The organism is Paraglaciecola sp., assembly GCF_039943935.1.
GTDB lineage: Bacteria > Pseudomonadota > Gammaproteobacteria > Enterobacterales > Alteromonadaceae > Paraglaciecola.
Genome location: NZ_JBDUZQ010000024.1, coordinates 1 through 115,343, shown reverse-complemented (window position 1 = coordinate 115,343; position 115,343 = coordinate 1). Strand labels below are relative to the sequence as shown.

The following is a 115,343-nucleotide window of genomic DNA, read 5'->3' as shown; positions in this document are numbered from 1 at the left end:
CATGGGATTGGGCGTTATTCGCTGGTGGCTTTGTTCCTGCTCTAATCTTTGGAGTTGCGTTTGGTAACTTGTTGTTGGGTGTACCGTTTGAATACGATAACGCTTTAATGTCTACCTATAAAGGCAGCTTTTTTGGTTTACTCACACCCTTCGCTATATTGAGCGGTTTAGTGTCGGTTGCCATGTTACTCAACCATGGTGCTAGCTGGTTGCAACTTAAAACCGATGGTCCTTTGCATAAGCGTACCCAAATTGTCTCTATATATTTGTCTATTGCTACCGCAGGTTTGTTTGCCCTTGCTGGTATTTATTTAGCAATAGGCGTCGACGGATATGTGATTACCTCTGCTGTTGATAGTTATGCAACCAGTAACCCTTTGAATAAAACCGTAGAAATCGTCAGCGGTGCTTGGCTTAACAATTACACCACCTACCCTTGGATGGTAATAGCGCCGGCATTAGGGATTGGTGCTGCACTTACTTGTGCATGGGCTTCGTATGTGGGTCGCAGTGGTTGGGCGTTTGTAGCCAGTGCATTGGCCATAACTGGCGTTATTTTAACAGCTGGTTTTTCAATGTTTCCGTTTTTAATGCCTAGCAGCATTATGCCCAGTGCAAGTTTAACAATATGGGACGCTACTTCATCTCAGCTTACCTTACAAACCATGTTTATTGTTGCCTGTATCTTTGTACCTATTGTATTGAGTTATACCGCTTATGGTTTTTGGGTCATGCGTGGCCGTATTAAACAAGCAGACTTAACCAAGTCTCACGTGCTTTATTGAGGAGTTACATTATGTGGTATTTCACTTGGATTTTAGGCGTTTTACTAGCGTGCTCGTTTGGCATTATTAACGCCTTGTGGTTAGAGGCTACAGAAGATATGGACCGTCTTGGCGATGTGGGCCCAAGGGACGAAGACAAATGACAGGCGCATCAATAACACCTGAGCAGCAAGCACAAACATGGCTGCGGAGTATTTCGAAAGAAATGCACTTGGGCCAAGCTCGCGTGTTATTGGTGCGCTTGCTTCAGCTGGTTGCGCAAATTTCTGTATTTTGGTTTTTTGCTAAAACTATTCATTGGGTGATAGTAGAGCAGCAGAATGTTCTCCCAGAGCAGCTTGTGCCTTTGGCATGTGCCGCATTGATTTGGATAAGTTTGATATGGCTTGCAGATAACTTGCAAAGCCATAGCAAATACAAAATTGAGACTGAATTAGAAAACCGGGTGCATAGGGTTTTCAAAAGCAAACATCTCGCGATCACCCGCCAACACTCAGCAACTTATTGGCAGCAACTGTTACTCAACAATATTTCCGATATTGGCAACTATTTAATTCAATATAGTGTGCAAAAGTGGCTTGCAGCTGCTACCCCTTTGGTGGCCTTGCTGGTTATTTTTCCGATTAACTATGTGGTCGCCATCATCTTGTGTGTGACTATGCCTTTGGTTCCTGTTTTTATGGTTTTAGTCGGTAAGGGCGCGGCAGCATTACACAGAAAGCATTTTATTACCCTAGAGCGCCTAGGTGACATGTTTTCTGACCGTCTAAAAGCACTGACATTAATCACCACTAGCGGGCAGCATCAAGCGCAACAAGCAAGACTTAATGACGCGAGTAATATTGTTAATCGTAAAACCATGAGTGTTGTGTCGATAGCTTTTTTATCTACCACTGTTTTAGATTTTTTTGCCACAATTTCCATGGCTTTAGTCGCAGTATTTATTGGTTTTTCTATGCTAGGTGAAATAAATATTGGGCCTGAGATCAGTTTACAACAAGGCCTATTTATGTTGTTGACTGCACCTTTGTTATTTTCAGAGTTACGGGCTTTAGGGCGCTTTTATCATCAAAAAGCAAAAGCCGAGGCCAGTGCAGAAAGGTTTGCTTTACTCTTTGATGATTACGAGTCCTCGAAAAACCAAGCTGCCTTTATTGGCTTAGCTTGGTTAAATTTTCACATTACTATGCCTAATTTACATGCAAACAAGCTGACGCTAGAGCCGGGTGATTGGGTTTCGTTACAAGGTGATTCTGGGTAAGGTAAAACAGTATTGCTTGAAGCCCTAATGGGGTTTAGAGCTTCATCACACCAGTTATCTGCTGATCTCGCTTTATTATCCCAGCAAACTGCGGTGTTAGATAAGTCTGTTGCCTTTAATTTACATTTAGGTGACTTGTCAGTTACCGAACATGACATGGTAAACGCATTGCAAGAAGTAGGGCTTATTGATTGGTTAAACAATTTACCTTGTGGCTTAGCAACTGAGTTGGGAGATTGCCCCGCTTTATCGGGTGGTGAAGCTCAACGTCTGGCGCTGGCGCGAGTATTACTAAAACCTAAAGATGTGGTTTTGTTAGATGAGCCCACCGCCCATTTGACTATCGAACAGCATCAAGACATTGCTGATCTTATTTATCAAAAGTTACAGTATAAAACAGTGATTTGGGCATCTCATAAAACACTTCCAGATACGTGGTTCAAGCGCACTTGGAAGGTTAGCCATGGTGAAATTAAGGAAATACCATGAGAGAAGCTTCATCTAGCAACACCATAAAAGCTGAGGTAAATGCAAAATCTCAGGGCTTAAAGCTAGTTGCTACCTTATTGTTGATGTTAACGCACTTTGCTGCGGGCCTTGCCATCTTGATTGTAGCGTCTTGGTTTATTGCCGCCTGCAGTATCGCAGGTATGGGGTTTAATTATATGTTACCGGCTGTTGTGATCCGAGGGTTGGCTATTTTACGTACAACTACGGGTTACTGCCAAATGTTGGTGGGACATAACCATCTATTAAACAAATTAGCGGCGTTGCGATTGAGTATTTTTGCAGCCTTAGAAAACAAAGTATCGATATCAAGAAAACAATCTTTAGATGCGCTACATCATCATAGTGAAGAGGTAGCGGGTATTTGGATAGCGTGGGTTGGACAAAATGTAGGAGTCCTTCTTTCTTTAGTTATGCTTAATCTTGTTTCAATATTTTTGCTGCCATCATTAACAACAACGGTAATCATCTTTACAGGGATATTTATGTTTATCTATTTAGGTTTATTGATCGCAATGCTCAAGGTGAGTACTCATATTGTAGCAGCCAAAAAACAAGCACAATTTGCTATTATACAGCATATCGAGTCCGCCCCTATTTGGCATTTGCTGCAGAGCTACAAGAAAAATTCTCCAAGTCTAAATGCACTCCGCAAGCTCGAAGCATCTCAACAAAGGCAAATTAGAAATGCATCATTATTGCTCTTGTTATCAGGAGTCGGTTTGCTTATTACTATATTGAGTCACTACTCAGGTCAGTATATCGGTCATGCAGAATTTATTGTGCTCCCAATATTGTTGCTGACTCTTAATGATTGGTTAACGCCCGCTTTAGCTAACCAAAAGCAGCTTGCAACTTATGTAGAATCTAAAAAAGAAATTAAAACTGTCTCTACAAATATCCACCAACTTTCGGTTATCTCAGAACACTTGGATGCAATTGATGTGGCTAAATTCAAACCCATAGACACCAATATGAGTGAGACTAATGCACACTTTAACAAAGGCGGGGTTAATGTATTAGTTGGCGGTTCTGGTGTCGGGAAAAGCCGTTTTTTACAGGCGTTGGCAGGATTGATTGCGCATCAAGGCTCACGTGAACTTGAATTTACGAATCACGTTCAATCTAATGAACATGGCTTATTGTGTGACGCCGTTTACCTAGAACAATTTCCGTATGTATTGTCCGATTCTGTAAGAGCAAACTTACAGGTAGCTAACCCAAATGCTTCAGACGTTAAAATGCGAGAAGTACTAAACGCGGTAGGTTTATATTCTCTTAATAATTTAGACCAATGGCTGGGAGAAAATGGCCGATTACTATCAGGTGGTGAGAAGAAACGTCTAGGTCTTGCCAGAGCTATGCTAAGCAAAGCTAATTTACTTTTATTAGATGAGCCCTTTGAATCCTTAGATATTGAAAATATCAAACGTATGCGGGAAATAATCAACAGACTGTCTATTAATAAAATAGTGATCGTTGCAACACATATCTTACCAAAGGGGCTTTTTATCCGTCAGTGTTGCCCACTCGAGCTGAATGCCAATGACGTTAAGCAAGGCATCATGCAGCAATCTAAGTCTAGTGCCTTAAGTTAGGCCGTTGTCTGCATATTTTGCATAACCAAACCAGCAGCTTTTACAATCATTTCTTGGTATTTAAAAGTGAACGACTTCTAGTGCATTTCTACGCTTTTTTAAAAACTAGGGTGTATTCTGAGAGGGCGCTCATTAGTTTGAGTTGGTATAAGTTGAAATACAGTTTGCCATTATAGGGCCTCCGTTATTTTTGTAATTTTATGTTTCTGGCGGGCAAATTGACTTGAATTGATAGCGAGAGTGTATTTACATAACTTGTTGAAAATAAGAAATAACTATCTTTCAAAAGATAGAACCAACTTCTTAGGGAACGTCATCATGTCAATTTCTAAATACCTTGTAGCTGGAGGCTTAGCCTTTGCTATTGGGGTGTCGCCAGCAGTAACACAGGCTAAAGAATCACCGAAAAGCCCAATCGCAGATATTCCACTACGTAACATTGGGCCTGCAATGATTTCAGGAAGAGTGTCAGACTTTGCTGTTAACCCTAATCGTCCAAATGAGTTTTTTGTTGCGACTGCATCAGGAAACTTATGGAAAACAACAAATAATATGACAACTTGGACTCCTCTTTTTGAGAAACAAGGCTCATATTCAATTGGTGTGATTGAAATGGCACCATCAGACGCTAAAGTTTTGTGGGTTGGGTCTGGTGAAAACAACTCTCAACGTTCTGTCGCGTATGGTGATGGGGTTTATAAATCTATTGATGGCGGTAAAAGCTGGACCAACATGGGTCTTAAAGATTCCGGTCATACCTCACAAATCTGGATTGACCCAAAGAATGTCGAGCATGTTTTAGTGGCATCACAGGGGCCATTGTGGAGCAATGGTGGTGACCGTGGGCTTTATAGAACTACTGACGGTGGAGAGTCTTGGACACAAATCTTAGAAATAAACCAATACACTGGCATTAACGAGTTTGTTGTTAACCCTGACAATCCAAATATTATTGTAGCGACGAGTTATCAGCGTCGTCGTCATGTGTGGACCTTAATAAACGGTGGTCCGGGTAGTGGTATTCATAAAACCTTAGATGGTGGTAAAACATGGTCGCGTATTAAGGCAGGTTTACCTTCTGAGCATATGGGTAGAATTGGTATTGCAATGGCACCATCAAAGCCGGATATTCTGTATACAATCGTTGAGTCTAACGATAAGGATAAAGGGGTGTATCGCTCAGTTGATTTTGGGCAGACCTGGAAAAAACGTTCTGGCCACATGACAAGCAGCCCTCAGTATTATAATGAGTTAGTGGTAGACCCGCTTAACCCAGATCGCCTGTATTCTCTTGATACGTTTTCTAAAGTATCAGAAGACGGAGGGAAAACATTTACTGCACTATCAAATCAGTTTCGACATGTTGATGACCACGCATTATGGATAGACCCAAATGACACAAACCACTTGTTAATGGGCGGTGACGGCGGTGTTTATGAGAGTTGGGACCGTGGCCAGAAGTGGCGTCATGCACAAAATTTACCTCTAGGGCAGTTTTATCGGGCTCAGCCAGATAACGCTGCGCCTTTTTACAATATATGTGGCGGAACCCAAGATAACAGTTCATTGTGCGCACCTTCACGCACTGATGTGATCCATGGTATTACCAATGCAGATTGGAACATAGTGATTGGTGGCGATGGTTATAAACCACAAATTGACCCAAATGATCCAAATATAGTGTACGCACAATATCAATATGGTGGTCTCGCTCGATACGACAAACGTACCCGTGAAAGAGTATCCATTACCCCGCACCCTAAGACTGGCGAAAACGCTTATAAATGGAATTGGAACTCTCCGTTATTGCTAAGCCCACATAGTCCTACGCGATTGTTTTATGCAGCTGAAAAGGTTTTTCAATCTGATGACCGCGGTGAAAATTGGCGTGTTATTAGCCCTGATTTAACCCGTAAAATTGACCGCAATAAGTTAAAGGTCATGGACCGTGTCTGGAGTGTAGATACTATTGCTAAAAATGCTTCAACCTCTATGTATGGCTCTATTATTGCGTTAAGTGAAAGCCCATTAAAAGAAGCCGTGATGTATGTTGGAACAGATGATGGGTTAATTAGTGTTACCGAAGATGGTGGTGAGAACTGGCGCACTGAAGATAGTTTTAAGGGCGTACCAGACATGTCTTTGGTTGAAGATATTATTGCCTCACTACATGATGAAAATGTTGCCTATGCGGTATTCGACAATCATAAGCGGGGAGACTATAAGCCCTATGTCTTAAAAACCACAAACAAAGGTAAATCATGGAAGCTAATTAGCAATGACTTGCCCATCAGAGGCTCAGTACACACAATTGCAGAAGATCATGTCGACCCTAATCTGTTATTTGTAGGGACTGAGTTTGGATTATTTGTTACTCAAAATGGTGGTAAAAATTGGTCTCCGATGAAAGGGAAGTTTCCGACCATAGCTGTACGAGATTTAGAAATCCAACGCCGTGAGAGTGACTTGATTGTGGGTACATTTGGTAGAGGAATCTATGTTTTAGATGATTATTCACCTCTGCGTACTTCAACCAATAGTTTAAGTGAAGAAGTGGCCACATTATTCCCTGTCAAAGATAGTTGGTTATATTTACAGGGTTATCAATATGGTGGGGAACGCAATGGCTCAAATGGTGATGCGTTTTATAGCGCTGACAACCCAGCCTATGGTGCGGTTTTCTCTTATTATTTAAGGGATGGCTACCAAACTATGCAAAAACAACGTCGTGAAAAAGAAAAAGCCATTGAGAAAAAAGGCAAAGACACACCGTACCCTAGCTGGGATACGTTACGCAAAGAAGATCAAGAAGAAGCACCTACTGTATTCTTAGAGGTGAAAGACTCAATAGGCAAGATAGTGCGTAAGGTTAGCGCTTCAACAAAGAAAGGGTTTCATCGTGTTGCTTGGGATATGCATTACCCCTCTTCTGCTCCGGTTAGTTTGAAAAAACCTGGAGGATATGTTCCTTCATGGGCTATTCCTCCTAACGGGCCAATTGCTTTACCAGGTGAATATACGGTGACGCTAAAGAAACGTCACTTTGGGAAGGTTACTGAGCTGTCAGAACCACAGGTATTTAATTTGAAATTATTGAATAACAGCCCTGAAATTACAGAAGACAGAGCAGGCCTATATACGGTTCAGAAACGTGCGGCTAATCTGTATCGTTCGGTGAGTGGTGCAGCAAAAGCCCAGTCTGAGTTACAGAATCGAATTAAGCATTTAACTGCAGCAATTGATTTAACACCTTCTGCAACAGAAGAGCAGGCAATTGCAGTACGTAACCTGCAAGCGAAATTAGTGCAATTAAGTGTGTTGTTATCAGGTGATGCCACCGTACGGGCACGTCAAGAACCTGTTCCTTGGTCTGTTAGAGGGCGTACATCAAGCATCTACTATGCGATAAGTGGTAGTCAAAATCGAGTGTCTGGTAATCACCTTGCATCACTCGATATTGCCGAAGCAGAATATACCCGTGTGGCAGACCAATTAAAAACATTAAAAGCTGACTTAACTGAGTTAGAAATGAAGTTAGAGGCAATAGGTGCGCCTTGGACTCCAGGTCGTATCCCAAGTATTGAGTAGTTAATTTTGTTGCCGCCTGTGATGGGCGGCGCTTAAATTTCTAATCGTATTTAATCAATAGAGTCAGAGGTTTCCCCACGAAACCCCTATAAAAACAATCAGATAATTAGAAAGCAAGTGAACATTCATAGTGTTTGGTGATCAACTCTATCGCCAAAAAAATTAATTAACCCGTCGTCACTTGCGCCTTTCTATTGCTGGTATATCAAAGTAATCATCTGGTGAGAGTGCTTTTAGTTTGGCATGGGCTTGTTTACGTTCAGTTCGCGCTGCTAGGGTTTCGCCAAAAACCTCTAAATGGGCTTTTTCCATTAACTCTGAACTCTCTAAACGGTCAATAACACCTAGCATTTCACCTGCTAATAATACCCCTTCGACTCGATGCTTTTGCTTACTGTCTGGCTTGCCCTGCTTTGTTAAATTAAACACTAGCTTTAATTGTGACTCGCAAAAAGCAACAAACTCTATTTTATCCATTGTGTTCACCTAATAATCCATCTAACTATTCACATCATCATCCTAAAGCATAAAGTTATGTCTGTGAAAAAGGGGTAAAGGGGTCATACTCCTTTAAATGATTCAATCTATAGGGTCAGAGACGTTGATTTAGTTAATGCCTTTAAAACCCTTAGATTTCCTATCACCACCTCTCGCTAGTGGCACGACTCTTCTACCTGTTTGCTGCTCAATTTGTTGTTTAAATCGATTTTCACCTAACACCCACGCATTATTTGTTGCGTCCCTTATTTCTTGCAATGTCAGTTCAGGTATATGGTGTTTAAACAGATATTTATAAGCTTGTTTACGCGCTTCTTCGGTTTTCCCAAGTGATTGATAACAGTGATGAGGCGACAGTATAGCAACATCTTTATTCAGTGCATTGCTGTGGTAACTTGACCAAGGGTATTCTGCTGGGTGCTCCACCATGTTAGCCCTAACCGGATTAAGCTCGATATAACGGCTCACTAACAAGAAATAGTTATCACTATCGACTAAGGTAGATTTATATCGTCCTTCCCATAAAGTCCCGGTACGTTGATAGGTTTTATTAATGTACATCACATAATACCGTCCCAGTGATTGCATAAGCTGACTGACACCTTTTTCCGTTTCGGGTGTCATCAGTAAATGTACATGGTTGGTCATCAATACGAATGCGTGAACATTCACTTGGTACTTTTTTGCGTAGTCTTTGAGTTTATCAAGATAAACCGCGTAATCTTGCTCAGTAAAAAAACTAACTTGGCGATTGTTACCACGCTGAACAACGTGCTGGGGTATACCCGGTAAATTTAATCGAGGTAATCTAGCCACGGTCACTCCATTCCCTAAAGTAAAGGTATAACTTAAGCGTAGATGGCTAAGTTATAAAATCAACGTCTCTGACCCCATTGATTAGATATGTATATTAAATAATATGTGTAACAATGTGGCACTCTAAATAATGCTAATGATTCGGTTCTGATTACCACACAGCTTGTTGTAATCAGAACCTCTATGCAACAACCTTTGAACTCAATTCTCTATTGTTAAGGAAAACTAATGGAACGTCTAACTGCTATATTTCTGATATCACTTCTAATATTTAGCTGCGGTTGTAGTTCAGAGTCTGCAATTCCTCCCACAATCTCAGAGCCAGAAACTGGAGATAATCCTGGTGGAACTGTTGGCAATCCATCATCAGTATCTTTTGACAAAAGAAATATTGTTAGTGGAGACTCTTTTTCTAACTATTTTTCATTGGTGCTGACCGAAGATACACGGATTCATATTTCGGTTCTTCTAGATAATGGTTTACAAACATTAGAAAAAACACGTTGTGCTAGCGATGCGGATGGAGGATTTATTCGGGTGAATGGCTCTGGGGCAGCATGCGACCATAGGCTCGTTATGAATTTTGAGGCCGGAGAACATGAAATTTATTTAAATTTTCCAAATCAAGGCAATGGTTACTTTACTATAGATAAAGTTAATTTAAACGACATAGAAATTTTGGATGCAGATGGAATGGGGGGAGTACCTAGTAAACCAAAGGAATTCTTAGTTGGTGGTGATAATCAAATCAACAAAGACCTTCTATTTAATTATTTTGCATATACAGGTGATGCAGGGGACAGACTAGTTATTAATACATATTTGGAAGAATCAATACCAACAATTATGTATACCCGTTGCAGCAGCACTAGTGGAGAGTTAGATAGACGTAAAAAAAGTGCTGTTGGGATAAGTATCAATTCCGATTCATACAACTGTGAAGACGAATTAGATTATATCCTACCTGATTCGGGTACGTATTATTTTCACTTTTTCTTTATGGCGCCGGAAGATATAGCATTCCCAGTATCAGGTTACTTTCGTGTTGACATTCAATAATCAATGGGGTCAGAGACATTGATTAGTTTAGGTGAAGCATAAATCAAATTAGTGCCATAGCCAATTAGGTAGCTTTACTTTTGGCCGCAGCCCGGTCACAGAATAAATTTAGTTAGTGGTCACTACAAGGGAAGTGCTTTTCTAGATGGCGCACCCGAGAGGATTGCTCAGCACATCCATGTGCTTCGTCGCTTCGCGACCAGCTAAAGATGTCCACCAAAATTTGTAGGAACAAATCAGAACCGCAAAGCGGGCTTGCGAAGCAAGTGAACTACATGGATGTAGTGAATAAAATTGTTCCAGACAATTTTGTCGAACCTAGCAGAGGTTCTCACCTATCGGGTGTACATTTGTGATCGCTGCTAATTTTGTAGTTAAGATTGAGAGTTGTTGACTACTTTAGGGGAGTAGATGGCGCACCCGAGAGGATTCGAACCTCTGACCTCTGCCTCCGGAGAGCACCCCGTCGAAAAGGGCTTAATCGGTCTACCCCGGCGAAAAGCGTCTACACCGCGTGTATAAAGGGATTGAGAGTTTCACGGTCACAAGCCGATTTACAACGATTAACACCTTTGGTCACAGTCACGTCACAAAAAGGGCAAAAAACATTGGTTAAAATTAACCAATATAGCCCCCTGCGAAAACAGATATTGTACTTCAATTTAAAATGGTCTGAACTCAAACTCACATTTTTTGTATACAGAGTTTAATTAAAACTCATGCTCACTTCCGACTATCGGCTAAGTGTCATTTAGCTGCCTGTCAGGTGTTGCATCGACCTCAAATTAAATATGCCAGTTCAGATGCCGGCGACTGCACTTTAGACCAATAAAACTAAAAATATTGATTACTTACAGAGAGATGTTTCTCATGCAGTGATGTCAGCAAGCATTAGCATACGGATATCCTCGGGTGCCTAATCAATTTTTTAAGCACGTATTCCCGTCTTTCACTCAATGGCTTCGACTTATCATCAGTCAAAGCTACCACCATTTCTAGTAAGTCTTTCCCACAGCATTCATTAATGTCTGATAGAGGCAGTCTGTATCCTCTATAGAATAGTGTAACCAGCCGCCAACCCTTTTTCTTCGCTTATTTGAAAAACATGCTCTAACACATATGAGCCTCTGGTTGGTCAATAGGTACTAGTCATCTTTTGATCATTTTTTCAGGATCAATCCAAACCTCTGAGCTTCTCCGTTTGGTTTTGTCACCTATCAGAGTAGCTGAAAGTCACGCTGATTGGGGAGGCTCAATGAGTATCAAGTCTATACTCCTGCCAAATGTTCAGAATAAGGGCGTCCATTTGCTTTATGAGTCTGACACACGTGCAATCAGCCTCAGTTGCAGCTGTCACATTGGTTAGTACATAGCGTTAATGTTTCCTATACTCGAAAAAAAAAGGAGATACATAATCATTCGCAAAATTTTTTACTTTTTATCGACTAGCCACGTAATCAGGTATCGAAGCCGGAGACGCTGTTTAGCAAACCAGAAAACAACAATATTGATGGTGTTAATGACTATCCTGACCATCGTCCCACGAAATTATCAGCTAAGAGGGCCGCCTTAAATTATCTGATTGCAGCAATGACCATGGCACTAAATTCATTCTATCGATCAGGGGCTAGCTATGCATTTTTATTAATGTATAGCTGAAGGTAGAGAGATATTTTTCACATTTTGTGAGAGAACTGACATATTTGAGTCACATAACAAGCACATACAACGGTAAAATGGAGTTTGTTATGCCCGCAGCATCTTCTTTGAGTGATTTGTTGAGGATCCGCTCTCACAATCGCGAATTAATTGATCGAGTAAACGGTAATTTAGGTAGTGCACTCGGTTTTAAATACTCAGATGGCGAATCCTCCGGGGTGCCCGCCATTCTGATTTTCGTTCCTAGAAAAATCAACAATGCCTGGCTAAGTGAGCAAGACAGAATTCCACCGACACTGAATGACGGAAACGGTATCGAATGTTCAACTGATGTAATCCAGAGTAGCTCATACGATGAAACCTATCTGAAAACTTACCAAAGCAATGGGGCACCGTACGCAGATGGGAACGACATTGTTTCCTGGAGTGAACTGGAGGGCGCTCCGCCGTTATCCCGCTCTAATGTTGAGTTGTTGCAGGTGCTACATGGCTCTGAGAGTTTTATGCCAGCCGGTGCTCGTCTTGCTGTCATCAACTCTGATGGCTCAGGGCATACTGGCACGTTGGGCTGCTTTGCCAGAAGCAAAACCGATGGTGCTTTAGGAATATTAACTAACCAGCATGTGGCCAGTGCTCTTGATAGCATGATCTGCTTTCCGTGGTTTAATAGCCCACAGATTGGCAGAGTTAAGGACTTATTGGAGTACGCAACCGATGAGCATCGCTTCCCGGGTGTCGTCGACGAACCTGAAACCTACTATCGAATTGATTGCGCTTTCATTCAGCTACTTCCACAAATTGCTCCTCATATCGATCCTGAATTGCCTGGCCTCGGCACTATTGGTGCGCCGCTGCAATTGGATCTCAATTCCATGGGGCCCGTGGGCAAACGGGTAGCTGGGGTGGGAGGCCGAAGAGGATTGCAAAAAGGAGAAATCAAAGCGTTCGCATATGAGTACAACGATGGGGCTAACAAGATATATACCGACTATCTCATCGTTGGTGATGAGCAAATAAATCAGGATGAAATAGAGTTGATCCCAACTGCATTTTCGAATCCCGGAGACAGCGGAAAACTGATTGTGACTGATGATGAAGAGCACAATGCTGTTGCGCTTTTATGGGGTGGTTGGGTGCAAAGGCTGCGTCCGGGGAAAATGCAGGAAGACTGGACCTACGCAATAGATATTAATTATGTACTGGAAAGAATGAACCTCGAGCTGGTGACCACCTCGCCGGGCATTCCACCTGTTCAGAACGAAAAGGAAACACACATGACGACTGTAACGATTGAACGCATTGATGAAGAAGATGAGCTGATGTTAACGATCAACTTTAATGGTGAAACGAGGAATATCGGTACTGGAGATTCAGAGGTATTTGAGAACGTGCCTACAGGGGATAACGATTTACATATAGTTGGCATTTTTGGCAGCGGCAGGGCTGTTTTTAAATTTGAGTTTATTAACGCAACTACACAATCTGACAACGACAATTTCACTGACTCAGCTATCGCTCCTGACTACGAAAACGCCATTACTTTGAAGGTGCCATCATGAGGACATTTAAAGCATGCATGCTGATTAAACTATTTTTCTTGTCTGTTTTGGTATGCACATATGTTGAAGCAGAAGACGTTAGTGATTTACCTGGTCTCAGTACCGGTAATCTCAGCTCAGGTGTCGACGCTATATTACTTAATGCAGGGACGGAAAAGAAAACTGCTTACTTAAAGCTGGCTATGCCGGGAAAGAGCCTCGATAGTGGCGAACTAAAATGGGATATTGCTATAGAAACTCCGTACGATGACTCTGGTGAGTCAGGAGCTTCTGCATTTGCGGATTTTGACGGAGTAGCCAACTCTACAAACCTTCAGTTAAATGTTTCGTATTGGAGCATTGACACAAGGCCGGCTTCCAGTGTTTCTACAATTAAAACCATGATGGAAAGGTTATGTAGAGAGTTCTTGAACGACGCTTCTCATATTGGAGGCTGTGGAACAGGACAAATAACTAAAGATGTATATTGTAAAGCCAAGAACATTGCCGACTGTGACAACGAATCTGATGATAATCACAAATTGTATGTAGAACAGTTTGAGTATCAGCGAGAAAAAAAACGGGATGAGCTTGTGCAGAGAGGGTTTTTAGAGCCAATAAGTGCAAATATATTCGGATTCAAAAGCAAAATTGGTCGTGAGAATTTTAAATTCAAAGATGCCACCACATTCGCTGATCAGGAACAAACAGAATCTCCTTGGTCTATAACAGCTTATTACTATCGAAAGTCTGGAAGAACAGTCTGGGGAGGTGGTCTTGAGTATCAGGAAAGTTACACAGGTAGCCGCGAGACACAGATTTGTTCACCTTTACTCGTGCCAGAGAACGCTACTTCTTGTAGCAACGTTGTTATCGGAGAACCTACACAGACTCGTCGTAAAATGGCTTACGTCGAACTCCGCTGGGCAAACTCAGAAATGAACTTTGCTATTGCTCCTAAAGTGACACGGGACTTTGAAAATGATGAAATGGGAATTTTACTGCCCTTATATCTGATGCGAGACGACAAAGATGCATTAACGGGCGGAATTTCAATTGGCTGGCAGTCAGAAACTGATAACGTGACCGCAAGTATTTTCGTCGGCACGGCCTTCGAGTTTTTCTAGCATGCAGGTATTGTGGAAACGTCAGAATTAACAAACCCTCTCTATGCACTGACTCTGATGTCAATGATTGGGTTTGCAATTAAGCAACTCATTGAGTTAATCGACCCCATCGTTACTCGCTAGATCACGGGTGGCATTGAGCCTATAACGGAACAGGAAACGTTTATGAAAAAGCGGGTGACGCAATGATTAAGCCTGTTACTGGCGTTTCTTGTTGTTAAGTGCAGGTACTGAAGGAAGTAACATTGCGGTAAAATACATCAATTACGTGTTTATCACTGCGTAAATATGTATATCAGGGTATTAGAATACTCATGAGCTAGCGCCTATTGCGCGGGCATCAAAATTCCAATGACTCTAAGCTAAACTTCTGAGTAACCGCTACCAAGAGGTCATGTTCACACGAGGAAGCTAAATATGAACTTCTGCTTATTGTCTGAAGCAGAACGTCACAGTCGAGCGAATCAACGGCCGCTAATCGCTCAAAGGGGACTAAACAACTTAACAGGTTGAACGGCAGCTATGAGCGAAAAGCGGACATTAAATCGAATTGAAATACCATACTTTTGATGGGATGGTGTATCGCGCTTCGGCATAATAATATTATTGTTAGAAATAGGATTTTGCATGAACTTAATTGAATTAAAAGAAACCTATTTAAATGAGGTAACGGACATACATGAACAGCACAAAAAGGCACTTAGCCTTGCTATTGATTGTTTAATTGACAACGAATATGAACGTCTGAATGTGCCGATCGTCATAGCTAATTATAATGATTTTGCCAAGAAAGAAATTTCAGACCTTTTAACGAAGTTTTGTGAGAAAATTTTTCCTAATTCTGGTATTTCTTTTAAGGCTGAGAGCCTCTTTATATTTGGTTCTGATGTTGAAAGTGCATGTGCATCACTGATAACACATATGCGTAGCTATGATCAAAGCTATATTTATTTAGCAGATAGCCCTGCTGGGTTTGAAAATATACCATCTGGCTTATTTCATATTGTAGACATCGAATACAATAAAGTTACGCGATATAAAAATACTAGAAAAGGAGATATTACAAAGGAAGTCTACATTGATGAATATGTCGTTGATGACTTCCTTTCAGGATTATTTGATCTGGTGACCTTTGGTAAAAAGGTTAATGTAATGGATACCACTGAAGCGTCAGTTTTATTATTAGAAGAATGTAATGCATGCATAATTCGTCCTATACCCGCACCCAAAGGAGCTGAGTATAGCGCGAAAATAACCATTTCATCGCCGGATTGGGAGAAGCTTGCATGCGTCGCGCTTAGAAGATATCAAAGTAGGGAATGCAGAGATGGAATGAGTTGGGATATTTCTGATGAAGGTTGGAAAAACGTTGAAGCTTATCCATTTGTAGAAAAGTTAGTGGTGCCAAACACAAACGAAGAGCGAGATTGCTTAATTGGTCTGGTAACAATGAATATAAATGAAGGATGCCGACCACTTTTATCAACGGTGTGGCTCCACCCCCTTTTTAGACGCAAAGGAAAGTTCAAACTTTTATGGTCAGAATTAAAATACAATTATGGCAACTTTGACGTGGAGCAACCTAACGCTAATATGGAAGCTTTTATGAAGGCTATGAGCGATCCCGAGTTGTAGTTTCATTATTCCTGTTAATGCTGGCTGTTGGCCTGCTCCGTGCCATTTGCAGTCGTTGAGCAGAAGTTCTATGACTGGCTCCTGTAGAGGCAGAAGCTGTCATTGAAAATAATGTCTAATACTCATTATCTATGTTAGCAAAATTGCGTTATGGCATCATACACGCTATCACGACTAGATGAAGAAAATCGTAATAGACACTAGCGTAGTAATAAGCGCATTGATTGGTGAGGAAGGCTTTCAAGAAAAGTACTGCGAAAATGCTTTGAACAAGAGTACTTACCATTGATTAACAATACACTTTTTTGTGGATATTCTCATGTAACCTCACGCGCCGACATTATTGAAGAAAACTGTTTTCCATATCACGCTCTACCAAGCCGACTTTTTCTAAATATCGCACAATACGTTGGCTGATGGTATGGACTATTTCGACCATGTCGCTATGAGATGGTGCTTTGATGCGGGTAAATGTCGTGCCGCCCCATGGGTTTTCAATGGTTGCTCCTTCTAAGAACAACATATGAAAGTGGAAAGGCCGGACTTGAACCGGCACACCATTACTGGCGGTGGATTTTGAAAAGACACTTTGCAAATTCTTTGCAAAAAACTGTATGCCAGTTTGCGCTGCGAATGGTCTAAAGTTTAATCATCTTTTCGTTGATCCCAGAAGCGAATTTTAGTTTCGCTAAATGTTTTGTCGAATTCTTCCCTGATATTTTTACCGTTATCGGGTGATAAAGTTTCAATAGCACCTAAAAAAAGTTCTTTCGTCTGATTTCTTTTGCGACCACCGTGAATCACAAAAGCTAAACTATCGAACACAATTCTATGGTGATTTTCGTCCGAATCAATATACGATTTCCTGCACTCATCAGTAACATCTTCCCAATCCACTCCTTTGTCTGCCTCCTGATCAAAATGAGCTGGAGTTAATTTATGAGGTGGAAGATCGTTAAAAATTTGAATACTGGCCTTATTAAAAATTTTACCGGCAAGTTCAGAACAAAAGGAGGACTTTTCATCTGACGCTAATAGAAACTTGTGATTGTATGATTGTTTAATAAAATAAATGCCTGCTCGTATTAACTCCTCTTCTTTTTCTTCAGGCAAAGCACGTAATCTTATGATCCTCCAATCGTCTTTGATCTCTTTCATCTCATCAAAAAGAAATCTCAAGTGGACACCACCGTCATCAGTAGCATGAATATATGTACTATCTCCTAAACATATCAAGACATGACTTGACCTAGCGTCTTTATATATAATTTTTTGCATGTACTTTAAATATTTCGAATGGTTTGTTTTGACCACAAACAAGCATTACGTCACCAGCTTTCATATAACTTCCTTTTAGCATAGTTAGAAACTAAATATGAGCTACCAATCAAAAGTCTAGAATATTACAGCACATCTTATTAAAGAGTCGAAACTAATGCCATTTTTAAAATAAAACTGGGGTCATGGTCAACTTATGTCTTCTATAGATGAATCAGTGCATTGCGATTGATTTCTTTACGTCCGCTTTGGGCGTTCACCAGTCCCTTCACTATGACTAGCGAAGGTCTGCAATATCGCTCGTTACAGACGATCGCCTGAGTGCCAAAAACTGTCATGTGATATAATTACAATATTCACTACTTTCTAAAGTGTTAGTTTATGACCAAAGATCACAAGGCGAAAGGTATTTTAAAGTACGTCAAAATTAACGATGCGATTGATGATGAAGCATCTTTGTCATCAGCAATTGAAGAAGATGATGAATTAATAAAGCTAGTTTTCGAGCGTGAACACCAAGAAGAAATCGACGTTGACATAGATTATTTGTAACGGATAACTTGACGGCGTTCATTCCTCACAAATTTAGGTCGATCTCGTACTATGAACATTGAAACTTTGTCAGTAAACGACTGCTTCTCGCTCAATGCAGACTATCAGCGGAGGTCGAAACCTATCGGCTCAAAGTGTCAGATCAGATGTGAGCTATTACATTTAATTGTGTTAACACCAAGCGACTTTGTCGTATCTGAAACTCTCTAGCGTAAATCCTCTACTCTTTAATGTCCGATTAATTTCCCATTCATTCATGTCTTTAAGATAAAAGGCAATACCCCGCACGGTATAATTTGGCATATATACCATTAAGGGTATATTTAAGCTTGGGGTATAGGTCTATAGTTATATCTTGAATGGATCTGCGCCGCTTCGCACTATGGATACTTTATCGGTAATGTTGACAACGCTATTGCTCAAGTCGAAGGTAAAATTCCCAGTAACTTTCCAGTCTACGTGGCGGAGGCAATTTTTCAGGACTGAGAAAGCAAGCAGCTAAAAAGTTGTTATAAGTATCAGGGAGAAAAGTCTGAAGTATCCTTACAAATAACATATAAAAATCATAAATATATTTTAAAACATTGGCCCTAACAGACAGTCACTCTAATTGGCTTGGGTATGAATATCCAAACATTACAAAACAGTTTGATTTCTGGTTAAACATAGCCGAAAAATTCCCTCATTTTATCTTTCCGAAATATTTAGATGATTTGCGTTTTTGAATGACAGTCTGAGCAAATTAGTGAGTAAACTGTTTTGTTTTTTGAGACCTTAGTATTCTTGCTCTTACATTCAGGGCAGGGCATTTTCAATGATGTGTTGGTGTCACATACATGACATTTAGCAAAGTAGCCATAGCGTCCATATTGTGGTGTCAGGTTGTGTGTTTCATTACACTTTTTACATTTGAGAAATGGCTCGCGAGAAACTTCACAGAAGGTAGGCTTAATGTCTACTTTGTTTGGTAATGGTTCTTGTTTTTTAAGCAAAAAACTGATGATTGATTGTAGTTCATCTTGGTTAAATTCTGCTCTACTATCAAGTGTCAAAGTTGATACAATTTTGCTCCTTAGTTTCATCACCTTTTTGAGCTTATCGGGTATGAATTCCGTTTTGACTACTTGTTCCGATATGGTTTTAGGAATGCTGTTTCTAGCGATTATGGAATTGCTCGATATTGCACACATATTGTGCCAACAACGCATACCAAAGCCTTGAGCTTTAATTCCAAATAGTTTGGGTAGAATGTCTAATCGATGCTCTTGTAGGTACTCTTTAAGTAGTTTTTGTTGCAACTCAACCTGCTTTATTGGAGACGCCATGCCGACCCATTTATTTCCAACGGTCCTTGACCATTCGCCTTCTTTATTAACATTGACTTCGCCGTTAATACTCTTGGATTCAATTAAAACGAAACCGAACGGGTAGATAATTAAATGGTCAATCTGGGCATTCTCACCGTTATGAGTAAACTTAAAGTCATTTATAACATGTACATTTTTGTGGTCTTTGAAGGCTCTTCTTAAGTAAAACGCCACGTCCTTTTCTTGTTGTTGGCCGGCTAGCGTGCGTGGGTCAACAGCATTAATTATTTGCTTGTCCTTAAGGATCATTATAAAAATTTCTCTGACTTAACTTTTCAATGCAAAATTGTACGGGTAAATTTTTTACAAGGTGTTATTTGAATATAATCTTACGTACAAGGGAAGATAACAAAAATACCTGTGTGGAAGTTGGGGTCTAAGCTTTTTGTTTCTGAGGCTGTCTAAGAGCTCAATCGGTGAGTTTTTATGACCTCAAGATAAGAACTGTTTTTTAAAAACGAGTCGGTTTGACGGTTTATTCACTTTTAAACTCAAAGGCATAAAGTACAAAGGTAGTGAAATTATCACCCGAATTCATACAAGGATCTTGGGAAAAGCCGGAACGGCTTTTATAAACCCACGGGTATTAAGTGCTACGGCACCGAGAAATATTACAAATTCTCATAGATGAGTAGTTTGTTAGTTAGGAGTTCTCACTATTGACAAGTTTGTCAGCCAACTATTTTTTAATTTATGTGTTTAATATATCTATCAACAGGATGTGATTGGAACGAAGCTTAGGATAAGCTAGGGCATGGATGCCCAATTACTGGATGAATCTTATGGAGTTTTTATGTCTGGGCCAAATCGTACTTTATTGTTAGCTGTTACCGGTATTTCTTCGCAAGTTGTCACCGAAACCTTATTTGTTATTTATCAACAAGGGTTAGACTGGCCTGATGAAATACAAATAATTACCACCTTAAAAGGCAGCGAAGAAGCTAGGCTAAATTTACTTTCTGAGGGAAAGCTAGCGGCACTATGCCAAGAGTACAACTTAACAGTACCCTCATTTAGTGACGAACAGATTTTAGTCGTGCCAGATGCTTCAGGTACAAAAGTAGACGATGCCAGAACCATAGAAGACCAGCAAGCCTTAGCTGACTTTATTACCCAAAAAGTTGCGGCATTAACGGCAGATAAAAGCTTACGAATTCACGCTTCTATCGCCGGTGGCCGTAAAACCATGACCTTCTTTTTAGGTTATGCCATAAGACCGGCAAGAAACAAATGGTATTCACTAATAGCCTCTCGTCCCGTCACAATAAGAATGGTAGCTAGGAATGAGGCTAGAGCTTGATCACTTAAAGAACCCGAGTAAGTTGAAAAGGTTAATTTAGAATCTTTAGCTGGCAAATCGAGAAATGTTCTAACTGTGTTATTTTCAACTTTACTCAGAAAACTTCCAATGTAAGGCAAAGCTATCAGTATTACTCCAATCATATTTACAAACGTGATTGTAAAACGCTCATTAACAGAAAATTCGTAGCCTGAGTTTATTTTTCGTAAGCACAGGGTTTATATCGGCAGCTGGTATTATCTTCTTTGTTGGAACTGTTGCAGTAACCGCTGTGTTCAATGTACCGCTTAATGACAAGCTGAAAGATGCACAAGAACCCAAAATAAAAGCTGCAAAGAATACCTATCTAAATGGGTCGTTTGGAACCATGTACGCACAGTTAGTGGTGTTGCTTCTGGTTTATTACTTTGCATGTAGATGCTTTTGAAACATCACTAACACCTATGACGATACGATATTTAGGTGTTAACCTATTCACAAATTGTAATGTTAAAACTGGTCCCAGATAGGTGTGTCGCCATAATATCTGCTGATAAAGTCAATAAATGTTCGGAGTTTGTTGGCCATCAAGTTTCTATGAGGATAAACAACATATAGCCCCATTGCGTCAGGTTCATACTCCTTCAATATTATTTTTAATTTCCCGTGCTTTATTGCTTCGCCTACAAGGAATGTGGGCTGAAGTGCATATCCTTGCCCAGCTATTGCTGCATTTACCAAAATATCTCCATTATTACTCGAAATACTCGTAGCTTGGTCTTTTATCGATTGCTTGAGGGTATCAAAAAGTGGGTTTGAAGGATGATCATAAGACATGTAGTCATAGTGGAGATAGTGCGCCGGTATAAGCTGTTTCGGATGTTCAGGTGTCCCATATTTTTCTAAGTACTCTGGTGAAGCAACTAGCACCAGCCGTATTGTTGTTATTCGCTTTGCTATTAATGAAGAGCTTTTTAAATGCCCAATTCTCAAAGCTAAATCAAACCCTTCGTCAACGACATCAACTTTTCGATCATTTAACTGTAAGTTTATACCCACCAATGGATACTGCTCTTTGAAGTCACTAATTAATATTGACAAGTGCTTTATTGAAAATGAAACAGGCGCGTTAATGCGCAATAGGCCTTGAGCTTGGTTTTTTAAGTCTCCAAGCCCACTTTCCATATCTCCTATACGTTCAAGTATTTGCTTAATATGGAGTACACATTGTTCTCCAGCTTCAGTTAGACTGACCGAGCGAGTCGTGCGGTTAAGCAACCTGACCCCTAAGTATTCTTCTAAATCTGAGACATATTTGCTGACTAATTGATTTGACATTTCGAGCTTATCTGCTGCACGAGTAAACCCACCTTCTTCTGATACAGAGATAAAGGCTTTCATCGTTTCTATCCTATCCATAAGTCACCCTATAATTCACCTATTACAAATACTGTGTTGGTAATCATTCAATAAATATAGCATTTATCAATGTTTATTATAAAGGTAATCTTGTTTCAAGCTAAAATTAATTAAACACAAAACTTAAATCTGAAGAGGAAAAAACAATGAATAAATTAACACTGAATAAATTACTTATATCAAACGCAGGCGCAGGATCTCTGGCTTTACGTATTCCTGTTGGCATCATTTTGGCAGCTCACGGGGCACAAAAACTATTTGGTTGGTTTGGCGGTTATGGTCTTGATGGCACGGGACAATGGATGGCAAGCATTGGTTTAGCTCCGGGGTTTCTAATGGCATTGTTGGCCGGGAGCGCAGAGTTCTTTGGCGGAATAGCATTATTATTGGGTTTTGCAACCAGACCCGCCGCCGCATTAAGTGCATTTACCATGTTGGTGGCTATTTTTAGTGTGCACATCGCAAATGGCTTGTTCATGAGTAATAACGGTTACGAATTCGCATTAAGCCTTTTAGCTGCAACAGTTGCATTAACTATCCAAGGTGGTGGTGCTTTGTCAATCGACAATAAACTTAGTGCTTTGTTAAATACCAAATAGAAAACAATAAATACGTGCAAATTTTGAAATCATGTAAACAATGCGTTTTTAGCCTGACGGCGAAGCGCATAAAAATATAGAGAAAATATCATGTTAGTTAACGGAAAATGGCAAAGTAAATGGGATCCAGTACAGAAAAAAGACCGTGAAGGTCGCTTTATTCGTCAAAGTAGCGTCTTTACACAGCGAATTACTGATGCAGAATCAGCAGTTGAACAAGGCCTTAGACTATACGTCGCTTATATTTGTCCTTGGGCCACCCGTACGCTTATCGCTCGCTCTTTACTAAGCTTAGAGCAGGCAATTGAGCTAAAAGTAGTTGAGCCTCAACTGGGAGATTTGGGGTGGAAGTTCGGTTCATTTCCAGGGGCAACTAAAAGTGGTATTGAAGGTTTAGAATTTGCCCACCAACTTTATACCATTACCGATGATCAATATACAGGTCGTGCTACAGTGCCAATTCTTTGGGACATACAAAACAATAAGATCATTAACAATGAATCTTCCGACATATTGCATATTTTTAATGAGGATTTAAGGTCTATACATCATTCAAACATTAATCTTTACCCAATAGAGCGCCAAGAAGATATTGACGCTTTTAACAATAGTATTTATGAAAGCGTAAACAACGGCGTTTACCGAGCTGGCTTTGCATCAAGCCAACAAGCTTATAATGAAGCTATAGTGTCGTTATTTGAACGATTGGAAACCTTAGAGACACATTTTCAAAACAATGATTATGCAGTGGGTAAGCAATTAACGGAGAGTGATATTCGATTGTTTGTTACGTTGACACGTTTTGATGTTGCTTATCATGGATTATTTAAAACGAATATAAAATCGATTGGCGAATTCCCAGCGATATCAGCTTATTTAGAGCGTTTATTAAAAATTGAGGCGTTTGCAAAAAATACTCGTATAGAGCATATCAAAGCCGGTTATTACTCAATTAAGGCTTTAAATCCATCACAGATTGTGCCGCAAGGCCCCGAGCTTGATTGGTTTAAATATTTACCGAAAGGAGTATGATACGACACTGTAGTTCTTCGTATTCATGAACATTGGTGTTGTTATATTTGAAATGCCAATTTAAGATATTTTGTACGCTGTCCTTATTCAAATTATCTTTAATAATGTGCTGACGACAATGGAATTGGGCCAAAAGGACTTGGTTCATCACTGATTGACCTCTCAACATATTCTATTTTCACATCTACTTCACATCATAAACGCTAAAATTTTATCGCGACTTAATTATCTTATTGGCATATCATGAAACTGAAATCTTCCATTCTAGTCGTTTTTATAGGAACGGCTTTATTCTGCCACTACACCTACACGAAATCTGAGTAAGCGAGTTTTTACATAGACAAACAACACTTATTCCGATAAGCGCTTAATTCACACTGCAATTTTATTCAACGCTAATGGTGAAAACGTTGTCTGTATTGATACATACTCGTTCATTAAACCTGTGTTCGCCGGTTGAAAAAGATGATTCAAACCTTCCATTACGTGAACTTCGTTAAAGGAATTTTTTCCAACCAGTAATTCCTCAAATACCGGAATATTAGTGATGGGGTTTAATTGAGTATCTTTGCTGCCATATAGCACCAATGTAGGTACCGTTAATTTCGACAGATAAATTTTGTGGTCATGCATTAAAAAATATTTTGTCCAATTCGAACTTAATTGTTCAAGCCTAGCATCTGACAATTGGCCTCCACCTCTGGCCATTAGTTTATCTTTCGATTGCTTTGGTATTGCATCCCAGGCCTTTTGATAACTAACGAGTAATTCGTCCTTTAGAAGAGTATTATCCTTATTATTTAAGACAGTATGATTTAACTGTGCAGTGATTTGAGCACCAAAATTCGCTGTATCTATATCTAAGCCAATAGACAGCCGTGTGTCTTTTATTTGCGTGATGGCAATTTCATTGCCTGTTAGACTAGGTCCAGCAAGAGACACAATATAACCAACCTTAGAATTTAAGTCTGCTGTAATAGGCGCTATTAAACCGCCCTCGCTGTGTCCGATAAGACCGATGGTACTTGTATCGATATTTTTTTGTGTTGCAAGAAAATCGACTGCTGCACTGGCATCGTGAGCAATACAACCGCAGGAAAGTTACTACCGTTTAGTGGTGTGGTTAATGTGCCGGTAAGCTTTATATCGGCTTCTGAATTTGTGAACGTAACTATTTCCTCTTTATATCCGTATGGTTTTTTAGGCTCTTGAGGTCTTATCATGGGGTCAGTGGACGTTACTACTTGCATTTTTGTAAGAGATAAGGGGAGTTCATTTGGACCCTGCTTCCAAATACCATTCAACTTTTGTTTACCATCTGTCTAATTTGCAATAAATTCGGCTTGAGCCGCGTTTATTGCAAAAACTATTTTAGATTCTTTAATAATAATTTCACTCACTGGTATACCCATAGCACCTTGGTTTGGGCTATCTAGGGTTGCCTTTAACTCACCGTTAGGTGATGAACGTTAAAAACCAGTGGGAATTCCTGAATACCTGCTTTTAGCTCACCTGACCAACTCCCAACGAGGTCAGAATGTTCTATCGCAAGTAGGCTAGTTGAGTACAGTATCGAGCTGACACACGATAACAGTATTAAAAGCTTCTTCTTTAATTTCATTTGTTATTCCCATTTTTGTTTCTATTTTGCTAGTAGCATCTAAGGTTTACTCAAATAGCAGAGTACTTAACCTTACCTATGCCATTATCAAAAGTATTAGTATTTTGTTTTAGCCACCGATTAGTGTTTGTTACCTCATAACCTACATTTCGCGGAATAGAGAGGCCTTCAAGTCTGAATGGCGTTAGTATAAATCTGATTGAAAACACTTAAAAATTTCAATTTTATAAGGATATTCATACAAATGAGTGGTTTCAAGTAAAGAAAATACACACCACTAATTCAAATATGAATAGCAATCTTGGAGGTGATGCATTTTTCGTTAATTCAAACTTAGCGATGCGCATGCTTATTCAGGTAAATTGAAAGCTAGTATATTGCGTTAAGCAGAGATAATTTTAATGAGTATAGTGGCACATAGTGAGTCGAACGTTTGTGCATCATAAATTTGGCTTATTTTGCCGCTACACGCTTTTAGCATGATAATTTTAATAAATTATTTATTAGTTTATTTTTCGCCTAATTCACGACTAATAAAATCAAAAAGGTAGCGAATTTTTCGGCTACTTCTTAACTCTTGATGACATACTAACCATAGTTCTAGCTCAAAGACCGAACCTAAATTTTTAAATGCCTGTGCTAGCTCAGGAATGCTATCTCCAATTGATTGCGGTAAAACAGCCACTCCCAAACCTTGCTTTGCCATTTCGATATGGAATGGCTGAAAATCTGACTTAATCGCAATGTTTTTGTCAGCAATAGCCCAACCTTTTTCGTCAAGATATGAGATAAAGTAAGCACTGTCTTCAAATCCAATCACCTGAATATTTGAAAGTGCTTTATCATTTTCTGTGTCATATTTGCTCAGTAGTTTTGGCGTGCCGTAAAAAAATATAGATTCCGTTTTGAGTTTACGAGCAATTAAGTTTTCCTCGCTTGGACGGACGTTTCTTATTGCAATGTCTGCCTCTCTTTCTAGTAAATCACTTTTAAGATTGGATACATTCAATTGCACCTGTATAGATGGCTGCTCTTGTCTGAACTTACTAATAAAACTCGGTATTCTGTAAATAGCATCTAATTGATTAACAGACAAAGTGACAGAGCCTTGAATATTATGGGACAGTCCTTCTGCCTTTAGGGTTGTTTCACTTGCCAAGGTTTGCATTTGCTTGAGCTGTTCAAAAATAATTCGGCCTTTTGGTGTCAAAAGCAATTTGTTCTTGGTTCGTTCAAACAAAGGTAAATTTAATGATTCTTCTAATGCAGCAACTTGTCTTCCCATTGTTGGTTGCGAAACGCCCATTTTTTTTGCTGCCAATGACAACGACCCAGCCTCAGCTGTGTAAATAAACGCTTTTGCATTGTTCCAATCAAAATCCATTATTCCAGCCCCTTAATTTTACTATTCATATTTGAATAGATATTATGCATTTTATTCGATTGAAATCCAATTGTAGCCTGATTAATCTTATATAAATAATTTTTGTTACTTATTAAACTACATTACGATACGGGTTTATTCATTTTTGAATAGCCAGAATTAAACGTTTTATGAATTAAGGAATGCGATGAAAAAGATACCCACTAGACATCTCTATTTGTTATTTGTAGTTAGCTATTTCATTATCTTAATATCCGCAGTATTTGCGAATTTTTTTGTCATTGAGTCGATTAAAGCCGATCCAATTAATATTGTTCTGAACAATAGTTTACTCATCAGAATCGGGGCTCTAGCTTTCTTGATAACGGTTGTGTTTGACGTAGTGATAACGTGGGTATTGTACGAACTGTATCAAGAACACACTTTAACTAAGCTATGTTGTCTATTTCGCTTTATGCATGCCTGTTTTATGGGTGTTGCAATATTTAGTTTGATTTCAATACCGTCACTATCCGAGAAGGCAGTCATTCTTCAGGCCGTTAATCAATTTAACAATATTTGGCTAATTGGCTTATTTTTCTTTGGCTTTCATCTACTGTTATTAGCGCTCCTGCTGCCGAGGCCCAAATTCCTTGTTGTTTTACTCATGTGGGCAGGTTGTGCCTATATCTTAGATTCGGCCATGACATTTAGTATGTCGGACTATAGTGACTATGAATGGTTTTTTATGTCATTTTTACTCATACCCAGCTTATTAGGCGAAACATCACTGGCTATTTGGTTTTTGGTAAAACGGGGAAAAACTCCAAAAGAAGCGTACCCATTGCAGTACTGAGCTAAAGCAAATTTATGATCAACGACACACCGGTTTTGTAATCAATGTTAAGTGACACTATCACTTATTTGTCAACACTTTAGGAAGTTAATATTATGATAACGCCAATAATTATCATCATTTTACTTGTATCACCTTTAGCTATAGCCTATTTCATTGGGCTAGTTAAAGGAACATTAGTAGCAGTTCGAAAATACGCCTTATGGGGTTTGGGAGCCACTTTTCTATTCTTCTCAATTGGTCATTTTGTTAAAACCGATGAAATGATTCAAATGTTGCCGACATGGGTGCCATTTCGGTTAGCAGTCGTCTATGTAACAGGTGTAATTGAGTTATTTATAAGCATTGCGCTGTTTACTCCGAGATTTCAAAATAACGCGACAATGATAGCGATATGCGTTTTTGTTTTGTTCTTTCCGGCTAATGTCTATTCAGCAATGAATGCAAACGACTTTGGCGGGTATCAATGGGGACCAATCTATTTGTTAGTTAGAACACCTTTGCAACTATTCCTCGTAGCCTGGGCATATTTCTTATGCTTAGACAGTAATAAATGGCCCCGCCTAACTAGCAAGCTTAATACTAAGTTGCGCAAAAACAATCCTGTTTCACTTTAAGCTCTATGAGAGGCAACAATGCAAAAAATTGCAATATTTGGCAAGCCCGCTAACGGTAAGTCAACATTGAGTAAACAACTAGCCTATTCAACTGGGATCAAGCTACATGCTATAGATTCGATCTTCTATCAATCTGACGGAGAAGAAATTCCACGGAAAAGATTCGAGGCTATACATGAAAGTATCATCACTAAAAAAAGTTGGATTATAGAAGGTTTTGGACCGCTAAATTCCTTAGATTCCTTCTACGCTCGACTAAAAGCTGCTGATACTTTGGTCTACATCGATTTACCGTATTTCACCACTTATTGGCTAGTAACAAAAAGACTCATAAAAGGATTGTTTGTAAAGCCTGACGGGTGGCCCGAAGGTAGTTCAATAATAAAAGGCACCATTAAGACTTACAAGATATTGAAGGCTTGTCCTCAATTTTGGAATGATGATTTTGAAGAACAATTGAGAAACTTCAAAGGTAAACGCACCATTTACCATATCCGCTCAATTTCCGAGCTTAATAGTTTCATTAGCAATGCCAAAAAGCCTTTTTGAAATCGACAGAAATGAGACGATTTACGGTAGCGAAAAATCCAAAGAGTAGTGTTAAACATTATGGTTCTGGCAATGTGGAAACAAAAATACCACCTTTACAGTGCAAACGATGAGCAAAATAACAATGAATTCAAATACAATTTAGCAACAAATTGAAGCGGCTGATAGGGCCATTATGGAGAAAGACTTCGATACATTGATGTCTTTCTATACTGAGGATGCTTTGCTGGTAATTGAACCTGGTCGCAACGCTATCGGTAAGTGTCAAATTAAAAATGCCTTTATTAAAATAAGTGAATATTTTGATCAGGGATTAAAAGTAAAACAAGACGGATTAGAGGTTCTAAAAAATGGAAACACAGCATTGGTTTTGGCTCATACAGTTGTTTCTGCCCCTAATTTTCCGGCTGTTAAGCGCAGCGCAACATATGTGTTCAAAAAATCAGAGGGTAACATCTGGTTATGCGCTATCGATAATTCATACGGCCATGAAGTAATCCGAAAACCACTTATATAAATGCCAGTATTAGTTTCTTAAGTAAAAGCAAATATGACCATAACCAAATTTAGGATATCCATGAAAACACTATTGACGCTTGCAACTCTTATCTTTCTACCTTTTTTGAGTAATGCTCAAGAAGTCACCTGTAACGATGATTGTAAGACAGATCTTATTGAGAGTTATTTAAACGATATTGTCAAAATTTTTGTGCTTGGGTCTAAGGTTGATGATATCGATACATTTTTATCTCAACTTCACAATGATATTAAATACGAACATAAGGAATATGATGCAGATTTTACCAAGCTCAAATGGCGCAAAGCATTTATTCGCCAGCATGAAAAAGGCTTTTATCAAGAACAGAGAAGAATGCAAGGGAAAATATTAAACATTATCTATGGGAAAAACCACGCGGCGGTTGAATATTCATATGGTTTTTTAGATAAGGACGGTCATTGGAAAAAAGATCATGTGAAATTTGCGTTATTTGGGTTTAAAGAATCAAAGATTTCTCTGGTTAGAGAGTATTGGTGATATGCGAAAAAGTATCTCTTTGGCGGAATATGTAAAGAAAAGAAATGGTGTCCCACTGGGTGCAAAACGCTCATTTAGGAATATGCTATATCGTTCATTAGGCGCAAAATCTTTTGCAAAGTTTTGGTACTATTGGAACCCAATTTGGAGTTTTTACCTCACCAAATATGTCATGAGAGCCAGTTTAGTATTCTTGCCAAAGTGGATTTCCGTCCTTGTTACATTTATCGTCAGTGGCTTAATGCACGACCTAGCCATATCGATATTTTATCAAGAGATTTATGTTCTTTTCACTCCATGGTTTGGCTTAATGGGGTTAGTTGTCGTCTTGACGAAAAAATTTAAGATTTCATACGCCGATCACCCGTGGCTTGTCAGGACTCTTGCGAATAGCTTTTTTCTCGGATCTAGCTTCAGCATTGTTTATCTTGCACTTATGTGATGTTAAGCACTGTACTTTGACGAGTCTAGTATTTTAAATATCATAATTTGCAAAGGCAAAATCAAGCGCCAGAACCAAATGTGTTTAATCACCTTAATCATCACCAGTTTGTTCATGCACCTTATCTAGTAAATATTCACCCAAGGCTTTGGCTGAGGGTGATTGTGTTCTCCTTGAAGGCATAAGTAAACTAAGCTGAGCCTTGCCCGATATCCAATCTGGTAACACCCTAACCAAAGTGCCATTATCAATTTCTTGCCGGCATGTATAGGCAGGTAGACTAACTATACCTAAGTGTTCACACGCAGCCGCCTTTAAGGTGCCCATGTCGTCACTACACAGTTGCGGACTATGTAAAACTGTCGTTTTCACACCTTCTTTGTTTTGTAGTACCCATTTGCCACTTATGGGATGCCAGCCAAGTTTCAAACTCTGCCTATTGAGTAATTCTTGAGGTGTTTTAGGCTCCCCTGCTTTAGTCAAGTAAGCAGGACTTGCAAATAAATGCCATGAAAAAGTCGAGAGACTTCGTTGAACAATGCTCGAGTCCGGCAAGGATTCCTTGTGGCCACGCACTGCCAAATCAATACCAGCAGCAACTAAGTCAATATTTTCGTTAGTTACTTGCTGGCTAATTTCGACACTTGGGTGCTCTTGCAGAAAACTAGTCACCAAATCTTTTATCGCATAGTAAGCAATGCCTAAAGAGCAACTGATAGATACATGACCACTTAAGGTCGATTTTCGGCTTTCTATCGCAGCTTCTGCTGCTTCCATTTCATCAAGTACTGAGCGAGCATGCTGATAGAAAACAAGACCTGTCTCTGTCACATTAAACTGTCGCGAGGTACGTTGGATGAGTTTTATATCTAATCTTTCCTCAAGCTTTGATACATGACGACTCAAACGGGATTTTGGCATATTCAAGGCGTTTGCCGCAGGTGTGAAACCTTGTTTCTCAACCACATGAACAAAATAGTAGTAGTCATTTAAGTCAATCATTGTGCTTTATCCCCCTACTTTTGTTCCAGATATAGAACGAAAGTTTCTGATTTTCTATCTTTATCTGATTATCGTTTCATCGTTAGAATAATACCATCGCGTTGGAAATGAAATCAGGAAGGTGAAATATGAGTACCGTATCAGTGAATAGTATTGAAAATAGTGTTTTGGCATCTGAAAGCATGGTGTCACGCACTGGGGAAATGTTCAAAATAGGAGATGGATTTAAGGCTTTAGCATATCGAGATAGAGACTTCTCTCATCAAATGGATCCGCTTGTCATGGTTGATCATTACCACATGGAAAAACCCACCTTTGGTGCTCATCCCCATGCTGGCATGTCAGCCGTTTCAGTTATCTTTGAAGATAGCAGAGGCGCTTTACATAACAGAGACTCTCTTGGCAACGACTTTGACATAATGCCTGGGGATTTATACTGGTTAAAAGCTGGGGCTGGTGTCATTCATGATGAAGCACCACGTCAAAGTGCGAAAATACATGGCCTACAGGTGTTCGTGAATTTGCCTTCTAAGCTAAAAACCAGTGAGCCAAATTCACTACATGTTAAAGCGCAAGATATGCCCTCTCTTAAAGGTGAAGGATATCGAGTTCGCATCGTGCTTGGTGAAAGCAATGGTATCAAAGGCCATGCGTCTCCCGCACTACCTATGACTATTCTTGATGGCTACATTGAGTCAAATGTCTCTTTTACTTATCAGCAAGAAGGCGGTGACAATGTGTGGATTACCGTGATAGCCGGTGAGCTTTCGGTCTCAGTTAACGGCCAACAGAGAAACATCCAAGAAGGTCAAGCGATTGCCCTATCTGACTTTCAGGCTAATACCAGGAACGATGTTGCACTTAAAAACACGGGTTCAAAGAGCGCTCATTTTGCACTTGTAGTAGGAAAACCTCTAAACGAAACCTACGTTCAAAAAGGTCCTTTCGTTATGAGTTCACAAGCAGATATCGCTCAAGTCGAAGCTGATTTTGCCAACGGCAAGTTTGGAAGCTTGGCATAACAAAGCTCAACTTTACCTAACCTTAAATTTGGAGATAAATATGAAAATTTTAGCGTTTGCAGCAAGTAACAGTCGTAAATCTATCAATAAATCGCTCGTGAGCTATTCATCCACTCTGGTGGAAGCCCATGTGGAGATTTTAGATATTAACGATTATACAATGCCAATCTACGGTGAAGATCTTGAAAAAGAGCAAGGTATTCCGGAAGCGGCATCTCAGTTTTTAGATAAAATTTCGCAAGCCGATGCTTTGTTAATTTCATTTGCCGAGCATAATGGAAATTACACAGTCGCTTTTAAGAACCTTTTCGACTGGGCTTCGCGCAAGCGAATGGATGTTTACCAGTCTAAACCGGTGGTCATGTTATCTGCATCACCTGGTGCAAGTGGCGCAAGTAGCGTCTTAGGTTTGGCCAGGGAGTCTGCACATTTTTTCAAAGGGAACGTACTCGCGACGGTATCAATACCCAGTTTTTACGACAACTTTGATGTAGATAAAAACGAAATATCAAACCCAGCGCTAGCAGCAGAACTCAAGGTAGCCTTAGCTAAATTAACAAAAAAACAATTAACATCAGCATAAAGAGGGTGAAAAGATGATTCCGAATAAACTGCAATTTCACACATTTTCTTTTGTAATGTCTTTTTTGATGTCTGGGCTTATGTCGTTGACCATGTTGGCTTTTGAAACTCCAATACTTTTAGAAATATTTTTAAACTGGCCAAAAGCTTGGGCTATTTCGATGCTGGTGGCTTTTCCAGCAAGCTTATTTGTAGTGCCAATGACACAGCGTTTTGTGTCGAAAATTGTCGTGCAAAAACATAACGAGGTGAGATGATGTTAGTGAATGGAAAATGGGAAAAAAAATGGGACCCTGTTCAACAAAAAGATCGGGAAGGTCGCTTTGTTCGTCAAAGCAGCGCATTCATCAGCCGCATCAATGATCACCAAGGGGCTTTGCAAAAAGGTCTTAGACTATATGTAGCCTATATATGTCCTTGGGCTACTCGCACCTTGATTGCAAGATCGCTATTGGGATTAGAAAAGATAGTTGATGTTAAGGTAGCTGAACCCTTTTTGGGTGACTTTGGCTGGAAATTTGGGTCCCAACTTGGGTCAACACATAGTGCTGTTGAAAATGCTGATTATGTACATGAGCTTTATACCATGACAGATCAGCAATACACAGGACGCGCTACAGTGCCTATACTTTGGAATATTAGAGATAAGAAAATAATTAACAATGAGTCAGCCGATATTTTGCGTATCTTCAACGAAGATTTACGCCCCGTGCATCAATCTTCGATTGACTTATACCCTGCTAAGTTAGTAAATCAAATAGATGACTTTAACAGCAGTATCTATGACAGTGTTAACAATGGCGTCTATAAAGCTGGCTTTGCTTCAAGCCAACATGCATATGATGAAGCCGTCAATATTCTATTTAAGCGCTTAGATCAATTAGAAAGCCATTTTCAAAGTAACAAATATGCAGTAGGTGGTCAGTTGACCGAAAGTGACATAAGGCTGTTTGTGACCTTAAGTCGTTTTGATCCCGCATATTACGGCTTGTTTAAAACGAATATCAAAGCCATATCAGACTATCCAGCACTTTCAAGCTATCTTGAACGCTTAATTCAAATAGATGCTTTTGCTAAAAACACCCGCATTGATCATATTAAGGCAGGTTATTATTCAATCAAAGCCTTGAATCCATCTGGTATTGTTCCAAAAGGTCCGAATTTGCCGTGGTATCAATATTTAGGTACTGATTTATCGAGTTAAATAGCTATTTTGAAAAAAGTTTCCAAAATAAGTACAAAAAAAGCAATATCTACGGTTTAATAAATGCCTGTACAAGTGTGCAGGCATTACTCAGAAAAATTCACCTCTATTTGACCCTGTTTAATTCACCATCGAATGCGTCTAAGTCTGAGGTGAACGATGAATACAAACCGCCTAATGGTATCCCTAAGCGCTTTTTTCTGTGGTTGTTGCTATGCACTGGGGTTTACTGTAATCATTTTTTTCTTTCCAGAGTGTTGGTTTTGTTCACCCTCTACTTTAAACAAATTAATGCTGCTGAGCTAAATTGTTTATTGGGTTGGGGCGTCTATATCTTCTATACTCAGAAAGCGGAAGAGAAAAGCTTTGGATTCAATTTAAAATTGGGTGAGATCAAACGCATCTCCCAAGGAAAGCACGGAGTGCAGAAAATTGTCTTAGAAATCACCGACTCGAATAATGAAACGTATCGGGTTATCGTAAAGGATTATCAGGAGTGGGAATCGCAGTTGAAGAAATAAACGATTGCGGGGTTCGAGTGCCTCACCCCTCGACCGACCTTATCACGGAACCTAAGGGGTAAGGATCTCGAAACTAGCACGTAAAAACTGGAAAGAAATGAATACTGGAACACCAATATGGAACGCGGGGCTCGTACTCACAAGTAATTATCTTAAAATGCTCTTTGAACGATTGGGGTTTTTAGAGAATGATGCGATCAAACCTTCAGATCAGGATAAGGCTGTACACTATCTGAATTGCCTCGCTTACGGCCCCACTTCAAATTACCCAGACTCACTCTCTCTGAGCAAAGTACTGTGCGGGTTGAAGCTTGAAGCGCCTATTCCTTCTTCAATAGATCTGACTGAGGAGGATCGACAATTGATGGATGGCCTTCTGGTCGCGATGATCGGTCACTGGTCAGCTATCTACAATATTACTCCCGAAGGATTTCGCGGAAATTGGTTGGTCAGAGATGGACGATTGACAGAAGAGGCAAAACGCTGGACACTTGTTGTTGAAAAGAAACAGTATGACCTATTATTGTATCAATGTCCGTTTTCTTTTTCGCTTGTTCACTTCCCTTGGATGGAAAAACCGCTACACTTTACTTGGATTTAGTATGGAAACACTGCGACCTGCAAGCATAGATGATCTTGATATCCTCAACTATTGGGTGACTGAAAGCCTTAGAGTAACATGAGGATTATATTTAGATAACGAAAAGCCCTTAACATTCAATATTTTTAAATTTGAGTTTTTTAAGTATCGCACTTGAATGTCTCCTAACTGCTGTGAGTTCAATTTGAAGCACTTAACGAATCAACTTTTAACGTCCACTTTGTGCACGAAAACTGCCGAAAAATGATAGTTAGCGTGAACGGTTATTCGCAATCGAAGCCGATGTAACCCCCTCATATCCAAGTAATAGTCGAACCAACTTTTGCACAAAAAACTTCGTAGTTAATATCTATCCTAGTTTTACTCATAGGTGCAGCTAATTTGATTTCCGCCCATTATATACTTACAACCTCGTTTGGTATTTTGCAGTTAATTTGGTTTTTTAAAATAGGGATAGATATTAAGCGAAATTCGGTACCAAAAGCACAAGTTTTATATACGTAAAATTTACGTATATAAAACTCTTGAGTTGATTACTATCCTATCAACGATGTTCGTGTCCACCAGAACATAGGGGGAGACGTAAAATGAAATTTCTTCAATTTAAGTAAGCTAGCGTATTTATTTCCAAAGACCTTTTTGGGTCGCCCAAATTGCCGCAAGAGCGAACCATCCAGTGACACCAATGTATGCACCAAACCACGCAAAAGCCGATAAACTAGTTGGGCTTCCCCAACCACTGTTTGCATAAAATAATATGCCGCATAAAAATAGCATCGCGACAGTGATGATAGTCGATTTTTTCTCTTTAAAGCCCAAAAGCCCAATTGATACCCATAGCGGCACGCTTTGCCATTCATTAGAATTTTTATCAATCATATTTGTTATCTCCAGTGTTATGATAAATATTAAATTAGCTTACTATTAAAAACCTACTTCACTTTTAACAGTGCGCTTTTAAAGCTCCTCAAGCCTTGCTCTTGAAGTATTTTTTTCGCCAAATCCAATGAACAATCAGCATTAACAGAATTACTAATCCCCCCTTTAAGAAATCTTGAATAACAAGGGGCATCCTGCTGTTCACAAGATAAATGTCAGGCTTGCCGGTTTGCCAAAGTGTCCACTGAGTTGCCATATTTGATGCAAAGGCTTCTTCATTCCCAGTTTGAAACATAATGAAGCCATCTCCCGATTGAGCGTCAAATCGAACACTTGCATTTAGAAATGGCGATTTTCCACCATGCCCTACAATATGTCCTGTATCAGTAGGAGCAAATAGCATAACGCCTGCTCCCCAAATTGCTTGTCCACTCACATAAGCTTGCGGTTTCTGCATCTGCATTAAGCTAGAAGGACTCAGTAAATTTTCTTTGTCTTTTTGCAATGACTTTGAGTGCATATTGGCCAATAGAAGTTTGTGCATATCATCTAAATTAGAGTAGAGCCCAGTTGCTGCAAGAGACGTGTAATTTGGATACTCTTGAGTTTGTCCATCTTTACCGAAGTATTCTGCAAGTAAAGGATCATTGCGATTGACTTGAAAATAAGTATTTTGCAAAGCAAGTGGCTCGAAAACCAGTGCTTGCATCGCGTCGTTAAATGACTGTTGCGTTATTTCTTCAATGATCAACTGAATAAGGTTGTAGCTACCACCAGAATACTGCCATTGCTCACCGGGTTTCTGCGTGACAATCACGCGGGCACTAACCCCTTCGTCAGCGTCAGCTGCTAGCGTTAAATGTTCAACCAGGGGTTGGATGGGCTGTCCAGGTTGAAAACCATTGTGGCCAAGGCCGTCTTCGATTCCGGCAGTGTGACTTAACAGTAATCGCAAGCTTACTTGCTCGTTGTCGAACTGACTCTTTGGTAGTTGCCACCGAGTTAAATACCTTGAAACAGGCTCATCTAAGTCTAGTAGTCCTTGCTCAACTAATCGCATAACGCCCATCGCGGTTATCCATTTGCCTACAGACGCAACGCCAAACACAGACTGTTCATTAACAGGTATTCCATAAGAAACAAAATGCTTATCTACTATTTCACCTTGTTCTATTAAAGCGTAGGCGGCATTACCCTTATAGTTATTGCTAACTTCAACCTTTAAACGTTTGGCAAAAGAAGTAATGTCTTGTTGCTGTGCCCACGGCGTGAGGAACCAGCCTTGCATCAAAGCTGACAGCCGGAAACCGCCCCATGCAGCACTTGTAGCAATAAATATCAGAAAATAAACAATCAATTTTTTCATAAATCCACCTACACAAACCAATTAGGTTAAAAATAGCTAACAGGTGGATCAGATTGTTGATAAAACGTATGGAGTACTTTGCAGAAAGTACATTTAAATTAAAATCTAAGCACTCAATGCTTGATATACTTTACGAATTTCAATGGGGCTCTTGCCGATGACTTTTTTGAACGCCCTTGAAAATGCCGCTTCGGATTGGTAGCCCAAGTCGAGTGCGATCACTAATACAGAGTCTTTAGACAATTGAAGTTTTGAGTATGCAAGTGACATACGCCATTCGGTTAAATACTCCATGGGTGTATTGCCAACTAGCTTCCTGAATTGTTGAGCAAAGCTTGTTCTTGACATGCCAACGTTGGTCGCCAATTCGTCCAATGACCAATGGTGATCAGGTTTGTCATGAATGAGTTTGAGAGCATTGCCAATTCGATCGTCTTCTAAAGCCCCTAAAAATGTTAGCTTATCACCGCTGAGTCCAAGCATATGCTGTCGCATGGCAGTGATGACCATTATGTCAGCTAATCTTGATATTACTCCTTCGGTGCCAATACCTATGGCATTAGTTTCGAGGTCGAGCATGTTTGTTATATTTTCAATCGTGTTAGATGCACTATGTTCGCTGTTTCGAATAATTATATGTGACGGAAGTATACCGAGTAACTTGATCGCAAGTGGGTGCTGGAACAGCAGAACACCGCATATCATTGATGTTTGTTGTCCACCACCGCCAAATAGCAGAGTCTCGTAACGTTCGGTTACTGCTTTTATAGGCAAGTCCTCAAGGGGTGTAAACGATAAACAATTTCCATCACTCAGTGCATGACCCTCTCCCTTAGGAAAAAGAATGAAATCCCCAGATTTGAGAATAATTTCGTCTGCGTCAATTTTAAACACAGCTTCTCCATCAATTACCATATGAAACATCATGCAATTGTGCATAGGAGGCATTTTCATACCCCAAGGAGAACTCAGTGATGACTGTGTAAAAAAAGCGCTTTCCATACGCAAAGTATCTAACAACTTACCAATCGGTTCATCATTAATTGGCGTGTTTATTCTACTTTTGTAATCGAAATTCATAATTCTATTACCTCTGTTCGGACTAACCTATTATACACACTACCTGATTATCGGTCATTTAACGGGCAATCCTTCTAATAATTTCAGCCTGCTTTAACATGAATTTTTTCATCATAAAAACTAAATCACAAGGCTAATAGAAAGGCTGACACGATGCCACTTAACGTTCTGACGTGATTCCATGCCACCCACTTTGACAAGTACTTTATCCATTCCTCGTCTCGTTTTTGTGGTAATGAATTTTTTAAACGGTCATTTAGTGGGACGTTAAATACAATAGTCACTATCGTTGTCCCAATAAAAAATACAATTCCGGCAGCAGCTAAAAAACCAGTGTGCAACAAAAAGAAATACAACCCCGCTAGCCCTGACGATATAAAGCAAATCATAAACAAAGGATTTAATATCTTCTTGTTTATTTTTATCATTGTCGCGGCACCATCATGATGCTTAGCTAAAACAGGCATGACGGTATTGCTAAAGACAAAATATAAGCCAACCATAATGATCATTGTCAGTTGAAGAGTTGCTTCAAATATAGCAATAATAAGACTAGACATTTTCTACACCGCTAAACAACTCTAGATTGTCTTGAACAAATCGGTCAAACGATTTAGCAGGGCGACCAAGCGCTTTCTCAATACCGTTACCAAGGAACTCGTTTCTTCCGTCGAGTACTTCCGTAAACAAGTAGTTCAGCATAGCGATAGCACTGGGGTCTACACTATTTTTTTCTAGAGACGATACAAAACTCTTTTGGCTTACTTGAATAAAGTTTATTGGTTTTGGCAAGTATTTAGAAAATATATCCGCCAATTGAGCAAAACTCAGCAACTCTGGCCCTGTCACTTCATAAAGTTGGCCGTTGTGTCGACTATCAGTCAGTGATGCTACTGCGACTTCGCTGATATCGTCGATATCAATAAATGGTTCACCAACAGAGCCAACAGGTAAAGCAATAGTGCCTGCATTAATAAACTCTCTAAACATACCTTCACTAAAGTTTTGATTAAACCAACTCGCTCTTATAACGGTGTGGCTCAAACCAGAGTTTTGCACAATTTCCTCACAAACTTGAGCGGCTGGTTCTCCTCGGCCTGACAATAAAGTGATATGTTGGACGCCTTTAATTTTTGCAAGAGCACAAAACTTCGATATATCTTCAGGCGCTTCGGGTATTGCAAGATCGGGATAATAGGTCAGATAAACAGCATCAATTTGTAGCAATGCAGCAGACCATGTTTCCGGCGCTTGCCAATCAAAATGAATTTCGCCATTACGACTTGCTCCTTTAACCGATAATCCCTTTTCTTTTAATTGTCGATATATGCGCGAACCTGTTTTACCGTTTGCGCCAATGACTAGAATGTTTTTTATTTGTTGACCCATGAAAATATGCCTCTTCGACTGTTTTAAAACTAAACTATAAAAGAGCTTGCGATTATGTAATTTGCCGATGGTATATAACGCTTTGCAGATCGTATCGAATGACTAATTTTCAACACTAGAAAGGCTTTGTCATTACTTCAGTCTGCCATCTATAAGTGGGCAGCGCGTCCACAATATGTGACATTTATTTGAATTGTCATTAATTTGGAGTAGAAGATAGACAGTTTATTAACTGCCTATCTTTATCCGCTCACCGTCTTTACAGTGTAAAGACGTCGGGATTAAACACTTGGCCAGTTTTTAATGATTCATATTCAATTAACATATTGCCAGTATTAGGATTAAATACGTTCATTTTTTTCGCCATACGAATGCCGTCTTGCTCTTGAAAATCTGAGTAAGTCACGGTCATTGGTATAGACCCAGCACCTTGTACTAAAAATCGACTGTGTTGCTGAATAATATCGCCGGTTTCAGTATCTACAGCAGCCGTCGTAAGAGGAAGCCCCTCTTTTTTAAGCTCAACCAAGTAAACATCTCGCCCTCGCACATTGCTGCGCTCTGCAATATGAACGCTGTCGTAATATGACAACCAGTCAATACTCACCAAAGGATGATCCTTCTTTACTTGCTCAAAATAGACACCCTTTAATTGAGTATCTTCTCCAAAGATTCTTTGGGCTGCGTAGTTTTCATTCAAGAATGTTGATATCTTGCCATGTTTCCCGAAATCGATACGGCTAAGGTATCTATCCGTTAATTCATAGTGCAACACCAACGAACCTGATAACCCGGCTTGTTGCATTGATACCTTTGCTCGCATTGTTGACGCTCCCCACCTTCTAAAAGTCGCTATCTTTTGCTTGCTGTTCATCAATACCATTAGGTCATCATGTGACGGCAAGGGCTTCTCAATAGCGTCGTCTATTCGTTGTGCAGTGAGCTGTTTCTCGCCGTTACTAAAAATACTAACCGTATCGCCTTTGTTTTCGCTGTTTAAGGAAAACTTAGCACTCAATGTGTCGCTAATTCGAAAATTGCGATGGCCATCTTTTTGCGGCGGGTGCAATTCGTACACCATTTGCCCGGGAACATCGACAGCCAAGCGGCCATTAGAGATTAAAACCGTAATCGGCTGGGGCAGTTTTTCGTGGGTATATTGCCCAATAAAAGGGGCATACTGCGCTATATCAACGTCATCTTGAACTAAGACACCTTCTCGAGGCAGTTCGAAATTCATACCTGATTGGTGCAAACGCATTAAATTCGCCTGCTCATTTTCTATTTGTGCAAAGGAAACAGCAATAGTGTCCGTTAATTGTAAGTACCATTTGCCACTCTCGTCTGGCTCATTTAAAACATACAATTTTTGACCCGGTATATCGACGCTCAGCTCACCGTGCAGGTTAACTTGAACGGTAAAAACAGTCTCTTTAAATGGCCCGAAATTGGCAACATAACGCCCAGTATATTGCATAAGTTGATTCTGTTGAGAAATATTAGACTTTGGGTTATCACTACCCAGTAAGCCTTTCCAAATAACTTCCATTGAACCTTGTTGAAGCGGCGTAATAGTAGAGTTTGTTAATAGTGCGAAGCCTAAGCCTTCTTCTGGTATAAGTGCAACTTGTGCCGCATAACCTTGAATACTTCCGCCATGCTCAACAACTTTTTTTCCGTTCCATGAGTCAATAAACCACCCTAGCGCGTACTGTTTATCTTTAGAAACAGGAATAACAGGTCGCCAGAGTTGCTCAAATTGAGGTTCACTTAACAGTCGCGTGCCTTCAAAGCTTCCTCTGTTAAGGTTAAAGCGCAACCAATTCGCCATATCCATTATATTTGAGTGTATACCGCCGGCTGCCGCGATATTGTCTAGGTTTTTTTTATTTAACAGTTCATAGCTTTGGCTATGTTCAAGCCAACGATAACCTAAAGCCATATTTACCGATTGGTCATTTAATGAGGTGCTACTGTTCATCTTGAGAGGTTTAAAAATACGTTCTTGTAACAAGCTATCCCAACTTATTGCTTTAGCAGCGCGTGCAGTAGCCTCACCAGCAGCAGAAAACAACACATTGTTGTAGTGGAAGCTCTTTCTAAACTTTCCCAAAGGTATGGCATCCATCGATTCTCTTAGAATATCTTCTCTGGTTACGTTTCCGCTCACCCATAACGCATCATTTCTCGCTAAACCACTTCGGTTTGAAAGCATATCTCTAATCGTAAGGTTACCTGTTTCTTCCCCGAGTTCTGGCTTGAACCAAATAATATAGTCGGTCACCTTGTCATCCCATAACATTGACTTGTCATCTACCATCATGGCGGCTAGAGTTGCTGTAAAGGCTTTTGTTGTAGACCCAATAGCAAAGTTAGTTTGCGGAGATACTGGCGTTTTATTTTCAACATCAGCATAGCCAAATCCCTCAGCCAGAATTATCTCATCATCTTTGACAATAACCAAAGCCATACCAGGTATTTGCATCTCCTGTCTTAGCTTTTCCATAGTTTGTCTGATGTTTTGTAGTCTTTCAGTCTGACTTTGGAAAGCAAGACTGGAGAAGGAAACAATGCTTGCAAAAAGTATTATCAGAACTGACAACACTTGATAATATTTTCTCGCTCTCTCTATTTTATTTTTCATGAGGTGGTTCACTCTATATTTTCGGCTAAAATGGTTATCAACCTCAACTTTTGGATTCATTGATTTATCCCGCATTGTGCTAAACACATCGGTTAAGTTGATAATTGTTTTTTAATGTAGACTGCAGGCTCGCCTAGACTAGAAAAGACCTACTTGTATGGCTGCTTTTGTCACTTTACCAAGCATCATTTTTGTCACCATACCTAACGATCCAACCCGTTAGATATGCGGCAAAAAATGCAGTGGATGTTGCAATGACGCTTGGAAAGAAGACCCAAGAAGCAAATGCAAATATCAAGAGCATAAACTCGATCATAAGGACATGGCGTCGAGAATTGACACCAAACATATTCGCCCTAAACCACCATGGTAATTTTTTCCACTTTTCGGTTTCTTTATCTATCACGGTAATTTCCTCTGTTAGTGTTGAAATATCGACTTCAAATACAGAGGCAAGGCATTTTAGTGTTTCAAGACTGGTTTTTTGACCGCTTTCAACACGTTGAATGGTGCGCACATTTAAACCAGAATATTCCGCAAGTTGTTCTTGAGACCACGCATTTTTATCTCTTAGTTTTTTTACAATCATAATAACTCCGTGTTGCTCTGTAAGCTGATAATCCCTCTAACAGGCCACTGTCGGCCACGACTTGGGCCCGACAATGCAACGACTTTCCGTTCTAAGGCTTAACACAACTACCGTGCTATCTAGAAAAACCTTCTATTGAGAAAACCTCAACTTCTGGACAAGTATCTGTGTTAACCAGACAAAACTGAAATACCCCTTCCTTCGACGCTAATTCTAGCCATTGGTCAACAGAAATATCTTGTGCGTTAACCCCATTTATCAAATTTATTTCACTGCCAACTTCGAAACCTAATGAGCTTGAAGGTAAATCGGGAGAGCTGTAGCCAACAATAAAATTCCCGTTTTGTAGTTTTCGCAATTCTAAGCCAACCAGATTGTATTGGCTTTTAAAGCTTTGCCCTTCGCGAGCAATGAATCCTAATTGCATATTAGGATAATCGACAATAATTTCATATTGACTCAAAAGTGCACTTCCGAGCGTCCAAAAATCATCTTCATCCTCTTGGATAATATTTGTCACAACATTCATGAACTTTAAACTTTCTACCTCCACACTCGGCGTATTGGCTTTATGGTGTGTCGCTAACCCGCTTAAACTATAACCTGCGGACTGCACGCTGGGACTAGGAAAAGCTTTTTCGTCATTGTCATGAAAATAAGCGTCATTAATGCTCATATGATACCGGCTTCCCGTATCAAGAATAATGTCGCGCTCTAGAATGTGATCTTCGAAGGTAATTTTGGCCTTGAAACTGATTTTTCCAAAAAAAGTATCAAAAGGGGTCCACACAATGGACTTTTTTAGCAGACTGGCGGGTAATGTTTTATGAACGGTGACTTTGTTTGAATCTCTATCAATATGCCAAACAAGGTCTCGTAGTATGTCATTACCAATAACACCGTCAAAACCTACCTGATCCGGACGAATAAAAAAGCCGGTTTCTGAGACTGGTATATACCCAAAATCCACACTTTTAAATGAAAGTGAGTCGATGCTGAGTTTATTTACTTCTGTCTGATAGGCAGCAGAATATTCGTGACCACCATAGCCGCCGACAATTAGTTCATAGCCAGGTTTTAGGTTAATCCGCTTAACTTTTTGAGTATCGAATAGCATGGAGATTGAGGACCCCGTATCAATTAGAAACTTAAGCTCATTAACGCCGTCTATGCTCCCGTAAATGTAAGGTTTTGCATATACAAAATCGGCTTTAGGATTAGCTTGAGTATCATCTTCATTCCAAATGGTTTGTAGATCATTATTCTCGTTCATTAATCGAACTTTGTTGATAACACCGCAACTTGCAATCGATAGACTGATGGAGGCTACAAGAATGATTGAAAAAAAATTATTCATACTGGCTCCTGTCAAAGACTGCCAACATCTAATTGACGCAACATATTTAACTCATCAATTATTTCGAATTCTTTTACAATTTTACCATTGTTGATTTGACTAAAAATAACTACGTCAACATCGATTTCTCTTCCGTTAGCCGGTAGTTCGTTGAAACTCCCTAGTTGTGTGCCACTCATTCGTCCACGTGTTACTACTGTATCTCCAGATGCTAACTGCTCTAATACGGTGATCTTAATGTCAGGGAATGCATCTCGATAGGCGCGCAATAGATGCTCAAGAGGCTCTTTGCCTACAAAGGATATTTCACCCGCCTGATATGAGTACTGTTCATCAACCACCTCTTGGATTACATCAAAATTTCCTTGATTAATCACTTGGTCAATCAGTCTATTTACAACTTCAATATTTTGTTTGCTCACGTTCTTTTCCTCTAATGTTAGATATGCACTTAGGTGTGCGAAATCAAAATCCAATGGATTTTTATGCTTATAGAGTTTATCCATGCGCTTGCAATACTCTTTGCAGAAAGTACGCATTGCTTTACAAAGCGTGCAAGAAGGAAAAGTTTTATTCATGCAGAACATAACAAACCGATATGAGAATAGATTTTACTTTTGAATAAAAATATTATTGTGTAATTAAAGACTCAAGAGATTAACAAAACTTGTAATTCACGGATATGAATCTAATCTCTAAATCACTCGATACATAAGTTGCGTAGTTACTTTCGATTTAATTACCTGTTTCTCAGCGCACCTTGTATAAATTTCAAAGGTAATTTACGGTGTTTTATGAGTGTATTAATGGATTATTTTATTTACAATTCGCATTTCGCGTGGGTCAAAAATGCCGATTTTTCGGCATGTTGGTCACGGACTTTTTGTGACGTGTCGGTGACCATCGGTGTAAAACGACTTTATTAGAGATAGGACGGCACTTCGCTGCAGGCATTGATATACCTAATAAAACCGCTTAGTCATGCTTTAAAACTTATGCCGACATTTCGCAGGGGTGCCCTCCTAATGTCGGGGCATGTGTTGGACACAGTGTATCGGATGACGACGAAGTAAAACGGTCTTAATCCCCTCTAATGTCGGGGCATGTGTTGGACTTTGAAACACTACCTGAAGATAAGCAGTGGGAAGTCTTAATCCCCTCTAATGTCGGGGCATGTGTTGGACCAATCCGAATCGAAATCAGACCAGTGTGGATAGTCTTAATCCCCTCTAATGTCGGGGCATGTGTTGGACCCTAGCTTTAAAAATTCTTTAATAAAATCAAAGCCTTCCAACACAAAAAAGTTGACTGTTTTTTAATCACTCAGTTGGCTACTTTTTTGCACAGCTTGTTAAAGAACAACACAGCTACATTTTATACTATATCTCATTCAATCTAAAGTGCGGGGTGAGGGGAATATAAGCATTTTAAATTGCCTACAGCCAAATGTAAGTTGTTTGGTTTTTAGCAAACTATTGAATAGTTTTAAAACGTATGGATGTTACTTTATTAAATTAGAGACTTCTTAGTTTAGGTGAAGCATAAATCAAATTAGTACCATAGCCAATTAGGTAACTTTACTTTTGGCCGCAGCCTGGTCACAGAATAAATTTAGTTAGTGGTCACTACAAGGGAAGTGCATTTGTAGATGGCGCACCCGGCGAGATTCGAACTCACGATCTAACGGTTCATGGCTAATTGCTGCTATAGACTGCCTCAGTAGCAGACGTACGGTTTTCAATGAGAAGCCCAACTCAGTCGCATTATTTATTTAAACTTTCAAAAGCTCATTCAATAGCTCTTATATGAGCAATTACGTGCCAGCAGTACGCAGGTGTTTTGAGATATCATTTTGATAATAGTTACATTATCAACTGCGATCAGAATGATAATCCCTATGTGATTAGCGGTAGTTGGTGCGTATGTACTACAGACAAAAGCTGCTCGTAAGGGTGTAAATTCACCCTGAAATTCCAGTTTGAAACCGTTTTTCCACTTTTTTTGCAAATCGACTAAGTTAATACCGTTAATCAAAAAACGGAGGAATTAACTAATGTTGAACGGAATGAAACTTACTGTGGATACTGTTTATGTATCTGAACTAGTAATACACCCAGCCTCGAATGCAGCGTTTAAATGCTTTATGGAAATGCTGTGGGAACTTGTCGAGGATTTTCTTATTGAAAAAAAAATGACTAGTGAAAATTCAATTATAGCAGCTAGGCCGCTTGTGATTACTGACGCGGACGGTAATGATTCAATCATTATGCATTTTGGAATGTATGATCGCATGTTTCAGAAATTGGAGTGGGCTGAGGTGGAGCACGACGATTCTGAAGGCGATTTTCAAGAGACACCTTATACAATTTTGAGAGTTGAAAGTGAGCTTTCTCACTCACAAATAGAGCTGATATCTTGGCTGTACGTTATTGACATCTTCGATGATTTCAATCAGTACATAGAGCCTGAGATTCCGTTTGGCTTTCAAATGCATCATTTAGATGAGCAAAGTCGCGAACTACTGATAAACATTTTGAAACACAGACCCAAATCGAACTTTGCAAGGTTGTGGTTTGAAATGGTGTCAGAAGAAGAGGAGGACTTCGAGTAACTGCAAAAGTGACATCGCGGTAACTATAGTATTTTTCTATAGTTACCGTGATGTATAGAATTGAAAGTAAAAAGCAATGTTACAAATCACCAAACCTATCCCCTTTGGAAATGCCAAATCACTTCAAATTATAGTAATCGACAGACGTGTCTTTAAAGTTTAGTCATGATCTTAAACAAGTTTGTTTGTTCTTTTCCATCTAAGTTAGAAAAAATATCTTTGTAGACGTTGCGAATTAAAGAAGAAAGTATCGAGGCTAGCTTGTCACCGGACCTCGTTAAAGAAACTTTTACTCTTCTGGCTGAGTCAGGGTCTTTAAAGCGCTTCACATAACCAAGTGATTCTAGATTGTCTATGTTTCTGCTTGCTGAGTATCGAGCTAAACGAAGTTTTCTGCCAAGCTCTTTTTGAGTAGTTGTATGTTCTCTGTGGTAATTTAATTCCTCAAGGATTAGCCCTTGCTCTACATTCAATTCATAAACTTTAAACTCAATTTCAAGTTGATGTCTGATTGAACCTGAAATCTTGTCTATTTTTTCTGCGAGCAATATGGGTACTAAAACATCTGTATTTTTGATTGGTTTCATCTAGTTAACGTCTAAACATTCTATTATCAAAACAACAAACTGTTGCAAATGCAACAGTTTGAGTGACTAATTATTATCATTTTAAAAAATTTTATAGCAAAGCGGAAAACTTAAAACATTGTGTCATCATAAGTTGTGAATTTTATAAAAAGGATGTTTTATGCAGCTCAATTCACAGCTTAAGCAAATAGATGTACGAAGAATACGAATAGCAGACGAAGCAAAAGATGCATTTGCTCTTAGCTCTAGCTTTAACTATCAGATGAACACGGATTTACTTAACTCTCGCATTAACTCAAATCAGCCATGGAATTTTGATATACCTTTTGCTTATATGAGTGATGGCCTAGTTCGCGTTTTTGCTAATTGGGTTTCTCTGCATAGGTCATTTCAATCACTGCTACCAAAAAACAAATCGATTTGTGCACGGGTGTTTGAAGAGAAACCGCGGGGAATAGAAACAATAGCATGGCAATACGTTATGCATACATTGTCTAGATGTCAGCACCGGAATTTTGCTCTTGCTTATGTTGCGAAAATGGTTGAAATTTGTCCAAATTCAACTCTGCAAAAACTAACAAAATTACCCAATTTTAGCAGTGTTGAATCTGCGGTTATGACACTGTGTTCTGAGCAAAGGCAGCCTGTACGGACACAAATTAAAAAACTGCCTGAAAGTAAACAAGCTCATCAAAAAGGAGGCTCAGAATGACTAGTTCCTCCCCTGGCAAACTTAATAAGAATCAACAATCGTATTCAACTGCACATATTGTCAAACGCCAAAAAAAGTTGCTTGGAGATGTGACGTGTTTGACAAATAGTGTTGTTAAGTCAGTCGTTATTAAATGTGCTCAGAATATTAATCTAGGCTTAGCCCCATGTTATATTCTAGCCAGCCTGTTTACTGGGCGAAGCCTCTTGCAATTGCTTGAAGCAAAGGTTGAAATCCCATCACAAAATCTTAATGGACACAGTGATGTCGGTTTCTATATTTTATCGAATTGGCAGCATCCAAAACTAACGCTTCCAAGTAAGTATCTTAGTTATTTTAAAGCGCCAGATAGCAAAGGTGGGGTACTATTACCTGTAGAATTGTTGCCAGCTTTTCAAAAATCGCGTGATGAAAACATAACACTTGAAGAGTTGAACGCAGAAGTCGATGAGTTCAAAAAGAAATATTTTGGAAAGCTGTTTCAGCATATCAATCCGACGAGAATTCAAAATCACTTTAGTCACCTAGCGCCGAAATTTGGACTTTCACGGGCAGACGTTGCATTTATTGCAGATTACGATCTAGTAGACCATCCGCATTGCTCTTACGGCCTCTTTGATGCAAGCCATGTGAGTCAAAAACACGTGCGATACATTAGTTTTCTTACAAAAGAAGCTGGTTTGCTTGATTTCCAAGCCCAGAGCATCGACAAAAAATCTTTTTTCGGTAGTCATCGAGTACTAAAAGGCTCTTCTGTTTCAGATTTTTTTAACTATTGTGTTCAACAAATCAATCGCAGCCCCATAACGACTGCAGAGCTTGTACAGTCTTTTAATTTTTACACATTTTACGTTGTTGTTTTTCTTGAATTAAGCACTCTGCATCGGCCAATGCTTAGTGAGTTTGGTAAACTTGAAAACTTCGATTTGACCTCAGGTCGCGTTGTCATTAACGATAAAGGTCCACAAAGTTCTCGTGTTATTCCGCTCAGCAAGACAGTCTGTAATGTTCTTGCCGCTTACATTAATTACCTAAAAAATTTAATTCGCGATTTGCGATTCACTTATCTTGAAGTAGCCAACAATATCGCAAAGCAACTGGCGAGTGAAAGTAACCTTTTTAAGTTCTGGGATGATCGAGGATTAAAGCCCTACCACCCAAATAATGTTTATACGTTGATCAAAGCAGTGTTTCCTTTTCCTCACAATTGGGCAAGACATTACATATCAACAGTGCTTATAGAAAAAGGTGTATCACGTAACGAACTTGAAGCACTGATGGGACACGCTCCTGCGCCTGACCAATTGCATAACGACTACAGCTCTTTTGATTTTAACCAGAATCGAATTCTGAGCGACAAAATCGAAAAACACATAACACAATATTTAAATTTGCCAGTAATAATTTAATAGAGGAATAATTTGTCATGGAAGACAAACAAGCTACTACAACAGCTATTCATCCGATTGATGCAGTACAAGTAAAACAGAACTTATTAGCGGTTGAAGATTGCGTCATGTCGATGCAATCCAACCAAATCAAACGAATTATCATTGAAAATTTGGGATTGAAATGCAGGCTCTCTGAGTTTGATAACATTGTGCTTACTGAGCCAGAAAAAAAGCTTTTAAAAAATAACTATGAGCAGGCTGAAAATGTTGTAAACCAGCATTTCAAGTCGTACTCGCGAGCAAAAACGCTCATTATTGAAGAGCTCGAAAAGACATACAAATCTATTTATGAAAGACGAGTAGTCGCGAGAGTTAACAATAAACTCGATGTTAAAACGCAGATTCTTGCAAATAACCTTTCGCAATTCTTAGCTCATCGCCTAGATTTAATTAAACAGACACCTGAACCAAGCTATGAGTTTTTACTTGAAAATGTGATCATTTTTTCGGCACAGGATGGGCTAGCATTTGACGAGATTTTGAAAAGTCTACTTGATAAATTTCAAGATGAAGATAAGCCTGTCACTGTCGTTGATGATCAGGTATTTATAGATTTGACCTATAAAAAATCAGGGCACCCCACCAACGCTTATCAAAACGAAACCCCAGTGACGATGAGGCGTTGGTATCCAAAGACTGCAAGCAAGGCTGTGATATCAGCATTCTTGAAAAAGAAATCCTCTGTACCAGAAGTAGCTAAATTGACTTTACCAAATATCTTGAAAAGCGCAATTTCACGTTTTAATAAAACATCTAATGTTCCAATTGCTAAAACGAATAATTTCTTGCCAGCGCTTTTTATTGCGGGGCTAAGATTCAGACGAACTTCAATGCCTCATTTTTTGCAAAACTACGCTTTGGGCAAGCTCTATAGTGCGTCTATGCCTGTTGAATCACTATTAAACCTTAACAACCAAGTCATTAAAAAACGCTCAATTGGTATTCAAGAAAAGCGAGAAAACTTAAACATTAGTCAAATTCAAAACAAAGAAACAGAATATCTCAATGATCACGCTGTATTCGACGGCATTAAACAAATATTGCGAGATGAGATTGATGAAGACCAATCGCGTCAAATCACGTTGAATAGATTAAAACAACTGCGGACTAAATATGATTTTAATGTTCAATGTGAAATTTTTCATGAATGGATCCTAGAAAATCTAACTAGTAACCGATGGAAACATGCTTTAGGAACAGGAAACCGGTATCTAAATGCTATAGGTGAGGTTTGGATAGAAACTTGGCGTGATGTCGATATCCTAGAATGTGGAGAAGACGACATGAGTGTTTTGTTCGAGTATATGATCGAACAAAGAAAAGATCATGACTCCACAGCTCGCGATACCCTTTTCTTGCTTTTTAAGTTTATCGCTAGTCGATACACCATCGCAATTCCACAGTCAGTCACTGATAACATAAACGCTTGGCACGTGCGCAGCGAATTTGTACCTGAGCACTTTTACGAAAGACTTAGAAACGGCCTACAGTCAAAATATTCTGACAAGAGTGAAAGTTTCAGGCTTACCGTTGACATCATAATAATATTCTTACGGCGAGGCCTTTTTAGACCATCTGAAGTATTCAAGTTACAAATGCGCGATATCGAATCGTCACCCGAGCTGTGGATATATATTCGTAAAAATGTGTTTGGTAGAGTTAAGACATTTAGCGCAACTCGGAAAGTACCGCTTGGTATTTTGCTAAAGCCAGATGAACGTAAAATTGTTGATTACTTTCTTTCAATACGAAAAGCTGAAACCGAAGATAGAGAAAAAGCTTTATTGTTTTCACAGCAAATAAATCATGACGTGATATTTGATAGTAATAGTTTTCTACCTCAAATTACGCAGTTATTGTCAGATTACGCAGGCCATCGAACGGTCGCCTATCAGCTTAGACATTCTAGCATCTCAAATTTACAATTGACTCTTTTTGGAAATGCTCAAACTGCTGAGAAGTATATCTGTTACTCAGAAAACCAAGTTTTAAGCATACGTCGTTTCTTTACAACACACGAGAATGACCTTTACTATCAACTCTCCAGTGTGGCTGGCCATCTCAGTCCGAGCACTACAATAAGTACCTATTCACATTTTACTGATCTTATTTTGAGTCAACATTTAGAGAAATGTAATTTTGCTCAATCACTAAATTTTTGGGTAAATTTATCAGGAACATCAGTCACTAGATTGTCCAATTTTCTGAACAAACAGATTGGTTTAAAAGAAGCTGTTAGTACTTCTGAGCTTACGCAGTTTTTTGACAATCAAATTCAAAAATATTCAATCACAGCATCACAATCATCGAAACTAACTAACATTAAAATCGTAACTGTAGATGTTTCACTCAAGCCTTCTTTAACGCACTGCGAGCGCATATTAAAACTGTATGACAATGCCAAAACGATTGAATACATATGTTCAATTCTGACATTACCAGAAAACTACATTCTCGCAGTGATCGAAGCAGCAAAACTAATCAACTTGCATAGTGCATACCAAACCAACCGAGGCAAATCGAGACTAATAAACTCATCCTCAAACAGTATTCAACCGACAAAAATGCAGAGTAAAGCAGAAGACGCTGACCGATTAAAAATTTGTAAGTTGTTGGTGTCAAACTATGAGACAAAACCGAAATTAACTAAACAGATTATTCACCACCTTCTTTCGAATACTGCAATTGACCATAGCTATATCTTGTTTGATTCGATTGAGCGGTCAGGGCGATTTATTCAGTTTTTCCAAGCAGGCATAGACAAAGATCGCTGGCACCTTATTTTACAACCCGCTCACGACTTGAGTGGTATCGAAAATTGGCAAAGCATTAAAGACAAAGTAAGATACTTTGAAGTGAGCGATAAGACTAAGAAAAATAAAAATTTATTTCCGGAAGGACAAGCCAATCTATATCTAATGCATCCCGATGCTGACGATATTTTGAATTCGCGTTCAAAACAAAAGATGGCTAAATATTCTACAAACTCGTTGAAAGCAGCCTGCCACTGGACCGCAATACATCTTAAGTCAATTCAACTGTATACAGAAAGTAAATGTCCTTGATAAGACTGTAAGTCAAATTATAAATGTTTGAATATTAAAAGCGGTGTTAAAATGTACTCGGACCTTTGCTTCCAACACTCATATGGAAGCAGATCCGACATTGCGGTCGTAAGCGGGGCCATTATGTATTGCTTAAAAGCAACTCACTTTAGGGCAGTTTAAACTGATTTAGAGAAAAGATTACTTAGAATGACTCTGGTCCCTTTTTACGAACTTTGTTGTTAATCGTTAAAATTAAAGGAAACAGAAAGATCTCTGTTTCCTTTGAGCTTACTTAACTTTTTGTGGTTTGTTCCCTCTTCCGGGCCCGGAAGGATTTCCTGTACGACTTGGCCAGTTTGGATTTTGTCCCATTTCTACATATGTAGTTAAGTTCATTTTATTCTCCTAAGTAATCATCGTTGTTTGGGTTATGACCGTCTGCCCAGTCATCCATATCAGCATCATTGTTTGGGTTGTTAATATCCGACCAAAGATCTAACTCATCATTCGACATATCGCCTGTATTTTGCATTTTTATTTCCTTTTAGGATTAACAGGAATCTTATAAATTCCCGATTAATATCTCTGATGTTCCTATGGTAACCAGAGTTCTTATCAAGTATTTCTCTATAAAAAATCACTTGATGGCGAAATAATAGGAATCATCATGAATTAAAACCATGAAACTATTTGACTACCCCGTTTTAAGAAAAACCAAGAGGAGTAAACAAGAAGTTTCATGTTAGGCTATATTTGGCTTTGCGATATTTAGGGAAATATATTTAACAAGGATTAAAATGAGCTGTATACCGTCTATTGAGTCAATATTATTACAAGTACACCAAAGCCTAGAGTTACCACCATATTCGAGTAATCAAAAAGCTGCATTCTCTAAACTGAAGCGCCCGCTTGATAAACACCATGAACAGTTTATAGAGATTATCGATGGCATCTTTAGATCTTTGGAAATCCATAAGGATGCTCACGCCTGTAATGACCTTACATACAACATAGAAAACTTTGCTCAATTTCAAAAAGAGCTTGAACTTAAAACCTGGACATTCAATGCCGATATTAAACAGGTGATTTGGCAGCTAATCAGTCACTCTTACATTCCTGGAATAGCTAGGTTTATGGCTTATTGGAATCTTGAAGACATAACAGATAAAGGCATGCCTGGTGGGCATTTTTGGTATTTACCGACTGAAACAGAAGATCGCTTAAACGTGACAATGCCAGTAGAACAGGTTTGCTCGTGGTTACTCGATCTACTAGGTATTCCTTTAGATCGTGTCAGGAACTTAAGTTTAGAAAAGACCAATACAGAAACTTTAATTAGAAATATTTATAACTGGAAAAATGGCAAAGTACCAAGGTTAGAAACTATCAATAAAAGTTTCCCTGATAATACTGAGATAGAATTTAAGGGCTGTTTAAAAATAGATAGCAGTTTAAGTGAACAAGAGCAATTACTGGAAACTATTAGCTTTGTCAGAAATAAAGGTCTTACTCCTGAACTATTAATTCGTGAATTACCAATAATAGAAGTCAGCACCTTAGAGAAAATCATCAAGGGTAAAGGAGAAGAGGAGCACAATCAAAAGTTCGTTCAACTGATGTCCATTCGCTATGCTCAACCGACTTTTAAAACAATTCGCCAACGATTACGTGTTGCTAAGGCCATGCAAGATGGTTATAAGCGGTTACTTAAATTTTTGTGCGGTGATGATATCCAACCCACATGTCCAAACCTAGATGAAAATAAAGTTCTTCAACTCTGCCATATTTACAAGTTTGTTTATAATTTAACTATCGAAGCGTACAGAGTTAACCCAAGCCAAGCAGAAGAAGATAAATGGTTTGATAATCAATTGCCTGAAATAGATAAGAATGGATTGTTTTTATCAGTTGCACCATCAAGATTTTCAGGTTCATTTTCATTATTGGGGGAGTTACTAACAAAACGATTTCAACGGATGGGCCCTGAAGATTCCCTGCCAAACCTTTTTGATCCAAACCCAAAGTCAAACTTAGATGCTTTTAAGCAAAAACTTATTGAACAAAAGTTATGGGCCGATGAAACGGTTGCTGAAATTGAATTGGAAAAACAGGTTTGCAAAGGCTCACCTTGGAGGGCTTTTCAAAAAGAAAATAGTTATTGGGTTATCACTCAATTCGCCCAAAATAATTCATACAGTGATCGCATCAAAGAGGCTGCTATTCGGCGACTTTATGAAATTTCGAAGACGCCTCAAGAAGAAGCTGGTGTCATATTGCTTGAGTGCAGCTATTTAATAGACTTGCCCAGAAACAAAAGACCAACGGATACTCAGGAAAGGTTAGTATCTTTGCTTGAGGGCATCGAACAACACTCTGGGTTTGATGTATGGAAAGCACCCTTTCTCTGCGCTAAGGCAAAAAATTATATTGCAATGAATGAGTTCAAATCCGCAGCCCAGTTTTTTAAACATGCATTGGAAGCTTGTCAATACAGAAGTTACGGCCCATTGAGAGGGCTAATTGCGAGAGATACCTTAGCAACCTTGCTGCAAATTGAAAAACTGAATGAAAACAATCATGAACGATATTTACGTGAAATGATGGCTAACGATGTTTTTGAAATAACCTCGCCTTTTGCTGAGGTAACGCTTGAATCTGTTGCACGTGACTTAGATGAGCATTTTTGGACTGAGCTGTATAAACCTTACCGCGGCATAAAAAGACTCGAGCCAACGAAAGGGATATTAGTTAAGCCTTTTCGTGTAAATTATCTATGCTGATAAGGCCAAAATGGAGTAAAAGGTGTTAACAAACTGCGGGGGCAGGTTCTGCGAATGACCTCTCTTAAGCATTTAATGAGTTTATTTCCACCGTTAGCTCAAAGCCGACTCGATTATATGACTGCCTTATAAAGTTTAAATAGCGTCACAAACAGAGTGAAGTCCTTGCAAACTTTCACAGGCCAGCTCAATCGGTCGACGACCGTTAAAAGGGGCATTGTGATTCACCATTGTCATATAACCGTAAACGTTCGTCGGGTTAGTAAAAGGCTATCTAAGAGCCCCATATATATCTTGCAAAACAGATAAACCTAGCTCCTGCTCTATGGATAGTGTTTTTGGTATATTAATCAACTCAAACCCTAGAACGTTTTGCTTTTGCTTTTCGGTCAAACTCCACTTATCTAACAGCTTAATAACTGAGTTAAGTATTATGTTTTTAGATTGTTTTTCAATTATTTGTGTTTTGTTTTTTTATTTCACAAAAAAATGCAGTGAACCGGTAAGGAGTCACTGCATCCACAATTTTATCGTTGAGTTTTAACATTGGGGCCGAAGACGAAGGTAACACTTCGCTCATCTGCTTTTAATGTTCACTCTACAACAGTCTAAATAGTATTGCTCAAATCTGGGTACCACTGACTTAGGCAAAGTATTAACGACTAAATGCTTAGTTCGAGTGGCAGAATCTGCGTAAAAGCCGCGCAGTAATCCTAAGCTGAATAGCGTGTTGATAACTTCCGCTTCATCGAACATTATGTGCGCTTCTAATTTTCCGACTTCAGTAAAGCCTACAAACAGCAATGCCTGCTTTTCTTCGCTCCAATATAGGTTGTCACTTGTCACCCATCTCTTTAAAACATCAAAATCGTCAGATTCTCCCGATTGATTCCACAACAGATATTCCGCCAGTCTAGTCATGCCAATTGGTGCTTTGTTGCAAGCAACGATTAGATTTTCACACCAGCTAAAATAATCTTTTCGTTTGTCCATTTTCCAACATGGTGGCAGTGCGCTTAAGTTACTGATGAGGTCAGCAAGCTTAATGGCATGAATAGCAGGTTGCTGGTCTATCAATTTGTTAATAGTTGCTTGTCGCCGCGCTTTTAACGATAAAGATTTATCGTCTGTAAGTTGTTCAACCATTGACCTTATCTCAACTCCAAACGCCTTTTCAATTTCAATGCTGTTTACACTAGTGTCTTCTATCACATCATGAAGCAATGCAGCACACAGAAACTTAACGTCGCTAAAGTTAAAGTGCTCAAGAATTGCTTTCACCTCGTTGAGGTGATTGATATAAGGCGAGTTGTCAAACTTTCGTGTTTGGTTTTGATGTGCTTGCGTTGCAAGTGTTTTAGCTTTGATAAGTAGTAGGCTCATACTGCGTCCTTTTGTTTAATAGTAGAAATTAGTCGATGCTAATTATTGGTTATTTGGTAATGCCGCTTCGTATGCAGCGACTTTGCCGGTGAGTTTTGAGTTTTCGATAAGCAAATCAGCATTTTGTTTTGCCAAGGTTTTTAATTCGGTTTGTAGCTCACGCATGTCGGCTTCAACCAACTTGATGGATTGGTCAGCACTGATCTCATATTCTTTGTAATACTGAAGTGACTCTTCGTGTTGTTTATTCAAATCGTCTGCACGTCTTTCGTACATTTTTTGACAGCGCCTAAATGCACTTATAACCAACATTTCAAGTTGATCCCGCTGTTGGGTAATCATTTGGCTTGCAGCTTCTGAGATGTCAGATGGTAAATCTTCAAGAGACAACTCGTGATCGTTAATGTCGCCAAAACTGCCTGTTCGCTTAGCAGCGTATGCAGTCCAAATATCTCGGATCCTAACCAATCCTCCTCGATACCCCAGCGTTGCTCGAATAGCACCTGGGTTAGGTGTTTTGCCGCTTTTTTCAAGCTCTAAAGCGGCTTCAATAATTTCTTTTTCTTTCACTTCTGGGTGCCTAGCCATAGATTAATTCCTTTAATTAATTTAATTAGTTGCGTTAATTAAATTTAAGATGCAGCGTTTCTGTTAAAGCGATGCAAACGCGATTGCTCGGTTGGTTTTAGCGCTACCGGCTTGAATCTGTTTATTGCGCCAAGATGCAGACAAGTGGTCAAGACAGGAGTAAAAACTGTCTAAGTTAAAGCTGCTACGTTTGCTAACAAAACCAAAGCTCAACAAAAATCGAAGTTGATAGTGCAATTGAGGTGATGTGTTTTTGAGCCCCGTTAAGGGCGTAACGCATATATCCATCGATAGATCTTCAATATCAGCTCTTACCCCAATAGCAGAAAGCGTTGAATCAGAGGTGTACTTATTTATTTTGCCAATCTCATGCAAAATAGAAAAAGCAATCGCCAGATCTCTTTGCTCGACAGACAGACTTTGATTACTTAAAAGCTTTGCGGCTACTAGTAGAGCTTGAGACAACAAGCAGTTAGTCTCGCTTTGTTTAACCTTTACTCGAGTAGGGCAATTTATGTATTTAGTCGCTACATCAGGCTGTAAAAGCGTTTGTGAAACAAACTGCTTCAAGTGTTTATTTGTAATGCGATAAAATAAAACAACAACCTCTTTAAGTTGTGACGGGTAAGGGCACAAACTGCTTGGCAAAGAGGAAATATCTAACTTATTTATCAGTTTGTATTGAGCGACCTCTTCCAAATATACACACCGTAAATAGTTTTTGCCGTGATGTGATTTAGCACACACTTCTATATGCACAAGTGAATTGGCTTTAAATGAAGAGAAAAAGTGCCTTTGGTCGAAACAGTAAACTTTTATCGTAGCAGTGCTGTCTGACAAACATATTTCCCAAATAGGCTCACCTTTTTTCGAGTGCTTCTGCAAACAACTCACTAGAAAATATCTACCTTTAAAACGTTTGAGTTCTTTAACTTTTGACAGCGAGGGTTGAATTGATTTAAGCATTGGTTGTTCCCTCCATTACATTAGATAACATTTTGTCTGCCGCAGACCCGTCTTGACGTGTTAGGTTTGGCACGTAGCGCGAATAAACACGAAATAACATTTCGGTATTTGCATGCCCCATCTGGTTTGCAATCCACTCAGGGCTTTCACCTGATGCAAGCCAAAGTGTGGCTGCGGTATGGCGCATTTGATAAGGGTTGCGACGACGTATACCGAGCGAATCTAAAAGTGGATACCAAACTCGTTTAGTCACTGCGTTGTGCTCAAGTGGGTTACCATTTTTATTTACAAAAACAAACTCTTGGTCGCCTGTGCTACTTTTCATCTGTATAAATGCTTGGTAAACAGGTTCACTCATTTGAATGTCACGCTGGCTAAAATCGTTTTTGGTGTAAGAAACCTCGCCTTTAACTATGGTTTCACGGATTTGAATACGACGATTATCTAAATCTATGTGTTTCCATTTAAGCCCATCAATTTCACCGGTGCGCATGCCTGTGAAAAAGCGAATGGTGAAATACGGAACAAAATCGTCACGTACATTATTTAAAATCAAATTAATTTCTTCAGGTGTGAATGGCTGAATGTCACTTTTTGGGACTTTGAGAGGTTTGATGCCTCGATATGGTGAAGTGAATTCATAGTTATCTGACGCCTCTATCAAAATCATTCGCATAATTTTCATATGGCGATTGATGTGAGACGGAGACAGTCCAATGCCATTCTTTTTAGTAACTTTTGCTAAACCAGCCCGAAACTCTAATAAATCCATTTTTTTGATGTTTGAAATTTTCACATCGCCAAATTGCGGGATTAAACGTTTAAATAAGATGTAATGAACCGTGTCTGTATAACTATCCCTCCATTGCACCTTAGTTTGCTCGAACCAGATATTTGCATATTTCTCAAAGCTAGGAATTTCAGTCGCCCCATTCGCAATCAAAGTTTTACGCTCAATCTCTTCAAACTTTTTGATTAAGCGGCTGTTTGGAAAAGTACGAGCGTAGTCGAAAGAGCCAAGCATAATTTCCGCTTGAATACGTTCTAAAACCTTCTCCAGCTTTTTCCGATTCACGGCTGTATCTTTTAAAGTGGTTTGTTCCCGACAACGCTGATTTCGAAACTTAAAATCAAAATATAATTTACCGGTTTCTTTACGAACGTTAATACTAGCCATTAGATACACCGCCGTTCGCCATAGGTATCGCCATTGAATTTGCGGAAAATTTACCTATATCTCGCTTAATGACTTCCCAGTTGTAAAGAATTTTGCGACCACCAAAGGGACGAATATAGTGAATACCTTCAAGTAAAACCGAATCTTTAAGCCTTTCGCGTATTGTTCGTGAATCGTATTTAATGAGTTTTGACAGCTCTTGTGTTGTTAAGTAAGTTTGCGATGTATTCATCGATCTATTCCTATTTTAGTGATAATCTAAAATGACTAAATTTAATTTATAAGGTCAATTTGTCATTCTAAATAGCATTTTACATCGCAGAATGCATTTGTCAATGGCTTTTTGTTATTTTAAATGACATTAATGAATTCTAAAGGTAATTAAGCGTGATTAAATGCCACTTGGCTCGCCTGATGGGTGAGAAGAAAATGAAAATAATGGATGTAGCTAGAGAAACCGGGTTGAACCGAAATACTGTAACTCTTCTTTACAAAGAAACAGCACAACGCATTGATTTAGAAGCTATAGATAAACTATGTGATTTATTTGAGTGTGAAGTGGGGGAGTTGTTGGAAAAAATTATGTGAGATTAATGCCACTACTTCTTTCTATGACTAGTTAAGGAATTGGGCGTATTTCAATATGTACAATTGATGTTGCAGAGAAGTGCGACTCTACTGATCACTGTGCTACTCCAAGCTAGGTTTGTTTTTTAACCGGACATAATTATTTGTTAATAGAAGTACCTCATAATTTGCTTGTATACATTGTTGTGTCAAAAAGTTAAATTATAAAAATATTTGCGCTAAGACAATAATAATTATGGCAAAGAAAATCCTAGTCTCTTGGGTGGGTATCACCGACATCAAAATGATCGCAAATGTTGATGATTTTGGCCCTTTAGAGAGTGTGATGCATGCAGGTACTTTCGACACTGTTTTTGCCCTGACGGATAAATCTGAAAGTGAGATGGCGACATATTTTGAATCGCTCGCAAAAAAACACGAATCAATAATAATACCAGAGTTTGTTACCCTCAGAAATCCAACTCACTATGGTGATATTTCTGCTGCAATGAGTAGCTTAATATCAAAGTTGACTCCAGATCACGCAAGTAAAGATATTACTATCCAGGTCTCATCTGGTACCCCATCTATGACGGCTGTTTCAATTTTGTTGGGTAAAAAATATGGGTTTAAGTTTTTACAATCGACAAGAGAGCAAGGTGTAATCGAGCCTGAACTACCTTTTGATATCGCAGCCGACTTTCACTTATTAAAAGAAGAAAATAAGCTTTCTTCATTTTTTATAGGAGAAGCTCCAGATACCGCCGCTTTCTCCGACATTATTACTCAGTCTCCAGAAATAAAAACCTTAAAACAAAAAGCGGCCATAATTGCTAAGCGTGATGTACCTGTTTTAATTACGGGTGAAACGGGCACGGGTAAAGAGCTATTTGCAAAAGCTATTCACAACTCAAGTAAGCGAGCTAACAAGCCACTGCTTATTCTTAATTGTGGGGCTATCCCTAAAGACCTAATAGACACAACTTTATTTGGCCATGTGAAAGGTGCTTTTACTGGCGCAACCACTGCAAAGGAAGGTTACTTTAGCCAAGCAGATGGAGGTACCTTATTCCTCGACGAATTTGGAGAATTACCCCTAGACTCTCAAGTACGGCTCTTAAGAGTGATACAACAAGGCACACTCACCCCTGTCGGCTCTACTAACGAGCAAAAAGTGGACGTACGAATAATAACGGCAACTAACAAAGACCTAGCTAACGAAGTTATTGAAGGGCGATTTAGAGAAGATCTTTTCTACCGTATTGCAATTGGTGTACTACATCTTCCAGCACTAAGGTACCGCAGTGGTGACATAACACATTTAGCCAAAGCATTGCTTGAACAAATTAACCAAGAAGCAAAACAAGAACAAGAGTATGTTCATAAGAAATTTTCTGTTAATGCAATAAATTTTATATCAAAACAGCCTTGGGCAGGTAATGTTCGTGAGTTACAGGCAACCATTCTCAGAGCTACACTCTGGCAAGCTGGCGATGTGCTGAATGAAGATGACATAGCACAGTCGTTGATTAGCTCCACACGTAAGTCTGAGAACCTAATGGATAGAGGTTTAACTCAAGAGTTTGATATTAATGAAGTTATTGGTGAGTTAACTAAGTCGTACGTTGTTAAAGCAATGGAACACTGTCATGGTAATAAGTCTAAAGCTGCATCATTATTGGGTTTAAAAAACTACCAAACATTAAATAACTGGATTGATAAATACAACATCAAATAAATAGTGGCACATTACTAGCTAATAGCTAAACATGGATGAAATAAAACTTATGCAATCAATGAACTTTGAATTTCTTAAACCTGAAAATGAAACCCTTGCTAACCTTGGCGGATTGGCAGAAGCGGTATTGTTTATTGATCCAGGAAGTGCCCTAACTAGAGCGAGGTCGTTTGCTGAAGAGTTGACAAAGGCCATTTATAAAGAAGAGCGGTTACCACGGGTCCCTCGTGCTGGATTTTACGACTTGGTCAAAAACCCTGTTTTTGAAGACTGCGTAAATAAATCTCTTATTCATCAAATAAACTACCTTCGTATTTTGGGCAACGATCCAGCCCACGGGGCAACTGGAGATCTTCGTAATGCCCAATTCGCATTAGGAACAGCGCATCAGCTAGCAACGTACATGGCAGTTAAGTATTACGGTAAAAGCCAAAATAATATTCCCACTTTTCAAGATATACCTGATCCTACCCAAAAATTGTCACAACTGAATAAGTCAGTCAGCGCCTATGAAAAGGATTTAAAGAAACAACAAGAAGAGTTAGAGCGTGTCGTTGCTGAACTTGAAAAAGAACGCATTAAAAACGCAACAAAAATCGAAGCCCCAAGTACAGCCGAGCAAGCAAGGCGCAAACAGCAAAGCCAGTCAGTTGCAGACAGCCTGCAATGGAATGAAGCCAAAACTCGCACTTTAATGATCGATGCAATGCTGCTTCAAGCTGGCTGGGACGTATCGGACCCTGAACAAGTAGGTCAAGAATTCGAAGTTGCTTTCCCCAATAACCCATCAGGTAAAGGTTATGTTGATTACGTTCTATGGGGTGACAATGGCCAACCTCTTGCGGTTGTAGAGGCTAAAAAGTCAGGCAATACAAGCTTACATGCTGGTCGCGAGCAGGCCCGTTTGTACGCACAAGCACTTGAAGATATGGGTTACCAAAGTCCTGTTATCTTTTATTCAAACGGCTACGAAACCTTCATTTGGGACGACAAGCAATACAATACCTATCGCCCAGTGTACGGCTTCTATTCAAAAGACAGCCTTGACTATTTAATTTATCAGCGTGCCTATCGCAATAAAAAGCTCGAGCAACACAACCCAAATCTAAAGATAGCCGATAGACCCTATCAAATTGAAGCTATTAAAACCGTTGGCGCTCATTTTCAAAACCAACGCCGTAAAGCGCTCATCATCCAAGCAACGGGCACAGGTAAAACACGTGTTTCAATTGCGCTTGCCGAGTTATTACTGCGTACAGGTTGGGCAAAACGCGTATTGTTTTTATGTGACCGAAAAGAGCTACGCACACAAGCAGATGATGCCTTTAAACAAAACCTGCCAAGTGAGCCACGCTGTGTCATTGGCGAAACCAATAAAATCGATCAATCAGCAAGAATTTACATAGCCACCTATCCAGGCATGATGAATCGCTTTGCGCAATTAGATGTTGGGTTTTTCGACCTAATAGTGGCAGATGAAAGCCACCGCTCTATCTATAATAAATACCGAGATCTGTTTGATTACTTTGATGCGCTGCAAGTTGGCCTAACCGCTACACCAGTAAAGTTTATCAGCCGTAACACTTTCGACATTTTTGACTGTGAATCAACCGATCCAACTTTTGAATTTGGACTAGACGCAGCAATAAACAATGAGCCACCTTACTTAGTGCCCTTTAAAGTAAAAGACTTAACTACCGAGTTTTTACGCGATGGTATTCACTACAATGATCTCTCAGGCGAACAAAAATCTCAGTTAGAAGAAGATTTGGGTGAAGAAGAGGCTAAAAAAACCACAATAGCGGGCAAAGATATAGGGCGTAAAATCTTTAGTAAAAAAACAGACAAAATCATTCTCGAAAACCTAATAAATAACGGCATTAAAGACGAAACTGGCTCTCTCATTGGTAAAACCATTATCTTTGCGCAAAGACAAGAGCATGCCGAGCACCTTGAAAAAATGTTTTGCCAACTTTACCCTCAATATGGCAACAAGGTGTGCAAAGTTATCCATAACAAGGTGCCACATGTTGAGAGTTTAATAAAAGAATTCAAAAAAGCAGATAACGAGTTTCGCATCGCCATTTCTGTAGACATGCTCGACACAGGTATAGATGTGCCAGAAGTAGTGAACCTAGTTTTTGCTAAAACGGTAAGGTCGTTTGTTAAGTTTTGGCAGATGATTGGTCGTGGCACCCGATTACGTCCCAACTTGTTTGGCGCGGGTCTAAACAAAAGTGAGTTTTACATTTTTGACCACTACGGCAATTTTGAGTTTTTTGAACAAGAGTATGTTGAGCCTAGTGATCTGGGCAGTAAATCGCTGCTTCAAACCACCTTTGAGGCAAGAGTCGCACTGGCTAAGTCAGCATTAGAAAGAAACCACGCCAGCGCATTTGATACCGCAATAAGTCAAATTAAAGCGGATATTAATGACTTACCCGACCAAAGCATTGCAGTTAGACGCAACTTACGTTTAGTACATGAGTTACAACAAACCGACTTACTGACAAAACTTAGCGGGAAAACCCAACACGATCTCGAAACCACCATCGCGCCACTAATGTCAGCACGAGTATTACGCGACAAACATGCATCGGCCTTTGATAGGTTAATTGCCAACACTGCAAAATGTTTCATCGAAGAAGCCAGTTGCCTTGCAGACAATCAAACCGAATTGCTTAAACAAATAGATTTACTTGCGGTTAATATTCAAGCCGTTCGACAAAAAGATAAAGCAATTGAAAAAATCCGCAGCAGTGAGTTCTGGCAAAGTCTCGCCCTTGAAGATCTAGAATGGGCCAGACAAGAACTACGCGGAATAATGAAATACAAAAAGCCTAAAACCGGCCCTTCTGATTACACGCCTGTAACTAAAACCATCGATGGCGAGATACATGAGTTTGAGCGCGAGGTTAAAATTTCAGGTGCCGACGAAGCCATGATCTACCGAAGACGCTTAAAAAGTATTTTAGACAGCATGGTCGCTGCCAATCCAATTTTGAAAAAAATCCATGATGGCGAGCCCGTAAATAAAAATGAGCTAAAAACGTTAACCTCCACCATATTAACCGCGCATCCAGGCGTTAGCTTAGAAACCCTGAATGAGTTTTATGGACGCACAGCGGATGAGTTACAATTAACAATTAGAGAGCTAATAGGTCTTGATGCCGCAGCAATAGAGTCGCACTTTAAAGCGTTTTTGCACGAGCACGGCAACCTTACCGCTAAACAGGTTCAGTTTATGAACCTATTAAAAAATTACATTGCGCAAAACGGCTCTATCTTACTCGATACCCTTTACGATGCGCCTTTCACTGCACTGTCGCATGAAGGCATCGATGGTGTGTTTGGCCAAGAATCCATTGCCGACTTAGTCACACTGCTAAAACCATTTGTTCGCGATAACGAACAGCGACCTCAACCATAATGCCACTGCTGCTATTTCAGCAGTGAACATTAGATTGATATAAACATTAAATTAGAAGTAAAAATACATGCTAACTGGACCAATTAAAAACGACATCGACAAACTCTGGGAAAAATTCTGGACTGGAGGAATTACCAACCCATTAACGGTTATCGAGCAAATTAGTTATTTGATGTTTGCCCGCATGCTCGACATGCAAGAAGAAGTAGCAGAGCGAAAGGCCTCGCGCACCGGTAAAAGTTTTGATCGTCTGTTTCCGGAAACATCTGAAGGCCAAATGCTGCGCTGGAAAAACTTCAAAAACATGAGTGCTGTTGAGCTACATAAACACCTTAAAAGCAATGTATACCCTCATTTTGCCAAGCTAGGCCAAGTATCAGAGCAAGAAGGTTTAGCCGAAGAAGGCACAACAGTACAAGCCTTAGGTAACATCGGCGAATACATGCAAGACGCTGATCTAGAAATTAAGAATGAATCGGTTTTAGTTTCTGCCATTGAGATGGTAGATGACTTACCGCTGACCCAAAGCGACGTAAAAGGCGATATCTACGAATACCTGCTAAGCAAGCTCACCACTGCCGGCATAAACGGCCAGTTTAGAACACCGCGCCATATCATCGACGCCATGATTGAAATGACCGACCCACAACCAAGCGAACGTATTTGTGACCCAGCTTGTGGCACCGCCGGTTTCTTAGCCCGCAGCATGGAGTACTTAAACCGAGTACATTCAAGCGACGCAGGCACCTTTGAAGACGAAGAAGGTAATAAGCACTATACCGGTGACTTACTCGAACCTTATCGCGAACATATCGACACCCAAATGTTCTGGGGCTTTGATTTCGACACTACCATGCTGCGCGTATCGAGTATGAACATGGCGTTGCACGGCGTAAACGGTGCCAATATCTTGTATCAAGACTCTCTGAACAAATCCATAAAAGAAAACTACCCAGAACAAGAAGAAAACTTCTTCGATGTAATATTAGCCAACCCGCCATTTAAAGGTGCGATTGACGAAACCAACACCAATCCCAAAGTGCTCGATATGGTGAAAACCAAAAAGACCGAGTTATTGTTTGTTGCCTCAATTCTTAGGCAACTTAAACTCGGTGGCCGTGCTGCCGTGGTTGTACCCGATGGTGTGTTATTTGGCTCATCAAAAGCTCACCAACAGCTACGCCAAGAGTTGATAGACAATAACCAACTAGAGGGCATTGTTAGCCTACCCAGTGGTGTCTTTAAGCCCTATGCCGGTGTAAGTACCGCAATTTTGTTTTTCACTAAAGGCGGCAACACCGAGCGCGTTTGGTTTTATGACCTACAAGCCGACGGTTATTCACTCGATGATAAACGCACCGAGTTAAAAGGTGCAGATGGCAATGACTTACCCGATGCCAAAGCCAAATGGAAGCAATACCGCCAATTGGTCATGAGTAATGCACCAGCAACTGAGATTGAACAAGCCTTTGGTGATAAAACCCAAAAAGCTTTTGTGGTAAATGCCAAAGATATTCAAGCCAGCAAATATGACCTTTCTATTAATCGTTATAAAGAAGTGGTTTATGAAGAAGAGACGTTTGAAGATCCGAAGGTTATATTGAGTAAGCTGAAGGTATTGGAAAGTGAGATTATGGCTGACCTAAATGAGTTGGAGGGAATGCTGTGAGTTGGCCTTTAGTAAAGATTGGAGAGCACTTAAATGTTCTTTCTGGTTTTGCATTTAAGTCTTCGATGTTCAGTGACAAAGGGATGCCTTTAGTTCGTATAAGAGATGTTGTCCGTGGTAGGACAACTACATATTATAGTGGAGATTATTCAAGCGAGTATATTATTCGAAAAGGTGATTTACTTGTTGGTATGGATGGCGATTTTAACCGAGCATACTGGGAATCCGAGGATGCGCTACTTAATCAGCGAGTATGTAAGTTAACGGCTGATAATGTAGGTTTAGATCAAGGTTTTTTATATCACCTGTTACATAAAGAGCTATTGAGAATACACCGGAATACTCCAGCTGTTACGGTAAAGCACCTTTCAGTTTCAAAAATAAAAAATATAGAAATCCCTCTCCCCCCATTAACCGAACAAAAACGCATCGCCGCCATACTCGACAAAGCCGACGCCATCCGCCGCAAACGCCAACAAGCCATCCAACTCGCCGACGACTTCCTCCGCGCTGTCTTCCTGGACATGTTTGGTGATCCAGTGACGAATCCGAAGGGGTTTAATAAAGTTCAAATTACTCAGTTGTCTGACGTAATGACAGGATATGCGTTTAAAAGTGAAGAGTATATCCCAGATAGTGATAGCGCGGTAAGGCTTTGCAGAGGGGCGAATACTCTCACTGGTTATTTTGAATGGAAAGACACAGTCTATTGGGAGGCTAGTAAATTAAAGGGAATAGAGAATTATAAGATAAATGCTGGTGACGTAATTCTTGCAATGGATCGTCCTTGGATATCAAGCGGACTTAAAGTTTGTATTTTCCCCAAAAACGAACGAGATACTTATTTGGTTCAACGAGTTGCACGTATTAGACCTAAGCAGACGATTTACACAGATTACCTTCATGCCTGTATTTTATCTAAAGCATTTGAGAAACATTGCTGCCCAACGGAAACTACAGTACCACATATATCGCCTGTAGAATTAAAAAACTTTGAAGTACTCTTACCAAAAGAAATATTAATTAAGAAGTACCATGACGTTGTTTCTAAACTAAGAAAGTCATTATCAAATATGGAAGCAGCGCTAGTTGAATCAACAAAATCTTTTAACTCATTAAGCCAAAAAGCCTTCGCTGGCGAACTCTAACAACAATAACAAGGATGTTCAGTGTCATCTCAAGCAGAAACTTTTTTTACTCAAATAACTAGTCAATCTTTGCAATTGATGGTCGAGCAGGCTAAAAAGTCGGTAATTATTGCTGCGCCTGGAATTCAGAAGAATGTGGCAGAAGCAATTTTGTCAGCCGCAAAGCAGCTGGGAAGTGAAATGGTCATTGTATGCTTAGATGTTTCTGAACATTCATTACGCTTAGGTTATGGTGATATTAGTGCCGTAGAAATGCTCAAAGACGATGGCGTTTTATTGCAGCATGTTGAGCATTTACGTTTTGCTTTAGTAGTGGTTGATGGTAATGGTTATAGTTTTACCCCCAACGCCTTATATTTAGAAAGCGATAAATCCTCCTCCCTTGGCTTTAACGCCATAAAGCTCACTACAGACCAAGTAAGAGAAGCAACGGTACGCTTATCACCCGCGGCTAAAGCGATTGCTGTAGCACAGTGCCAAGATGAAACAACTAAACAGGCGCTAAACCAAATAACACCATCTATCGAACCGCTTATTGTTGATAATAACGTGGTCGAGAACATAGGAAACATGCTTAAAGTTGCGCCTCCCGTGGCCTTTGATGTAAGTCGTCAAGTCCGAGTGTATAACGCTTATTTGCAATATGTTGAAGTTAGTATGACGGGCGCAGCAATTCAACGCCAAAAAGTTGCTATTCCTAAAGTATTGCAATCTATAGGCTCTGACAATCAAGAATTAGCTGGGCGACTCAACACAAGTTTTGATTTATTGGCAAAAGACAACATTCTGTCTTCCAAAAAATTAGAACAAAAACTGAAAGAACTTCGTGCAGCCTTTACCCCATCTTTGGGGAAAAAACACGGAAGAGTCATGCTCAAGAGCAATAAAGATCTTTTTAATAAGCAGATAAAGCTGTTTAAAGATCAATTAGCTGAACATGCCAAAGAAGTTGAATCGACCTTGCAAGCCAATATTGATGAATCCATAGCAAAAATTGCAAAATACTATTTACCCATTGTAAAGGCAAAGCCACCCATGGATATGCAGGGTAAATTAGGCATGTTTATAAACGATGAACAACAGGTAATGGATTGGATTAGTCGACAGTTGAACGGCGCCTTTCCTAAAGCTGAAAAAATGATAAGTAACATGGAAGTGTCGGTAATTTATAAAGACGTAACCTTCGAAAACCTTAACGATGAAGAGTTTATAGATGCATTAAAAAATGCGTTTCCAGATATTAATTGGGAAAAAGCCTATCAAGAAAGCATTGCAGCTGCTGGCATCACATCGAAAAATGAAATTGAGAAATAAATGAGAATCACCAAATTATCCTTAACAAATTTCAAGTCATTCAAAGAAACCCAAACCATTGAATTTGCTCCAGTGACTTTATTATTCGGCCCTAATAGTGTTGGTAAAAGCTCGGTGCTCATGGCGTTAGCTTACATTCAGCAAATTTTAAGTAAAGGTCATTGCAATCCTCAGAGGTTTGACGCAATGGGTCAAAAAAATATTGGTGGTTTTGAATCGCTAGTACATGGTCAAGACCTAACAAAGCCAATTCGTATTCGTTTAGATTATGAAACCACAAGGTCTCTATTTCTGAACTATGAACACCGAGTAGATGAAATGGTTAACCATATCCCTGACGCACGATACCTTTTAATGGATGATTTTGGCGGCAACTTGAAATCTGGTGCAGTAGAATTCGAAATAGTTTGGTCTGAGCGTTTTGATAGAGCTTATGTAAAAAACTACCGTACTTGGGTTAATGAGGTTTATTTAGGATGTGTTTATTCGTCTGAAGACCTTTCAAATACCATGATAAAAGAACTTAATACCGAACACCCTTCTTTGATACCTTACAATAATGATGACTGGCAAGAGTACCAATACGGCGAAGTTGAAAGTAGAGAGGGATTGGACGATGACGAACCGCGTACAGAATTTGAATTAGAATTAAATGCTTTAAATTCGAATCCTCCGAATATAGGAGAATTTATTGATTCAGAATTTAGTAGCCGTGTAGGACATATAGGTCTTCAATGTCGGAGTGGTGCCATTCCAATTCTAGGTTCACCAGTTATCACTAATTTAAGTGGTCAAGATTTTGATGACTTAGATAAACATTTGCATTTTTTGGTCATACAATCAATTTTAAGCCAAGCATTCGTTTTACCTTTAGATAAGCTTCTAGAATACCTTCAAGAAAGTGCTCATATTGGACCATTGCGCCTGGTCCCAGACAGTGATTACGTTTCTAACCCTCATCCTGAGCAAAAGGATTGGGCAGATGGCTCTGCCGCTTGGGATTTATTAAGTAAAGATCCAAACACAAATCCCGATATTAAAAAATTAATACACAACACTAGTGATTGCTTTTCGTCTAGTAGAAAGTTAAATAGCGGCTACGAGATACTTAACTACTCAATCATGGATAGATTTTTCATATCTCCTGATGAGACGAATAAAAGTTTGTTGAGTAATCGACATTTATCTTTTAAAGAGATTCGGACTAATATCGTGTTATCTGCAAATCAATTAGGAACTGGAATTTCTCAAGTACTTCCCATTGTAGTCGCTGCGAACTATGATCCTGTTTCATTGATAAGTATTGAGCAGCCAGAACTACATATACATCCTAGGTTTCAGGTTGAGCTTGCAGATGTTTTTCTCGATACAGCAAATGAACATTCATTCTTAATCGAAACACATAGCGAACATTTGATTCTTCGTTTGTTAAAAAGAATAAGACAATCTACAGATGAAGAGTTGCCAGAAGGTCACAAGCCGGTTAGTAAAGATGATGTTTCAATTGTTTATTTAGCGCCCTCAAAAGAAGGCGTAGTTGCCAAACGTATTAGGATTGATGAAGATGGCGAGTTCATAGACCGTTGGCCCAGAGGCTTTTTCTCTGAACGTAGAGGGGAGCTTCTATAATGATCTATGAATATACCCTAGAGCCAAGTTTATTGACTAAATGGGCCGACAGTAGCCGAGACTATTCAGAGTTTTTAAGAGAATATGGGATTGGTACATCTCGACTATTTAGTAGCTTTCCAAAGAGAAAAGCATCAAAACTTAGAAGTTACCTTCTTAAAGCAGGACCTCAAGATGATCAATCTTTACATGGGAGGCGATACACTGAAATGGTTAACAAGCTTGTAGAATGCTTAGTTTTTAGAGAAACACCAAATTATCAGAGCACAAATTGGACTGACATAGTTACGATTGAGAACGAGAGATTACCATTTGGAGTTATTCTTTCCTCCCAATCTTTAGAGACAGAAAAAAATATAACACCAGATAATATGTACAGTGCGACAAGCATATGGAATTGTGTAAACCAATTAAACATACAACGCACAAATCCTGGGTTAATGACTGCTTTTAATGATCTTGTTCGATTAGCAACTGAACAGATTGTAGTTGTTGACACTTTTGGTTGGACTACTGAAGCAATCAGTTTTATGCGGCATCTAATTAACTCTATTCCTACAAATAGAGTCAATCAAAAGCTTCCCCTGTTAACATTATTTTATAAGGAAAAACGAGGTGGGAAAACAGGTGGTGGCAGTCCGTCAGCAGATCACGTGAAAACTCAAATTATGCAAGAAGTTAGTGCTGAGCTTAGTGATATTGAGCTTCAAGTAATTGAGCTAAAAGAAATAGATGGAAATGATGTTTTTCACAACCGCTGTCTTTTAACCGAGCTTGGTGGTGTTATTACAGGACATGGGATTGGTGTATCAGGAGAAGAACACCATTCAGATGAAGCCATACTAATGGCAGCGGATATTTATCAAAAAAAATGGGCTCAGTTTGTTGAAGAGTTAAATTTTGGAATTGTATCTGAATCACAATGAACTGAACCCAATTAAATTGGAAGCCTTTACTTGTACTACTTCCCATCATCCCAACTATTTAAAAAATCAGCGAGTACATCACCATGACAAGCGGATGGTTTGCAGAAGCAGCCTAGCCGTTTACCAGCTAGTTTATATACTTCAGCCTTTTCCATATTATTTATGTTTGCTACATCAACTATTGCGTCAATAAGAATAAACTTTGTAACCTATTTTTTTATTATAGTTATTTAGATTTCGCCATGTAAGAAACTGATTATTGTAATATAAAAATATTTATAATTTAATAAATAAAACTATATTTTGATGTCTCCATTATTTGTGAAAACCTTTAAAAATCATGCCTTTACATTTTGGCATGTATTTCGCTGTTTCTAATTGGTTATGAAATTTGGAGAATTGAAATGCCATTTAGAATAAATGATTCATTTATTGAGCAGAGTACGCTCATTTCACCTGTTGGTGCAGGCTACTTAGTATTTTCAAAAGGCAGATTTGACTGTTGGTGCATTTATTTCGTTCAGGATAAAACGGCTCATGCAATAAAAGACGTTGATGTATTCCAAAAGATATCGTTCATAGGAAAAACAAAACTTAAGTATTTATTTTACAAGCACTTTTGTCGTATATTTGAACTAACGAATAACGTGGTTGATAAAAACGTAGTTCAACTAATCGACGATATTTCCATCGAATATCCTGATGCAATTGAAGCAAAGTATATTTTCTTGTTTCTTTATGCAGGGATGGTAGCAGAAGAGAATAAGCGCAATGCCATCATAAAAAAGTACATGAAACGTTTAGGTGTTCACCAAGTGGTTATTGAGAATATGAGGCCAGAAGTTGCTGCTAATTATTCTAAAGGAAAAAAATGGCGGGAACTTAAGCAAGAGTGCGAAGCACGAGGGTTCTATTCTAGTAACAACTCAACTCAATTGAGTGCATAAAAGGAAGTATGTGTTTATGTCAAATTTGACGCCTAATCAATTTCTAACTCAACTATTAGAAAACCGCGGATTACCTGAGGTTACTGCGGATCCTTTATTTACCTATCAGTTGCAACAGAATGAGTATGAAGAACTAAAACAAGTTGTTGTGACATACCAGCCCAAAATAAAAATAAACGTTTTAAAACACCAAGATTGGTCAGCTTGTTTTGTTTTGTGGTGTTCTGAGTGGTATCGAAGAGAGTATCAAGCCAGCGATGGGTGGTCTTGGTTTGCTATTTGGCAAGAGTTAGGTTTTGAGTTGAATGCTGCTGATATTGGAGATTTGATCCCCTTAGGAATGGAATCATATTGGCGCAGGCCTATTCGTTTTTACACAGAACGAAGAAATTTTTTGGGCTCTGTTTTCATCGAAGGAGGATTGCCATTTCAATTAATCAGCTCAAAAGACAACAAATTTGGCGATCTAATTAGAAAGGTTTTAGCCAATTATTATCAAGTCGATTTATTAGGGATCAAACTCAGTGACTTAATAAATCGTTATGTAGATTACTTGCCAAAAGTATTTGCTGAAGATGAATCAATTGAGTTGATTTCAAACGTTATCAGAAACCTAATGGACTTAGTGGATAAAATTGATACTAAATCGCAAAATGAATTACCTTCAGATCAACTCGACAAATTAATACCTAACTGGCGGAATCAGTTTCCTATTCCTTTGGATAATGCCACTGGTAAAGGATTACTCGATAACTGGTTGCGTGGGGCATGGTCAGCGAGTTCATCCATTAAAAAGTTCCAAAAGAAGCTTTCATGTAAGCATTATTTTGATTTCAACACGACTAGGTTTTTTTCAGAAATTTCACTGCCTCAAAAGCTCTACTTTAACTTTAATAAAACCAATGTTAATTCGAGTCGCTTAGATTTGGGATTAGATGAAGGCAGCGTAAGAAGAGCTAATTTTGGTAGTGTATATGCCCAATTTGAAAGCGATCGCACTGTTATAACCACCAGAAAAAAAGGTGTTCGACTACCCCGAAATAAGATTCATTCAAAGTTATATGTGAATGTTACTGAGGCAGGTATACGTGTTGAACAAGCAGAAATACCAGAGTCATCAATATCTATAGGTGATGTACCAATTGGTTTTGTTTTAGATGAAGATAAATATGCTTTTGTTGGCCAAGCAAGTTTTACAACTAAGCATCTAAGCATCTATGTTTTAATTCCAACCGGATTTAAAACTGATGTTATTACTGGCACGTGTACTAAGGTCGACGATTTAAGCATTGAGGGTAAATTCTTTGATTGGTATGAAATAAACGGTGACGTACGTTTTTATGATGATCAAAGTCGTTATAGGATTTGTACAAATTCAACCTCTAATACCAGTGGGATGATACAACTAGTAGGCACCGAGATTTCATGGCAGAGCAAACCCTCTAGTGTGTATTTGGGGTTACCCAAAATTGAGTTCATAAATAACAGCACAGATTCACCTTTTGGGCTCACTACATTTATAGACAATAAACCAGTAAATATAGCGCAAGAATACGAGCGCTATGGCACTCATACGCTGTCAGTTAAGAACAAAGAAAACGACACGCTTATTAGACGAAAAGTTGCGGTATTACCGAGTGACTTAAAGATTAGTTTTAGCAGTGAAGAAAAAAACGCAGTAATACAAGTTTCGACTGAATGTAATATTTTAACTAATTTAATCGCAACGGATTCCAAAGTAACTATTGAAAAAATGCCTACATATCGTCGATTTGTAATTGAGCCAAACGGTTTGCCCCCAGCAAAAGTTACTTTACTAATTCAGCCGAATTTAGAATGTGAACCAATTGAAATAACTCTTCCATATCCCGCTTCAGGGATTTATGGGTATAACTCTGAGGGTGGAATATTAGATAGTGAACTTACTGTTAACCGATTGCTTGGTTCAGAGGTTTATCTGTATTCACATAAAGCATATGTTGCAAAGTTTAAGTTAGAGTTTTTCTTATTGCCTGTAAGTAAAAACTCACCATCATTTGTCTCAACTGTTTCAGTTGCTGATAAACCTCAGGTACTTAGTTTATATAGTTTTAAAGAAAAAATAATTGAACTGCTATCACTGTCAAACAGCTTAGACGCGCAAGTGCAAGTATGCATTTCAGATTCGTCAAATACGAAAAAGTACAATGTAAGACGATTTGCATCAGATATCAAAATAGACAGAATGAACGATTTAATTTCCTTTGAGAATAGCCAGTTGGAAAGCGTAGAGCACTCTCCTCTTGCTATGCGAATGGCAGAGCCTGAACGAAAACCTATCCAATTAAAACCCAAAATGTTGGGGAGTATCGAGTTAGATCGGTTTGAAATAGCCAATGAGATGAAAAAACAAGGACCCTGGTTAATTATTCCTAGCCAAAATGTTGATGTTGACTTTAGACCGACTTTTTACCCAACCGATCTTGATACTGATAATGCAATTAGCGAAATCTCAAGCATTCAGACGGCAATAAAAGTTTATCACCCAGCAACAGCACCAGATGTAATTACAGATTTTTTGCACACCATGACATCTGATATAGAACATCCTAGCTGGGGATATTTTCGCAATCTTTGGGACAACTTTGGATATTTGCCGCTATCTACCTTTGAAGCATGGAAAGCCCTTGTAAAAACACCACAAGCGCTGACTTTAGCGTTACTTAAATTTGAGATGAATGAAGAGTTTATTCGTCGTATTGATGCTGAATTTCCCAAGCTGTGGGAGTTAATTTCTTTGGATCATTGGATCTTCGCTAAACAGTGTTTCACAAGTTGGTTGCTTAAACTTGGAGCTGATGAAAGTTTTATTAATGAACAAACAAGTAAGATGTTTGATCGCTTTAATAGGGCAGTGCCAAGTTTTCCTGGAGCAATAATTGAATACTTTAAGGGGCAAGCATTAGCGACTCGGTTACCCTATGAACAAGGAAAAATGATCATCAATACTATTTGGCTACAAGAATTGATTCGAGAACATGCAGAATCAGTCTGGCCTATGAGTTTGAAATATGAAATTGAAAAATCAACCAATGAACTAGTAGAGTTTAGAGGCCTAATTGACGTTCCTCACTTCAGACAAACCAGTGTTGTCATGTATCCGGTGGTGGCTGCTGCATTAGCTACAGGTAAATTGCAGTTTACAGAAATATTTCGTAATGATAGCAATACAATACATGCTCTAAAAGAACTCAGAGACTTCGACTCAGAATGGTTTTCCTCAATGTATAGCTTCGCTATCAGTTATTTTTCTTCTCAAGATTAAAAGGATTTATATATGCATTATTTTACAGACTTAGTTTCCCAATCTTTGAGTCGAGCCAAAGAATCAACCTTAAGCGTTTTAGGGGTCACTAACCCAGCGCTACGCACTCATCTTCAAGCACAAATGGAAAGCCCCTGTGGAAATGATGGATCATTTTTGGCATCGCCATTATTTGAGCATACATTTGGGTGGACACCTTCCACATTTACATTGAGCTCCTTAATTACAAAAGGTTTGCTATCAGAAAAGGTTGTTGCATCACTTGATAAAAAAACAATTAAAAATAGTACTGATAAAGAAGTAAAAAATAAATATCAGTTTAAAGCCGAGTACTACCCATACACTCACCAATTAAAAAGTTGGGAAACGCTTTTATCAAAAGAAGTTAAATCAGTTGTCGTAACTAGTGGTACAGGCTCGGGTAAAACTGAATGTTTTATGGTGCCTGTTTTAGAAGATTTGTATAGGGAACAGCAACTAGAAAAAGAAAAACTGTCGGGTGTACGGGCTATTTTTCTTTATCCTTTGAATGCTCTGATTAATTCGCAACGTGAAAGGCTCCATTCATGGACCCAAGACTTTGGCAGCGACATTAGATTTTGTTTGTACAACGGTAACACTGAAGAAAAAGAAAACCGAGTTAGGGCGAAACAGAACTTAGTACCTAATGAGATTTTGTCTCGCGAGTTAATGCGAAAAGAACCCGCTCCAATTCTGGTTACTAACGGCACTATGCTGGAGTACATGTTAATTAGAAACGTTGACTCTCCTATTATCAGTAAATCAAAAGCAGAAAAATCTTTACGTTGGATCGTTCTTGATGAGGCGCATACCTATGTTGGTTCGCAAGCTGCAGAATTGTCTATGCAACTGCGACGAGTGTTACAAGCGTTTGGCGTAGAAGCTAAAAATGTTAGGTTTGTTGCAACCTCTGCAACAATAGCTGACGAGGATGCTGAGAGTCAGCTTCAAAATTTTCTTGCTGAATTGGCAGATGTGCCTACTTCACAAGTTGTGGTCATTGGCGGTAAAAGAGCCATTCCTCCAATTAGCTTTGATAATACCGACAGTTATTCCCTTAAAGAAATGTGCGCAATCCCAGCTGATTTCACTAAGAAACCAAAAGACTTTGATCCAGATATATCTTCAGCTCGATTTAGCGCTTTATGTCAGTCTACTATTGCAAAGAGTATAAGAGATAAGTTTGTAGCTAGTGATAAACCGATAAAACTTACAGCATTGGTGGAGTATTTAAATCTAAAATTTCCATCACAAAGTTTTGATCAAACCTGTGTTCTTCGATGGTTAGATTTATTGACAGGTACAAAAAAAGACATAGATTCACAAGCATTTTTAAAAGTCAGAGCACATTTTTTTCAGCGTATGCTCAACGGCTTATGGAGCTGTATTGATCCAAATTGTTCTAAAAAAGCCAGCTCGGTTCTAAATGGCAACTGGCCTTTTGGTAATGTGTCAGTGAGCCAAAAAAGCCGGTGCGATTGTGGAGCACCAGTTTGTGAAATAGGTTTTTGTAACGAGTGTAATGAACCTCATCTATTAGCCGTGGAAAAAAACCGTGCGATAGCACATAGAGAAGCAAATACTTCAGATGAATTTTCTTTGCTGGTAGATGTTGAAGATGATGAAGATGGCGCTGCGACCCCAGGTGATAAAAAAGAGTTACGGCACTCTTCTCCCATAACATTGCGAGCCGAACCTTATGAAGAAGGAAATTCCATACAGGTTGGCATTAACAAAAATACCGGCATTATTGGTGGTCTAGATGAAGAGATAAAACTTTATCTATCTCAAGAAATTGAAAATAAAAGTGAATGTGGAAATTGTTCATATAAGGGCTTTTCAGGAAGTAGTCCTATACGCAGAGCAATGCTTGGCGCACCATTTTATGTTGCCAACGCAGTTCCTACTTTACTTGAATTTTGCCCAGATCCAGCCGTGGATGATGAGACAAAGTTAGGTCCTAATAGTTTGCCCGGTAGAGGACGAAAACTTATTACCTTCACTGATAGCCGCCAAGGTACAGCAAGAATGGCAGTCAGAATGCAACAAGAAGCTGAACGTAATAAGCTTAGAGGTTTAGTTTTTAATGCACTTAGACAAAACCAACTTAAAGCGCCTGTAGAGGATGAAATATCGTCAGATACAGACATCGAGGCACTTAAATCCCAAGTAGAAGTGCTGCTTGGGGCTGGCTTAAAAGACATGGCCGTGCAGCTGCAAGACAAAATTAATAAAGCAAAATCAGAAACGCCAACATTTCAGCCAGCCATCTTGTCATGGCCTGAGTTGGTTAAAACCCTATACCTTTCCAATGATATTAAAAACGGAATATTGGAATATAACAAATACGCAAATCCTGAAGTATTTGACACATCAAGTGGCCCGCAGAAACTAGCTGAAATGTTGTTAATTAGAGAGTTTGCTAGAAGACCAAAACGCCAAAATAACCTAGAAACTCAGGGAATAGTAAAGCTAGGATACCTTGGTTTGGACAAGGTAACAGTGACTCCCCCTAACTGGGAGTCGCATGGGTTAACATTAACTGATTGGTTAGACTTCCTGAAAGTTACTTTAGACTTTTACGTGCGTGAGAATACCTATATAAAACTTGAAGACGACTGGCGCATATGGATTGGTTTTAAGTTTGCACCTAAAACGTTTAGAAGTCCTGATTCCATTGAAGAAGACGAAAATCGCGTCAAAAAGTGGCCACAAGTTAAAACCTCAAATTTAAATCGACTAGGAAAACTTTTAGCACTAGGTTCAAAACTGGATCCTGCAAAAAATAGTGATAAGGACCAGTTGAATGAATGGCTGAGGTCTGCTTGGACTGCCTTAACCACTCATCGTGTTCTTGACAATGAAGGGAACCAGTTTTATTTAAATAGAGAAAAAATAACATTTTCCTTTTGTGACAAGTTTTTTGTTTGCCCCATAACCAATAAGCTGATCGATACAACATTTAGAGGGTTAACCCCTTACTTACCTAGAAGTTTCTTACAAGGCGACTTCACTTGTAAAGTGGTAAATATGCCGCCCATTTGGACTTTTGATATTTCTCAAGAAGATTACAGAGAAGGCTTAAAGAAAGTTCGAGGAATGGTTAGCAGTGATAAGGATTTAACCGCATTGCGAGTTGAAAACTTATGGACTGACATCAATGATAGAGCGATTGAAGGTGGCTACTATTACAGAACAGCTGAACATTCTGCTCAACAGTCTGCAGATCGCCTTAAAAATTATGAGGACATGTTTAAACAAGGTAAGGTAAACGTACTTAACTGTTCGACTACGATGGAGATGGGCGTTGATATAGGAGGGATTTCAGCCGTTGTAATGAACAATGTGCCTCCACATCCAGCAAACTATTTACAACGCGCTGGCCGAGCAGGTCGTAGCAACGAATCGAGAGCGATTGCCTATACGCTGTGTAAAAGTAACCCTCATGATAATGAAGTCTTCAATGACACTGCGTGGCCTTTTGTCACTAAAATTCCAGCACCACAAATATCGTTAGACTCCGCTCGGCTAGTATCTCGTCATGTGAACTCTCTACTTTTGTCGATTTATCTAAGGGAAGTTATAGGCTCGACAAATAAAGAAAAAACAAGCCTAAACTTACAATGGTTTTTTGAAGCAGAAGGCGAAGAATTATCTATTTGTGAAAAATTTAAAGCGTGGATGGAGGCTTCTTCTGATTATATCGATAACTCTATTAAAAGCTTAGTACGCGGTACCGCATTAGCTGGTAATGAAGTCAGCGGCATAATCAACAATTCAAAGCGTGATATCGAAAACCTGCAAAATAATTGGTTGGCTCAGCTAGCACTTTTGAAAACCGCTCTTGATAGTGCACAAAAAGATTCACCTTTTGAATATAGAATTAATTTAGAGCTGCAAAGACATCGACTTGAATACCTTCTTAAAGAATTAGCTGCGAAAGCATTCTTGCCCGGATATGGATTTCCAACAGATGTTGTGACTTTAAATGACACAAACATTGTAGATTTTAGGCGAGAAAAAGCCGGACAAAAATCAAAAACTAAAATTAGAGAAGATAATATTTCTCAATTAAGAGGCATGCCTTCTCGTAATCTAGCGGTAGCAATCAGAGAGTATGCACCAGGTGCACAATTAGTCATAGATGGTCGAGTATTTCGTTCTGCGGGCATTTCACTTAATTGGCAAAAAATAGGACCTACTTCAAAAGAAGCACAAAAGCTTAATGTTGCATGGATGTGTGGTTATTGTGGACAAACTGGAGTGAATGAAACTGGTGCAGCTTTAGATGAAATAAAATGCAGCAGCTGTGAACATAAAATACACTCTTCATCTATCAAAAAATCGATTCAACCAACTGGATTTGTTACAGATTTTTTTGATGCTCCTGGCAATGATATTTCTTCGCAAAAATATATTCCAGTGCAACCCTCTTGGTTGTCGCTGACAGGCAAAGAGTTCCCTCTGCCCAACCCTGCAATTGGTTTTATGAGTTATGGAAATAATGCTACATTGTTTCAACATTCGTCAGGTGAGTTTGGCACCGGCTATGCCGTTTGTTTAGCTTGTGGCAAAGCCGAGTCAATGACTGTAAATGGTGAGTTTCCAAAGGATCTATCTCTGATACTGATCATAAACCTATTACTTCAACACCTAATTCAAAAGATTCAGATGGATATCAGCCGCCATGCGAAGGAAGCACTTCGGTCCACTCAGATATTCACATAGGATGTTCAAGCCTTACTGATGCTTTTGAGTTAACTCTTAAACATCCTTTGACGGGCCAATATATTGATGTATCTGAGCAAGGCGAAGCGGTAGGCCTAACTTTGGCAGTTGCTTTACGAAATGCACTAGCTAAAAAATTAGGTATCTCAACTTCAGAAATAGGTTATTCAATTAGGCCTTCAAGAGTATTACGCTCAAACCATCCTGCTACAGTTATTCAGCTTTATGATGCCGTGAGTGGAGGAGCAGGATTTGCACCTAGCGCCGCGAGATTTATAGACTCGTTATTATTGGAAGTACTAGAAGACCTTAGATGTGTAGCTAAGTGTGACGACGCCTGCTCTAGTTGCTTGTTAGACTCAAATACTCGCCACGATGCGAGCCATCTAAATAGACTTACAGCTCTCGAGTGGCTTGGTAATGAGTTTAATAATTTTGTGTCACTCGCACCAGAATTTAACTTCCTGAATAGTTCTGAATATTGCCATGAATCTGTTAAAGAGGCGATATCACATGAGTTAAACAGAGGGGCTGATACAGTAACAATTTGGCTATCGAATGAACTTAATGAATGGGATTTACACTCTCGCCAAGTACATAGGTTTATTTACCAGATGCTTGAAATTAACAATAAGCAACTGAATTTAGTATTGCCTAATGTTGTTTTTGAGGAAACAGAGAAGCGTGCTCTGCTTCGTTACAAAGAGTTAGGGGTCAAGCTACTTAATATTGAGAAAACACTTTCTAATGGATATATGGTCGCTCTTGTATCTAATCAGTCCTCGGCATTAGCAATTGCTAGTCAATCTATGAATTTACTTTCACCCAATGCTACATGGTTAAACAGCACTCTTGAGGACATGCTCGTAAAATCATATGCTCCACAAGGGTTTGACTTTACAGAATTGGATACAAGTTCTTGGTCACAACCTGATAAAAGTGGCGGGAAACGCATAGAGCTTAGCTCTGAATTTAACGGCCAAATAAATACATTTGGCAACAGATTTTGGTCACTGCTTTGCAATAAATTTCAAATTCTTAAGGATGATTTTGAGGTAAGCACTTTAATTGAAATCGAGTACACAGACAGATACCTTCAATCACCTTGGTACTTGATTATGCTAAGCGAAATAATTCGTGGTTTGCCTAGTACCTCTGCACCGTCATTTGAACTACAAACACTTTTTACTGAAAAGCCTAGAAGAGGAAGCCTAATAAACCATGATTGGTGCGATTCTTCGCAAATGAAAGAAGTTATAAATATGTGGTTTGAAAAAGGTATAGAGGTGCCTTGTTACTTGGATATTCATGAAGACAAATCAAAAATATCTCATCGCCGTGAATTAGTATTAAGCTTTAAAAATGGAAATAATTACAGTATTGGTTTTGATCAGGGCATGGGCTATTGGAAACATCATCTGGGATGGAATAAGCACAATTTTGATTTTTCTGACGTTAATAGCCAGTTATTTAAAATGCTCGAAGTGTGGAAGTCAGGTCAAGTAGTCAATGCGTTTGATTGGAAGACAGTTCTCTATATAAATAAAATATAAGCGTAAAACCTGAAAGATAACATTGTTATTTCAAGTTTTATTATGCAAATCTGTTTGTAAGTGAGTTATACATGAATAAATTAACTTTATAGAAATAGTGGGCTAAAGAGGGCTACACCGTAAGCTCTATACTGAAAGAATATCTTCAGTATATTGATGACGTAGTAGTCACCGAATTGTGCTACTTAGTTTTTTATGGCAGAGGTAATATCTTGATATCTGAAACACTGGAAGAGCATCCAAACTAAATTTCTACTGATAAATACTTACTTAGATTTAATTTTCTTAAATCATAAATTTTACAGCGAGTAATAGGGGGTTACAGTGTAACCCCTTAGGTATTTCAATTGGATATAACTAACAGGGCTTCGCACTAACTAACGATATTTTATTTTGCTTTAAACACCTGTTAGAAAAAATTGATTACTGGATAAAGTTTAATAGCCTACTTGATCAATTAAATTTGAGCCTACAAAAAATCCACAAATCTCTTATTTACGATAATTTAGTCAATCAAATTAAATCTCAAACTTTTTTTGGGAGGTAATCCTCCCAGTTTTAACGATCATCATAAAAGGTTTGGATTGTTGCAGCTAAATCATCTGCATACTCTTTGTCGTAAAGCTCTTTTTTAATTTCATCGGAAAATTTAGGAGCAAACCTAGGCGTGTAATCACTAGCACTTTGACTTTTTTCAAATTCGCTTTCTAATGCTTTGACTTTATTGTGATACTCGTGAAACTTATCACCCAAACCAACGTCATCAAATACACATTCGTTATCTGTAATGGTCCAATTATTCGAGACACTTTGTTGGAGGTATCATAACCAAAACCAACGAGGTAAAAATGAAACAGATTACAACTGAATTTAAATTGTAATATGTAGAGCTGAGCATCATTCAAGGGTATTCAGTTAAGCAAGCTGCTGAAGCTGTGAATGTTGGTTATTCAGCATTATAGAAATGGTTACGGCAATATAAAGAAGAGAAAACAGCAAAGGGGTGGTGTGAGAGTGCTTTATAAGTTGAATCAAACCACTAAAACTAATCATTCTCAAAAAGCTGAATTGGAGTAATGAGATTTTTGTATTAATTTTTTTGGTCACAATCTGGTCACAGAAAAATTTTTGTTAGTGATTACTACCAATGAATCTCTTTTGTAGATGGCGCACCCGAGAGGATTCGAACCTCTGACCTCTGCCTCCGGAGGGCAGCGCTCTATCCAGCTGAGCTACGGGTGCAATCAGTTTTTTTTAGCTGCACTGCAGCGCCTGATTGTACAACTCAACATGGATGTTGAGTTTGGGTGCTGATCATCATGGACGTGTATATGACTCACTTAAGTTAAATAACTAAACTTTGTACATATTCCACATGATCAAGCGAGCGCTGATTCTAATGAAAACCTCTGACTTTTCCACTGTTATTTACATTTATTAGTGCTTAGCTTGGTTACGCACTACAAAACCAGTCGTTGTCCTTGCTTGGCGATAACAAAGTTAAAGCCCAGTGTGTTGGCGACGTCTAGTTCTTGTTTAATTTTTACTTTTGGATTGATGTCGCTTTTTAAGCTGTATTTGATATGGCTAATAATAATTGGCATATCTTGAAATTGGGTTTTATCGCTCACTAAACCATGAAATTTACTGAGTTCTTGGTGTAAGTATGTGGGGGTGAGGTGTCCAAATAAGAGGTTGTCGGGTCTTTGGTTGTCGAACGATACTTCGATCACCATACCTCTTAAGGTTTTGGTTTGCATTTGTTTGGCTAGGTAGTGCCAGATGGCGTCTAGCTTGCCTTCTTTTTCGACTGCATCTGGGCCGGTGTCACCAAAATATACAAATAGATCTTGGCCTTTTTCGATTACAAATGCAGTGGATTCTAATGGGTGGCTCAAGCTAAAAGGTGTGACGTTGAGTTGTGTATTTTGAATTTGAAGGTGTTTTTCAGCTGTTAAGTCAATAACAGGGTATTTGTTTAAACGGGGAATGATGCCTCGGTCGGTAAAGTTGGCCCAGGCTTGCCAATTAAAATAATTGCCGCTCATGGTGTGGTTAACTGAGGGTAGGGCGTAGATAGGTTTAGAATTATCGTCTGGTGATGCAATCAGTAAACCTGCCACATGGTCAAGGTGCCCATGACTAAGTAAGTAGCCTTTCACGTGGTGATGCAAAATATTACCTGCGGCCGATAGTGTGTCATCGGGCGCACGTTTTAAACCATCAAAAGCATGGTTTTCTATGGCTACATTTATGCCGTTTACGAGTGTGCCTCCGTCTAAACATACGTAGTTTTCTTCTGATAAGGCTCTGAATAAAAAGGCACTTAAGTTGCCATCTTCTATGCCACCGGTGTCCCCAAGGGTGATTAATTCAAACGCAGGGGGAGTAGGTTTTGCTATGGCTTTGATCGGTATGATCCAAGCTAAAGCCACAACCAAGGTGAGTGCTGTTACTTTTAACATCTGTGTACCTGTGAATATACTGCTATTTAGTTTGCTGCATACTTTGTTTGTATAATTGCAAAGCTTGACCGTCGTCGTGTTGTTTTTCTTTGATGCTGGCCATGAGCATTAAGTCGCCTTGTTGGCTATCGAGTTTGATGGCTTTTGCTAGGGCTTTTTCTGCGAGTACGTCGTCGCCTGCGTTATGGGCAATATGCCCAAGTACAGAGAGTAGCTCTACATTTTCGTCATCTTTCTTTAGCCATGCCTCAAGCTTTTTAATGGCTAAGCTGGGGTTAGGCAATTTGATTTGTTTGAACAAGGGTAGCAATAAAGCATGGGGGCCAGATTTTTGGTATTCGACTAAGGCGCTCTCGGCGTCTGAGTGCAGGCCTTGGTCAATCAGTTGCTGAATATACGACGCTTGCTGGGCAGGGTCTTTACGGGTGGCTCGGGGCAATGCTTGCCAGTTTTGTTTTAGTTGCCTCGCGCCTTTTTTACTGGCGATTTCTGCAAAGCTGCCTTTTGATGCGTGTTGCATGAATATTTCGTAATCTGTACCTAGGGCTTTTTTCCAGCCTTTTAGTTTATCTTTAAGAGGTTGCCATTTGCCTGCTTGATAAAGGGCTTGGGCCCATAACTTAATGACCGGACCTTGGCTTTGTTGTTGGTCGTCTAGGTCTTCAATCATGCGTAATGCTGAGTTTGTATCTTGTTTGTTTAACGCATCTCGAATCAAACATAAGTTGGCTGCTAATGCAGCTTTGTCGTAAGAGGTGGCTTTTTGCCATAGGGCTTTGGCTTTCTCTGGCTGCCCAAGTTGTAATTCTACGTCTGCAGCGGCTAACAAATTAAGGCCGTCAAAGTCTATATCTTCTATCTTTTTTAAGTGCTCTCTGGCCGTTAAATAATTGGTTTCGGCTAATGCCAATAAACCTTGGGTAAAGGCTTTTTGTTTTTTACGCTGCCCCCAACTGCCTAACCAGCTTTTTGAGCCACTGGCCGCTGCCAGCGACACTTTTACTATAAAGTTAATAAACATTAACCCTATAAAAACAAAAATGAGCGATATACACAAAGACATCACATTCATTTCTATTATGCGGCCACTAAATTCTATTAGTACGTAGCCTCTGTCGTCACAAAACATGGCCGCTATGACTAGTGCAATCAGTAGTACAAAAAACACCACAAAAATTCGAATTAACTGATTCATAGTTAGTTACTTCCGTTTACAAAACGGCTGTCTAAGCGACTCTCTATTACATCTTGCAATAAAGGGGCTGCTTCGAGCTGTGACGGGTATTCACGGGAAAAGTCGGTTTGTTGAAGGTTGCTTAGGCTTTCTGTGAACTGTACGACTATGTCTTGCTCTGTGTCAAAATGCTCAATCAATAACGCAAAACCTTGCTGCAGCGCTTGTTGATATAAGGTTTGATTTTCTTGTAAAACCGCGATTTGTGCTTGCATTAAGGCAAAGCTTAACTGTTCTTTTAGTAGCCAGCGCTGTTGCTCAGACATAAAAGGTTTGATATCTGTGGTAACTTTTTTAAAGCTAAAAAAGTCTTTGGTGACTTCTTTAACGTTACGCATAAAGTTGCTGCGCCAATCGTCTACTGAGTCAGTAACGGCTTGCTCGATTACTTCCTCTTTGGGTCGCTCAAAAAATACTAAAGGTAAGTTATCAACTTGTTTTAGCATGGCTCCTAGCGCGAGTGCGATAGAGCTAGTGGAGACTTGGTTTATCTGTTGCAAGCTTTGTATATCTGCCGCTAAGTATTCGCGAACAGGCAGTAAGCTGGGGTCGTCTAGGTCCTGAATACGGCTATCTGCAGATTGCAGCATCATAATGGCGGTTTTCACATCGTGTTCTAACCATAATTTACGGCCAGCCATACGAACTAAGTAATCTGCTTCAGCTAATAACCAGTCTGCTGGGCGTCTTCCTGATATTTCTGTTAATTGTCTTTGGTTACTTTGTGTTTGTGAGTCAGTTAATTGTAGTTGCTGAACTAGGCTATTAACGCTTGCTTGTAACCCTTGGTTTTGTTGCTGTAATTCAGCTTGAAGCTGTTGATTTTCGGCTAAGGTTTGGGTGACTTTTTGTGCTTGGGTGGTAAGTAAGTCTTGTTGCGCAGCTAAGGTCTCATCTTGTTGCGTAGATTGCGTTTGCCACTGTAACCATGCCCAGTAACCCGCGCCAACAATTGTAATGAGTATTAACAAGTTAATAAGGGTTACCAACCATAGTAAGCCGGTTTTAGCTTTGGGAGAAGAGTTTGTAGTTTTAGTGTTTTGAGATGATGGTCTTGAACTAATGCTCGGTTTAGATTGAGGAGAGGATTTACCACCGTTATTCACTGGTTTTGATTTTGTCGCAGAACGTGGAGCGCTGTTGTCTTTTGCTATTTGTTTTTCGAGTTCAGCCAACGCTTTTTGGTCTGCTGCACTTAAATCATCTTTGTTGTCTGCCATCTAAAGCTCCGTAGAATGTCTTGCGCGAGTCAAATAAAGCTGTGCGCATTGAATGATTGCCTTATCACTGGCATCGCGGCTGATATGAATATGGCTAACGCCCATTTTCTTTGCGATTTCTGCGGTACGTGTGCTTACCACTATCCAGTCTTTTGTTTGTAACCAAGCTTTTTCAAAATGTTCGAAGGCTGCTTGAATAACCTCGCCACTGGTTGCAATAATGCAACGAATTTGATCTTCTTGCCAGTCTTGTGTTGACAGTGGCTGTGTAATTTTAACTCGCTTGTAAACTTCCCACTCATTCACCAGTGCACCACGAATACGGAGTGTATCTACGAGTAACTCCCGGCCTCCAAACCCTTTCATTACAATAATGTGTTTGTTTGCAACGTGCTGAAGTTTAGCAAGAGCTAACAAGCCTTCTGTACGGGCTTCTTGTGGAGTAACAACGTCTAATTCAGCTTGTTGTAATATGTTAGCTGAGCTATTACCCACCGCAAAAAATACAATGTTGTTAGGCCAAGTGTTTTTAAGTTTAATGCATTGCTCGGCCGCCACAGTACTGGTCACTATAACGTAAATATCATGGGATACATGTTTGGGTAAGGCTGCTATCTTTGCGGGTAACTGCTCAATGGCGTTGGTATCAAGCTGAGTATCAATAAGGCCGCAGGCTACCGTTGAGACATTAGCACGGTTAAATGCTAATGCACTTTTGGCGCACTTACCTTGAGGCCTTAATAATAAAAAGCTCAAAGCTTACTCTGCGTGCAATGCTGCAAGTATTTCGCCTGCGCCTTGGTCAAGTAACTGCTGTGCTACTTGCTCTCCCACAGCTTCTGCTTGCTCGAGTGTGCCTGTTGCAGTGGCGTGAAGTAGGGTGGTGCCATCTGTAGAGCCGACTAGGCCTTTTAAGGTGATGTGTTGTTGTTCTAAGGTGGCAAAACTGCCAATAGGTACTTGGCAACCCCCATTTAGCTTAGCATTCATGGCTCGCTCACAACGCACTCGGGTTGCTGTCTCTGGGTGATTAAGTGGCGCCAAAAGCTCAATAAGCTCTGCGTCATCATTGCGACATTCTATGCCTACAGCCCCTTGGCCCACTGCCGGTAATGATTCAGTAGCAGGAATTTCGTAGCGAATTCGCTCTACCATGCCAAGCCTTATTAAACCAGCTGCTGCCAGTATGATGGCGTCGTATTCACCTGCATCTAGTTTTGCTAAGCGCGTATTCACGTTACCCCGTAAATCTTTGATAACCAAGTCAGGACGCATTTTTCGCAATTGGCATTGGCGACGTAAACTAGAAGTACCCACTACGGCGTTTTGCGGTAGTGATGCTAAATCGGTAAAGGTATTAGATACAAATGCATCAAATGGGTTTTCTCGCTCACAAATCGCGTGTAACCCAAACCCTTCGGGGAACTCAACCGGCACATCTTTCATCGAGTGCACGGCAATATCAGCTCTCCCTTTGTTCATTGCAACCTCTAACTCTTTTATAAATAAGCCTTTGCCACCAATTTTAGCTAATGGCGTATCAAGAATTTTGTCTCCTTGTGTGCTCATGGGGACCAATTCAACTTGAATGTCTTGATGGGCTTTTAACAGAGCGGCTTTAACATATTCAGCTTGCCATAAAGCTAAGGCACTTTTGCGTGTTGCGATACGGATAATGCGGGTGGCCATAACACTTCCTAAATTACGGTGATCTAGTGATCGTAAAATTGATTCTATGCTGGGGATCTTATCAGGACGGCGGCGGCATGGCTAAAAACAAATTTCAATTATTTATTGGTATCAAAACAGCCCGTATTTACAGGCTGTTTTTAAAAGGTGACATAAAGGTTATTGATATTTTTTAACGTCGGTGACTTCTGGGTATTTTTGATCAGCAGCAAGAATGTCTGCTTCTAGGTCGCTAAACCAGTCTTCTTGGACTTTTTTGTTGTAATTCAAATACAACTTACCGTTTTCTATAAACCAAATCTTGGGATCTATACTTGCCGTTTTACCTGAGGCCATGGCCCATGCACAGTAACCGCCATACTGGGCAGCATACTTCTCAGGCTCTTGTTTAAACAACGCTAAGTTTTCTTGGCTAGAAAAATGCCAGTTAGCATCACGCCAAGTATATGTAAATTTATCACTGCCTTTTACTGGCTTGCCTTTGGTGAAGTAAGCAACGGAATCGTAACCTTCTATGGCGGTGTTATTAAAAATGCCGGTTTTTACTGCACTGTCGGCAGATAAAGCGGGCAGGGCGAATAGAGCAAACACTAATATACTGATAGTTTTTAAAAATTTGTTCATGGGATCTCCGGTTAGTTTACTTATCTTGTTGAAGTAAACCGGAGTGTGACCAATATGATTTCATCACATATTTATCACAGGTATAGCGCTATTTTTAGAGTGGTGTGACGAACTTAACTCGCTTTTAAGGTAATTCATTCGATGATAAGGCTATCAATTTGATTATATTAAGAATTTTAAATATTTTAGTAATGTTGTAAACTGACGGAAAATTGTGCATTAGCTTTATTATAGTGGCAGGGAACTGATTTTGAAGAGCGGTAAAGACGTACATATTCTGATTGTAGACGATGTATCTGAAAATATTCAGGTTGCAATGAATATTCTAAAAGAAGAAAGCTATATGTTTTCTTTTGCTTCGGATGGAGAAGAAGCATTAGAACTCATCAAAAGTAACGCATTTGATCTTATTTTATTAGATATTATGATGCCAAAAATTAATGGTTATGATGTCTGCCTTCAAATCAAGCAATTAGACCATGTAAAAGATACCCCCGTAATATTTTTAACTGCAAAGGCGGATGTAGATGCAATATCTAAAGGCTTTCAAGTAGGTGGTGTCGATTATATTGTTAAGCCATTTCATGCCAATGAGCTCTTAGTTAGGGTCAAAACTCATGTAGAGTTGGCTGTGTCGAAACAAATCTTGAAAGACCGTACCAATGAGGTTGAAGTCAAAGCAAACCTTCAAGCAAAGCGGTTAACTCAGGAAATTGAAGACAACCAATGTGAAATGATTTACATCTTGATGGAAGTTATGGAATCAACCTCAGATGAAACAGGGCAGCACATCAAGCGCGTTGCTGATACCAGCAAGTTATTGGCTAGATATGTTGATTACTTAAGTGAAGAGGAAATCAATAGTATATTTTTAGCTTCTCCCATGCATGACATTGGTAAAATTGCTATTCCTGAAGAAATTTTACATAAACCAGGCAAGCTTACCGAAGCTGAAATGACAATAATGAAAACTCATGCCGAGAAAGGTTATGAGTTATTAAAAAATTCAAAGCGACGCTTAACAACTGCTGCCGCTATTATTGCGCATCAACATCACGAAAAATGGGACGGCAGCGGATATCCAAGAGGGTTGAAAGGTGACGAAATTCACATTTTTGGACGAATTGTAGCTTTAGCAGATGTCTTTGATGCCTTAACTCATAAACGCCAATATAAAAGTGCGTGGACAGTTGATGATGCAGTGGAATATATCAAACAGAATAGCGGTAAACATTTTGATCCTTTTTTAGTCGATATTTTAGTTGATCATTTACCTGAGTTTCTAAAGATCATGAATCAATAATATGGCCCTTCGTTATTGGATTTGTTTGCTTTGTTTCTTAGGGCTTGTTTGGCAACAAGCTCGGGCAGAGTCGGTTAAGCAAGTACCGTTAACGCAAGCAGAGCAAACTTGGATTCAAAACCATCCTGAGGTAATTGTAGGTGGAGGCCCTGATTGGGCTCCATTTGACTTCACTGATGAGCATGGCAATTATCAAGGTATTGCTTGGGATTATTTACAGCTTATCGGTAAGTATACTGGCTTGAATTACCGTGTCATGATTGATGAGTGGCAAGTTAACCTGCATAAAGCGAAAAATAATAAAATACAGATCTTAGCTGCCACGTACAAAACGCCCGAAAGAGAAGAGTTCTTATTTTTCTCTCGCCCTTATTTTGAAGCGTTAGATTATTTTTTTATTCGCAGAGATTTAGAGGCTAGTTCATTGGATGATTTAGATGGTTTGCGCTTAGCTATGCCATCTGGCTTTGCACACAAGCAAGTTATTCAACAGCATTTTCCAAGTATTATTTTGATTGAAGTACCTACTATGACCGCGGCTATAGATGCGGTTTTAGAGAATCAAGCTGATTTACTATTTGATACTTATGGCGCACTTGTGTACATCTTAGAGCGAGAAGGGATTAACACTATAACGCCCTTTAAATCAGCTCGTCATCTAGGTAAAAACCCACTACATATTGCATCAAGTAAAGCTTCTCCTGAACTCGCTAGTATTATTCAAAAAGGCTTGGATGCGATCACGTCTAAACAACATCGTGATATTCAAAACAGCTGGTTTAATCGACTTAATCCGCAGCAATCCGCAGAGTTAGATTTAACAAAGCAACAGAAAATGTGGATTGAAGAACATCCGGTCATTAATGTTGCAGGTGATTATGCATGGGCACCCTTTGAGTTTCAAAATGGACAGCAACAGTATGACGGTTTGAGCTATGACTTATTGAAAGAAATAGGTAAGTTAACTGGATTGCAGTTTTCTTTTAATACAGATGTGTGGGAAAACGCATTAATTAGTGTTAAAGAGAAAGACAATGATTTATTAGCCGCAGTTTTTAAAACACCGAGTCGCTTACCAAATTTATTGTTCTCGTCACCCTATTTTCAGCTCTTAAATTATTTTTTTATTCGTGATGACATTGAAGCTTCGGATTTTGAACAGTTCAACGGTTTAAGATTAGCAATTGTGCGAGATGCTGCCATGGAGAATGAAATTCGCCAACAAATCCCTAACATACGTTTTGTTTATGTTGATTCTCCCATGCAAGCCATCGATTTTATTATAAATAAAAAGGCAGATGTATTATTTGATTCTTATTCTGTGATTGCTTACTTGTTGGATAAGCAAAATATAACTAGTGTTGTTCCCTTTAAATCTCTTCCTAATTTACCTTCTGCGTCTTTACATATAGCAGTTAGAGACGACTACCAACCTTTGGTTGGCATTATTAATCAGGCTTTACTTCAAATAAGAGGGGATAAGTTTAATAGACTCATCGATAAGTGGGGTATTGAACGACATTCAAAAAACAAACCTCGGATAGAGCTGACAAAGTCAGAGCAGGCTTGGCTGCTTGAGCATGATAATCTTGTGTATGTTGCTGATCCTAACTGGATGCCGTTTGAGTCTATCGACGAAAATGGTCAGCACCAAGGTATGTTGCCTGAGTATTATAATATCGTCGCGAAAACACTGAATATTGACTTCACGCAGGTTATGACAAATAGCTGGAAAGAAAGCTCAGCTTTAATGTTATCAAATGACATTAATATCGGTATCGCTGCCCGCACATATCGACCTTACCAACATTTATTATTTACTGACAGTTTCATCCAAAGTCCGTTTGTTATTGTGATGCGAAATGAACATCAATATGTAGATAACGTTGATAATGTGTTGGATCGTAGGATTAGTCTAATAGACGATTATGCAAGTACAGCAGCCTTAATAGAACGGTATCCCAATAATCAGTTTGAATTAATGCAGTCAGCAAAAGCGGGATTAGAGGCCCTATATTTAGGGAAAACCGATGTTTTTATTGGGCCGCTAGCTCAGGTTAACTATTTAATAGCAGAAAATGGCTATACAAGCTTACAAGTGGTTGGGAAAACTGAATACAACTTAGAACTTAGCTTTGTAGTACACCCAAACTTAGCCCCGTTAGTCCCAATATTAAATAAAGTATTGGCAAGTGTGAATACGGTCGAGAAACAGCAAATTTTGGACCGTTGGGGTGATAAAGAGTTTTTAGTTAAAACAGATTACAAGCTTATTCTAGCAGTGGTTGTGGTGGCAATATTGATTATTTCAATAGTGTTTTTTTGGAATCGGCGCTTAAAAAAGGAAGTCTGCCTCAGGGCAATGACTGAGTTATCGTTAAAGCAAAGTGAGCGTAATCTATCTGTAGTTATCAATAATATTCCGGTTATTGTGTATGTGGTAGATGCGACAACAAACATGCTTGTTATGGCTAATGAAAATGCTATTCAATCCCTTGCTTTGCCAACAGATAACATTAGCTCTATTTCTGGTGCTCGCTTTTATCAAGGCAAAAACCAAGATACGTTTGATAAGCAAACTCAAATCACAACGTTAGATGGTCAAACCATTGAGGGGCAGCTATCCATAAATGCGATTCAATACCACAATGAAGATGCTTGGTTACACATTATTGTTAACTTAAATGAAAGAGTCTCTATGGAAAGAGATCTTCAGCAAGCAAAAAACCATGCTGAATCTGCAAATAAAGCAAAGTCAGAATTTTTGGCCAATATGAGCCATGAAATTCGTACCCCAATGAATGCGATTATTGGCTTTACCGAGTTGTTACATGAACAGCTCCAAGATTCTAAACTCAAATCTTTTGTTTCAACGATTAGGTCGGCCGGAAATTCTTTACTACTGCTGATAAATGATATTTTAGATTTGTCAAAGATTGAAGCAGGCAAGCTTAATATCTCTAAAGAGGCGTGTAACCCTCACAATATTTTTGATGAAATCGGTAACGTTTTTACAATGAGTGTACGCACTAAAGGGTTAGATTTTTTGTTGGACATAGACAAAAGGATACCTCATGCCCTATTACTGGACTCAACACGAATTAGGCAAGTGTTGTTTAACCTTGTAGGTAATGCAGTAAAATTTACAGAGTCTGGAAGTGTAACCTTGAGAGTGGCTGCAGAGAACGAAAATGACATTCATAGCAAGTTAGATTTACGGATTGATGTCGAAGACACAGGTATTGGTATTGAGTCTAATATGCTGGAGCATATTTTTGAGAGCTTTCAGCAACACGAGGGGCAAAGTGTTAGGGAGTATGGGGGAACTGGGCTTGGTTTAACCATCAGTAAACGTTTGATAGAGCTTATGGGGGGTAAAATATCTGTTACTAGCCAGCCCAATCAAGGCTCTTGTTTTTCGATTTATTTGAAGTCTGTCGATATTATGGCAGTCGATGAGAGCCCTGCATCAGAAGTAGCGCAAACTGCACCTGCAGATATTGTATTTAATGGTGCTCGAATCTTAGTGGTTGATGATATTGCAGATAACAGAAATTTGTTAATCGAAATTTTCAAGGGTTTAAATATCGAGTGTATGCAAGCTGTTAATGGTCAACAAGCGCTAGATATGAGTCATGAACACCACTTCGACTTGGTTCTTATGGACATTCGCATGCCAGTTATGGATGGATATAAAGCAGCGAATCAGATAAAACTATCGCATCCAGCGCTTCCAGTCGTGGCGTTAACAGCATCAGTCATGCGTGATGATTATGAACGTCAACGAAGAGAAAACTTTATTGGATACTTACGTAAACCCGTTTTAAAACAAGAATTAATAGCTGAACTGCAAAAACATTTAAGTTATAGCTACAGCCCATTAGGGCCAAAACTTGAATGCGAGCTTGGATTTAGTGATGAATTGTTACTTGAGCTCAACAATACATTTTTAGCTAGGTGTGAGCAGCTCAAGCAACGTAATAACTTAAGTGACATCGCTAAATTTGCTAATGAGTTATTAGAAGTGGCCGAAAAATATCAATCTAAGCCTTTAACTGATTTTGCTCTGCAACTTATCGAAGCTACGGATAGCTTCAATATAGTTGAGATAAAATCAGCCCTTATAAAATTTATAAAAATGGTGAGTGGTACTTAGTTTAGTCTTTGCTGTAACCAAATTGATATGTCGTCTATCTCTTGCTTGCAAACACTGTGAGGCATTGCATATTCATGCCACGAAGTGGAATAACCGTTACTTTCTAATACCTTAACTGCACTTTTCCCCATCATAATAGGGACGACTTCATCTTGAGTTCCATGGGCTACAAAGATAGGCGTCGCTTTGTTAGCATCACTTGCTTCAGCGGCTAATGTATTTGGCTCACTCATATAAGTAGATAACATCATTATGCCTGCTAGAGAGTTTTTATATCGAGTGCCTAAGTGAGCTGCGATTACACCACCTTGTGAAAAACCCGCCAAAACAATCTTACTCGCAGGTATACCATTACTTATTTCAGCTTCAATGAGGGCTTCAACCTGAGCGGCTGACTCTCTCACGCCTTTGCTATCGGCCCTGTTATTAAAGTCCATGCTTGCTATGTCATACCATGCGCGCATGGCCATGCCACCATTAATAGTGATTGGGCGAGTTGGCGCATGGGGGAAAACAAATCGAATAGCCAAATCTTCTGGCATGTTTAATTCGGGTACAATTGGCGCAAAGCCATTTCCTGAATCCCCTAAGCCGTGTAACCAAATGACTGTGGCTTTAGGTGCTTGGGTAGGATTAACTTCAACGTACGGTAACAATTCTTGACTCATATTTAAGGCTCTTATTATTTTCTGAGATTAACTGTTGTTTCTGCTTGCTTAGATATGGCTTCATCTAAGAATGACCAAAATTCAACACCGGTGCGCTCGTCTATCCACTGCTCATTTTGAAAATTAAAATGATGCCCATTGAATTTAGTCGCCATCCACAATTGTTGTAATGGTGGTTGCTTATTAATGATAATTTTTGTGCCATTTATAAATGTCATAGTGAGAATACTGCCTGCTGATTCATAATCAATATCCACTTCGCATTCATCTAACATTTCTTCAATGTCTATAAGTAAGTCGTCGGTCATTTGATGATATTGGCTGTCATTCATATCGTTACCTGTTTTGGCTAATTGAATTTGGGTACTCGGCCCTTGATACAGACTATGCTAACATTGCCAACTAACTGCGACATAACATTTAATAGCTAAAAGATAAAAATGCCTCAAACTCTCGGAAATCTATTTATTCTTGCTGCGCCTTCAGGGGCCGGTAAATCTAGCCTTATCAAAGCCCTATTAGAAAAACATCAAACTACAGGTGTGCATAATAATGCCATGCAGGTATCGGTATCCCATACAACTCGGGCACCTAGACCAGGTGAAGTTGATGGGGTGCATTATCATTTTGTTAACCATACTGAGTTCGAAGCCTTAATTGCTGAAAATGCATTTTTTGAATGGGCTGAGGTATTCGGTAACTATTATGGTACCTCTAGAGTGGTTATTGAACAGACCCTAGCTAAAGGCATTGATGTGTTTTTAGATATTGATTGGCAAGGCGCTAGGCAAGTCAAAGCACAAATCCCTGATACGGCTACTATCTTTGTTGCTCCTCCCTCAAAAGAAGAATTAAAAAGACGGTTAACACAAAGAGGGCAAGACTCTGCAGAGGTTATTGCTGAGCGAATGACAAAAGCTGTATCAGAAATATCCCATTATCATGAGTTTGATTTTATAGTGGTGAATGATGATTTTGAGGCTGCTTTAAATGAATTAGATGCCATAGTGATCACTAGGCGCTTGCGAAAAGAGAAGCAAATTATTCGTTATCAGAGCTTATTTGATAATTTATTGACGGATAAATAGACAATACTCGATCAAATAGCTTTAAAACTGTCGCATTAGCCAGTACACTACGCGACCTTTTTTTATATATTACCATCGACGGAGATCATCATGGCCCGCGTAACAGTTGAAGACGCAGTAGATAAAGTTGGCAACAGATTTGATTTAGTATTAGTGGCTGCTCGTCGTGCTCGCCAAATTGCTATTGAAGGTAAAGAGCCTATGGTAGCACGTGGCACTGATAAGCCTACAGTTGTTGCCTTGCGTGAAATTGAAGAAGGTTTAGTGACTGCTGATACATTAGAAGCAGATACTTTACGTGATCAACAAGCACAAGACCAAGCAGAGTTTGATTCAGTAACTAATATTCTTGCAGAGCAATAAAATTTTTTGATTGTTTGCCTGCTTTAAAATACAGGGCTGACAAATATTAAAATGTTATTGTTAGGTACTTACCTCATTGTATGTTTCGCGTACAACTTGGGGTAAGTATTTTTGGCTTTTTCAGACATTTCTGAAAATTTTAATTATTGCCGTTGGCATCCCCCGAAATTACCCGTATTCTTAGATTATTCATCCATTAATAGAAAGTATTAGCTGTGTATCTCTTTGAGGGTCTTAAACAAAAGCTCGAATCTTATTTGCCGCCCGAAAAGGTTGCGGATACTCAACGTGCGTTTGTTGTAGCTAGAGATGCTCACAGTGGCCAAATGCGTTCTAGTGGTGACCCCTACATCACTCATCCTGTAGCGGTTGCTGGTATTTTAGCAGATATGCGCCTTGACCATGAAACCCTCATGGCTGCGTTATTACATGATGTAATTGAAGACACCCATCATAGCAAAGACGACCTCAGTGAGCAGTTCGGCCTGACGGTAGGTGAGTTGGTTGAGGGGGTCAGCAAGTTAGATAAAATCCACTTTAGCAATAAGCTAGAAGCCCAAGCCGAAAACTTCCGAAAAATGATGATGGCTATGGTGCAAGATATTCGTGTTATTTTGATTAAGTTAGCCGACCGAACACATAATATGCGAACACTGGGCTCTTTGCGTCCTGATAAACGTCGCCGAATTGCCCGTGAAACTCTCGATATTTATGCGCCTATAGCTCACAGGTTGGGTATTCATGCTATTAAAAATGAACTCGAAGACTTAGGCTTTCAAGCCATGTATCCCTTAAGGCATAGAGCATTAATGGGAGCGGTTAAACAGGCTAGAGGTAATCGTAAAGAAATTATTGAAAATACCCGTAAAGAAGTTGAGTCTCGCTTAGAAGACTTTCAGATTGAAACCATAGTTAGCGGGCGAGAGAAACACCTTTATTCTATTTATCGCAAAATGAAAAACAAAGAGTTGATGTTCAATGAAGTCATGGACATTTACGCTTTTAGGGTAGTGGTTGAGTCGGTTGATCATTGCTATCGAGCACTAGGTGCTATGCATGGTTTGTATAAACCCATTGAAGGTCGCTTTAAAGATTACATAGCCATTCCTAGGCTAAATGGCTACCAGTCTTTACATACCTCTTTGATTGGTCCTCATGGTATCCCTGTTGAAATTCAAATTCGCACCGAAAATATGGATCATATGGCCGACAAAGGTGTTGCTGCCCATTGGTTATATAAAGATGATACTGATAACTCTGGTACTACAGCTCAAGTGCGTGCTCGCAAATGGATGCAGTCTTTAATTGAATTACAACAAAGTGCCAGTTCTTCTTTTGAGTTTATCGAAAATGTTAAAACGGATTTATTTCCAGAAGAAATTTATGTCTTTTCTCCAGACGGACGGATCATTGAGTTGCCTTTAGGTGCCACGGCTGTTGATTTTGCTTATGAGGTGCATTCTGACGTAGGAAATAGCTGTGTTGGGGTCAAGGTTGAAAGGCGACCGTTTTCACTTAGTAAACCATTAGAAAATGGTCAAACTGTTGAAATCATAACCTCGCCAAGAGCTAAACCCAATGCGAATTGGTTGAACTTTGTCGTTACGGCAAGGGCGCGTTCTAATATTCGACACTACCTTAAAAATCAGCGCGCAGAAGAAGCCGTGGTGATGGGTAATAGGTTGCTGAGGCATGCATTAGGTAGAATTAAATTAGATGACGTGTCAAAAGAAGACATTGATCGAGTGGTGTTGGAAACCAAGCATAATAACTTTAACGAGTTGTTAGGTGACATAGGTTTAGGTAATGAGCTTAGCGCGATTGTTGCTAGACGTTTGTTAGGGGAAAATACAGAATTTGATAAGCAAGGTAAGGTTGCTATTCGAGGCACTGAGGGGTTATTGGTTTCTTTCTCTCGTTGTTGTCACCCAATACCTGATGATGAGATTGTTGCTATCCTCAGCCCTGGTAGAGGCCTAGCTATCCATCAAAACGGCTGTAGTAATATTCGTAAGCTCACAAAAGAAGAGCCACACCGTGTTTTAATAATGAAATGGGATGAGGATGTTAAAGGCGAGTTCCATGCATCACTGCGCGTAGAGTTAGTCAATCATCAAGGTACATTGGCCACATTAACCAATACAGTCGCCCGTTGCGGTTCTAATATTGTCAGCCTACAAACTGAAGAAAAAGAAAGTAATGTATATTACATCGATATTGAATTAATGGTCCAAAACCGTCTGCAATTAGCAAATGTGATGCGTAAAATACGCACTATGCCAGAGGTGCAGAGAGTTTCAAGACACAGCCAAGCAAAACTTAACAAACAAAACATCCATAAATCTTAATTTTTAAAAAGGTAAACTATCATGTCTAAGTCGGTTATTCATACAGACAAGGCGCCGCAAGCGATCGGTACATACAGCCAAGCAGTCAAAAGCGGCACTACAGTATATTTATCTGGGCAAATCCCCCTTGTACCAGAGACTATGGAAATCATTTCGGAAGATTTTGAAGAGCAAGCTCATCAAGTGTTTAAGAATATTCAAGCTGTATGTGAAGCGGCTGGTGGCACAGTAAATGACCTTGCAAAGGTGAATATATTTTTAATCGATCTCTCTAAGTTTGCCATGGTTAACGAAATCATGAGTCAGTATTTTGAGCAACCTTATCCAGCAAGGGCAGCAGTTCAAATCAGTGCATTGCCTAAAGCGGTACAAATAGAAATTGACGGTGTGATGGAATTACCCGAATAAATAATGAGTAAATGAATAGATCTGCATGACCTCACACTCACGAATGTCTCCTGAGAGGTATGCCCGTATTAGGCAGCTTCTCGCTTTAAGGCAACCAAGCCTAACGGTATGTTTAGAACAACTCTATAAACCACATAATGCCTCTGCGATTGTGCGTAGTTGTGATGCTGTGGGAATACACAAAGTTCATGCTGTTTGCTCGCAAGATCCAGATAGCCCACAAAGTGCCTCAGGTTTAAAAGAAAGTGCTATGTTAAAAGCTACAGCTATGGGCAGCGAACACTGGGTAGAAACCCATGTGCATGCGGATATTGATAGTGCAGTTGATGTTTTAAAGCAGCAGAATATGCAAATCTTGGTAACCAATCTGAGCCCCGCTGCAGTAGACTTTCGGGAGATTGATTACACCCAGCCTACGGCTATTCTTTTGGGCCAAGAAAAGCTTGGTGTGAGTGCTAAAGCAAAAGCTTTTGCAGATAAAGAAATAATTATTCCTATGGTGGGGATGGTGCAATCGTTAAATGTGTCAGTGGCCGCCGCTCTCATTTTATATGAGGCTCAGCGCCAACGGCAGTTAGCTGGTATGTATGAAAAATCTCTATTGGATGAAGAAACTTGCCAGCGTACGTTATTCGCCGGTGGCTTTCCAAATTTCAAAAAAATTTGTGACCGCAAGGGCTTAGCGTACCCTCATATTAATACTGAGGGGGTGATTGAAGCTGATGAAGTATGGTGGCAACAACTTCAGCATAGTAGTTAACGTATACTCTATGGACCTAAATAACTATTAAACCAAATGAAATTATATTTGAGTTTTCTGGTTCTTTATCGTCTATCAATCCGTGTTTGGAAAAAAAGGAAAATTGTTATGTTTTATACTCGTTTGGCCATGCCAATATTGCTGTGTTTATTGTCTTTACAGGTGAGCGCATTAGATCGAACTCGCATTGCCGACAACGCTGAAGATGTGACCCCTCTTTTAGTGGGGCAAAGTACACCAAATAGTAAACTACAGACTGCGGATGGAAGCCCAGTGAGTTTAAAAGCATTTACCATGCAAAAACCTACTGTCTTGATATTTTATCGCGGGGGCTGGTGTCCTTATTGCACAAGGCAGTTAGCTGGTTTAAAAGATATTGAAGTACAGCTAGATGAATTGGGCTATCAGATTTTAGCAATTTCTCCAGAAACCCCAGCTCAGCTACAAGAACAAAAATTGCAAACGCAATTTACAGTGCAGTTGCTGTCTGATCCAGAACTAGAGGCTATTTCTGGCTTTGGAGTAGGTTTTTATGTACCTAATGAAACTCGTAGCAAGTACAAAAATAAGTGGGATATTAATTTAAATATTGAAGAACGCACAGATAAAGCGGTGTTGCCCGCCCCAGCAGTTTTTATTTTGGATCAAAAAGGTGTAGTTAAATTTAGCTATGTCAATCCAAATTATAAAGAGCGTTTATCTCCAGAGTTGTTGTTTCAGGCAGCTAAGCTCTCGCTTTAGATCATTTTATAACCGAGTCGCTATGTTTCGGCTCGGTAAACCTTGCGTATAAAAGAATAATCTCCGAGTATTAGTCATTAATTGTTAAATATTCTGGTTTTCTCTTTGTTCAATAACCAACAGCTATTTTTTTATAACGAGCTAAGTAAGTATTCTTCATGCTTGGGTTAGCGCAAAAGCCAATTACAACGCTAAAGGGAGTAGGTAGCAAAGCGGCTGAGAAGCTTGCTAAATTGTCGATCGTCACTGTCCAAGATTTGCTTTTTCATTTGCCTCACAGGTACGAAGATCGTACTCGTATTTATCCTATCACTGATTTACAACCTCACTTACATACCAGTATTCAAGGTGAAGTGATGTCGTGTGATATTCAATTTGGTCGTAAGCGTATGTTGGTGGTTCGACTAAGTGATGGTACAGGTACAGTGACCTTACGTTTTTTCCACTTTTCGGCGGCACAAAAAAATAATCTGCAAGTAGGTACTACAATTCGCTGCTTTGGTGAAGTGAAAGCCGGTAAGTTTGGACTAGAGATTATGCATCCCGAATATAAATCTATCGATGCAGACAAGCCAGACTCCATGCAAGCCTCACTGACTCCTGTATACCCAGCTACAGAGGGCATTAAACAACTCACTCTTAGAAGCTTGTCTGAACAGGCGCTGGTATTATTAGACAAAGGTGGTTTAGCTGAATTATTACCAGAAGGCTTGTATCAGCATCAAGTCAGTTTGATAGAGGCTTTACATTTAGTGCATCGTCCTCCTCCCGATGTGACCTTAAGCTTGTTAGAAGAAGGCAAACACCCAGCCCAACAACGCTTAGTGGTTGAAGAATTGCTTGCTCACCATTTGAGTGTATTGAAGGTGCGTCAACAAAGTCAGCAACAAGCCACTTACCCTATTTGGCCTGCAGCTAATTTACTGAATCAATTTCTAGGTAACCTACCCTTTAAGCCAACTAACGCACAATTAAAAGTTACCACTGACATACAAGACGACATGCAACAGAAGCAGCCTATGATGCGCTTAGTACAAGGTGATGTCGGCTCTGGTAAAACTTTAGTTGCAGCCTTAGCGGCTTTATCTGCAATCGCTGCTGGATATCAAGTGGGGCTGATGGCGCCTACTGAGTTGTTAGCCGAGCAACATGCTAGTAACTTTAGGCATTGGTTTGAACCTTTAGGCATCGAAATAGGTTGGCTTGCCGGTAAGTTGAAAGGCAAAGCTAGAGAAAAAGTACTTTCGCAACTTGCCAATAACGAAATCAAAATGCTGGTAGGCACCCATGCTATTTTTCAAGATACTGTGCAGTTTTCGTCACTTGCGTTAGTGATTGTGGATGAGCAACACCGGTTTGGTGTAGGGCAGCGCTTAGCTCTACGTAAAAAAGGAGAGTCTCAAGGCGCATTTCCCCATCAGCTAATTATGACTGCTACGCCCATCCCAAGAACATTAGCCATGACCGCCTATGCAGATCTAGATACCTCGGTCATTGATGAGTTACCACCAGGGCGTACGCCTGTTAAGACCGTCGTCTTGCCAGATTCGCGCCGTGAGGAGGTCATTAACCGAGTGCGCGATGTTAGTGTTGAGCAAGGCCGGCAAACCTACTGGGTATGTACTTTAATAGATGAGTCTGAATTTTTGCAAAGCCAAGCAGCTGAAGACACCGCTATTTTATTACGAACTGCGTTACCTGAGCTTAAAGTGGGTCTTGTTCATGGCCGATTAAAGTCTGATGAAAAACAAAGCATTATGGACGAGTTCAAAGCAGGAGACTTAGATTTACTGGTGGCAACCACAGTCATCGAAGTAGGCGTAGATGTACCTAATGCTAGCTTAATGATTATTGAAAACCCAGAGCGTTTGGGGCTTGCACAGTTGCACCAGCTACGTGGCAGGGTAGGGCGAGGGTCTGTTGAAAGTCATTGCGTACTGATGTATCAAAGCCCATTGTCTAAGACCGCTAATAAACGTTTAGCCGTACTTAGAGAATCTAACGACGGTTTTTATATCGCACAGCAAGATTTAGAAATACGCGGCCCTGGCGAGTTATTAGGGACTAAACAAACAGGTCTTGCTGATTTGAAAATTGCAGATTTAATGCGCGACGCCGAGCTCATCCCTCAGGTCCAAAACATTGCCGATCATTTGTGGCAACAATACCCATCAAACGCCCAAGCTATTATAAATCGCTGGTTAGGCAACAAAGAGCATTTTGGTCATGCATAAACTCCAAATAGAACGCAGTGTACCCGTTACCGTACCTAGTGATGCATGTGAGGCCTTAGTTGCCCAAGCTCAAGAAATTGCTAAAACATGGCGGTTAGATTTTAAAACAACAGCAAACAAAGGCTTAGCACTTTTTCAGCAACAAACGCACCTTGAACTAAGACAGCTCGATGAGCCTAAAGTTGGAGCGGTAATTGTTGACTTTGCGTCTAATGCCGCCACCCATAGACGTAAACATGGCGGAGGAAGAGGTGAAGCCGTCGCTAAAGCTGTGGGTTTGAAAGGCCAAAAAACATGGCGAGTTTTAGACGCCACTGCTGGCCTTGGGCGTGACGCTTTTGTATTAGCAAGCCTAGGGTGCAAAGTGGATATGATAGAACGCTCACCAATAGTGGCTGCACTGTTGCAAGATGGGTTAAATCGAGCTGAGGCAGATGTAGAGTTAAGTGCTTGGTTACCAGAGCATATGCAATTACATCATGGGGTTGCTGTAGATTTATTGTCAAAATGGCAGGGTGTTACACCAGATGTAGTGTATTTAGACCCAATGTTCCCTCATCGTAAAAAAAGTGCAGCGGTTAAAAAAGACATGCGTTTGTTTCAACAATTATTAGGCCCAGATGAAGATGCTGATTTGCTATTACCTCCGGCATTGGCATTGGCTAAAAAGCGCGTGGTCGTAAAACGCCCAGCAGGAGCCCCCTATTTAGCCAATAAAAAACCTGACATCGAAATGGCAGGAAAAGCAAACCGTTTCGATGTTTATTTAATTCACATATAAAGGTTAGTGGTTCTTTTGAGAGGCCCCAAACAGTGCTTTATGGTCTATGAATAAACTCTAAACGATTGCCGCTTGGCTCCCTAATCATCATATGTTTACCAGGCCCTCCGAATGCAAGTTCGGGTGCAAACTCAATCACAACCCCTTCTACATTTTTAAAGCGTTCGTGTAATTCATTTAAGGCGTCAAAACTAATAACAGTTATCGCTAAATGATGTAGCCCTACATTATTTTTGCGATCAAACGGCACTGTTTTTTGTGGTGATCTTGTCTGCCATAGTGTCAAAAATATGCTTCCGTCGCTCACAAATGTTGCTGGGTAATCAGGATCCCCACCTTTTATTTCCCACCCAAGGGTGTCGGTGAAAAAGGCGGTTGTTTTTTCTAAATTGCTAACAGTTAAACCTAAATGGTTTAGCCCATCAGTAAGGACGCTAGGTTTAGCATTTAGATTGAAGGTAAAAATAAGTATAAAAATTGACGAAAAGAGAAATTTCAACATGTCAGTTTCATTTTTTGAGTGATTTGCCTAACAGACCTAATTGAGTACAAAAATATTGCAATATTTTGCAGTTGCTTGGCTTGTGGCATAACATTGTTTATTTTACGAATAAACGTTTAAAAAACAATCAAAACACTAACGGCTTTTTATATGCCGATAGTATTTTGTTAATTGTTAAACGTTGTCATATTCAAGGTATTTACATGGTTTGAATAGCGAGTAGATGAATTAACTCACTTTTGGGTAGTAGCATTTAGTAAACTTACTAAGACTAAACTCCAAGAACTATGAGGTTTTAGGTCGTATAAGCTGTTCTCGCAGTTGTTTGGATTTAGCATGGCCAATACAAGTGAGTGCGTGGTCGTTTACCATGCCCATTGCCTGCATAAACGCGTACATAGTGGTAGGCCCTACAAATTTCCAGCCACGCTTTTTAAGATCCTTTGATAAAGCAATGGACTCGTCGCAGGTCGCCAATACCTCTGGCTCTATTGATTCATCTCGTTTAGGTTCATATTGCCAAAAATAGGCAGCTAAAGAGCCAAATTCTTTGATTATCTGTTGGGCTTTTTTTGCATTATTAACAGTGGCGGTTATTTTACCTCTATGACGCACTATGCCTGCATCTAATACTAAGCGCTCAATATCTTCATCAGTAAATGTAGCCACTTGATTAAAATCAAAATTTGCAAAAGCAGCTCTAAAGTTTTCACGCTTAACTAAGATGGTTAACCAACTTAACCCCGACTGAAACCCCTCTAAACAAATTTTTTCAAATAGGCGTTGATCATCAACAACAGGGTAACCCCATTCGTTGTCGTGGTAATCAATATAAAGTTGTGAGGCTGCGCACCATTCACAGCGCGGCTTATTATCTGCAGCGGTGAAAGTTTCTATCATATTTATCTCGTTTATTTTTTTGTGACTAGCCTACATTGGCGATTAGCATATGCAAACACCCTTTTTTAAAAGGATAATCTGCCACTAGATACCAAGCCATAAATTAACCCAGAGAAACCTGACAATAACCCCAAATATTTCCCCCAAAAACCACATAAGGCTTGAAACTTTTGATGGGATATTTCTTTGGTATCTATACTAGGCTCCGCTAGTGTTTGTTGTGCTATTAATGTCTGCATTTTGTTAGTGTGAAATAAGATACCCGCTGCAAAAATGCTAAATGCTGAGACAGGTCCCCACCAACCTGTTGTAAATTCATACCCTATAGTAAGTAAAACCGCGCTAAAGATAATCCAAATGGTTATGTTGCGCCTATAACTTAAAATTTGCTGTTTAGCCTCATCACTTGTGGCTTTCTTTAATAACGGCTTAGTACTCAAACGAATCGCAATAATCGCAAAAAAAGCACCTATCATAGAGCCACCCAAAAGTAGCCCAATTTTTTGTAGCACCCCAGTTTTTGAACTGGCACTTACCGAGCTAATAGTTGCTGCCGCCACTGGGCTACTGGTTGTAATGGCTCCTAAAATTAAGCCACTTAACCCAGCAGCAGGAGCGGTACTCAGTAGTAAGCGCCCATACTTGCCCATTATTTGTTTTTGCAGTAATTGCCTAACACGAGACAGTTTTTTACGCACATTCGCTTCACTCAACTCTAAAAGCCTAGCCACTTGCTGGCTAGATTGCTCTTCACGATAGTAAAGCAACACTAGTTCGCGGCTTTCATCGGGTAGCTTGTCTATAAAGTTCTGTATTATCAGGTTGGATTGGGTGCGCTGTATATTGTCATCTATGGCTAATTTGGGATCACAAAATTGCGCGAGTATTTGGTCGGCTTCTTCACCCTCAATTTTTTGACGTACCTTATTATCGCGAAGAAAATTAAGAGCTTTGTAGCGGGTCATTTGCCTTAACCAAGGTAAAAAGCTGTCGCCATTTTTTAGTTCTGTAATATTTTGCCATGCACCTATGTAAACTTGTTGGGTAACGTCTTCGCTATTATCTAAATCTTTCACTATGGATAATGCAATGCTAGATACAAGGTTTTGAGTGTGCTTAATTAAACGAGAGAAAGCTTGTTGATCGCCACCTTGCGCAAGGCTTATGTCATGATTTAAATCTTGTTGTTTATTATCTAAAGCTGGGCTAATAGTGGCATTCATAGTTGCGCCCCTAAAAATTGAATAACTTGTTGGTTAAGCCATAGTGGATCATCAAACATAATAAAATGCCGAGCCTGAGTATTCATCGTCAATTGAGCATGTGGTAAATGACTTAACTGTTGTTTGTACAAGGTTTCTACCATGGTTTTTTGTGAGTCAGAGTCAAACCCTCCTGATGCGCCTAACAATAAAACAGGTGAGGTGATGTTGGCAATATCTTGGCGTAAGTCATGACTCATTAAACTGTGAATCGCATAGCCTGAGGTAGTGGGGTCAGAGGTTTCTATCATAGCCATTACCTTAGCTTTTGCTGCATCTGTGCTGGCTTGTACTGACAGGCTATAACGAGACTGTTCGATAAGCTGTTGCAGCGACATATTCGAATACATTTGTTTAATTTGCTGGGCTTGAGCCGCTAGGCTTTGCACTGTTGTGTCGTTGCTGCGAGTAAATATTGGGCCAATAAAAGGTAGGCCATCTACCGAAATCACTGGGCCTATTGCTTTAGGTGCACTTGATGCCAACCACAAGCCCATAAACCCGCCTAAGCTATGGCCAATTATGATAGGTTTATGGAGTCTACGTTGGTGGATATAAGATAAAAGTTGGGTTTTAAGCTCTGTAATAGAGGGCTCAGTAACCGCGGGTGTTGCCGCAAAACCTGCCACGCTAATCTTATGTAGTTCATAGTGTGTGGACAGAGAGCTGGCTAATGAATCCCAAATGCGGCTGTCAGACATTAAACCCGGAATTAAAATAATAGGTCGACCAGCGCCTGAAACTTCAACTCTAAATTGATTATGAGACGCAATTTGCTCGCCAGCGAAAGCTTTTGAATTCACCGCTATTTGAAAAATAACAGTGGCTATAAACACAGCCACAAACCTTAGTAAAACCTCTGACTTTTTAGCTTTAGTCATTTTAAACATTGTGTGTTCCTTTTAAGAATGTAATCAACATCTCTAAGGCACGGCGAGTTTAAAAACTGTGACATTTAATTGTAGGTTTTTTGCATAACATGACATTTGTCATATTGAATTGATGACACTTGGCTCTGCCTAGCTGCTCTTGCTTGATTCATAGTGTCCCCATCATTTACAGCGACTTAATTACAGTAAAACGGAGTGCACACATGGCCCAACAAAATATGATTGCCTTTGCTAAAGGGTTAACCAAAGCTTTCAAAGGCAAATCTGCATTGTCGAATGTAGACCTTGAGATCTGCTCGGGTCAGGTTCTTGCCATACTTGGCGCGAACGGAGCGGGTAAGACAACCCTAATTAATATTCTATTGGGGCGTCTTAATCATGACTCGGGTGATGTCAGTTTGTTTAATGCTAAAGCAGGTTCTTTAGAAGCTAAGCGTTTAACTGGCGCTATGTTGCAAGTGGCTAATTTACCCGAAACCTTAAAAATTAAAGAACATATTCGCCTGTTTCAATGTTATTACCCTAACCCTATGCCCTATGAAAAAGTACTTGCTTACGCAGGCTTAGAAAAGATGCAAAACAGGTATTCTAAAAAGCTGTCTGGTGGTGAAAAACAGCGCTTACTGTTTGCGTTAAGTATTTGTGGTAACCCTAAATTGTTATTTTTAGATGAGCCAAGTGTAGGAATGGATATCGAGTCTAGGCAAAGCATGTGGCAGGCCATTCGTGATCTTAAAAGCACAGGGACCTCTATTGTCCTTACCACCCATTATTTACAAGAAGCTGACAGCCTAGCAGATGAAATTTTATTGTTAAAAGATGGCAAGGTCGTGAAAAGAGGTAGCAGCGAAGCAATAAAAGCCAGTGTTAATCATACCACCATACGTTTTTGTACAGATTTAGACGCCGCTGCCTTCGATGGGTTTGATGGTGTAGTGAGCTGCGCTAAAAGCGGTAAATATATTGAAGTTCAAACCAGTAATGCCAGCCAATGCTTGCAAGGGATACTCGCCGCATACCCTAATTTAGAAGACGTTACGGTAGAGCGCGCTGGCCTAGAAGAAGCCTTTAAACAACTTAGCTAATAATTGAAATTTAAGGAGAGAAACAATGGGATCACATATCAATCATGATCAAACAATGACGTTCAACAAACACGTAAACGTATATTGGCAAGAAACTAAGTACGAATGGCTGAAATCTATCCGTAACCCTGCGTTTGCTTTGCCTGCTGTTACATTTCCTGGGTTGTTTTATGTGTTTTTTGGGGTGTTGATGAATGGTTATAACCCTCAGGCCGCTACTTACTTATTATGTACCTACGGGGTATTTGGTGTAATGGGGCCTGCGTTATTTTCGTTTGGAGCGGGTTTGGCCATAGAAAGAGGGCAAGGTTGGTTAGACATTAAATCGGCATCACCTATGCCGGGTGGGGCACAAGTTATCAGTCGTCTTTTCGTATCTATGGGGTTTTCTATACTGATCTTGTTAAGTTTAGGAGGGCTAGCTGCAAGCCTTACCGATATCAGCTTAACCTTATCGCAAGTAGGTGTGTTGTCTGTAATCTTAGTGTTAGGTGGCTTACCCTTTTGTTTGTTAGGACTAACATTGGGCTTGTCTTTAAAAGCTGAAAGCGCACCTGTGGTAATTAATATGGTGTACTTACCTATGTCGTTTTTATCTGGTTTGTGGATACCTATTGCTATGCTGCCAGAGTTTTTACAGTCTTTTGCTGAGTTTTTACCGCCTTATCATTTGTCGCAGCTTGCTTTAAAAGTAGTGGGATTAGATGCGGGTGGTTCGGTTGCCAATCACATACTTATTTTGGGGCTGTTTAGTGGTATATTTTATGTGTTTGCTGTTTTAGCATCTCGTAAAAAAGCGAACTAATTGAAGGCTTTAGAACAGCAATTTTATAAATGTTAGAGTGAATGTGATGAAGCGATTATTGCAAAAAATAGACGGTTGGTTGTTGCCCCGAAACCTCAATGAGCAAAGCTCTCCCTATGTATGGCTGATTTATTTGCCGCTATTTTTTGTACCTGTTGCTTTTTTGCATCAACACCCGATGGATTTTGTTTGGGTGTTGGTGGCAACTTTTGCGTTCTTAGCATTGTATTTTCATGCCTTTTGGGTGAAAGGCCAAACGGTTATCTATCATATTGTGGCTATCATTCTGATAGCTAGCCTTTCAGCACTAATTACCGCCACTGCTAGTACCTTGTTTATTTATGCCGCCGCATTTTGTAGTCGCTTAAAGCCCATAAAGTATGCCCTAGGTGTACTCGTTGCTATCTTGATTTGGATTGCCTCAATAAGCTGGGTATTTAGCTTTGAGCTGTACTTTATTCTGCCTGCCTTGGTATTTTCGTTAATTATTGGTTTATTAAATATTTATCAATATGCCTTACACGAAAACAAGCAAGCGCTTATTTTGTCACGTAAAGAAACCCAGCGCCTAGCCAAAGTAGCAGAGCGTGAGCGTATCGCCCGTGACTTACATGACTTAATTGGTCATACGTTTTCGGTGATTACCCTTAAAGCAGATTTGGCAGGGCGGTTACTAGATAAAGACCTTGAAAAAGCCCGCAGTGAAATAAAGCAACTCGAAGAGATATCTCGCAATGCTTTAAGCCAGGTACGAGAGGTGGTATCGGGTTACCGCACCAGTGACTTACTCAGTGAACTAGCCAATGCAAAAAATGTATTCGCTAGTCTAAATATTAAATTTGACTATGAGTTTGAAAACATAGATGAGCAGCATATTGAATTAGATTTAGCTGCCAATAAAGAGTTAGCTATAGTGCTGCGAGAGTTAGTGACTAACATCATCAAACACGCTAAAGCCGATTCTGTCACGGCTAATATCATGCAGCAAAACGGTAAAATAATACTGAGTATGCAAGATAATGGTGTGGGTATCGACAGTACTCAAATTCATGGCAATGGCCTTAAAGGTATTACCGAACGCATTCAATATTTAAATGGCTCTTTCACTATTCAAAGTGGGGCAGGGGTAGAGGGCACACTAACCCAGGTTAGTTTACCTGTGGTTGATAAGGACTAATCAAGATGAAAACCATCAATATATTACTGGCTGAAGACCAAACCATGTTACTCAATGCACTGGCCACTATCTTAGACTTAGAAGATAACCTGCATGTGGTACAAAGCTGTGCTAACGGTAAACAAGCCTTTGATTATGTGCAATCGCCAGAGTCTGAAAAGGTAGACATAGTTCTCACCGATATTGAAATGCCAGATATGACAGGCTTAGAATTGGCACAACAACTTCATGATACCCAAGCAAATTGCAAAACTATTATTCTGACTACCTTTGCCAGAAGTGGGTACTTACGCCGTGCCATGGATGCAGGGGTAAAAGGGTACCTGTTAAAAGACTCGCCTTCTCAAGATTTGATCGACGCCATTCAAAAAGTGTATCAAGGGGGCACGGCTATTGCGCCAGAACTGATGGTTGAATCTTGGATGGAAAAAGACCCGCTATCAGACAAAGAGCGGCATGCGCTGCGCTTAGCAAAAGATGGATTGAGCACCGAAAAAATTGCCGAAAAGCTATTTTTATCTACCGGTACAGTGCGCAACTATTTGTCATCGGCATCGAGTAAATTACATGCTAAAAATCGTGTGGAAGCAGCCAGAATAGCCCATCAAAATGGTTGGCTGTAAGGCTAAACTAATTTAACTACCTGCAACCCTTATAGATACTTTATAATCTCAGCCTTGAGGATAGGGTGAGTAATCTTTTGAAAAACGTAGATGTAATCGTAATAGGGGCCGGTGCGGCTGGATTGTTTTGTGCCATTGAGGCTGCTAAGCGTGGGCGCAGTGTAACCGTGCTAGACCACGCCAAGCGCTTAGGAGGTAAAATTCTGATGTCGGGCGGTGGCCGCTGTAATTTTACTAACATGTACGCCAGTCACGAAAACTTTTTATCTAACAACCCCCACTTTTGTAAATCAGCCCTAAGTCGCTATACCCAATGGGATTTTATAGGGTTAGTTTGCGAGCACGGCATTGCCTATCACGAGAAAACCCTAGGGCAACTTTTTTGCGATGACAGCGCTAAAGACATCTTGAATATGCTGCTGGCCGAGTGCGAAAAAGCAGGGGTAACCATTACCAATCAGTGTGAAATTCTATCGGTTCAGAAATCAGAAGCAGGGTTTGAGCTGAATACCGCTAAAGGTCAGTTTCAAAGCGAATCATTAGTGGTGGCAACAGGCGGTTTATCTATGCCCAAACTAGGGGCCAGCCCCTATGGTTACCAAATAGCAGAGCAATTTGGTTTAAAGGTGTTACCCACGCGGGCAGGGCTAGTGCCTTTTACCTTGCACGAACAAGATAAAAAAGTTCTCGCCGAGCTAAGTGGTATTTCGTTAGACGCCAGCGCCAGTTGCATTAACACCTCATTTAATGAAAATATTCTCTTTACACACAGAGGCTTAAGTGGCCCAGCCGTGCTACAAATATCCTCATTTTGGGAGCCGGGGCAAAGTGTTGAGTTTGATTTGTTTCCTAATGGCGACCTACTCGCAGAACTGCAAAAAGCACAGCAAAACCAGCCTGATGTACAACTCAGTACCGCACTCTCAAGCCACTACCCCAAACGTTATGTACAAGCGGCCCTGCCGTACCTAGGGGTTGAAAACAAGCCACTAAAACAATATCAAGGCAAACAACTTGAACAAGCTGCCCTTGCTTTTCATCAGTGGCAACTTAAACCCAATGGCACCGAAGGTTATCGCACCGCTGAAGTGACACTAGGTGGCGTAGACACAGACGAACTTTCATCAAAAACCATGGAAGCCAAAAAGGTTAAAGGCCTATATTTTGTAGGCGAAGTGATGGACGTAACCGGTTGGCTAGGCGGCTTTAATTTTCAATGGGCGTGGAGCAGTGGTTGGGTAGCTGGGCAAGTAGTATGATGTGCTTCATCCTTGAGCCTATAACTGCCTTACTCTCACTTTTCGCCCAAATCACTTAGTAACATATAAGCTCAATGGGTCTCAAAGTTCGAAAGCGTTGTTATAGACTCAATGCTATTGCACATCACTTATCACGCTTAGGATCTGTAGCTCGTTTATCTGCTTTGCTTATTGAGATTATTCACTTCGTTCACCGCAATCCATTGCGGGTTTCAAACCTCATCCCTGAGGCTCAACTTACTTTTTACCAACAGCCGCAAAAAGTAAGCAAAAAGGGCCGCGCTCCGGCCAAGTTCTAATACCTACGCGACTTGCCAAATAAAAGCCGCAATGATTTGTTCCCTACAAGGCATTGCTTAAATGACATCCCTGTCATTTACCTTCTATTTGACTGCGTTGCTCGGTGAACTTGGAGTCGCGATAAAATCAAAAGCATCGGCTGCGGCATTTTTAAATTCTATTTGTGCTAATGGTTTATCCAGTTTTGATTACAACTCCGCATAACAGCAAGATCTAGGAAAAATTCCGTATTTCTCCATTGGCTGAATGAATAGGTGGTAATAAAGTTAACCTGTACAATAGGTTAGGGATTATGGTAGAAATGGGGTATGTAGAAAGGCGGAAAAATTCCGTGTTTAAACATGAAATTTTTCCGGATATTAATATTGTTATGCAAAAGGAAATTGATAGATCGTGAAAATTATTTATATTCTAATTATTGCAGCCGTAGCTGGTTTTCATATATATGCGGCTTTTGACCCTTGCGTAACGTCTCCGTTAGATTTCAATTTAATTTTATTATTATTAATCCCATTTTTAATATTTGTTTGGAAAGATGCTTCAAGTATTAAATTTGGATCTAAGGGACTTGAGCTAGAAAAATTAAAACAAAATGTAAATAAAACCATCAAGCATGCAGTTCATGGAGAAAGTATTGATCACAAATCATTAGAGACTTTATTTAAATCTGTTGAAACCAATGATTGGCTAAAGTTAGTGTTAGCAAGAATGCTAATGAGAAAAGGGCTTATAGTCTTAAAGCCTGATCATGGTTTAGGTGTATCTCCAAGCCTTTCTAAACTTATAATCATGTGCCATGAAGAAAATAAAATCACTGATAGTGAAAAAACAGATCTAGAAAAGCTTAGAAATATCACTTTTTACGCGGAATGGTGGGATGGCGATGCGCCAACACTAGGGGACTGGAAATGGGCTATAGAAAAGAGCCCTGAAATCATTGAGCAACTGTTCGACAAGCAAATAATTGTATAACAAGCGCCAGCTTGCTACGCAGTTGAGTCGGGCGTTATAAGTCAGAGGTTCAGTGAACATGGTTAATTATCGCAAGCTGTTACTCACCCTGATTGCTGTAGTGAGTTTTTTAGCTCCGATTTTGGCTTATGCATATAAGTTTGGCTTTGGTGTTTGGGAGAGCAATGAGGATTGGGCTCATATGGGCAGTGCTATTGGAGGGCTATATGCACCGTTATTTGCTCTCTTCACCCTTTTAATTTTGGTAAAGCAATTTTTGCATCAAAGAGATTTTGGGGTATATCAACAAAGGGAAGCGTCCCGAAAAAACGTGTTTGAAATGGTTGATCGGTATTCACAAAAACTTGATTCAATGCTCACCGATGACTTAAAAGAAAAACTGAGGCTACTGGCTGAGTTAGAGTCATACAACACGCAAGTGTCCAGCCTGAAAAGTGACCTACTAGATGTCTTTACGGTATGGGCGAGCTTATATGCAACAATGGGCAGGTGTAGTGAACTCGAGCCGATAATGAAAGTTGATCTAAGTGCTGTACCCGTATTGCACTTAACATTTAATGTATGCCTTGACTTAGAGCTTGCTGATAGCAAACATTTTAACAAAAGTGGAAATAATTGGTCATTTTACCAACATTTCTCTGACTTATAAACTCACCTGGACACCCAAGATAAATTTGGATGTTTTTAATAGTTGAACTAGGCTTTTAGGGTTAATTATTTGAAAGGATTCAATGATGCCCCAGTCCCGCAAATCTCAAGTTAGTTTGTCAGATACCCCTTATTATCATTGTGTGAGTCGTTGTGTACGCCGTTCATTTTTGTGTGGCGTGGACAATTACTCAGGGCAAAGCTATGAGCATAGAAGAGGGTGGGTTGAAGATAGGTTGTTGTTT

Annotated in this window: 101 protein-coding genes, 1 tRNA gene, 1 pseudogene and 1 CRISPR repeat array (1 of these 104 running past the window's edge); of the genes and pseudogenes, 61 read left to right on the top strand and 42 right to left on the bottom strand. The window is 39.6% G+C overall.

Annotated features, from left to right (window positions below; genetic code table 11):
- The 6 genes from cydB to ABJD71_RS17010 all read left to right on the top strand — a co-directional run.
- Nucleotides 1-785 carry the 3' portion of a cytochrome d ubiquinol oxidase subunit II gene (gene cydB / locus ABJD71_RS17035; RefSeq protein ID WP_348172252.1) on the top strand. It extends 352 nt beyond the left edge of the window, so only the last 785 of its 1,137 coding nucleotides appear in the window; its start codon lies beyond the left edge, outside the window; its stop codon occupies nt 783-785.
- Nucleotides 786-796: 11 nt separating this feature from the next.
- A complete protein-coding gene (cydX, locus tag ABJD71_RS17030) occupies nt 797-928 on the top strand; it encodes a cytochrome bd-I oxidase subunit CydX (protein WP_133468081.1) in 132 nt (43 codons plus the stop codon).
- Nucleotides 925-2,046 carry an ABC transporter transmembrane domain-containing protein gene (locus ABJD71_RS17025; protein WP_348172249.1) on the top strand — a complete coding sequence of 374 codons (1,122 nt, stop codon included), beginning with the start codon at nt 925-927 and terminating at the stop codon, nt 2,044-2,046. Before cydX ends, ABJD71_RS17025 begins: the two co-directional genes overlap by 4 nt.
- Before the next feature lie 12 nt (nt 2,047-2,058).
- The gene (locus tag ABJD71_RS17020; RefSeq protein WP_348172246.1) at nt 2,059-2,535 is read left to right on the top strand and encodes an ATP-binding cassette domain-containing protein; all 477 of its coding nucleotides are present in this window, start codon (nt 2,059-2,061) and stop codon (nt 2,533-2,535) included.
- Nucleotides 2,532-4,151 (top strand): ATP-binding cassette domain-containing protein, encoded by a 1,620-nt coding sequence (locus tag ABJD71_RS17015; protein WP_348172243.1) that lies wholly within the window; start codon nt 2,532-2,534, stop codon nt 4,149-4,151. Before ABJD71_RS17020 ends, ABJD71_RS17015 begins: the two co-directional genes overlap by 4 nt.
- A gap of 318 nt (nt 4,152-4,469) precedes the next feature.
- Entirely contained in the window at nt 4,470-7,739 is a 3,270-nt protein-coding gene (locus ABJD71_RS17010) for a glycosyl hydrolase (protein WP_348172240.1), read from the top strand.
- A gap of 177 nt (nt 7,740-7,916) precedes the next feature.
- On the opposite strand, the gene ABJD71_RS17005 is transcribed toward ABJD71_RS17010, so the two are convergent.
- Nucleotides 7,917-8,216 carry a hypothetical protein gene (locus tag ABJD71_RS17005; protein ID WP_348172237.1) on the bottom strand — a complete coding sequence of 100 codons (300 nt, stop codon included), beginning with the start codon at nt 8,214-8,216 and terminating at the stop codon, nt 7,917-7,919.
- A 129-nt stretch (nt 8,217-8,345) separates the two neighbouring features.
- The gene (locus ABJD71_RS17000; protein WP_348172235.1) at nt 8,346-9,053 is read right to left on the bottom strand and encodes a transposase; all 708 of its coding nucleotides are present in this window, start codon (nt 9,051-9,053) and stop codon (nt 8,346-8,348) included.
- A gap of 228 nt (nt 9,054-9,281) precedes the next feature.
- Between ABJD71_RS17000 and ABJD71_RS16995 the strand changes: the two genes are divergently transcribed.
- The 4 genes from ABJD71_RS16995 to ABJD71_RS16980 all read left to right on the top strand — a co-directional run bounded on the left by ABJD71_RS16995 (nt 9,282) and on the right by ABJD71_RS16980 (nt 16,071).
- Nucleotides 9,282-10,112, top strand: coding sequence for a hypothetical protein (locus ABJD71_RS16995; RefSeq protein ID WP_348172232.1), 831 nt, complete (start codon nt 9,282-9,284; stop codon nt 10,110-10,112).
- Nucleotides 10,113-11,860: 1,748 nt separating this feature from the next.
- Entirely contained in the window at nt 11,861-13,330 is a 1,470-nt protein-coding gene (locus ABJD71_RS16990) for a hypothetical protein (protein ID WP_348172229.1), read from the top strand.
- Complete coding sequence (locus tag ABJD71_RS16985) at nt 13,327-14,436, top strand: hypothetical protein (protein WP_348172226.1); 1,110 nt, start codon at nt 13,327-13,329, stop codon at nt 14,434-14,436. The genes ABJD71_RS16990 and ABJD71_RS16985 overlap by 4 nt, the downstream gene beginning before the upstream one ends.
- A gap of 627 nt (nt 14,437-15,063) precedes the next feature.
- Nucleotides 15,064-16,071 (top strand): hypothetical protein, encoded by a 1,008-nt coding sequence (locus tag ABJD71_RS16980; protein ID WP_348172223.1) that lies wholly within the window; start codon nt 15,064-15,066, stop codon nt 16,069-16,071.
- 340 nt (nt 16,072-16,411) lie between these two features.
- On the opposite strand, the gene ABJD71_RS16975 is transcribed toward ABJD71_RS16980, so the two are convergent.
- Nucleotides 16,412-16,627, bottom strand: a complete 216-nt coding sequence (locus ABJD71_RS16975; RefSeq protein WP_348172221.1) for a hypothetical protein — start codon at nt 16,625-16,627, stop codon at nt 16,412-16,414.
- Nucleotides 16,628-16,716: 89 nt separating this feature from the next.
- A complete protein-coding gene (locus ABJD71_RS16970) occupies nt 16,717-17,349 on the bottom strand; it encodes a hypothetical protein (protein WP_348172219.1) in 633 nt (210 codons plus the stop codon).
- 381 nt (nt 17,350-17,730) lie between these two features.
- On the opposite strand from ABJD71_RS16970, the gene ABJD71_RS16965 reads away from it, so the two are divergent.
- Nucleotides 17,731-17,901 (top strand): hypothetical protein, encoded by a 171-nt coding sequence (locus tag ABJD71_RS16965; protein ID WP_348172217.1) that lies wholly within the window; start codon nt 17,731-17,733, stop codon nt 17,899-17,901.
- Between the two features lie 704 nt (nt 17,902-18,605).
- Here ABJD71_RS16965 and ABJD71_RS16960 read toward each other — a convergent pair.
- Entirely contained in the window at nt 18,606-19,517 is a 912-nt protein-coding gene (locus tag ABJD71_RS16960) for a nuclease-related domain-containing protein (protein ID WP_348172214.1), read from the bottom strand.
- 505 nt (nt 19,518-20,022) lie between these two features.
- Between ABJD71_RS16960 and csm6 the strand changes: the two genes are divergently transcribed.
- Nucleotides 20,023-20,568 carry a CRISPR-associated ring nuclease Csm6 gene (gene csm6 / locus ABJD71_RS16955; RefSeq protein ID WP_348172211.1) on the top strand — a complete coding sequence of 182 codons (546 nt, stop codon included), beginning with the start codon at nt 20,023-20,025 and terminating at the stop codon, nt 20,566-20,568.
- Between the two features lie 489 nt (nt 20,569-21,057).
- Here the strand turns inward: csm6 and ABJD71_RS16950 are convergent, their stop codons facing one another.
- Nucleotides 21,058-21,966: a LysR family transcriptional regulator gene (locus ABJD71_RS16950; RefSeq protein ID WP_348172208.1), complete on the bottom strand. Its 909-nt coding sequence runs from the start codon at nt 21,964-21,966 to the stop codon at nt 21,058-21,060.
- Between the two features lie 146 nt (nt 21,967-22,112).
- On the opposite strand from ABJD71_RS16950, the gene ABJD71_RS16945 reads away from it, so the two are divergent.
- Both ABJD71_RS16945 and ABJD71_RS16940 read left to right on the top strand, forming a co-directional pair.
- Nucleotides 22,113-22,565 carry a DoxX family protein gene (locus ABJD71_RS16945; RefSeq protein WP_348172205.1) on the top strand — a complete coding sequence of 151 codons (453 nt, stop codon included), beginning with the start codon at nt 22,113-22,115 and terminating at the stop codon, nt 22,563-22,565.
- Nucleotides 22,566-22,655: 90 nt separating this feature from the next.
- Nucleotides 22,656-23,597, top strand: coding sequence for a glutathione S-transferase C-terminal domain-containing protein (locus tag ABJD71_RS16940; RefSeq protein WP_348172202.1), 942 nt, complete (start codon nt 22,656-22,658; stop codon nt 23,595-23,597).
- A 372-nt stretch (nt 23,598-23,969) separates the two neighbouring features.
- Here the strand turns inward: ABJD71_RS16940 and ABJD71_RS16935 are convergent, their stop codons facing one another.
- From ABJD71_RS16935 to ABJD71_RS16920, 4 genes are all read right to left on the bottom strand, one after another.
- Nucleotides 23,970-24,539 carry a hypothetical protein gene (locus ABJD71_RS16935; RefSeq protein WP_348172199.1) on the bottom strand — a complete coding sequence of 190 codons (570 nt, stop codon included), beginning with the start codon at nt 24,537-24,539 and terminating at the stop codon, nt 23,970-23,972.
- 44 nt (nt 24,540-24,583) lie between these two features.
- Nucleotides 24,584-24,901 carry a hypothetical protein gene (locus tag ABJD71_RS16930; protein WP_348172197.1) on the bottom strand — a complete coding sequence of 106 codons (318 nt, stop codon included), beginning with the start codon at nt 24,899-24,901 and terminating at the stop codon, nt 24,584-24,586.
- 140 nt (nt 24,902-25,041) lie between these two features.
- A complete protein-coding gene (locus ABJD71_RS16925; protein WP_348172194.1) occupies nt 25,042-25,218 on the bottom strand; it encodes a hypothetical protein in 177 nt (58 codons plus the stop codon).
- A gap of 508 nt (nt 25,219-25,726) precedes the next feature.
- Nucleotides 25,727-26,602, bottom strand: coding sequence for a LysR family transcriptional regulator (locus tag ABJD71_RS16920; RefSeq protein WP_348172191.1), 876 nt, complete (start codon nt 26,600-26,602; stop codon nt 25,727-25,729).
- A gap of 187 nt (nt 26,603-26,789) precedes the next feature.
- On the opposite strand from ABJD71_RS16920, the gene ABJD71_RS16915 reads away from it, so the two are divergent.
- From ABJD71_RS16915 to ABJD71_RS16895, 5 genes are all read left to right on the top strand, one after another.
- Nucleotides 26,790-27,437: a DUF4386 domain-containing protein gene (locus ABJD71_RS16915; protein WP_348172188.1), complete on the top strand. Its 648-nt coding sequence runs from the start codon at nt 26,790-26,792 to the stop codon at nt 27,435-27,437.
- Between the two features lie 95 nt (nt 27,438-27,532).
- A complete protein-coding gene (locus ABJD71_RS16910) occupies nt 27,533-28,054 on the top strand; it encodes a hypothetical protein (protein ID WP_348172185.1) in 522 nt (173 codons plus the stop codon).
- Nucleotides 28,055-28,072: 18 nt separating this feature from the next.
- A complete protein-coding gene (locus ABJD71_RS16905; RefSeq protein ID WP_348172182.1) occupies nt 28,073-28,603 on the top strand; it encodes an adenylate kinase in 531 nt (176 codons plus the stop codon).
- Nucleotides 28,604-28,754: 151 nt separating this feature from the next.
- Nucleotides 28,755-29,120, top strand: coding sequence for a DUF4440 domain-containing protein (locus tag ABJD71_RS16900; RefSeq protein WP_348172663.1), 366 nt, complete (start codon nt 28,755-28,757; stop codon nt 29,118-29,120).
- A 60-nt stretch (nt 29,121-29,180) separates the two neighbouring features.
- Nucleotides 29,181-29,639, top strand: a complete 459-nt coding sequence (locus tag ABJD71_RS16895; RefSeq protein WP_348172179.1) for a hypothetical protein — start codon at nt 29,181-29,183, stop codon at nt 29,637-29,639.
- 535 nt (nt 29,640-30,174) lie between these two features.
- Here the strand turns inward: ABJD71_RS16895 and ABJD71_RS16890 are convergent.
- Nucleotides 30,175-31,083 (bottom strand): LysR substrate-binding domain-containing protein, encoded by a 909-nt coding sequence (locus tag ABJD71_RS16890; protein ID WP_348172176.1) that lies wholly within the window; start codon nt 31,081-31,083, stop codon nt 30,175-30,177.
- A 128-nt stretch (nt 31,084-31,211) separates the two neighbouring features.
- Between ABJD71_RS16890 and ABJD71_RS16885 the strand changes: the two genes are divergently transcribed.
- The 6 genes from ABJD71_RS16885 to ABJD71_RS16860 all read left to right on the top strand — a co-directional run bounded on the left by ABJD71_RS16885 (nt 31,212) and on the right by ABJD71_RS16860 (nt 35,013).
- Nucleotides 31,212-32,105: a pirin-like C-terminal cupin domain-containing protein gene (locus tag ABJD71_RS16885; RefSeq protein ID WP_348172173.1), complete on the top strand. Its 894-nt coding sequence runs from the start codon at nt 31,212-31,214 to the stop codon at nt 32,103-32,105.
- 40 nt (nt 32,106-32,145) lie between these two features.
- Nucleotides 32,146-32,688, top strand: a complete 543-nt coding sequence (locus ABJD71_RS16880; RefSeq protein ID WP_348172170.1) for an NAD(P)H-dependent oxidoreductase — start codon at nt 32,146-32,148, stop codon at nt 32,686-32,688.
- Nucleotides 32,689-32,701: 13 nt separating this feature from the next.
- The gene (locus ABJD71_RS16875) at nt 32,702-32,944 is read left to right on the top strand and encodes a DUF2798 domain-containing protein (RefSeq protein WP_348172167.1); all 243 of its coding nucleotides are present in this window, start codon (nt 32,702-32,704) and stop codon (nt 32,942-32,944) included.
- Nucleotides 32,941-33,891, top strand: a complete 951-nt coding sequence (locus ABJD71_RS16870; protein WP_348172164.1) for a glutathione S-transferase C-terminal domain-containing protein — start codon at nt 32,941-32,943, stop codon at nt 33,889-33,891. The genes ABJD71_RS16875 and ABJD71_RS16870 overlap by 4 nt, the downstream gene beginning before the upstream one ends.
- 77 nt (nt 33,892-33,968) lie before the next feature.
- Nucleotides 33,969-34,412 (top strand): hypothetical protein, encoded by a 444-nt coding sequence (locus ABJD71_RS16865; RefSeq protein ID WP_348172161.1) that lies wholly within the window; start codon nt 33,969-33,971, stop codon nt 34,410-34,412.
- A 97-nt stretch (nt 34,413-34,509) separates the two neighbouring features.
- On the top strand, nt 34,510-35,013 hold the full coding sequence (locus tag ABJD71_RS16860) for a contractile injection system tape measure protein (protein WP_348172158.1): 504 nt from the start codon (nt 34,510-34,512) through the stop codon (nt 35,011-35,013).
- Nucleotides 35,014-35,634: 621 nt separating this feature from the next.
- Here the strand turns inward: ABJD71_RS16860 and ABJD71_RS16855 are convergent.
- The 9 genes from ABJD71_RS16855 to ABJD71_RS16815 form a co-directional block, all read right to left on the bottom strand.
- Nucleotides 35,635-35,892: a hypothetical protein gene (locus ABJD71_RS16855; protein WP_348172155.1), complete on the bottom strand. Its 258-nt coding sequence runs from the start codon at nt 35,890-35,892 to the stop codon at nt 35,635-35,637.
- Nucleotides 35,893-35,980: 88 nt separating this feature from the next.
- A complete protein-coding gene (locus tag ABJD71_RS16850; RefSeq protein WP_348172152.1) occupies nt 35,981-37,258 on the bottom strand; it encodes a serine hydrolase domain-containing protein in 1,278 nt (425 codons plus the stop codon).
- Nucleotides 37,259-37,363: 105 nt separating this feature from the next.
- Nucleotides 37,364-38,338: an AraC family transcriptional regulator gene (locus ABJD71_RS16845; RefSeq protein ID WP_348172149.1), complete on the bottom strand. Its 975-nt coding sequence runs from the start codon at nt 38,336-38,338 to the stop codon at nt 37,364-37,366.
- Between the two features lie 125 nt (nt 38,339-38,463).
- Nucleotides 38,464-38,898 (bottom strand): anthrone oxygenase family protein, encoded by a 435-nt coding sequence (locus tag ABJD71_RS16840; RefSeq protein ID WP_348172146.1) that lies wholly within the window; start codon nt 38,896-38,898, stop codon nt 38,464-38,466.
- On the bottom strand, nt 38,891-39,727 hold the full coding sequence (locus tag ABJD71_RS16835; RefSeq protein WP_348172143.1) for an NmrA family NAD(P)-binding protein: 837 nt from the start codon (nt 39,725-39,727) through the stop codon (nt 38,891-38,893). Before ABJD71_RS16835 ends, ABJD71_RS16840 begins: the two co-directional genes overlap by 8 nt.
- Nucleotides 39,728-39,986: 259 nt before the next feature.
- Nucleotides 39,987-42,431 (bottom strand): serine hydrolase domain-containing protein, encoded by a 2,445-nt coding sequence (locus ABJD71_RS16830; RefSeq protein ID WP_348172140.1) that lies wholly within the window; start codon nt 42,429-42,431, stop codon nt 39,987-39,989.
- 115 nt (nt 42,432-42,546) lie between these two features.
- On the bottom strand, nt 42,547-42,960 hold the full coding sequence (locus ABJD71_RS16825) for a helix-turn-helix transcriptional regulator (protein ID WP_348172137.1): 414 nt from the start codon (nt 42,958-42,960) through the stop codon (nt 42,547-42,549).
- Nucleotides 42,961-43,075: 115 nt separating this feature from the next.
- Entirely contained in the window at nt 43,076-44,317 is a 1,242-nt protein-coding gene (locus ABJD71_RS16820; protein ID WP_348172134.1) for a retropepsin-like aspartic protease, read from the bottom strand.
- Between the two features lie 11 nt (nt 44,318-44,328).
- Nucleotides 44,329-44,739, bottom strand: coding sequence for an ester cyclase (locus tag ABJD71_RS16815; RefSeq protein WP_348172131.1), 411 nt, complete (start codon nt 44,737-44,739; stop codon nt 44,329-44,331).
- Nucleotides 44,740-45,326: 587 nt separating this feature from the next.
- Nucleotides 45,327-45,570: a CRISPR direct-repeat array (repeat unit 37 nt; unit sequence GTCTTAATCCCCTCTAATGTCGGGGCATGTGTTGGAC).
- Between the two features lie 800 nt (nt 45,571-46,370).
- Between ABJD71_RS16815 and ABJD71_RS16810 the strand changes: the two genes are divergently transcribed.
- The gene (locus ABJD71_RS16810; protein WP_348172128.1) at nt 46,371-46,928 is read left to right on the top strand and encodes a hypothetical protein; all 558 of its coding nucleotides are present in this window, start codon (nt 46,371-46,373) and stop codon (nt 46,926-46,928) included.
- Between the two features lie 152 nt (nt 46,929-47,080).
- Here ABJD71_RS16810 and ABJD71_RS16805 read toward each other — a convergent pair whose 3' ends face one another.
- The gene (locus ABJD71_RS16805; RefSeq protein WP_348172125.1) at nt 47,081-47,515 is read right to left on the bottom strand and encodes a MarR family transcriptional regulator; all 435 of its coding nucleotides are present in this window, start codon (nt 47,513-47,515) and stop codon (nt 47,081-47,083) included.
- A 160-nt stretch (nt 47,516-47,675) separates the two neighbouring features.
- Here ABJD71_RS16805 and ABJD71_RS16800 point away from each other — a divergent pair, with 160 nt between their 5' ends.
- Genes ABJD71_RS16800 through ABJD71_RS16790 form a run of 3 tightly spaced genes read left to right on the top strand, consistent with a single transcriptional unit; the run spans nt 47,676 to nt 52,743 of the window.
- Entirely contained in the window at nt 47,676-48,227 is a 552-nt protein-coding gene (locus ABJD71_RS16800) for a hypothetical protein (RefSeq protein ID WP_348172122.1), read from the top strand.
- Nucleotides 48,224-49,636: a hypothetical protein gene (locus ABJD71_RS16795; RefSeq protein WP_348172119.1), complete on the top strand. Its 1,413-nt coding sequence runs from the start codon at nt 48,224-48,226 to the stop codon at nt 49,634-49,636. Before ABJD71_RS16800 ends, ABJD71_RS16795 begins: the two co-directional genes overlap by 4 nt.
- Before the next feature lie 17 nt (nt 49,637-49,653).
- Nucleotides 49,654-52,743 carry a hypothetical protein gene (locus ABJD71_RS16790; RefSeq protein WP_348172116.1) on the top strand — a complete coding sequence of 1,030 codons (3,090 nt, stop codon included), beginning with the start codon at nt 49,654-49,656 and terminating at the stop codon, nt 52,741-52,743.
- Between the two features lie 379 nt (nt 52,744-53,122).
- Here ABJD71_RS16790 and ABJD71_RS16785 read toward each other — a convergent pair whose 3' ends face one another.
- Complete coding sequence (locus tag ABJD71_RS16785) at nt 53,123-53,257, bottom strand: hypothetical protein (protein ID WP_348172113.1); 135 nt, start codon at nt 53,255-53,257, stop codon at nt 53,123-53,125.
- 265 nt (nt 53,258-53,522) lie between these two features.
- Between ABJD71_RS16785 and ABJD71_RS16780 the strand changes: the two genes are divergently transcribed.
- Nucleotides 53,523-55,505, top strand: a complete 1,983-nt coding sequence (locus ABJD71_RS16780) for a hypothetical protein (protein ID WP_348172110.1) — start codon at nt 53,523-53,525, stop codon at nt 55,503-55,505.
- A 576-nt stretch (nt 55,506-56,081) separates the two neighbouring features.
- Here ABJD71_RS16780 and ABJD71_RS16775 read toward each other — a convergent pair.
- From ABJD71_RS16775 to ABJD71_RS16755, 5 genes are all read right to left on the bottom strand, one after another.
- Complete coding sequence (locus ABJD71_RS16775; RefSeq protein WP_348172107.1) at nt 56,082-56,888, bottom strand: HD domain-containing protein; 807 nt, start codon at nt 56,886-56,888, stop codon at nt 56,082-56,084.
- A 42-nt stretch (nt 56,889-56,930) separates the two neighbouring features.
- Complete coding sequence (locus ABJD71_RS16770) at nt 56,931-57,476, bottom strand: DNA-binding protein (protein WP_348172104.1); 546 nt, start codon at nt 57,474-57,476, stop codon at nt 56,931-56,933.
- A 63-nt stretch (nt 57,477-57,539) separates the two neighbouring features.
- Nucleotides 57,540-58,442, bottom strand: coding sequence for a hypothetical protein (locus ABJD71_RS16765; RefSeq protein WP_348172101.1), 903 nt, complete (start codon nt 58,440-58,442; stop codon nt 57,540-57,542).
- The gene (locus ABJD71_RS16760) at nt 58,435-59,619 is read right to left on the bottom strand and encodes a DUF3596 domain-containing protein (protein ID WP_348172099.1); all 1,185 of its coding nucleotides are present in this window, start codon (nt 59,617-59,619) and stop codon (nt 58,435-58,437) included. The genes ABJD71_RS16765 and ABJD71_RS16760 overlap by 8 nt, the downstream gene beginning before the upstream one ends.
- Nucleotides 59,612-59,851 (bottom strand): hypothetical protein, encoded by a 240-nt coding sequence (locus tag ABJD71_RS16755; protein WP_348172096.1) that lies wholly within the window; start codon nt 59,849-59,851, stop codon nt 59,612-59,614. The genes ABJD71_RS16760 and ABJD71_RS16755 overlap by 8 nt, the downstream gene beginning before the upstream one ends.
- Nucleotides 59,852-60,006: 155 nt before the next feature.
- On the opposite strand from ABJD71_RS16755, the gene ABJD71_RS16750 reads away from it, so the two are divergent.
- The 8 genes from ABJD71_RS16750 to ABJD71_RS16715 all read left to right on the top strand — a co-directional run bounded on the left by ABJD71_RS16750 (nt 60,007) and on the right by ABJD71_RS16715 (nt 72,040).
- Nucleotides 60,007-60,207: a helix-turn-helix transcriptional regulator gene (locus ABJD71_RS16750; protein ID WP_348172093.1), complete on the top strand. Its 201-nt coding sequence runs from the start codon at nt 60,007-60,009 to the stop codon at nt 60,205-60,207.
- Nucleotides 60,208-60,442: 235 nt separating this feature from the next.
- Nucleotides 60,443-61,924 (top strand): sigma-54 dependent transcriptional regulator, encoded by a 1,482-nt coding sequence (locus tag ABJD71_RS16745; RefSeq protein ID WP_348172090.1) that lies wholly within the window; start codon nt 60,443-60,445, stop codon nt 61,922-61,924.
- A gap of 49 nt (nt 61,925-61,973) precedes the next feature.
- Nucleotides 61,974-65,354 carry a DEAD/DEAH box helicase family protein gene (locus tag ABJD71_RS16740; RefSeq protein ID WP_348172087.1) on the top strand — a complete coding sequence of 1,127 codons (3,381 nt, stop codon included), beginning with the start codon at nt 61,974-61,976 and terminating at the stop codon, nt 65,352-65,354.
- Between the two features lie 67 nt (nt 65,355-65,421).
- The gene (locus tag ABJD71_RS16735) at nt 65,422-67,023 is read left to right on the top strand and encodes a class I SAM-dependent DNA methyltransferase (RefSeq protein WP_348172084.1); all 1,602 of its coding nucleotides are present in this window, start codon (nt 65,422-65,424) and stop codon (nt 67,021-67,023) included.
- Nucleotides 67,020-68,171 carry a restriction endonuclease subunit S gene (locus tag ABJD71_RS16730; RefSeq protein ID WP_348172081.1) on the top strand — a complete coding sequence of 384 codons (1,152 nt, stop codon included), beginning with the start codon at nt 67,020-67,022 and terminating at the stop codon, nt 68,169-68,171. The genes ABJD71_RS16735 and ABJD71_RS16730 overlap by 4 nt, the downstream gene beginning before the upstream one ends.
- Before the next feature lie 21 nt (nt 68,172-68,192).
- Entirely contained in the window at nt 68,193-69,485 is a 1,293-nt protein-coding gene (locus ABJD71_RS16725) for a hypothetical protein (RefSeq protein ID WP_348172078.1), read from the top strand.
- Nucleotides 69,486-71,114 (top strand): AAA family ATPase, encoded by a 1,629-nt coding sequence (locus ABJD71_RS16720; protein WP_348172075.1) that lies wholly within the window; start codon nt 69,486-69,488, stop codon nt 71,112-71,114.
- Nucleotides 71,114-72,040, top strand: coding sequence for a hypothetical protein (locus tag ABJD71_RS16715; protein WP_348172072.1), 927 nt, complete (start codon nt 71,114-71,116; stop codon nt 72,038-72,040). The genes ABJD71_RS16720 and ABJD71_RS16715 overlap by 1 nt, the downstream gene beginning before the upstream one ends.
- A 35-nt stretch (nt 72,041-72,075) precedes the next feature.
- Here ABJD71_RS16715 and ABJD71_RS16710 read toward each other — a convergent pair whose 3' ends face one another.
- Complete coding sequence (locus ABJD71_RS16710; RefSeq protein ID WP_348172069.1) at nt 72,076-72,195, bottom strand: DUF4326 domain-containing protein; 120 nt, start codon at nt 72,193-72,195, stop codon at nt 72,076-72,078.
- Between the two features lie 249 nt (nt 72,196-72,444).
- On the opposite strand from ABJD71_RS16710, the gene ABJD71_RS16705 reads away from it, so the two are divergent.
- Genes ABJD71_RS16705 through ABJD71_RS16690 form a run of 4 tightly spaced genes read left to right on the top strand, consistent with a single transcriptional unit; the run spans nt 72,445 to nt 82,593 of the window.
- Nucleotides 72,445-72,987 (top strand): hypothetical protein, encoded by a 543-nt coding sequence (locus tag ABJD71_RS16705; RefSeq protein WP_348172066.1) that lies wholly within the window; start codon nt 72,445-72,447, stop codon nt 72,985-72,987.
- A 16-nt stretch (nt 72,988-73,003) separates the two neighbouring features.
- Nucleotides 73,004-76,291: an STY4851/ECs_5259 family protein gene (locus ABJD71_RS16700; protein ID WP_348172063.1), complete on the top strand. Its 3,288-nt coding sequence runs from the start codon at nt 73,004-73,006 to the stop codon at nt 76,289-76,291.
- A 12-nt stretch (nt 76,292-76,303) separates the two neighbouring features.
- The gene (locus ABJD71_RS16695; protein ID WP_348172060.1) at nt 76,304-81,040 is read left to right on the top strand and encodes a DEAD/DEAH box helicase; all 4,737 of its coding nucleotides are present in this window, start codon (nt 76,304-76,306) and stop codon (nt 81,038-81,040) included.
- 47 nt (nt 81,041-81,087) lie between these two features.
- Entirely contained in the window at nt 81,088-82,593 is a 1,506-nt protein-coding gene (locus tag ABJD71_RS16690) for a DUF1998 domain-containing protein (RefSeq protein ID WP_348172057.1), read from the top strand.
- A 558-nt stretch (nt 82,594-83,151) separates the two neighbouring features.
- Here the strand turns inward: ABJD71_RS16690 and ABJD71_RS16685 are convergent.
- From ABJD71_RS16685 to ABJD71_RS16650, 8 genes are all read right to left on the bottom strand, one after another.
- The gene (locus ABJD71_RS16685; protein WP_348172054.1) at nt 83,152-83,346 is read right to left on the bottom strand and encodes a hypothetical protein; all 195 of its coding nucleotides are present in this window, start codon (nt 83,344-83,346) and stop codon (nt 83,152-83,154) included.
- Nucleotides 83,347-83,758: 412 nt separating this feature from the next.
- Nucleotides 83,759-83,835: transfer RNA gene (locus ABJD71_RS16680), tRNA-Arg, on the bottom strand.
- A 218-nt stretch (nt 83,836-84,053) separates the two neighbouring features.
- Entirely contained in the window at nt 84,054-85,058 is a 1,005-nt protein-coding gene (locus ABJD71_RS16675; protein WP_348172051.1) for a 3',5'-cyclic-nucleotide phosphodiesterase, read from the bottom strand.
- A 22-nt stretch (nt 85,059-85,080) separates the two neighbouring features.
- Entirely contained in the window at nt 85,081-86,253 is a 1,173-nt protein-coding gene (locus ABJD71_RS16670) for a heme biosynthesis HemY N-terminal domain-containing protein (RefSeq protein WP_348172048.1), read from the bottom strand.
- Nucleotides 86,254-86,255: 2 nt separating this feature from the next.
- A complete protein-coding gene (locus ABJD71_RS16665; RefSeq protein WP_348172045.1) occupies nt 86,256-87,512 on the bottom strand; it encodes a uroporphyrinogen-III C-methyltransferase in 1,257 nt (418 codons plus the stop codon).
- Nucleotides 87,513-88,268: a uroporphyrinogen-III synthase gene (locus ABJD71_RS16660; RefSeq protein ID WP_348172043.1), complete on the bottom strand. Its 756-nt coding sequence runs from the start codon at nt 88,266-88,268 to the stop codon at nt 87,513-87,515. It abuts the gene before it with no gap.
- Between the two features lie 3 nt (nt 88,269-88,271).
- Complete coding sequence (gene hemC, locus ABJD71_RS16655) at nt 88,272-89,201, bottom strand: hydroxymethylbilane synthase (RefSeq protein ID WP_348172041.1); 930 nt, start codon at nt 89,199-89,201, stop codon at nt 88,272-88,274.
- Between the two features lie 159 nt (nt 89,202-89,360).
- Entirely contained in the window at nt 89,361-89,825 is a 465-nt protein-coding gene (locus ABJD71_RS16650; RefSeq protein WP_348172040.1) for a YHS domain-containing (seleno)protein, read from the bottom strand.
- 250 nt (nt 89,826-90,075) lie between these two features.
- On the opposite strand from ABJD71_RS16650, the gene ABJD71_RS16645 reads away from it, so the two are divergent.
- Together ABJD71_RS16645 and ABJD71_RS16640 are read left to right on the top strand one after the other, a co-directional pair.
- On the top strand, nt 90,076-91,128 hold the full coding sequence (locus tag ABJD71_RS16645) for an HD domain-containing phosphohydrolase (RefSeq protein WP_348109950.1): 1,053 nt from the start codon (nt 90,076-90,078) through the stop codon (nt 91,126-91,128).
- Between the two features lies 1 nt (nt 91,129).
- Complete coding sequence (locus ABJD71_RS16640) at nt 91,130-95,284, top strand: transporter substrate-binding domain-containing protein (protein WP_348172038.1); 4,155 nt, start codon at nt 91,130-91,132, stop codon at nt 95,282-95,284.
- On the opposite strand, the gene ABJD71_RS16635 is transcribed toward ABJD71_RS16640, so the two are convergent.
- Nucleotides 95,281-95,952 carry a dienelactone hydrolase family protein gene (locus ABJD71_RS16635; RefSeq protein ID WP_348172036.1) on the bottom strand — a complete coding sequence of 224 codons (672 nt, stop codon included), beginning with the start codon at nt 95,950-95,952 and terminating at the stop codon, nt 95,281-95,283. The genes ABJD71_RS16640 and ABJD71_RS16635 overlap by 4 nt on opposite strands.
- Nucleotides 95,953-95,966: 14 nt before the next feature.
- Nucleotides 95,967-96,284 (bottom strand): iron donor protein CyaY, encoded by a 318-nt coding sequence (cyaY, locus tag ABJD71_RS16630; protein ID WP_348172034.1) that lies wholly within the window; start codon nt 96,282-96,284, stop codon nt 95,967-95,969.
- Between the two features lie 108 nt (nt 96,285-96,392).
- On the opposite strand from cyaY, the gene gmk reads away from it, so the two are divergent.
- The 8 genes from gmk (at nt 96,393) to ABJD71_RS16590 (ending at nt 104,675) form a co-directional block, all read left to right on the top strand.
- Nucleotides 96,393-97,040 carry a guanylate kinase gene (gene gmk, locus ABJD71_RS16625; protein ID WP_348172033.1) on the top strand — a complete coding sequence of 216 codons (648 nt, stop codon included), beginning with the start codon at nt 96,393-96,395 and terminating at the stop codon, nt 97,038-97,040.
- Between the two features lie 90 nt (nt 97,041-97,130).
- Nucleotides 97,131-97,403, top strand: a complete 273-nt coding sequence (rpoZ, locus tag ABJD71_RS16620) for a DNA-directed RNA polymerase subunit omega (protein ID WP_348109945.1) — start codon at nt 97,131-97,133, stop codon at nt 97,401-97,403.
- A gap of 215 nt (nt 97,404-97,618) precedes the next feature.
- Complete coding sequence (gene spoT / locus ABJD71_RS16615) at nt 97,619-99,751, top strand: bifunctional GTP diphosphokinase/guanosine-3',5'-bis pyrophosphate 3'-pyrophosphohydrolase (RefSeq protein WP_348172031.1); 2,133 nt, start codon at nt 97,619-97,621, stop codon at nt 99,749-99,751.
- Nucleotides 99,752-99,772: 21 nt separating this feature from the next.
- Nucleotides 99,773-100,159 (top strand): RidA family protein, encoded by a 387-nt coding sequence (locus tag ABJD71_RS16610; RefSeq protein ID WP_348172028.1) that lies wholly within the window; start codon nt 99,773-99,775, stop codon nt 100,157-100,159.
- A gap of 43 nt (nt 100,160-100,202) precedes the next feature.
- Nucleotides 100,203-100,919 carry a tRNA (guanosine(18)-2'-O)-methyltransferase TrmH gene (gene trmH, locus ABJD71_RS16605; RefSeq protein WP_348172660.1) on the top strand — a complete coding sequence of 239 codons (717 nt, stop codon included), beginning with the start codon at nt 100,203-100,205 and terminating at the stop codon, nt 100,917-100,919.
- Nucleotides 100,920-101,027: 108 nt separating this feature from the next.
- Nucleotides 101,028-101,660: a peroxiredoxin-like family protein gene (locus ABJD71_RS16600; RefSeq protein WP_348172025.1), complete on the top strand. Its 633-nt coding sequence runs from the start codon at nt 101,028-101,030 to the stop codon at nt 101,658-101,660.
- A gap of 158 nt (nt 101,661-101,818) precedes the next feature.
- Nucleotides 101,819-103,894 (top strand): ATP-dependent DNA helicase RecG, encoded by a 2,076-nt coding sequence (gene recG, locus ABJD71_RS16595; RefSeq protein WP_348172022.1) that lies wholly within the window; start codon nt 101,819-101,821, stop codon nt 103,892-103,894.
- On the top strand, nt 103,887-104,675 hold the full coding sequence (locus tag ABJD71_RS16590; protein ID WP_348172019.1) for a class I SAM-dependent methyltransferase: 789 nt from the start codon (nt 103,887-103,889) through the stop codon (nt 104,673-104,675). The genes recG and ABJD71_RS16590 overlap by 8 nt, the downstream gene beginning before the upstream one ends.
- A gap of 37 nt (nt 104,676-104,712) precedes the next feature.
- Here the strand turns inward: ABJD71_RS16590 and ABJD71_RS16585 are convergent, their stop codons facing one another.
- From ABJD71_RS16585 to ABJD71_RS16570, 4 genes are all read right to left on the bottom strand, one after another.
- A complete protein-coding gene (locus tag ABJD71_RS16585; RefSeq protein WP_348172016.1) occupies nt 104,713-105,177 on the bottom strand; it encodes a VOC family protein in 465 nt (154 codons plus the stop codon).
- A gap of 285 nt (nt 105,178-105,462) precedes the next feature.
- Nucleotides 105,463-106,077: a DNA-3-methyladenine glycosylase I gene (locus ABJD71_RS16580; protein ID WP_348172013.1), complete on the bottom strand. Its 615-nt coding sequence runs from the start codon at nt 106,075-106,077 to the stop codon at nt 105,463-105,465.
- A 65-nt stretch (nt 106,078-106,142) separates the two neighbouring features.
- Nucleotides 106,143-107,300, bottom strand: coding sequence for a sigma-70 family RNA polymerase sigma factor (locus ABJD71_RS16575; protein WP_348172010.1), 1,158 nt, complete (start codon nt 107,298-107,300; stop codon nt 106,143-106,145).
- Nucleotides 107,297-108,229, bottom strand: a complete 933-nt coding sequence (locus ABJD71_RS16570) for an alpha/beta hydrolase (protein ID WP_348172007.1) — start codon at nt 108,227-108,229, stop codon at nt 107,297-107,299. The genes ABJD71_RS16575 and ABJD71_RS16570 overlap by 4 nt, the downstream gene beginning before the upstream one ends.
- A gap of 203 nt (nt 108,230-108,432) precedes the next feature.
- Here ABJD71_RS16570 and ABJD71_RS16565 point away from each other — a divergent pair, with 203 nt between their 5' ends.
- The 9 genes and pseudogenes from ABJD71_RS16565 to ABJD71_RS16525 form a co-directional block, all read left to right on the top strand.
- Nucleotides 108,433-109,314 carry an ABC transporter ATP-binding protein gene (locus ABJD71_RS16565; RefSeq protein ID WP_348172005.1) on the top strand — a complete coding sequence of 294 codons (882 nt, stop codon included), beginning with the start codon at nt 108,433-108,435 and terminating at the stop codon, nt 109,312-109,314.
- 25 nt (nt 109,315-109,339) lie between these two features.
- Entirely contained in the window at nt 109,340-110,119 is a 780-nt protein-coding gene (locus ABJD71_RS16560) for an ABC transporter permease (RefSeq protein WP_348172002.1), read from the top strand.
- 46 nt (nt 110,120-110,165) lie between these two features.
- Nucleotides 110,166-111,296, top strand: coding sequence for a sensor histidine kinase (locus ABJD71_RS16555; RefSeq protein WP_348172657.1), 1,131 nt, complete (start codon nt 110,166-110,168; stop codon nt 111,294-111,296).
- Nucleotides 111,297-111,301: 5 nt separating this feature from the next.
- Nucleotides 111,302-111,919 carry a response regulator transcription factor gene (locus ABJD71_RS16550; protein ID WP_348171999.1) on the top strand — a complete coding sequence of 206 codons (618 nt, stop codon included), beginning with the start codon at nt 111,302-111,304 and terminating at the stop codon, nt 111,917-111,919.
- Nucleotides 111,920-111,996: 77 nt separating this feature from the next.
- A complete protein-coding gene (locus ABJD71_RS16545) occupies nt 111,997-113,178 on the top strand; it encodes an NAD(P)/FAD-dependent oxidoreductase (protein ID WP_348171996.1) in 1,182 nt (393 codons plus the stop codon).
- Between the two features lie 360 nt (nt 113,179-113,538).
- Nucleotides 113,539-113,682: a hypothetical protein gene (locus ABJD71_RS16540; RefSeq protein WP_348146827.1), complete on the top strand. Its 144-nt coding sequence runs from the start codon at nt 113,539-113,541 to the stop codon at nt 113,680-113,682.
- Between the two features lie 189 nt (nt 113,683-113,871).
- Nucleotides 113,872-114,450 carry a hypothetical protein gene (locus ABJD71_RS16535; RefSeq protein WP_348171993.1) on the top strand — a complete coding sequence of 193 codons (579 nt, stop codon included), beginning with the start codon at nt 113,872-113,874 and terminating at the stop codon, nt 114,448-114,450.
- 58 nt (nt 114,451-114,508) lie between these two features.
- On the top strand, nt 114,509-115,099 hold the full coding sequence (locus tag ABJD71_RS16530) for a hypothetical protein (protein WP_348171990.1): 591 nt from the start codon (nt 114,509-114,511) through the stop codon (nt 115,097-115,099).
- An 85-nt stretch (nt 115,100-115,184) separates the two neighbouring features.
- Nucleotides 115,185-115,343, top strand: a pseudogene (locus tag ABJD71_RS16525) (transposase); the annotation flags it as partial.

Excerpts from the sequence above, each read along its gene's own strand:
- ABJD71_RS16840 (WP_348172146.1), bottom strand. The coding sequence starts at position 38,898 with ATGTCTAGTCTTATTATTGCTATATTTGAAGCAACTCTTCAACTGACA.
- ABJD71_RS16710 (WP_348172069.1), bottom strand. The coding sequence starts at position 72,195 with ATGGAAAAGGCTGAAGTATATAAACTAGCTGGTAAACGGCTAGGCTGC.
- hemC (WP_348172041.1), bottom strand. The coding sequence starts at position 89,201 with ATGGCCACCCGCATTATCCGTATCGCAACACGCAAAAGTGCCTTAGCT.
- ABJD71_RS16825 (WP_348172137.1), bottom strand. The coding sequence starts at position 42,960 with ATGATTGTAAAAAAACTAAGAGATAAAAATGCGTGGTCTCAAGAACAA.
- ABJD71_RS16675 (WP_348172051.1), bottom strand. The coding sequence starts at position 85,058 with ATGTTAAAAGTAACAGCACTCACCTTGGTTGTGGCTTTAGCTTGGATC.
- ABJD71_RS16805 (WP_348172125.1), bottom strand. The coding sequence starts at position 47,515 with ATGAAACCAATCAAAAATACAGATGTTTTAGTACCCATATTGCTCGCA.
- gmk (WP_348172033.1), top strand. The coding sequence starts at position 96,393 with ATGCCTCAAACTCTCGGAAATCTATTTATTCTTGCTGCGCCTTCAGGG.
- ABJD71_RS16780 (WP_348172110.1), top strand. The coding sequence starts at position 53,523 with ATGAGCTGTATACCGTCTATTGAGTCAATATTATTACAAGTACACCAA.
- ABJD71_RS16875 (WP_348172167.1), top strand. The coding sequence starts at position 32,702 with ATGATTCCGAATAAACTGCAATTTCACACATTTTCTTTTGTAATGTCT.
- ABJD71_RS17025 (WP_348172249.1), top strand. The coding sequence starts at position 925 with ATGACAGGCGCATCAATAACACCTGAGCAGCAAGCACAAACATGGCTG.
- ABJD71_RS16670 (WP_348172048.1), bottom strand. The coding sequence starts at position 86,253 with ATGAATCAGTTAATTCGAATTTTTGTGGTGTTTTTTGTACTACTGATT.
- ABJD71_RS16790 (WP_348172116.1), top strand. The coding sequence starts at position 49,654 with ATGGAAGACAAACAAGCTACTACAACAGCTATTCATCCGATTGATGCA.
- ABJD71_RS16860 (WP_348172158.1), top strand. The coding sequence starts at position 34,510 with ATGAATACTGGAACACCAATATGGAACGCGGGGCTCGTACTCACAAGT.
- ABJD71_RS16555 (WP_348172657.1), top strand. The coding sequence starts at position 110,166 with ATGAAGCGATTATTGCAAAAAATAGACGGTTGGTTGTTGCCCCGAAAC.
- ABJD71_RS16650 (WP_348172040.1), bottom strand. The coding sequence starts at position 89,825 with ATGAACAAATTTTTAAAAACTATCAGTATATTAGTGTTTGCTCTATTC.
- cyaY (WP_348172034.1), bottom strand. The coding sequence starts at position 96,284 with ATGAATGACAGCCAATATCATCAAATGACCGACGACTTACTTATAGAC.
- ABJD71_RS17015 (WP_348172243.1), top strand. The coding sequence starts at position 2,532 with ATGAGAGAAGCTTCATCTAGCAACACCATAAAAGCTGAGGTAAATGCA.
- ABJD71_RS16575 (WP_348172010.1), bottom strand. The coding sequence starts at position 107,300 with ATGAATGCCACTATTAGCCCAGCTTTAGATAATAAACAACAAGATTTA.
- ABJD71_RS16830 (WP_348172140.1), bottom strand. The coding sequence starts at position 42,431 with ATGAATCCAAAAGTTGAGGTTGATAACCATTTTAGCCGAAAATATAGA.
- ABJD71_RS16885 (WP_348172173.1), top strand. The coding sequence starts at position 31,212 with ATGAGTACCGTATCAGTGAATAGTATTGAAAATAGTGTTTTGGCATCT.
- ABJD71_RS16770 (WP_348172104.1), bottom strand. The coding sequence starts at position 57,476 with ATGGCTAGGCACCCAGAAGTGAAAGAAAAAGAAATTATTGAAGCCGCT.
- ABJD71_RS16990 (WP_348172229.1), top strand. The coding sequence starts at position 11,861 with ATGCCCGCAGCATCTTCTTTGAGTGATTTGTTGAGGATCCGCTCTCAC.
- ABJD71_RS16705 (WP_348172066.1), top strand. The coding sequence starts at position 72,445 with ATGCCATTTAGAATAAATGATTCATTTATTGAGCAGAGTACGCTCATT.
- ABJD71_RS16800 (WP_348172122.1), top strand. The coding sequence starts at position 47,676 with ATGCAGCTCAATTCACAGCTTAAGCAAATAGATGTACGAAGAATACGA.
- ABJD71_RS16925 (WP_348172194.1), bottom strand. The coding sequence starts at position 25,218 with ATGAAATTAAAGAAGAAGCTTTTAATACTGTTATCGTGTGTCAGCTCG.
- ABJD71_RS16755 (WP_348172096.1), bottom strand. The coding sequence starts at position 59,851 with ATGAATACATCGCAAACTTACTTAACAACACAAGAGCTGTCAAAACTC.
- ABJD71_RS17010 (WP_348172240.1), top strand. The coding sequence starts at position 4,470 with ATGTCAATTTCTAAATACCTTGTAGCTGGAGGCTTAGCCTTTGCTATT.
- ABJD71_RS16765 (WP_348172101.1), bottom strand. The coding sequence starts at position 58,442 with ATGCTTAAATCAATTCAACCCTCGCTGTCAAAAGTTAAAGAACTCAAA.
- ABJD71_RS16845 (WP_348172149.1), bottom strand. The coding sequence starts at position 38,338 with ATGAATTTCGATTACAAAAGTAGAATAAACACGCCAATTAATGATGAA.
- ABJD71_RS16560 (WP_348172002.1), top strand. The coding sequence starts at position 109,340 with ATGGGATCACATATCAATCATGATCAAACAATGACGTTCAACAAACAC.
- ABJD71_RS16810 (WP_348172128.1), top strand. The coding sequence starts at position 46,371 with ATGTTGAACGGAATGAAACTTACTGTGGATACTGTTTATGTATCTGAA.
- ABJD71_RS16565 (WP_348172005.1), top strand. The coding sequence starts at position 108,433 with ATGGCCCAACAAAATATGATTGCCTTTGCTAAAGGGTTAACCAAAGCT.
- ABJD71_RS16890 (WP_348172176.1), bottom strand. The coding sequence starts at position 31,083 with ATGATTGACTTAAATGACTACTACTATTTTGTTCATGTGGTTGAGAAA.
- ABJD71_RS16580 (WP_348172013.1), bottom strand. The coding sequence starts at position 106,077 with ATGATAGAAACTTTCACCGCTGCAGATAATAAGCCGCGCTGTGAATGG.
- ABJD71_RS16995 (WP_348172232.1), top strand. The coding sequence starts at position 9,282 with ATGGAACGTCTAACTGCTATATTTCTGATATCACTTCTAATATTTAGC.
- ABJD71_RS16530 (WP_348171990.1), top strand. The coding sequence starts at position 114,509 with ATGGTTAATTATCGCAAGCTGTTACTCACCCTGATTGCTGTAGTGAGT.
- ABJD71_RS16795 (WP_348172119.1), top strand. The coding sequence starts at position 48,224 with ATGACTAGTTCCTCCCCTGGCAAACTTAATAAGAATCAACAATCGTAT.
- ABJD71_RS16940 (WP_348172202.1), top strand. The coding sequence starts at position 22,656 with ATGTTAGTTAACGGAAAATGGCAAAGTAAATGGGATCCAGTACAGAAA.
- recG (WP_348172022.1), top strand. The coding sequence starts at position 101,819 with ATGCTTGGGTTAGCGCAAAAGCCAATTACAACGCTAAAGGGAGTAGGT.
- csm6 (WP_348172211.1), top strand. The coding sequence starts at position 20,023 with ATGGATGCCCAATTACTGGATGAATCTTATGGAGTTTTTATGTCTGGG.
- ABJD71_RS16950 (WP_348172208.1), bottom strand. The coding sequence starts at position 21,966 with ATGGATAGGATAGAAACGATGAAAGCCTTTATCTCTGTATCAGAAGAA.
- ABJD71_RS16745 (WP_348172090.1), top strand. The coding sequence starts at position 60,443 with ATGGCAAAGAAAATCCTAGTCTCTTGGGTGGGTATCACCGACATCAAA.
- ABJD71_RS16610 (WP_348172028.1), top strand. The coding sequence starts at position 99,773 with ATGTCTAAGTCGGTTATTCATACAGACAAGGCGCCGCAAGCGATCGGT.
- ABJD71_RS16550 (WP_348171999.1), top strand. The coding sequence starts at position 111,302 with ATGAAAACCATCAATATATTACTGGCTGAAGACCAAACCATGTTACTC.
- ABJD71_RS16600 (WP_348172025.1), top strand. The coding sequence starts at position 101,028 with ATGTTTTATACTCGTTTGGCCATGCCAATATTGCTGTGTTTATTGTCT.
- ABJD71_RS16870 (WP_348172164.1), top strand. The coding sequence starts at position 32,941 with ATGATGTTAGTGAATGGAAAATGGGAAAAAAAATGGGACCCTGTTCAA.
- ABJD71_RS16785 (WP_348172113.1), bottom strand. The coding sequence starts at position 53,257 with ATGCAAAATACAGGCGATATGTCGAATGATGAGTTAGATCTTTGGTCG.
- cydX (WP_133468081.1), top strand. The coding sequence starts at position 797 with ATGTGGTATTTCACTTGGATTTTAGGCGTTTTACTAGCGTGCTCGTTT.
- ABJD71_RS16570 (WP_348172007.1), bottom strand. The coding sequence starts at position 108,229 with ATGTTTAAAATGACTAAAGCTAAAAAGTCAGAGGTTTTACTAAGGTTT.
- ABJD71_RS16985 (WP_348172226.1), top strand. The coding sequence starts at position 13,327 with ATGAGGACATTTAAAGCATGCATGCTGATTAAACTATTTTTCTTGTCT.
- ABJD71_RS16640 (WP_348172038.1), top strand. The coding sequence starts at position 91,130 with ATGGCCCTTCGTTATTGGATTTGTTTGCTTTGTTTCTTAGGGCTTGTT.
- ABJD71_RS16965 (WP_348172217.1), top strand. The coding sequence starts at position 17,731 with ATGACCAAAGATCACAAGGCGAAAGGTATTTTAAAGTACGTCAAAATT.
- ABJD71_RS16695 (WP_348172060.1), top strand. The coding sequence starts at position 76,304 with ATGCATTATTTTACAGACTTAGTTTCCCAATCTTTGAGTCGAGCCAAA.
- ABJD71_RS16920 (WP_348172191.1), bottom strand. The coding sequence starts at position 26,602 with ATGGATTTTGATTGGAACAATGCAAAAGCGTTTATTTACACAGCTGAG.
- ABJD71_RS16915 (WP_348172188.1), top strand. The coding sequence starts at position 26,790 with ATGAAAAAGATACCCACTAGACATCTCTATTTGTTATTTGTAGTTAGC.
- ABJD71_RS16540 (WP_348146827.1), top strand. The coding sequence starts at position 113,539 with ATGACATCCCTGTCATTTACCTTCTATTTGACTGCGTTGCTCGGTGAA.
- ABJD71_RS17005 (WP_348172237.1), bottom strand. The coding sequence starts at position 8,216 with ATGGATAAAATAGAGTTTGTTGCTTTTTGCGAGTCACAATTAAAGCTA.
- ABJD71_RS16910 (WP_348172185.1), top strand. The coding sequence starts at position 27,533 with ATGATAACGCCAATAATTATCATCATTTTACTTGTATCACCTTTAGCT.
- ABJD71_RS16590 (WP_348172019.1), top strand. The coding sequence starts at position 103,887 with ATGCATAAACTCCAAATAGAACGCAGTGTACCCGTTACCGTACCTAGT.
- ABJD71_RS16740 (WP_348172087.1), top strand. The coding sequence starts at position 61,974 with ATGCAATCAATGAACTTTGAATTTCTTAAACCTGAAAATGAAACCCTT.
- ABJD71_RS16970 (WP_348172219.1), bottom strand. The coding sequence starts at position 17,349 with ATGCAAAAAATTATATATAAAGACGCTAGGTCAAGTCATGTCTTGATA.
- ABJD71_RS16585 (WP_348172016.1), bottom strand. The coding sequence starts at position 105,177 with ATGTTGAAATTTCTCTTTTCGTCAATTTTTATACTTATTTTTACCTTC.
- ABJD71_RS16835 (WP_348172143.1), bottom strand. The coding sequence starts at position 39,727 with ATGGGTCAACAAATAAAAAACATTCTAGTCATTGGCGCAAACGGTAAA.
- ABJD71_RS16760 (WP_348172099.1), bottom strand. The coding sequence starts at position 59,619 with ATGGCTAGTATTAACGTTCGTAAAGAAACCGGTAAATTATATTTTGAT.
- trmH (WP_348172660.1), top strand. The coding sequence starts at position 100,203 with ATGTCTCCTGAGAGGTATGCCCGTATTAGGCAGCTTCTCGCTTTAAGG.
- ABJD71_RS16960 (WP_348172214.1), bottom strand. The coding sequence starts at position 19,517 with ATGATCCTTAAGGACAAGCAAATAATTAATGCTGTTGACCCACGCACG.
- ABJD71_RS16895 (WP_348172179.1), top strand. The coding sequence starts at position 29,181 with ATGAAAACACTATTGACGCTTGCAACTCTTATCTTTCTACCTTTTTTG.
- ABJD71_RS16980 (WP_348172223.1), top strand. The coding sequence starts at position 15,064 with ATGAACTTAATTGAATTAAAAGAAACCTATTTAAATGAGGTAACGGAC.
- ABJD71_RS16820 (WP_348172134.1), bottom strand. The coding sequence starts at position 44,317 with ATGAATAATTTTTTTTCAATCATTCTTGTAGCCTCCATCAGTCTATCG.
- ABJD71_RS16735 (WP_348172084.1), top strand. The coding sequence starts at position 65,422 with ATGCTAACTGGACCAATTAAAAACGACATCGACAAACTCTGGGAAAAA.
- rpoZ (WP_348109945.1), top strand. The coding sequence starts at position 97,131 with ATGGCCCGCGTAACAGTTGAAGACGCAGTAGATAAAGTTGGCAACAGA.
- ABJD71_RS16665 (WP_348172045.1), bottom strand. The coding sequence starts at position 87,512 with ATGGCAGACAACAAAGATGATTTAAGTGCAGCAGACCAAAAAGCGTTG.
- ABJD71_RS16775 (WP_348172107.1), bottom strand. The coding sequence starts at position 56,888 with ATGAGCCTACTACTTATCAAAGCTAAAACACTTGCAACGCAAGCACAT.
- ABJD71_RS16850 (WP_348172152.1), bottom strand. The coding sequence starts at position 37,258 with ATGAAAAAATTGATTGTTTATTTTCTGATATTTATTGCTACAAGTGCT.
- ABJD71_RS16880 (WP_348172170.1), top strand. The coding sequence starts at position 32,146 with ATGAAAATTTTAGCGTTTGCAGCAAGTAACAGTCGTAAATCTATCAAT.
- ABJD71_RS16905 (WP_348172182.1), top strand. The coding sequence starts at position 28,073 with ATGCAAAAAATTGCAATATTTGGCAAGCCCGCTAACGGTAAGTCAACA.
- ABJD71_RS16720 (WP_348172075.1), top strand. The coding sequence starts at position 69,486 with ATGAGAATCACCAAATTATCCTTAACAAATTTCAAGTCATTCAAAGAA.
- ABJD71_RS16635 (WP_348172036.1), bottom strand. The coding sequence starts at position 95,952 with ATGAGTCAAGAATTGTTACCGTACGTTGAAGTTAATCCTACCCAAGCA.
- ABJD71_RS16855 (WP_348172155.1), bottom strand. The coding sequence starts at position 35,892 with ATGATTGATAAAAATTCTAATGAATGGCAAAGCGTGCCGCTATGGGTA.
- ABJD71_RS16715 (WP_348172072.1), top strand. The coding sequence starts at position 71,114 with ATGATCTATGAATATACCCTAGAGCCAAGTTTATTGACTAAATGGGCC.
- ABJD71_RS16700 (WP_348172063.1), top strand. The coding sequence starts at position 73,004 with ATGTCAAATTTGACGCCTAATCAATTTCTAACTCAACTATTAGAAAAC.
- ABJD71_RS16945 (WP_348172205.1), top strand. The coding sequence starts at position 22,113 with ATGAATAAATTAACACTGAATAAATTACTTATATCAAACGCAGGCGCA.